Here is an 89808-nt window from a genome sequence, read left to right as displayed (position 1 = left end):
TGAACAGAGCAGCGTACTTATCTTCAATGACTGACCAGGGAATCGAATCTGCTTTTTTGACCCAACGGTTTTCTGGGTTCATCGTAAGGCCCAATGGCTGATCGAAGTCATAAATGGTTAATTGCCGATTCGTCTGCTTTTTGTACATTTTCATCGCCTCTTTGTATCATTTTTGAAAAAAGTGCACGGGTTTTTGGTATTTCCCTCTGGAATCCATGCATCTATTATACCAAAAAACAGCTAAAAACGCTGTTGCGATAAGGTTTGTTAATTATTCAGTAGACATTAAATACTTCCACAATTCTGAAATCCTGATATACAACAAACACCTATAAAATTGGATACATTCCCTTCGTATCCAATCTTGTAGGTGTGCTCAATATGAAGACTACTTTAATTTAATTTATTTTATTTGTTGGAATGCTTGATCTAAGTCTGCGATGATGTCATCCGCATTTTCAATTCCAATGGACAAGCGGATCATGTCTCCGGAAACGCCCGCAGCCATCAAGTCCTCTTCGCTCAGTTGGGAATGGGTTGTGCTTGCCGGATGGATGACCAAGGATTTCGCATCTGCAACGTTCGCCAACAGGGAGAACAGTTCCAGTTTGTCAATCCATTCGATTCCGGCTTGCTTCCCGCCTTTGATACCGAATGTAAAAATCGATCCGGCTCCTTTAGGGAAGTATTTATCTGCCAAGGCTTTGTATTTACTGCCTTCCAATTCCGGATAACTCACCCATGATACTTTTGGGTGGTTCGCGAGGTAGGTAACAACTTTACGGGTGTTTTCCACGTGGCGTTCCACGCGCAGCGACAGCGTTTCGATCCCTTGCAACAATAGGAAAGAGTCGATCGGCCCGATGCAAGCACCGGTGTCGCGCAACAATTGCACACGAATTTTGGTTGTGAATGCTCCCGGGCCTAGGTCGGTATAGACCAAGCCGTTGTAGTGTTCATCAGGTTCCGTGAAACCAGGATATTTACCGCTCCCTTTGTAATCGAATTTTCCGGATTCAACTATAACGCCGCCCATTGTCGTGCCGTGGCCGCCCAAAAATTTTGTAGCGGAATGGACAACGATATCCGCGCCGAATTCGAATGGACGAATCAGGTAAGGCGTCCCGAAGGTGTTGTCGACGATCAAGATGATGCCGTGTTTATGCGCAATGTCAGCCACTTTTTCGATGTCAATCAGATTGATGCTTGGGTTGCCAATCGATTCGATGAAGAGTGCTTTCGTTTTCTCGGTTATGGCTGCTTCAAAGTTACCCAGATCATCTGGATCGACGAAAGTCGTTTTGATCCCCAAATTCTTCAACGTTGCACCGAACAAGTTGTATGTTCCACCGTACAGAGTACTCGCAGCGACGATTTCATCGCCAGCGCCCGCAACGTTCAGGATTGCGTATGTGATTGCTGCCGAACCGGAGGCAACTGTAATACCTGATGTTCCGCCTTCCAATGCCGCAACGCGTGCATCCACGACTGCCGTGGTAGGGTTTGTCAAACGGGTGTAGACGTTTCCTGCATCCGTCAAAGCAAAACGTCCAGCTGCTTGTTCAGCACTGTCAAAAACAAAAGCGGTTGTTTGGTAGATTGGGACCGCACGGGCACCAGTCACGGGATCCGGCACTTGCCCCGCGTGTACTTGTAATGTTTCAAAGCTATAATTATTTTCTGACATCTATTATCTTTCCTTTCGAGGTTTGCTTCTGAGTATATTAACTCAGTATGTTTAGATATCTGCAGTAACTCTAGCAAATATTGATAAACAAATGCTATCATGCCAACTTAATTTTGAATATCATATATTACAGGCCAAGTATGATAGATAAAAACGAACACAAGCACAACTTCTAGGAAATCTCCCTATTTATTACCTGTGTACATTCTTGTGATAGATGCTCTTCTTCTCATCCAAGAAAAAATGTTAATTATTTACTGCATCACAAATGATTTTGATTACATCTATTATCCTTCATTCCCGTGTAAATTATAACGAGGAATGCAAAAAACATTGATATAAAAGGAATTTTCTGGCTATTCCTATTGAATTTCCGCACTTACCACGTTATAATTATAACGTGGAAAGGCGTGATTTTATGAGTTTAGTATATGTAACCAACAAAAAGAACGGCACTACCTATGTTTACGAATCAACCAACTATTGGGATAAAGAAAAAAAACAGTCGCGCAGCAAGCGTGTCTGCATAGGAAAACTGGACGAAGCTGGGAACCTGGTTCCCTCTAAGCGATTGGCTATGCCGCCGGCATTAGCACCTGCAAAGCAAGGGCCGGTACCATCCACCGTCATGAAACGAAGCTTCTACGGAGCGACCTATCTGTTTGACAAAATCGGAGAAATGCTTGGTGTTACAGCCGATCTAAAAGCTTGCTTTCCTGAAAGCTATAAGCAGATACTCTCGATTGCCTACTTCTTGATTTTGGAAGATCGCAATACGATGCTTCGTTTTCCAAAGTGGGATCGCACCCATTCCCATCCTTACGGCAGCTGTATTCCCTCGCAAAGAAGCAGCGATCTGCTTGCCTCGGTTACCGAAGAAGCTAAAAATCGTTTTTTCAGCCTGCAGGCTAAGCGACGGACGGAGAATGAATATTGGGCTTATGATACTACCAGTGTTTCCTCCTATTCAGAGTCTCTTAAGCAAGTCAAATACGGTATCAACAAGGACCACGATCCGCTTGCGCAGATCAATCTTGCTTTGTTGTTTGGTGAAGAATCTGGCTTACCGTTTTACTACCGCAAGTTAGCAGGCAATATAAGCGATGTCAAAACAGCGAAGCACTTGCTTGCCGATCTAGGCAATCTTGGTTTTAGCAAGGTCAAACTCGTAATGGACCGAGGGTTTTACAGCAAGGAAAATATCGATGCCTTGTACCAAAATCATTTGAAATTTTTGATGGCCACAAAAGTATCCCTGAAATACGTGCAGGAAGAACTGAACAAGGTTCGAGATAACATCCGCACACGCGCTAATTACAATGCCAGCTATCAACTTTACAGCCATACTGCAACGATAGACTGGGAGTATTCACAGAAACGCCCGTACAAAGGCGATGTGATTGAAGGGAAACGGCGGATGTACCTGCATCTTTATTTTAGCGGTGAAAAAGCACTGGAGCACGAGAACCGTTTCAATGCGCTTCTTGATCGGCTCGAAGCAGAACTAGTTTCCGGGAACCGCAAAGCAGAACACGAAAAGCAGTACGCTAAATACTTCGAAATCACTTCAACACCAAAACGCGGGACAAAGGTAACCCCCAAAAAAAAATCCATTACCCAAGCGGAAAAAGACTACGGATTCTTTGCCCTCATCAGCAATGAAATCAAGGATCCCATCGCCGCTTTAGATTTGTACCGTAACAAAGACATCGTTGAGAAAGCCTTTGGAAATCTTAAAGAGCGGTTGAATTTACGGCGCATAGCCGTTTCATCAGAAAGTTCGCTTGAAGGAAAATTATTCGTGCAGTTTATTGCATTGATCTATTTATCGTACATCAAAAAGCAGATGTACGAAAAAGGGCTGTATAAAAATTATACGATGCAGGAATTACTGGACGAATTGGATGTCATTGAGGCATTTGAAAATCCAGGCAGTGCAGTGCGAGTGGGTGAGATTACGAAGAAGCAGTCGCAATTATATAACACCTTAGGTGTTGTGCCCCCGACCACGTTATAATTTTTTGGGAATCTAGGTATTATCTAGGTTTGGTATTTTCTGATTATTGAGAACTCAAAAAAGAATCCGATGCGCCATTCGGAAGATAATTAAATCCAATAACTAAAAAGAGGGGCTGTCTCAAGGTCATTTGAAATCGACTTTGAGGCAGTCCCTCTTTATGTGGTTTTTAGCATAAGTTGACATAGCTGATTACAGCATTAAAAAATGAACCCGCTCGGCGGTTATTTTCACCAGTGATAATGTTAATAGAACTCAATTATAACTTCATCGTAACCATTGGAGCTATAATGAGAAATCAACAATAACTCTGCTCTTTTGTCTGCCTCTTCCAAAAAGCCATTACTAATTTTTTCTTCTTCAAGTTGTTTTTTATGAGCATTTATTTCGTCAATGATGGTCTGAGTGGGATAATCCGAAAATATATTTCCTTTGACATCCTCCACTTTCGTTTTTTCGGTCTCAACAACATTATCGAGTATATAGGATTTCGGGACTTTGACTAATAATCGTTTGGAAACTTCATCATACGATGGTTTAACCTTAGAAAAATCTGTTCCGGCCTTTAGATATCCAGAATATTCGATTAATTTGATTGCCTCTGCAAAATTAAAATCAGGAAATCCGGGTACTGGTATAGTCCTATCTGAACGGCTTATGATTACATTACTGTATTCATACTTTAATGTTGCCAATTCTGAAAGTTCCACTAATTTTTCCTGCGTTAAAGCTGTTTCTGATGTTTTATTAGTTTGGATGGAAATTATTTCAGTTTTGTTTAGTATAAATAATCCGGCTGTCAAAACAAACACTATAGTAAGTATTGACACTAGCCATTCCTTTAGTTTTGTCATAATTACATACTCCTCACATTTTAATCTTAAGACTATCCCTTCATTTTTATTATGCCCTAATCAGAGAATGGATCTGGAAATAGTAAATGCTTTCTCTATACCACAAGCTTACCTGAATGGCTTTCTCGCAATTTTAGAGATGGCATGTCGGAATTTTCCCCATTGCTCAGGGTATTCATTAATTCCATGCTTTGTAACTGTATGGCCGTCCATCACTATTTCAACATGCCATTGTGTCCCATCAAGGGTGCCCGGATCTACATATTCGGCTTCCCAATTCAACAAATTTAATAATTCCAACTGTTCAAGTAATTTTTTTGCAGTCGCCGATCTAATGCTTCTATAAACTGATTCTTCTAGTTTTCCTTCGCCGCCATGAGTCCAGGTGACCGAATTATTCTCCAAATCTACCTCTACTTGATGATAACCACCAAAATAACCACCGACGTATGTTTCAATCTTTTTAATTTTTTCGTATTGGCTCATAAGCATTTCCTTTATTGTGCACTAAAATAGAAGGACGCCGAAAAATTTTCGTCATAAGAAATCAAGAAGTTATCTCCTATTGGAGCGTATTTAACTACACGGCCAGATGCCTCTGCTCCAGGAAAAATATCAGTATAACCGAATTCGTTACCATCGAGGCTAGCGTATGCATCTTGGGATATTTCACTGCCGGAAGATGAAACAATTTCAAAATCCTGTGATGTCGTATAAGCTGTATCTTGATTCCCGTCCAACAATTTCATCGTTACATCAAAAATGACCCATTCCATGCCTTCAGGAGGTGCTTCATTGAATTGATTTTCAGCCATTAGGGTGTCCAAGGCAGCCTGACCTTTTGTGATGCCGTTGATCTGAAGGGAAATGGTTCCTTCATAGTTCTCCGTCCAATCCTCATTGGAATACTCAACCGGAATTTCAATGGCTTGACCTAAAGGCACTGGATTGCTTCTTTTTCCGGCTGCAGAGGACTCGATAGTAGAATCTTCTGTGCTGGTTTCATCGACTGGCTCGGTTTCCTCAAAAGCACCCTCCAGTTCGGTGCTGAGTGACATAAAGCCCGACATGACCACATCCATCATTTCATCAGTAATTTCCGTGATATACCACTCGTTGTCCTCTTTAACTAAATCGATTTTCAATGTTTCTTCTTTGAACGTTTCCGAAACGATCTCTGCCTGTTCCTTCATCGTATCAGCAAACATCTGATTCGTTTCCTCTTCGGTCATTTCCGTACCACTGAATGCCAAAGGTAACATTTTCATGAATGCGGAACTGATTGTTGCTTTAATCAATGGTGCACCATCAACATATTTCGCGTTCATAGTCACGACCGCTTTGTCACCGTCAATTTCACTTCCGGTTACTTCATAAGTCATTTTCTCAGCGTTGGTTTTGAAATATTCCAGTAGATATTCATTCGATTCATCGGTCAGCAGTTCTTCCGGATCCGTCACTTCTTCCTCATTCGTAGAAAGGACTGCAGCTGCCATAGCTTCGGTATCAAGTTGTTGCCCGGCCGTGAAAAACTCCTCTACCGTTGATTCAGGTTTTGCGCCACTACAGCCGGCTAATAAAGCTAGTGACAGCATCGATACTGCGATTGTTCTCCATTTTCTCATTCTCTTACTCCTCCAATTTTCGAATTGTGATCCTAAGCATCCTTCTATATAAACACCTACGGATTACCCAATTGATTAAGCAAATGTTTCTGTGCCTGTAGTATCGCCCATTGATTGAGTCCTGCATCTTATACTCTGAATATCAATTACCGAGCATTCTGGAGTACGCCAATCAAGGAATATTTATTTTAATATAATTGTACCACTATACGGATGTTATTCAACATTATTAAAGGAAACTTCTGCCCAGAAGACATTCATAACTTAAAGGAGCGTATCGATACCTCATTCCATGAATCTATGTTATAACTATATTTGAATGATTTTAGAGGAGGTACCTATGCTTAAACGTTTTTTCGGCTATTATAAACCCTACAAGCATCTGTTTTTGCTTGATTTTTGTTGCGCTATTTTGGCGGCTGTCCTGGAACTTTCTTTCCCGGTCGTTGTCAACAGCGTCATTGATTCCATTTTGCCTTCCGGGCAGTGGAATTTGATTCTCTTAGTTTCGCTGGGGTTGTTGGTTTTGTACATCGTCAACACTGCGATGCAATATATCGTCGTTTATTTCGGTCACGTGCTCGGGGTCAACATCGAGACCGATATGCGCCGTGAACTTTATGGCCATATGCAGAAGCAGCCTTTCAGCTACTATGATGACCAACAGACCGGCAAATTGATGGCGCGGCTGACGACGGATCTGTTCGAAATCTCCGAAGTGGCGCATCACGGCCCTGAGGATATTTTCATCACCATCATCACCTTGTTGGGATCCTTCCTGTTGATGCTGCAGATTCATGTGCCGCTGGCGATCGCCACTTTCGTCATGATTCCTTTCATCACGATCGCGCTCGTATTTTTCAACAAGAAAATGACGAAGATCAATACCCGCATTTTTGAAGATCTGGGTGAATTCAGCGCAGGTATCGAAGCGTCGGTCAGCGGCATCCGTGTCGTGCAGGCTTTCGCGAACGAAGCCTATGAAGCGAAACGGTTCGAGGGGCTGAATCAAGCCTATCGCCGTTCCAAGATGGCCTTCTACAAAATGATGGGCATCAGTTCTTCCTATAACTATCTGCTGATCCGGTTGATCAACCTGTTTGCGTTGTTCTTCGGCGTCTACTACACGATCCAAGGCCAACTTTCCTACGGCGAGTTCGTCGGGTTCATCCTCTTGTCCAACATTTTTGTGCGGCCGATCGAAAAAGTGAACACGATGATCGAAAGCTATCCGAAAGGCATCGCCGGTTTCAGACGCTTCACCGAAGAGTTGGACCGCACACCGGATATTCTGGATAAACCCGGTGCCATCGAAGTGAGCCATCTTAATGGCGATATCGTCTATAGCCAAGTGTCGTTCGGCTATGACGGTTCCAAAAAAGTGTTGGACGGGATCGATCTGAAGATCCGTGCTGGTGAGACAGTCGCTTTCGTCGGTCCCAGCGGCGCCGGGAAAACGACCTTGTGCAACCTCCTTCCCCGCTTTTACGAAGCTACGGAAGGGACCATCACTGTCGACGGCATCAACATCCAAGATCTGACGCTCCGTTCCTTGCGCAACCAAATCGGCGTCGTGCAGCAGGATGTCTTCCTCTTCCCGGGAACCGTCAGGGACAACATCGCCTACGGTAAATTGGATGCGAGCGATGCCGAAATCGAACAAGCCGCCCGGATGGCCAATCTCGACAAGGTCATCGCAGAGATGCCGCTTGGATTCGATACGATGATCGGAGAGCGCGGGGTCAAATTATCCGGTGGGCAAAAGCAGCGGCTTTCGATTGCGCGCATGTTCCTGAAAAATCCGCCGATCCTGATTTTGGATGAGGCGACTTCCGCGCTGGATACCGAGACCGAGCAAGTCATCCAGGAATCCTTGGATAACTTATCTAAAGGTCGGACGACATTGATCATCGCGCACCGTTTGACGACCATCAAGCATGCCGATCGGATCATCGTCGTCGATGAACAAGGGATTTCCGAACAGGGATCACACAAGGAATTGTTGGCTCAGGACGGAACCTACCGTCGTCTCTACGAGGCCCAGTTCTTGGGAATCGACCAGTGATTCTCAAAAGTAACTAAAGAAAAAACAAGAACGGCAACCCAGCGATTGGGTTGCCGTTCTTGTTTGTTATCAGTGATTCATTTATTCCATTGATTGGACGTAGCTGGCGGATTGTACCCCTGCTTGGCGTCCGAATACGATGATGTCCGCAACAGCATTGCCGCCGATACGGTTGCTGCCGTGTACGCCTCCGGTAACTTCACCAGCAGCGTAAAGGCCTTCGATAACAGTGCCTTCAGTGCTGATGACTTGTGCGTTGGAATTGATCTTTAATCCGCCCATTGTATGGTGGATTCCAGGTGCGATTTGAATTGCGTAGTATGGTGCAGCCGCTAATGGGTTAACCATACCTGTTGTACGGTTGAATGCGCCATCCACTTGGGAAGCGATCGTTTCATTCCATGAAGTCAACGTTTGAGCCAATGTTGCGCTGTCCATTTCCAATTGACCAGCCAAAGCTTCGATTGTTTCATCCGACTGGACAAAACCTTTTTCGATGTATGTGTTGACTGCTTTCACGCGGTCCTTCACGCCTGCATCAAAAATCAGGTAAGCATAGCCTTCTTCCAAAGCGTTGATCGCTGCCGAAACAGTGTCGCGGGTTTCCATTTCATTGACGAAACGTTCGCCTTGTTGATTCACAAGGATGGCGCCTTCGCCACGGATCGCTTCAGTGATCAGGTAAGAAGATTCTTGATGAACGGTTGGGTGGATCTGGATTTGATCCATGTCAACGACAGCGGCTCCGATGGCTTGCGCCATTTTGATGCCGTCGCCTGTCGATCCCGGTTGGTTAGTGGTTACATAGCCTTCGAGTTGCGGTGCAAGTTCCGTGACCATATCAAAATCGGCACCGAATCCGCCGGTTGCGATGATGACTGCATCGGATGAAACGGTGATTTCACCTTCGTTGTTGAAGTCGACTTTGACGCCGCTTGCTTTGTCATCCGTCATGACGATTTCAGTCACTGCGGAATTCACGAACACAGGAATCTCGCGTTCCATGATATTCGCATATAAGCCTTCGACCAAATATTGACCGACAGCAGAGCCGTCAGATGGACGGTGGGTACGGTTCACGCTCATGCCGCCCGTAACGGTGATGTTGTCCAAAGTGATTCCCATTGTGTCCAACCAGTCAATTGCAGGACCTGAATTGTCGACAAGGTAGTGCAATAATTCTGGATCGTTCGTATTTTTCCCGCCGGCTAACGTTTCGTTATAGAATAATTCATTTGAATCTGCGATGCCTTGTTCCTCTTGGAATTTCGTTGCGGATGCATTCATACCAGCGGATGATTTGATTGTGTTTCCGCCGTGGACCGGCATTTTTTCGAAGATGACCGGATTCAAGCCGGCATCTTTCGCTGAGATTGCAGCCGACATGCCGGAACCACCGGAACCGATGATAATGACGTCATAGCTTTCTTTCAGTTCTTCCGGATCAGAATAGGTAACCTCTGATGCGCCTGTCACAGCCTCCACTGATTCAGAACTTGCAGCAACCGATTCCTCACTTTCAACAGCAGCGCTTGAGTCTGCTGCGTTGTCCGTGTTCGCTCCACATCCGGATAACAACATAAACATACTTAAAGCAGAAAATAAGCCAATTCTCTTCTTCATTTTTTACTCCCCCATTTCTTCTACTTACTTTAATATTGTATTTTTTTTATCATGATTTGTACAGTAATAATTTTACAAATATCGCTTTCTGAAAATATTCTTATTTATAACCAAGATGGTACATCGGATACTTTTATATTTTATGCACAATCTTTTTACCTGTGAAGGCAATACATCAAAAAAACAGCAGCGAAACCAAGTATCTTCATATTGGGTTCGCCGCTGTTTTCTATTGATTCAGACGCTTCATTTCGGAAAGACTGCTAGCCTGTTCTTGGACATGCGGATCGTCTGAACCGGTTTTTCATAGAAATCATTCAATATTTCCTCTTTCAGCAAGTCCACAGTTTTGCCGGTCTTATGGATGGAACCGTCCTTCAGCAGCATCAGTTTCTTGAAGCAAGTCAGGATTTCCTCGGTGTGGTGGCTGACATAGATCATCGTTGGCCCTTCAGGCTCATCGGCGATTCGCTGGATATCCTCCAGAAGTTTTTCTTTTGCGAATAGGTCCAGGCCATTGCAGGGCTCGTCCAAAATCAGTATTTCCGGTTCGGCCATCAAAGCGCGCGCTATCAAAATGATCTGCTGTTGCCCTTGGGACAGGATGCCGTAGCGAAACCCGATCAATTCTTTGCCGCCGCATTTGATCAAGAGCTCCAGCGCCTGTTGTTTTTCAGCTTCAGTCGGGATGGTCCAGACGCCTATCGAAGCGAATTTCCCGCTCAAGACGATGTGTTCGGCGATGTCGTTGGGATTCAGCTGTTGCTGCAGGGCCGAGCTGACCCAGCCTATCCGTTTGCGCAACTCGGGGATGGCCGTCTGCCCGAAAGTCTCGCCCAACACGACCAGTTTGCCGCTGCTGGGCCACAGATAGCCGTTCAAGAGTTGCAGCAAGGTTGTCTTGCCGGAGCCGTTCAAGCCGAGTATGGCCCAATGCTCGCCTTTTTTGGCGTGCCAATTGATGTCGTTCAAAATTTTCCGTTTTTCGCGAATGACGTTCACGTGGTCGAATCTGATCATTCCATCACCCCATCTATAGTTTTGTGGTCATTAGGTATCTTTATTGCGAATATACCACATTTGCCCCATCCGGAAAAGGCTTTCGTCATCGTGTGCCCTGCGCAACAAAATAATGAGAAAAGCATCGCATCACACCGCAATGTCATCTATACTATAGAGTGAGGTGGAAAATGTATGGAACAGAATAAAGAAAAAGTATCCTTAATCATAGAAGGAGGCGCCATGCGGGGCGTCTTTTGCGCAGGAATCATCAGCACTTTGCTGCGTCAAGAAATCTACTTGGATTATGTCATCGGTGTCTCTTCCGGATCGGCCAATGGCATCAATTATGTCAGCCGGGACCTGACCCGCACGAAAGCTTCATTTGTTGATATCGCCGCCAATCCGGCCTTTTCGGGAATGAAATATTTGCTCAACGGACAAGGTTATTTCAATACCAAATATATTTATGAGGATGCAATCACGACCGATATCCCCTTTCAATTCGAGACATTCAAGCAAAATCCAACTTCCATGAAAATCGTTGTCACGGATATGGAAACCGCAAAACCTGTTTATTTCGATAAGGATGACATCGCAACCAGTGCAGAATTGGGTCTCAAAATCAGGGCATCATCCACTGTACCTTTGCTGATGCCCCCAACCCAAATCAATGGCAAATACTATCTGGACGGCGGTATCGTCGACTCGCTTCCGATTGAAAAAGCGATCGCTGACGGCAACCAAAAGCACGTGATTCTGCTTACGCGGCCGCGTGGCTATATCAAGGAAAAGCAGCGCTTCAGCGCCATCATCCGGCGCCATCTGCGGGCTTATCCCGAAGTTGTTGCAGCCATCGAACAGCGGCATATCGCCTACAACCGATCGATGGCGTTGATCGAGCAATTGGAACATGAGAACAAGGCATTTGTCATTGCGCCTGACCAGCTTTCCATAGGCAGGATGGAACGGAACGTGCAGCGTCTGGATGCTTATTATCAGTATGCCGAAAGGGCCGCGGAAAGGCAGCTGCCAGAGTTGCAGGACTTTTTGTCAAGCCGGTGAAGCGCACAAAAAAATCGTCCGGCACGTTCATTTTGGACAATTATTAGAAATAAGTGAAAATAATATGAAAATTACCGTTGACACTCTCATGTAAATCTTATATGATTATATCAATCACTTAAGCAATAACAAATCCATATAGAAATCAGGTATCCCATATGAAAACGATGAATCCACTAAACATTATTATCGTCTTAATGATCTAGGAGTTAAACACTGTAGAAATTTTTTACAGATTGTTTAAGTCCTATTTGTGGTAATCAAATGGGATGAAGCATCCCATCATTGACTGATGAGGATGCTTTTTTTTATTCATATTGCGGACAGTCATAGGAAAAACGAGAAATGGGGAGATAAAAATGGAATCCGAAATGAAAACTAAAACAAAAAAAGGCGTAACCCTTCTTGTTGAAGCGTTGAAAAATGAAGGTGTCGAAGTTCTGTTTGGTTACCCAGGCGGCGCTGTCCTGCACATCTATGATGAATTCTACAAATCCGAATCGAATCATGTTTTGACGAGACACGAGCAAGGCGCGGTCCATGCAGCTGATGGTTATGCCCGTGCTACCGGCAAACCTGGCGTCTGTATCGTTACAAGCGGACCCGGCGCAACGAATGCTTTGACCGGAATCGCGACCGCTCAAATGGATTCCATTCCATTGATTGTGATCACTGGCCAAGTGCATGAGGCAGGCATCGGTAAAGACGCTTTCCAGGAAACTGACATGATTGGCATGACCACACCTGTTACAAAATACAACTATCAAGTGCGTGATGCCAAAGATATCCCGCGCATCATCCACGAAGCTTTCTACCTGGCGAATACAGGCAGAAAAGGACCGGTTGTCATCGATATCCCGAAAAATATCGGTGTCCAGGAAGTGGAATGTGAAGACTGCACAGAAAATATCGGTCCAGTAAGAAACCTGCCGGGCTACAATCCGGAATGTTTGCCCGTACCGGAACAGGTCGCAAAAGTGAACGAAGCGATTGCAGCCAGCAAAAAACCAATCATTTTGGCCGGTCAAGGCGTTATTCACGCACAAGCTGAGAAAGAACTGTTGGCTTTTGCGGAATACTACCAAATTCCCGTTGTGAACACGTTGTTGGGTCTGGGAAGCTTCCCCGTCAAACATGAGCTTGCGTTAGGTATGGGCGGCATGCACGGCTCCTACGCCTCAAATATGGCTTTGATGGAGTGCGACTTGCTTCTCAACTTCGGCGCACGTTTCGATGACCGTGTCGCAAGCGATCCAACCAATTTTGCCCCGGAGGCTGTCATTGTCCATGTTGACATCGATAATGCCGAAATCGGCAAGATCATGCACACTGATATCCCAGTATTGTCTGATGCCAAATTGGCGTTGCTGATGCTGAATGATACGAAGCTGGCAGAAGTGCCTGATCACTCGGTTTGGTTCAATCACGTTATGGACAACAAAAAGCAACACCCTTTCCGTTACGAAAAATCCGATACGTTCATCAAACCGCAACATGTAGTCGAGTATATCGGCGAATTGACGAATGGTGAAGCCATTGTCGTAACGGACGTTGGCCAGCACCAAATGTGGGCGGCTCAATATTATCCTTTCACGCGTGGTAAACAATTGCTGACAAGCGGTGGCTTGGGAACGATGGGCTTCGGTATTCCGGCAGCTATCGGTGCTAAAATGGCTTACCCTGATAAAACGGTTGTCTGCTTCGTCGGAGACGGCGGCTTCCAGATGACCAACCAGGAATTGGCGATTCTGAACGCCAATAGGCTGGACGTGAAGTACTTTATTCTTAATAACGAAGTACTGGGCATGGTTCATCAATGGCAGAACAAATTTTACAAAGGCCGTTACTCTCATTCCGAGATTCCGGATTCACCTGATTTTGTTAAACTTGCTGATGCTTATGGCATAACGGCTGCGAGGGTATCCGATCCCGATAAAGTGGATGAAGCGATCCAGACAGCCTTGAATTATCCTGGTCCTTATGTCTTGGATATCCTGATTTCCAAAGATGAATTGGTATACCCTATGGTTGCTTCAGGCAGGCCAAATAACGAAATGGAAGGTGTGTAGGATGATGCTAAGATTAATCCAAGCCAAAGTCGTGAATAAACCCGGTGTATTAAACCGTATCACGCAAGTTATCCTGAAGCCGCAATACAATATCGATACCTTGACGCTGACCGGTACGGAAGATTATGACGTATCTTTGATCACAGTCGGCATCAACTTCGATACCTTGGATGCAGCTGAATTATTGACGAAACAGTTGGAAAAACAAGTCGACGTCATCAGCGCAACCGACATCACCGAAAAACGTTTAGGCATAAGAGCTTAAACGCAACCAACCGCACTACCCTACTGACCGAATCAAATTGCTTAAAAAGCATTGAGAATATAAAAAAATAAGGAGGTCATTTCAATATGACTAAAGTATACTACGATCAAGACGTAACAGTAAAAGCACTAGAGGGCAAAAAAATCGCCGTTATCGGATATGGTTCTCAAGGACATGCACATTCACAAAACCTACGCGACAACGGTAATGATGTCATCATCGGAATCCGTGCAGGTAAATCTGCAGACAAAGCAAAAGAAGACGGATTCGAAGTATTCTCTGTTGCTGAAGCAACAAAACAAGCTGACGTAGTAATGATCCTTATCCCTGATGAGCAACAAGCTGACGTTTATGCAGCTGAAATCGCTCCTAACTTAGAAGCTGGAAATGCCATCGCATTCGGTCACGGATTCAACATCCATTTCGGTACGATCACACCTGCTGCTGATATCGATGTATTCATGGTTGCTCCAAAAGGCCCAGGCCACATGGTTCGTCGTCAATTCGCTAAAGGATCGGCAGTACCTGCTTTGTTCGCAGTCTACCAAGATGCAACAGGCAACGCAAGAGACCTCGCTCTTGCTTGGACACAAGGAGTCGGCGCAACACGTGTAGGCGTTTTGGAAACAACATTCAAAGAGGAAACTGAAACTGACTTGTTCGGTGAGCAAGCTGTGTTGTGCGGCGGAACAACGCACTTGGTTCAAGCAGGTTTCGAAACATTGGTCGAAGCTGGCTACCAACCAGAAATCGCCTATTTCGAAGTGTTGCACGAATTGAAATTGATTGTTGACTTGATGTATGAAGGCGGCATGGAAAAAATGCGCTACTCCATCTCAAACACGGCTGAATTCGGTGATTACGTTTCAGGACCTCGCGTCATCACTTCTGATGTGAAAGACCGCATGAAAGACGTTTTGACTGACATTCAAACTGGCGCGTTCGCAAAACGCTTCACTGACGATTACAAAGCTGGCTTCCCTGACTTCCACGCAATGCGCGCTGAGCAACAAGGCCACCAGATCGAAGCAGTCGGTGCTGAATTGCGTAAAATGATGCCTTTCGTGAATGAACAACAATAATGAATCAGATGTAGGTTGAGAGCATCCTTATTTTTAAGCCTTCTCTCTTCATCATTGTATTCAATAGATTAGGAGCAGATAGAATGACGGATGAGTTAGTGAACAAAGAAGACGTGCTTAAAGCATATAAAGTACTGCGCAACGTGGTCAAGCAGACCCCTTTGCAGCATGATGCGTATCTATCGCAGAAGTATCATGCCAATATCTTTTTGAAACGGGAGGACCTACAGATCGTCCGATCCTTCAAATTGAGGGGTGCTTATTATGCGATTTCGCAGCTGAGCGAGGCCGAAACGGAGAACGGAGTAATCTGTGCCTCCGCCGGCAATCATGCCCAAGGAGTAGCCTATACCTGCAACCATCTGGGTATCAAAGCGACCATCTTCATGCCATCGACAACCCCTTCCCAAAAAATTGACCAAGTCCGTTATTTCGGAAAGGATTATGTTGAAATCAAACTGATCGGAGATACTTTCGACGAGTCGAATAAAGCTGCCCATAGCTATGCAGAAGAACACAAGCTGACGTTCATTGAACCTTTCAATGATCGCAATGTGATTGCCGGGCAAGGCAGTTTGGCAGTGGAAATTCACCAGGATCTCGTGGCAGAGGGAGAAACGGCTGATATGGTATTCGCTGCAATCGGCGGAGGCGGTTTGATTTCAGGCATCAGCAGCTACATGAAGGAAGCCATGCCAGAAACAAAAATCATCGGTGTGGAGTCCTTGGGCGCTCCAGGTATGAAAGCTTCGCTTGATGCGGATAAAGTCACGACTTTGACTGATATTGATAAATTCTGTGATGGGACAGCCGTAGCGACTGTCGGTGACTTGACTTTCAGACACTGCCAAAAAAATGTCGATGACATTCTGGTCGTTCCTGAAGGACAAGTTTGCGGAACCATCATCGATTTATACACTAAACAAGCGATTGTAGCGGAACCATCCGGCGCACTATCCGTTTCTGCCTTGGAACAATATAAAGAAGAAATCAGAGATAAAACGGTCGTCTGCATCGTCAGCGGCGGTAACAACGATATCAATCGGATGGCTGAAATTGATGAACGCTCCCTACTCTATCAAGGTCTGAAGCACTACTTCATCGTGAACTTCCCGCAGAGGGCCGGCGCGCTGAAAGAGTTCGTGAATGACATATTGGGCGGCAACGATGACATCACCAAGTTCGAATATACGAAAAAAGTCCATCGCAGCGAAGGACCTGTACTGATCGGAATCTTGTTGAAAAATAAGGACGATATCGAAGGCTTGCTCAGCAGGCTCGAAAAATTCGATCCGCATTACATTTCGGTTAACGAGAATTCCAAACTGTATTCTTTCTTGATCTGATTTCGACTAATTTCATACAGTAAGTTAGAGACTGACGCAAGCCAATTAAGAGGCTTGCGTCAGTTTTTTGGTTGGGTTGTTTGGGTTGTTACGGATTGCGGACTGGCCCATCCTTGTGCGGCCGAAAACCATGAATAACTGCGAAGTATTCATGGTTTCGGCATGGATATCACAGGAAAGCATGAATATCTGCTGAGTATTCATGTTTAGGGACCAAAATGTTACCGAAAAGATGAATAAAACCAAAGAATTCATCTTTTTGGCCCCGAGCCCCATATCTCCGCTAACTATCCATGGCCCTCACGCTCTTCAGAAACCCAAAGAAGGGCCGACTCGGTTGTTGAGAGTCGGCCCTTCTTTAGGTTCTAAACATTCTTATTCTTCGATATATGCTCGGCTCAGGTCAAATTCATTTCCAACAGAATTGAAGATGATGCCCTTCAAATTAGGATTTCTGAGCTGTGTCTCTGCTTCTTGGTAAAGCGGGATGATTGCTGCATCTTCCATGATAAGCTTGTGAGCAGCCATCAAGTCAGCCCAGCGCGCTTCAGGGTCGTTTGCATTTGTTGTTTTTGAAGAATCGATCAAAGCATCAAATGCCGCATTCGCATATTGGCCTTCGTTATAAGCGGATGTGCTGTACAACAAGTCCATGTAGTTGATTGCGTCGGCGAAATCCGCTCCCCAACCGGTTTGCAACAAGTCGAACTCGTCTTGGTTTGCTAATTCCAAACGGTTTTTCTTCGGTACATTGCGCAATTCTACAGTGATGCCTTCCAAGTTGTTTTGGATTTGGCCTTGGATATATTGGCTGATTTTTTTGTTCTTTTCATCATCATCCCCAACTAAAGAGAAAGTGATTTCTTCTACGCCTAATTCAGCTTTAGCTTCGGCCAAAAGCGTTTTTGCTTGTTCCAGATCATAGTCCAGGTAAGAGCCGGCTTCAGCAGCAAAATCTTCACCCGTCGTCGGGTTGCTTACAAAATCAGCTGGCAGGAAGCCACCGATGGCTGTCGAACCGTCACCGATGACACTATCAACCAATTCATCGCGATTGATGACAAGTCCGATGGCAGCTCGCAGCTTCGCATTTTGCAGGTAGACGTTATCGTGGTTGAATTCGATGTATGCTGTGCGGGCTTTTTTCTGAACGACTACGTTAGGGTCAGTCGCCAATTGTTTAACCAATTCGCCGGTCACTTGTGCATTGTCGACTGATCCTTGCTGGAACAAGTTCACGACAGTGCTTGTTTCTTTGATTACCTGAACGTTGACTTCTTCCAACTGCACTTCGTCAGCTGCGTAGTAATCTTCGTTCTTCACAAGATCCCAAGTCAGGCCAGTGCCGTCCCAGTTCTCGATCGTGAAAGGTCCATTAGCCAAAATATTTTCGCTGCTTGTTCCGTACTTATCGCCTTTTTCAGTCACAAATGCCTCGTTTTGCGGGAAGAATGCGCTGAATGCCAATAACGATTCAAAGTAAGGTGTCGGCTGCGTCAACTCGATTTTGATTTCAGTGTCGCTTACAGCGGTTACGCCCAACTCAGCAGGATCCATTTCTCCAGCCATGATCTCATTGGCATTTTTGATGGTCTCAGCCAAGTATGCGTAGGACGCCCCTGCTTCCGGATCCACCAATCTTTGCCAAGCGAATACGAAATCATTGGCTGTCACAGGCTCTCCGTTAGACCAGACAGCATCATCACGGAGTTTATAGGTATAGGTCAATCCGTCCTCAGCTATCGTGCCTGCTTCAGCAGCGATCGCGGGAACAGGCTTTCCGTCCGCATCGATTTTCAATAAGCCTTCGATGGCGTGGCTGATGTAGTTTGAACTGTTGATGTCCGTCATCAGCGTTGTATCCAACGTGGCCAATTCTGTAGGTGCCGTATAATTGACAACTTGTCCGCCAGTACTTTCACTTGTTGAATTTGTTGCGCTGTCGTCCGTTGCGCCGTCTCCTCCGCAAGCAGCCAAGATGATCGCTGTTGTTGCTAAAATGAAGGAACTTCTCAATATCCTCATGTAATTCTCCCCTTTTTCTCTTCGTATTTTAATATTATACTACAAAGAATCAGGATATTCCATAAAATATGGAGATTATTATCATAAAAAATTCATAAAACCTTCATTTCATTAATTTTTTATGGCAAAAAAGCCCGGAACAAGTTCCGGACTTTTTGTATCAATAATTTTCGTATTTTGCTTTCAACACGGGAACATCGGACTCGCGGCAATAAACAAAGTGCCCTGGAACGATTTCTCGCATCGCTTCCGGCTCACCATTCTCTTCACGGGGAACATAAGTGAAGCGCGTGCGGTTGCGCTCATAAACCGGATCCGGCAGCGGTATGGCCGATAACAGGCTTTCCGTATAAGGATGTAAAGGTTTGTTGTAAACGTCGTCTGCGGGCGCTAATTCGACCAATTTGCCGAAGTACATAACACCGATACGGTTGCTGATGTACTTGACCATCGATAGATCATGCGCGATGAACAAGAAAGTCAGCTTTTGTTTTTTCTGCAATTCCATCAGCAAGTTGACTACTTGGGCCTGAATGGATACGTCCAAAGCGGAAATGGGCTCATCGGCAATGATGAGTTTTGGATTTACAGCTAAGGCTCTGGCGATTCCGATACGCTGTCTTTGGCCACCTGAGAACTCATGCGGATAACGTGAGGAATGATCTTTGTTCAATCCAACCAAATCCAACAATTCCGCAACCCGATCATCAACTGCCTTCTCGGTAGTCGCAAGTCCATGAATTTTTAATCCTTCCGCAACGATATCGCGGACTTTCATACGGGGGTTCAAAGATGCGTAAGGATCTTGGAAAATCATTTGCATGTCTTTTCGGAAAGCCAATTGCTCTTTTCTATCATGTAGCGTATGGATTTCGGTACCGTCAAAAAATATTTCACCGGACGTAGGGTTGTACAAACGGATGATTGCACGACCAGTTGTCGTTTTTCCACAACCGGATTCACCTACCAAGCCCAGTGTTTCACCTTCATATATGTCAAAGGAAACATCATCAACAGCTCGGACTTCATTCTTTGTGCCGACATTGAAATACTGCTTCAAATTTTTTACTTCCAGAATCTTTTTCTGTCCTGTTGTGTCATACATTACAGCAGACCTCCTTTCTCGGTTATTTTAGAATCGATGTCCGGGTCTTTGCCATGAGGCAAAACAGCCGTTTCTTTATCGGCGGTGTCCATCACTTTCAATTCATCCGATGGCGCAAGGTTCATTTTTGAAAAAGTTGCACGTCGATTCATGATGCCCTCTGGCGGATTCACGGACGGTGCGTCGGGATGCAACAGCCAGGTTGCAGCCGCATGGGTATCGGATACCTTAAAGAACGGCGGATCGTACAAAGTATCGATTTTCATCGCATACTCGCTCCGGGGAGCAAAAGCATCACCATTTGGAGGATCCAACAAATCAGGCGGTGTTCCAGGGATCGCATATAGCGTTCCTTGCGTATCCAGTGTAGGCATTGAGCTCAATAGACCCCATGTATACGGATGTTGCGGATTATAGAAAATTTCATCCACAGTCCCTACTTCGACGATTTTGCCGGCATACATGACGGCAACGCGGTCTGCGACATTCGCCACCACTCCCAAGTCATGGGTGATGAAAATGATTGATGTCTTGATTTTTGTTTGCAAATCCTTCATCAATTCCAGGATTTGCGCTTGGATCGTAACGTCAAGTGCTGTAGTCGGTTCATCCGCAATCAAAATATCTGGGTTGCAGCCCAAGGCGATTGCGATAACGATCCGTTGACGTTGTCCACCCGAAAATTGGTGGGGATACTGTTTCATTCTTTTGGCAGGATTCGGGATGCCTACAAGCTGCAACAATTCTTCAGCTTTTTTATAAGCTTCATCTTTGCTGATGTTTTGGTGCTTGATGATCGGCTCAGCGATTTGCTTGCCGATTTTTTGAGTCGGGTTCAAAGAAGTCATCGGATCTTGGAAAATCATTGCGATTTCTGAACCGCGGATTTTTTGCATTTCTTTCTCGGTTTTGTGGACTAAATCTTCGCCTTTGAACAAGATCTCTCCGTGTTCGATGTTGGCGTTGTTTGCCAACAGACGCATGATACTACGGCTAGTCACTGATTTACCAGAGCCGGATTCACCAACGATGGCTAATGTTTCACCCGGCTTCAGGTCAAAACTGACGCCACGGATAGCTTTTACTTTACCTGCATAGGTATCAAAAGTAATTTGTAGGTCTTTTACTTCCAATATATTTTCCATCTGGTTACCTCCTAATCTCTCATTTTTGGATCGAACGCGTCACGAAGTCCATCAGCCAATAAGTTGAAGCAAATCATGATGACGCTCATGATGCCGGCTGGATACCACATCAGATGCGGCAAGAAACGGAATGTTTTGTAGCCATCGTTGATCAATGTACCAAGCGATGCATTCGGAGCGGGAATACCGATACCGATAAAGCTCAGGAATGCTTCGAAGAAGATTGCCGATGGAATCGAGAACATAACTTGAATGATGATGACGCCAGCCAAGTTAGGCAGGATGTGCCTGAAGGCGATTTTCATCGGTGACTGGCCTAACGTACGGGCTGCCAAAATGTATTCTTGATTTTTCAGTTTTAATGTTTGCGCTCGTACGACACGCGCCATCGAAAGCCATTCAGTCAATGCCAGAGCAATGATGATGGAGCTGATGCCGGGCTTCAAAACAAGCAGCATCAAAATAACGACTACCAAGTTAGGCACGCCGGAAAGAATTTCCAGAATACGTTGCATGATATTATCTACTTTTCCGCCCAACCAGCCGGATGTCAGTCCATAGACAACGCCGAGTGTCAGGTTGAATAAGGCTGCCATGAAAGCAATAAACAAGGATACGCGGGTACCATACAGGATCCGCGACAACAAATCGCGTCCCAGGCTGTCCGTACCGAGGTAATAGTAAACATCCTCAGGAACGTTGGACGCCTCATACTTATCGATAACTACGCCATTCTGCTTCACGGTTCCGTTCAGACCGTTGATGTCGATGCCGGGAATCTTTGGTGGCATATTTGCGTACTGGACAGTTTGCGCATTCGGGTCATGCGGTGCGATGACAGGAGCCAACAAACTGGACATACTGATGATGATCAAGATGATCAAGCTAACCATCGCAACCTTGTTTTTCTTCAGACGGCGCCAAGAATCCGCCATGAAACTCAGGGAAGGTGCTGAGATTTTTTCTTTATCCTGCATACTTGATTCGGATGCCGATTCGAAAAGATCTTTCGTGATTGTCGGCATAGCTGAAGTATTGCGTAATTCATTCTCACTCATGCTTATTCCCCTCCTTCTGTAGCGACTCGGATACGAGGGTCGATGATACCATAAAGGATGTCAACCAACAAAATGACGATTACCAACATGGTCGAATACATCATCGTGACGCCCATGATTGTCGGATAATCATTCGTCAAGATGGATTTTACGAATTGTTCACCGATGCCAGGGATGGCAAAAATATTTTCAACAACCATCGAACCGGTCATCAAACCGACTGTCATCGGGCCAATGATGGTGACCAACGGAATCAGCGCATTACGGATACCGTGTTTGAATGCGACTTCCCAACGGCTCAGGCCTTTTGCCCGCGCGAGTTCTACATAATCGCTTCCCAATACATCAACCATTTCGGTTCGCATGAATCGGGCAGAGTCGGCCAGCGGCGAAATGCTCAACGCTATCGTTGGCAGAATCGAAGAGCGGAAGCCTTCATTCCACAAAGCGATCGGCAACACTTTCAACCAAACTCCGAATACCAATTGCAGAATAACAGCAAAAACAAAGTTAGGAATCGAACGGCCGACGATGGCTGTCAAAGTGGCAACGGTATCCACCCAAGTCCCTTGTCTCATCGCTGCGATCACACCCAGCACAATACCGAGGATCGTCCCTATAATAACTGCTTGAAGCCCTAATTGCATGGAGGGTCCTATTCTGCTGCTCAGCAAATCCGTAACCGGAGTATTGTTGAACTGGAATGAAACACCCATGTCTCCACGTAATAGTCCAAAAATGTAGACTGCGTATTGGACCAAAATCGGTTTATTCAGTCCATACTTCTCATTCATGATAAAAATTTGTTCCTCAGATAACTTGTCTTGGTTACTGTATGGTGTACCCGGCAAAGCTTTCATCAGAAAAAAAGTTATCGATGCAATCAAAAACAACGTAATTGCCATATATAAAATACGCTTGCCGATGTACTTTGCATAACTTTTCATCGTTTGTCATCCTCCATTATTTAGTTTTTTTGTAAATAGCACCTGATAGTATATCATATTTAAATATACAAAAAAGAAAATGAACACCAAATCAAATCATATTTTAATTGAGTTTTCTTTCTTTTTTTTGTACATTTAAAATTGAGAAAACAAAAAGGAGCCAAAATAAGTGAACTTCACAAAAAAAAACGCACTTGTCTCATTATTCATTTTTATATGTGCACTGGTTTATCAACTGATTAAATACGGATCCTTAAGCTGGACCGGAACATCCAACATCCTGTTTATGATAGCGGGGCTTTTGTTGATCATCGGTTTATCCGGACTTGTGTTGGCTTCAGGAAGTTTCGATTTCTTTCACTACAGCGTCAGAAAAACGCTCAGAAGAGAACCAAAGGAGGATGGCTTCAGGGAACCATTGAATCCGCAAGCTCTATCATCTTCTGTCGGGAAAAGTTATCAAAATGTCCTGACTATCGGTCTTTTGCTGTTGGGGATCAGCATTATCTGTCTCTGGGATTATATTTTATAAATAAAACATCCATCTGGCATGAATGTATGCCAGATGGATTTTTTATTGCCTTAATTAATCCACGTTCTGAGTGCCAGAATTTGAAGCCCATTTGTATGAGTAGTCAGCACCGACTAAGTGCTCACCCAAATCTGTGACATACGGTTTTTGCAGAACTGCATAAGAACGTTGATACAGAGGAGCGATACCCGCATCTTCCATCAAGATCTTTTCAGCTGCAAGCAGGCTAGCCCATCTTGCATCAAGGTCCGTCACGTTTGTGCGTGCTTCATCGATCAAAGCATCGTATTCAGCGTTGGAGTAACCGGATTTGTTGTTGCCGTTTTCTGTCTGGAACAATTCCAGGAAGTTGATCGGGTCAGCATAGTCAGCTCCCCATCCAGCTAATTCGATATCGTATTCGCCGGATGTATCAGCTTCAAGACGGACTTTGAAAGGTACATTACGCAAGGTAACAGTCAACCCAGGAAGGTTTGTCTGTAGTTGGCTTTGCAGGAACTCAGAAGAACGTTTCGCATTTTCTGTGTCATCGCTCAACAATTCCAAAGTGATGGATTCAACACCCAACTCAGCCAAGCCTTTTTCGAAGTATGTTTTAGCTTCTTCAGCATTGAATGTCAGAAGATCGCCATTTTGTTTACGGTAGTCTTCGCCAGTTGAAGGGTCCAAAGCAAGTTTTTCAGGAACCAATCCGTTTGCAGGGATGGAACCGTTCTGCAATACCACATCAGCGTACGCTTGTTTGTCGAAAGCCATAGCTAAAGCTTTACGGATGTTGGCATTTTGTAATGGTGTGCCTTCTCTTTGTTGGTTGAACTTCAAGTAGAATACAGAAGAAGTCGGCATTGTGTGGACTTCAGCATCGCCGGCTCTTTGTGCTACGTACTCACCAGTCAAGATCATGCGGTCGATTGCGTCTGTATCATACAGATTCAAGGCAGTGGAAGTCTCTTTGATGACTTCTACGTTGATTGCTTGTAATTTTACAGCATCTTTATCCCAGTACTCTGCATTTGGTTCGTACGTCCATGATAAGCTCGCTGCATCCCAGTTAGCTAAAACAAATGGTCCGTTGTACAATAAAGCATCGCTGCTTAATGCGTATTGGTCGCCTTGTTCTTCAACAAATGCTTGATTTTGAGGGAAGAACATAGCCAATGTCAAAAGATCTTTGAAGTATGGCACTGGAGAAGTCAATGTGATTTCCAGCGTTTTTTCATCGATTGCTTTGACGCCTAATTCTTCAGGAGCAACTTCGCCAGCCATGATTTCAGTTGCGTTAGCGATAACGCCGTCCATCATGTAAGAATATGAAGCAGCCGATGCAGGATCAACCAATTTGCGCCATGAATAAACAAAATCTGCTGCCGTTACAGGCTCACCGTTTGACCAGTTTGCTTCATCACGGATAGTGAAAGTGTAGACCAAGCCGTCTTCGCTGACTGTAGGATCTTCTGCTGCGATTCCTAATTCAACCGTTCCGTCCAAAGCTTGACGATACAGACCTTCGTTTACGTTGCTTAAAGCAGTAAACGCTACTGTATCTGTAGCCTGCACAGAATCCATTGTAGGGATTTCAGCGCTTTCAACCAGATTTAACACCTGCTCACTGCCGTTCGCACCTGCAGACTCTGATGAATCGGCCGTGCTTCCTTCTCCGCCACAAGCAGCTAATACTAGTGCAGAGCTTAAAGATAATAACACTAAAGATGAAAGTTTCTTGTTGCTCATATTTCTTTTCCCCCATTCCCTCTGTTTCTATAATTTCTATAGTAAGATTAATTATAGTTCTGACTGTTATTAAAATCAAGTTTGTGATTTTAATAAATTGATTAAAATCAGATTAACATATTCATATTTATCTATATATATGCAAAATATTATTATATTAGTTATATATTGAGAACCTGACATCGAATGTCAGAACATCCAAAAAATAGCGAAAGCGAAAACAAACGCTGTTAAATCGGCAAATACCAGCAACAAACATATGTTTATTAACAAACAATGATTTATTATATTAATATTGATATATTCGCATGATAAAGGTGCATTTAATCGTTCTCACAGGAAATCCATCGAATCTTCTGACTGAAGATCGGCTTCATACTGATTATCTGCGCATAAAACGGAAGTTGTATGGGCTTTGACAAGAATTTTTTCCATGAGGACAGCTTCTGGCATCGACTCCAAAAAGACTTGATTGTCTTCAACAAGGATAGCATATTTTCCCTTGTGTATCCTGAAAATGGTATCGCTTCGATTTCCGTTGAAAATGACGATATATTTTTTTTCAGAGTTTGTTAAGGAAAAGGCTACGATGTTGAAATTTTCGCTGAGCATCGTGAAATGGGCGTCAATTTCTTCGTGGGTATGCAGGCGGAAAAGATATTCACTCTTGCGCAAGGCAATCAACCCTTTCACGTAGGCTACTGACTTCTGGAACGTCGTCACCCGCTCCCATTCAAATTGATTGATTTCGTCGGGAGATTGGTAGCTATTGGCTACTCCGGCTTTTGTCCTCAAAAATTCCTGTCCGCCGTGGATAAAAGGAACACCTTGCGACAGCAGGACGATGCTCGTTGCCAAAGTATGCCTTTTGATACGCACCTCTTCACTGTCATCCGGATTGGACCGCAATAATTTATCGTAAAGCGTCAAGTTATCATGAGCTTCCACATACTGGATAACTTGTTCCGGATCGACATAACTGCTGTGGCTGGATAAATGCATGGCTCCCTTTATATTCCGGAGCAACAAATCTTCCAAATAATTTTTGCCGCTGATGAAGCCCCTGTCCTTTTCATCTCCAAAATCACTGCCTTTTAACGCTATCCTGATTGAATCGTTGAAGTGGGCAATTCTGGGCATCGCTTGCGCATTCCTCTGGGAAGCTTTTAAGTCCTCCGGGAGCGGCGTGCTCATTTCCCATCCCTCACCGATGATGATGATGGATGGATCGATTTTATCCAACGCTTCCCGGATCGCATTCATCGTGACCGAGTCATGGATTCCCATCAAATCGAAGCGGAAGCCATCAAGATGGTATTCTTTAGCCCAATATTTGACACTGTCAATGATGTATTTCCGCATCATATGCCTTTCCGAAGCCGTGTCATTCCCGACTCCAGTCCCATTCGCCAACGACCCATCTGCATTGTAACGGTAAAAATATCCCGGTACTGTCCTTTCCAAAGCTTGATCCTTTGGGTCATAGACGTGATTGTAGACGACGTCCATGATAACTCGCAAGCCGTTGTCATGCAATGTCCGGATCATCTGCTTCAATTCGAAAATCCTATTGAACGGATCGAAGGGATCCGTTGAGTAGGAGCCTTCCGGCACATTATAATTCAGCGGATCGTATCCCCAATTATATTGCGGTTCCGTCAAATTTGCTTCGTCCACTGTAGCGTAGTCGAACATCGGCAGAATCTGGATATGAGTGATCCCCAAATCGACCAGGTAATCCAAACCAGTTTTTCTGCCACTAGCATTCTGGGTGTTTTTCTCGGTAAGCCCCAGGAATTTCCCTTTGTTCACTATACCACTCGTTTCGGATATGGAAAAATCCCGGATGTGCAGTTCATAAATGATCGCCTCTTCCGGTAAACCAAAAGCAGGCAGCCGTTCTCCCCAACCGTCAGGATTCGTCCTATTCAAGTCTGCGATGACCGATTTCGTCCCGTTTACCGTCGTTGCCCGAGCATAGGGATCTACACTGATGGACTCGCGGTTATTCAAGAACAGAATCTTATATACATAAATGGTTCCGTGCTGATCACCGGGCAGATATGCTTCAAATATCCCTTTCGGCTTCTGCACCATCTCTATTTTCGTTGAAGGGCCCTTGAACGAATCGTCAGCATAAATCCATACCTCCACGGATTTTGCTGTAGGGGTCCATACCCTCAACAAAGTGCCCTCTTTTTCGTATAGCGCACCCAATTCGCCGTCATAAGAAAAGTAGTTGTCAAAATCATTTGATCGGACGAAAAGAAACATTTCCTTGTCGATTGTTTCTTTATCCCTTTTATCACTGAAGAGTTTTTCTAAATCATTGCTATCCAACCAACTCTGGAAGTCCTCGACCATGTTGCATCACCACCCATACCTAGTATACCAGCCAAGATTGATTGCTTTCCTGTCAAAAATAGTCTTTCTTCTTCAACCAGTAGACGGTTAAAAAGCAGATGAAAATCGTAAGCAAGCTAGTGATACCAAACGCCCAAGGGTGATTTTCAAAAGGCAAATCAACATTCATGCCCCAGAAACCGGCTATGATAGTCGGAATCGTCAGGACAATGGTGATCGAAGTCAAAACTTTCATGATGTTATTCAGATTGTTCGCGATTACGCTCGAAAAAACTTCGCTCAGCTGATCGATCATCTTACTTGATTCTGTGACCATCACCTCTGCCTGGCTGGAGATATCGATGATATCACGCAATAATTCCTGACTTTGCAAATCGTCGCCTAAGGAAGCATTCTGAATGGATTTCGTAATCAAGGGATGATTTTTGTTGATTGACGTTTCAAAATAAACCAAGCTTTTGTGAAGGGCGATCAAATTATAGAAATGTTCATTGTGGGTCGCACTGGTGATTTTTATTTGCAGATCTTCGATTGTACCGTCAATTTCTCTCAAATGGTGGACAAAACTTTTGGTCAGTTCCCATAAAATATACAGAATGATATGCTGCTGAGTTGTCGCCGGTTCATTTTTGAAAGACTCATTCTTCATGATGCGTGTCAAAAATGAAGGCGTCTCTTTGCAGATTGTGATCAATGTGTCATTGACCGTGATGATTGACAAAGGATATGTATGATATTCTGTAAATTTTTCCTGAACCGACCGCATTTTAGGGAAAAGGACGATAAGCAGATTGATCGAATCCCCGGACCCATTGTTGACTCTCTCTTGCCGGGGTATTTCATATTCATCCAATGAATCCAGGATATAATCCATCGGGATGCCAAAAGTACTCATCAAATCCGCGACGTCATCACTGTCCGGATTCTCCACATGTATCCATTCAGCCAATTTCCAATTCTTTGTTTGTGAATATACCCCTTTATCCGATAAGTTGAACGCTCTCATTCAAAACCACCTCTTACCCACCATAATCTAAGTGTTGTATTCTATAGGAATAGCATAACGTATTTTTATCAAAATGAAAGCAATAACCCTCTCGGTACGGTCTAAGTCGGTCAGAAAAAAATGCCCATCGAGAAAGAGCTGAAAACTACAAGTCGACGACGATTTCCTCCATAGTATAAGCCATTTCGATATAAGGATCTTCCGTGTACCAGTGTCGCGCACTGCCGAGACAGGCGCAATAGAAGGTAGTATCGTTCTCATGGAACATTTTACGGAAGTGGACATGGCCCATGACACTGTAAGCAATCGGATAGCGATCATAGACCTGCATATAGCTTTTGCTGCCCAGGAAAGCGTTGTAGTAATCATAGACCTTATGCGGAAGCGGGATAACGAACTGCGGATGTGTTACAACATGTGTCTGCATGATTATTTTCCGGTTGCTGACTCTTTTCAGGTCATTTTCCAGTTCAGCCAGCATCTCTGCAGCAACAGTACGATCATCTTTTTCCCAATGCACATAACGGCGGTCATTCCATCCGCCGACTTTTAGTTTTTTTCTTGAAAATTCTTCTATCGTATAGCTATCACTGGCGAAGCCATAATCATACCAGCCTGGGTTCCCCACTACTGCCCATTCATCCCCGATAAGAAACGGATTTCCGACAGGATTCTCATCCCGCTGCTTGAACAACTGATAGATGCGGTCCGTATCCTCTTCGTGATTGCGGATGGACCAGAAATCATGGTTTCCGGGCACGAATTGGATTTTCGAAACGTTGTGATCACGCATACGATCGAGGAAAGCGAAGGTATCATGGTAATCGGAAGACACATCACCAGCCAACAAAAGCAGGTCGATTTCTTGATTATAGAGCAATTCCGCCAAGAGATGATCATAGGTTTGACCCGGCGCCAGCCTTTTTGCGTTCGAATCGATATGCAGATCCGACAATACGCCAATTTTCACGTCCTCAACCCCCTTTTTTAATTAAAAAAGCGAAGTTGCATATCAGATTATCTGAGTTGCAACTCCGCCCTTTTGCAGTGATTAGTTTGAGAATGCTTCCGTTAATGGTGGCACTACTTGTTTTTTGCGTGAAACAACGCCTGGAAGCAACGCAACGTTATCGATCAATGAGACACCGAATGCTGACGCGACTGTGTCCAAATGCGAGCCTACAGCCAATAAGGCCGAATCGCTGTCGATGATGTTTGTCACCACCAACAAGAAGACGTCGTAACCTTGAACAGCGTTTTCTGTTTCCATGGCAGTGACCAACTCATCTTTTCTGTTCAGCACATCTTCGACGTCGACCGTGTTAACCTGTGCGATGCGCACGTTTTTAGCGCCCATCGGGAATGATTTTGCGTCCAAAGTCAACAATTCTGCGATCGACTTGTCGTCCAAATTCGTTCCGGCTTTCAGCATCGCCAAGCCATATTCCTGCAAAGAGACACCGGCGATTTCAGTCAAGGCTGCTGCCGCTGCTTCATCTTCCGGCGTGCAAGTCGGAGATTTGAACAATAGCGTATCGGAAATGATGGCAGAAAGCATCAAGCCAGCGATATCGGCTGGGATCGCGATATTCTTTTCCTGGAACATTTTATACAGGATTGTATTTGTGCAACCGACAGGCTCTGCACGGTAATACAACGGGTTGGCTGTTTCGAAGTTCGCGATGCGGTGGTGATCCACTACGGCATAGACTTCAACATCCTTGATGTCACTGACGCTTTGCTGCGCTTCGTTATGATCGACCAAAGCGACCGTATCCGTTTCGTTTGCAGCAGCCTTGATGACACGTGGGGCGTCTATCTTGAATTGATTCAGCGCATAGATTGTTTCTTCGCTTGGCAGACCTAGAGCCACAGCTTCTGCCTCGATTCCATTGTGATTCAGATAGTAGGCGTATGCGATAGCGGATGTAATCGCATCCGTATCCGGATTCTGGTGTCCAAAAACTAATAGTTTGTTCATTTAATTCACTCTCTCTTCCATTATCTTAATTTATCATAATAAAAAAGGAAGAAAAGAGCAATGGCAATTCTCTTTTCTCCCTTGAAAAAATAGTATTATTTTACAGATCCAAATAACCTTTGTAATCTTCCGTATGCAACAGTTTTCTTGCATTCTCGACTCGTTCTGCGGTCGGCGGATCGATTCCCTCCAACTGATAAGGGATGCCCAATGTTTGCCACTTATAGACGCCCATTTTATGGTAAGGCAGAACCTCTACTTTGACGATGTTTTTCAATGTTTTCAGAAAAGCATCCAAACGGATCAAGAATTCATCGTAATCGGTACGTTCCGGAATCAGAACATGACGGACCCAAATCGGTTTGTTGATTTCCGACAAATATTTTGCCAGTTCGATGATGCTTTCATTCGGCCACATTGTCAGTTCTTTGTGTTTCTGACTATCGATGTGTTTGATGTCCAGCAGAATCAAATCCGTCACAGCCAATAATTTATTGAATTGGCTGAAGAATGGTTCATCATAAGTGAACGGCAAGCCACAAGTATCCAGTGTTGTATGTACACCTTGCGCTTTGGCTTTCGTGAATAATTCAATCAAGAAGTCGATCTGCAGCAACGGTTCGCCTCCGCTGACGGTAATGCCGCCTTTTTGCCCCCAGAATGGCTTGTATTGCAGAGCCATATCGAGCAACTCATCACTTGTCATTTCATTGCCGCCACCGATGTTCCATGTGTCCGGGTTGTGGCAGAATTGGCAACGCATGCGGCAGCCTTGCATAAATATAATAAAACGGATTCCGGGTCCATCAACGGAACCGAAACTCTCTGTTGAATGCACAAATCCTTTTAAAGGTTCAGTCATTTCGAAAACTCCTCTATCATTTATTTCTTAACCTCATTGTATCTTTCATAAGGAATATTTCCTATCAAAAAGAGCGATTTTTCGCTCCCTTTGATAGAAAACGGATGAATCAAATGATCCATCCGTTTAATTTTATACGATTAATATGCAGGGTGAAACAAATTACATCATTTCGTGCATTGTACGGTTGATTACGTCCATTTGTTGTTCACGAGTCAACTTGATGAAGTTAACAGCGTATCCGGAAACACGGATCGTCAATTGCGGATAGTTTTCAGGATGATCCATTGCATCAAGCAATGTTTCACGGTTGAATACGTTGACGTTCAAGTGATGGCCACCTTTAGCGATGTATCCATCCAACATTGTTGCAAGGTTGTCTTTTTGTACTTCCTCTTCGCGTCCCAATGCTTTAGGGATGATCGAGAATGTATTGGAGATACCGTCCAATGAATATTTGTAAGGGATCTTAGCAACTGAAGACAAGCTTGCCAAAGCGCCGTGTGTATCTCTTCCGTGCATTGGGTTAGCACCAGGTGCGAATGGTTCGCCGGCTTTACGTCCGTCTGGCGTGCTACCAGTTTTCTTACCATATACCACGTTTGAAGTGATCGTAAGAATAGAAGTTGTCGGGATTGAGTTGCGGTATGTTTGATGTTTCTTAACTTTGCCCATGTATTGTTTCAACAAGTCGATACCGATTTGGTCAGCGCGATCATCATTGTTACCGTATTTAGGGAAGTCGCCTTCGATTTCGAAGTCAATCGCAATGCCATTTTCGTCGCGGATAGGTTTAACTTTCGCGTATTTGATAGCTGAAAGTGAATCGATCGTCACTGAGAAACCAGCGACACCAGTCGCCAATGTGCGGACAACGTGTGTATCATGTAACGCCATTTCTAATGATTCGTAAGAATATTTATCGTGCATATAGTGGATAACGTTCAATGTATTCACATACAAAGCTACGATCCAGTCCATCATAACATCGAATTTTTCCATTACTTCATCATAATCAAGGTATTCTGAAGTGATTGGTTGCAATTTTGGTCCGACTTGTTTTTTCTTCGTTTCGTCAACCCCACCGTTGATAGCGTAAAGCAATGTTTTGGCCAAGTTAGCACGCGCTCCGAAGAATTGCATTTGTTTCCCGATTCTCATTGCGGAAACGCAGCATGCGATGCCGTAGTCGTCGCCCCATTCAAGGCTCATGATGTCATCATTTTCGTATTGGATTGCGCTTGTTTCGATAGACATTTTAGCACAGTATTTCTTGAATCCTTCAGGCAATTTAGTTGACCAAAGGACTGTCAAGTTAGGTTCTGGAGCAGCTCCCAAGTTAGTCAATGTGTTCAAGAAACGGAAGCTTGATTTTGTAACCATGGAGCGTCCGTCATGTGCCATACCTGCGATTGCTTCAGTAACCCATTGAGGATCCCCTGAGTACAATTCTTGATATTCTGGCGTACGTGCAAATTTGATCATACGTAATTTCATTACGAAGTGGTCAACGATTTCTTGTGCTTCTTCTTCTGTCAATGTTCCGTTTTCCAAATCGCGTTGGATATAGATATCCAAGAAAGTTGAAGTACGGCCTAATGACATTGCAGCACCGTTTTGTTGTTTAACAGCTGCCAAATAACCGAAGTATAACCATTGGAAAGCTTCTTTAGCGTTTGTAGCTGGTTTGGAAATATCGAAACCGTAGATGTTTCCCAATTCTTTCAATTCTTTCAAAGCGCGGTATTGTTCGCTGAACTCTTCTCTCAAACGGATGATTTCTTCAGTCATTGTGCCGTCGCCGATCTTAGCGAATTCTTTCAGTTTGTCTTGCATCAGGTAGTCCACACCATACAAAGCAACACGACGGTAATCGCCGATGATGCGTCCGCGGCCATAAGCATCCGGTAAGCCTGTGATGACGCCGGTTGTTCTTGCTGCGCGCATTTCTGGAGTGTAAGCGTCAAATACGCCTTGGTTATGTGTTTTTCTGTAATCACGGAAGATCATTGAAACTTCTGGATCAACTTTGTAGCCAGCTTCTTCACAAGCCTGTTCGCTCATACGGATACCGCCGAAAGGCATCAAGCTGCGTTTAAGTGGTTTTTCAGTCTGGAAACCAACAATTTGCTCTTTTTCTTTATTCAAGTAACCCGCTGCATGTGATGTGATGGAAGAGACAACTTTTGTATCCATATCCAATACGCCGCCAGCTTCTCTTTCTTGTTTTGTAAGATCCATTACTTGATCCCATAATTGAGTAGTGGTTTCAGTAGGACCAGCCAAGAAACTTTCGTCGCCTGTATATTCAGAGAAGTTGTTGATGATGAAGTCTCTTACGTCGACTTCTTCTTTCCAAGTTTTACCTTTAAAACCTTGCCATTGTTCCATTATATGTTCCTCCTATAAAGTACCCTCACATTGTGATGTGTGTAACAGGTTTCTACACGACCATTATAACACGTACAGATAAAAGTGCAACAACTATCAATCTTTTTTCCGAACTTTTTATGTTAATTGAAATAAAAATTTTTAAACCTTGTTATGTAGGGATTTTAAAAAGAAGATTTAAGATTAAAGCTTCTGATTAGTTAGTGAAATCTTTGTTTTGACCTAAAATCTGTTTCATAAAAAAACGGAAACTGTACTATTACACAGTTTCCGTTTTGATATTTTGTTTATAACAGAAAATTAGGAAATTCTAATTTGTGAAAAATCAAACTCTTTTTCGATATCCGATACTTCGCCATCGGTCTTCTCGTTGATTGCGAAGCTGCCGTTGGAATATCTCGGACTGAATGGCGTTTCTTTGCTTTCCACCATAATCGTCTTGCCGTTGCTCGTTCGGATTGCATAATGATTAGGGATAGATAGATTGCAATCCATAAAAATGATGCGGTGCGGCTTGGCCTTCAGCTCCTTCAGAAGCATCAACCCTCGTTTTGCTCGACCCAAAATCGGAACTTCTCCGGATTTGAATTTTTTGATGTTCCCTCTTTGCGTAAGCACAAGAATCGGGAATTCATCATCACCTTCTTTAAATGCGGCTCCCCCTACTACAGAATCTCCTTCTTTCAGGTTAATGGACTTAACGCCGCTGGCACGCGTTCCGATGATGCCCACCTCGCTGACGGCGTATCGCAAACTGAATCCGAAATGCGTCACCAACAGAACATCGTAATTTTGCTTATCCTCCAGACGTTGGATGGAAACGATCGTATCGGTCTCGCTCTTCATCTTCATGGCGACTGCCTTTTTATTCCTGTAACCACGGAAAGTCCGGAAATCGCTCATCAGTGTCTGTTTGATGTAGCCTTCTTTTGATACGAAAAGAATGGTACCGGTTGGCTCACCGTTGTTCGGAATCATTTCCACACTGATGATTTTCTCTTCCGAAGCGAAGGGAATGTTTTGCGAGATATGATGGCCCGTATCTTTCCATTTCAACTCCGGCAACTCATGTACCGGGAAATGGAAATAGTCCCCCTTGTTGGTGAACATCACGATGGCATCCAGGGTCGAAGCTTTCCCGACAAAAAGCGGCTTATCTCCTTCGCGTAATCCGATTTCTTCGATTGTCGACGCTCCAAAAGAACGCAGGCTGGTACGCTTGTAATAGCCTTCTTTAGTGATTACGACAATGACTTCTTCTATCGGCACCAACACTTCCGTATCGATTTTAATTTCCTCGATCTCATGCTGGATTGTAGTCCTGCGAGGGTTAGCGTATTGCTTTTTGACCGTGGCAAGCTCATTTTTCATCACAGCGTACAACGTTTTTTCTTGCTTCAGAATTTCATGGTACGTCGCAATCTGCTCATTCAGTTCCAACTTTTCGTTTTGCAGGGCGGTGATATCCGTGTTGGATAACCGGTACAATTGTAACGAAACGATAGCTTCCGCTTGTGCTTCCGAAAAAGCATATTGCCTCATCAGATTCTGTTTTGAGTCCTTTTTGTCTTTGCTGTCACGAATCAATTGAATGACTTCATCAAGGATCGAAATGACTCTGATTAATGCATCCACAATGTGCAGGCGCGTCTCTGCCTTCTTCAGGTTATAATTCGTCCTGCGGGTGATGACGACTTTCTGATGTCGGATATAGGCCTTTAGTATTTGGTGCAACCCGACCTGCATCGGACGACGTTCATCGATAGCGACCATATTGAAATTGTAGTTGACTTGCAGATCCGTATTTTTGAGCAGATAATTTAGAATCCCCTCTGCATTGGCCTCTTTTTTCAGCTCAACGACAATCTGCAGTCCCGAGCGATCCGATTCATCCCGCACTTCAGCGATTCCTTCGATTTTACGGTTAATACGAATTTCATCCATCCGCTTCACAAGCGTCGCTTTATTGACGTCATAAGGAATTTCCGAAATGACGATCTGGTGTTTGCCGCCACGAATGTTCTCTATGGAAGTTCGCGAGCGGACAACAACTTTGCCTTTTCCGGTTCTGTATGCATCCTGCAAGCCTTCCAACCCCTGAATGATTGCTCCGGTAGGGAAGTCAGGTCCTTTAACATATTTCATAAGCGCTTTGAGCTCCGCATCAGGATGATCAATCAGGTGCAAAGTTGCATCGATGACTTCGCCTAAATTATGCGGTGGGATATCGGTTGCATACCCTGCGGAAATGCCGGTAGCGCCGTTCACCAAGAGATTCGGATATCTGGCAGGCAACACGGTAGGTTCCTGATCGGTATCGTCGAAGTTCAGTACAAAGTCTACTGTTTCTTTATCGATATCGCGTAGCAATTCTGCAGAAATTTTCGAAAGGCGTGCTTCGGTATACCGCATCGCTGCAGCTGAATCGCCATCCATACTTCCGTTATTGCCGTGCATTTCGACCAATACTTCCCGCATCTTCCAATCCTGACTCAAACGGACCATCGCTTCATAGACACTGGAATCGCCATGTGGATGGTAATTACCGATGACATTTCCGACAGTTTTAGCTGATTTTCGGAAGCCTTTTTCTGAAGTGTTCCCGGCAACATCCATCGCATAAAGAATCCGTCTTTGGACAGGTTTCAGTCCATCGCGGATATCAGGCAAAGCACGATCTTGGATGATGTACTTCGAATAGCGTCCGAAACGATCTCCCATTACGTTTTCAAGCATCAGCTCTTTAATTTCCAGATTATCCACTATTGTTCACCACTTTCAAAATCTAACGATATCTGCTCCATGTCGTGAGCGGTCTGTTGACCAGAAGACGCTTTTTTAACTTTATCTTGAAGCTGCGTCTGTCCGCTATCGGAAGTCGGTGCAAGGTCTTGCTCCAAAATGCTCTTATCATCGGCCATCGAAAATTCGACATGCTTCTCGATCCATTTCCTTCGCGGTTCGACTTTGTTCCCCATCAGTGTCGTAACCCGGCGCTCAGCTTGGGCCTTGTCGTCGATGAGAACCCGGATCAACGTTCTGGTTTCAGGGTCCATTGTAGTATCCCATAGCTGATCCGCGTTCATTTCTCCAAGCCCTTTATAGCGTTGCAAGATGTAGCCCTTACCGATGATGTCGATTTTTTCCTGAAGCTCCTTTTCGGTCCATGCGTATTCGATTTTTTCGTTTTTGCCGAAGCCCTTGGATATTTTATATAGGGGCGGTTGCGCCAGATAAATTTTCCCGGCTTCCAGCAGCGGTTTCATGTATCGATAGAAGAAAGTCAGCAACAGGATCTGAATGTGCGCACCATCCGTGTCCGCATCGGTCATGATGATAATTTTGTCATAATTGCAATCCTCGATATCAAAATCCGCCCCGACGCCTGCGCCTACTGTGTAGATGATCGTGTTGATTTCCTCGTTCTTCAGTATATCCTGCATGCTCGCGCGTTCGGTATTGATGACTTTCCCACGCAGCGGGAGGATCGCCTGGAACTTGCGGTCGCGTCCTTGTTTGGCGGACCCGCCGGCGGAATCACCCTCGACTAGGTATAGTTCGTTCTTTTTCGGATTTTTGCTTTGGGCAGGTGTCAACTTGCCGGACAACAGTGATTCGTTTTTTTGGCGTTTTTTGCCATTTCGCGTCTCTTCACGGGCTTTTCGCGCTGCGTTTCTGGCCTCTCTGGCTTTGAGGGATTTCCTGGCAAGCATTTGGGCTGTTTCGCCATTCTCGGTCAGATAGATGCTTAATTTTTCGCTGATGAGGCCATCAACGGCGGCCCGCGCTTGTGGTGTGCCTAATTTCTCTTTCGTTTGGCCTTCGAATTGCAGCAGGTTTTCTGGAACGCGCAAGGACAACACTGCCGAAAGGCCTTCACGGACATCACTGCCTTCAAGATTCTTCTCCTTCTCTTTGATCAGGTTCATCTTCCGGGCGTATTCGTTGAAGGCTTTGGTGATGGCTGTCTTCGCACCGGTTTCGTGGGTGCCGCCATCCTTAGTGCGGACGTTGTTGACGAAAGACAAAATCGTCTCCGAATAACCATCGTTATACTGGAAGGAAAATTCAATTTCAATCCCATCTGCTTCTCCACTGAAATACACGACATCATGCAGTGTATCTTTTTCTTCATTTAAGTAAGCAACGAATTCCTTGATTCCTTCTTCGAAGTAAAAAGTATCGCTTTGTTCCGTCCGTTCATCTTTCAGCGTGATGGTCAAACCTTTCAATAAAAAGGCTGATTCCCTGAACCGCTCCGCCAAAACCTCATAGGATAGTTGCGCTGTTCCGAAAACTTCCTTGTCGGGTAAAAAGTGAATCGAAGAGCCTGAACCTTTTGCAGCACTTTTTGCCTTAGTCAATTTACTGGCAGGTTTCCCGCCATCCTTGAATTTCATCGTATAGACTGTGCTCTCTCGGATGACGGACACTTCCAGCCACTCGGACAGGGCATTGACGACACTTGCACCCACTCCATGGAGGCCTCCTGAAGTTTTGTAGCCTCCTTGACCGAATTTGCCACCAGCATGCAACACTGTGAAAATGACTTGGATGGTTGGTACACCTGAAGCATGAAACCCAGTCGGCATACCGCGGCCATTATCTTTGACACTAATGCTTTGGTCTTTGTGGATCGTGATATCGATTTTATCGGCAAACCCCGATAAAGCCTCGTCAACTGCATTGTCGACTATTTCATATACTAAATGATGCAGTCCACGTGCGTCGGTCGAACCGATATACATACCTGGCCGTTTCCTGACTGCTTCAAGTCCTTCCAACACTTGGATGGAGTCGTCATTGTATTTATTCTCATTATTTTGTGCCATAAAAAAACTCCTTCATCTCTGTTCTGAACCGAACATCTATTCTATCATACTGTATAATTTTCACTTTGAAAAGTATTAAAAATAAGACAGAATTCTGCCTCCTATAGGAAAAATGTCGATTAAATGGTAAAATGAACTGGAATTGTTTTATATTGGAGTTTTAAACTAGGAGTGAAGTGAGAATGACAGCAGTCGTCATCGTCCTAGCCTATCTTTTGGGTTCTATCCCTTCAGGCATTTGGATTGGAAAATATTTTTATCATACAGACATCCGCACATACGGCAGCGGGAACAGCGGAACCACGAACACCTTCCGCGTTTTAGGGAAAAAAGCCGGTACAATCGTCTTGATCATGGACATGCTGAAAGGCTCGGCGGCAACTTTACTGCCGATATGGTTAGGGGCCGAAATTCACCCTTTGCTGGCCGGTGTTGTGGCAGCATTAGGGCATACTTATCCCCTTTTTGCGGGATTCAAAGGCGGTAAGGCAGTCGCTACAAGCGGCGGTATCATTTTGGCTTACAACCCCCTTTTTTTTACAGAAGTGATCATCGCTTTCGTCATCTATCTTTATTTCTCCAGAATGGTCAGCTTGTCCAGCATATTGGTCTGTTTTACGGCAATCTTCCTTTCCTTCTTTTTTAAGGATTGGCCGTTGACGATTGTTACGATCCTTCTGACGATTTTCATCATCTATCGTCACCGTTCCAACATTTACCGGATCAAGAATGGGACGGAAAGCAAAGTACCTTTCGGCTACAAATCAAAGAGCGTCAAAGAATAAAAGAATAAGGCAGGACCGTAAATCGTTGCTGATTTACGGTCCTGCCTTTTTAGTGTAACTAGGCAACGATTTAGAAGAACGCGACCCTATGGACATAATAACGTTTATTTCCTGGTTCAAGTGATTGGATGGCTGTTTTCCGTTCCAACGCCCCATCCGAATCCGACCTGTCAGCCAATCCGCACCAAGGTTCCAAACAGACGTAAGTTGCGTCTTGCTGCGGCTTCGTCCAAATACCTAAGTAATCAAAATCTTCATAGGACAGTATAACTCCGTGCTCGCCTTTATTAGATGCCAACGTCACCGTCGTCGGTTCCGGCGTTTTCAAAATAATGGCATCATTCAGGAATAGTTCTCTTTGCAGCGGGAAATTGTTCTGATCCACTTCAAGTGCTTTGTTTGCGGATAGATACGGCCCTTCCAGCAAGAAGCGCTCTCGGGAAGTTTCAGGAGTCATCTTGATGTAATAATCTTCTAATGTCTCACCCTCTGTCAACGGCACGTTGAAGCCTGGATGCCCCCCAATCGAATAGTACATCGTATTTTCATCAAGATTCTTCACCTTGTAAATGACGGACAACTGGTTCTCGAACAATTGATAAGTCAACTGCAATTCAAACAAAAATGGATAAACATCTTTGAAGTGACCGTTCGGCGCAAGAATGAATGTAATACTGTCAGTCAGGCGCTCATGCACTGAAAATTTCGAGTCGCGGGCAAAACCGTGTTGCCCCATTGGGTAAGTATTACCTTTATATCGGAAGGAGTCCTCCTTCAGGCGTCCTACGAAAGGAAATAGAACAGGGGCATGTCTGTTCCAAACTTTCTCATCAGCTTGCCAAATATATTCGATACCAGTTTTCTTTGCGACTACACTGGATATTTCTGCACCTTTATCCTTTACGGTTACTATAAGGTGCTCATTTTCGATTACAAACTCCATGACATTTCCCCCTAGTTTGGCTTTACACCAATTTGGTTACTGATCATTTCTTTGATACAAAGCCTTTTTTAAAGCATCAAGCAATTCTGGAGAAACGACTCTGATGAATGTCCCCTTCATGCCGAGCGATCTCGTCTCGAGAATACCGGCTGATTCCAGCTTCCTTAAAGCATTCACAATCACGGAGCGCGTTATATTTTTTTCTTCCGCAATTTTCGATGCGGTGATGCGTTCCTCTAAGGATGGAAAACTCTCAAAAATAGCTTTGACTGCTTCGAGTTCGCTAAAAGACAAGGATTTTATTGCAATTTGGATCAGTGTCGTCACTCTTGTTGCCTCTTCCGTACGCAAATTGATGCTATGCAGCAACTCAATGCCGATTACGGTGGCCCCGTGTTCGGCAAGAATCAAATCGCTGCTGTCAAAAGCCGGAAACATACGTGCCAAAATCAAACTACCCAAACGCTTTCCGGAAGCAAAAATCGGAACGATTGTTGTGACACCTGTAATAAACAAATCTCTGCTCTCAATCGGAAAGGCAGTGAAATCAGATTCAATGCCGATGTTCGCGGTCGTTTGAAATAAAGCAGAGAGATTTTGGGCATACTGTTCCGGAAATTTCTTATCCTCCAGCATTTGTTTGATGCGGATATTGTTGATATCGGTCGCCTCGCTGTAGCCCAATAGATTTCCGGATAGATCGATCAGATACGTGTTGGCTCTTAAAATATCACCAAGAACGCTTGCCATTTCCGTAAAAGGTAATGCTGTCGCTTCGCCGCTCACAGTGACAAACCCACCCTCTTTTTGAAGCATGTGGTTGATCCTTCTCAACTTTTCTAATAATTCGTCCATGTTTCCCCCCCATACGATCATCCATCAGAAAATATCCACAAGGTTTATCCATCCTGAAGGGGATTATTTATGCTTAAAGGATATATCTTCTTAAATCTTTATTTTCTACGATTTTCTCAAGTTTTTCATCGACATAATGTTCTGTTATGGTAATTTCTGTACCTGGTATTTCGGAAGCTTCGAACAACAAATCCTCCAATAATTTTTCCATGATCGTATGCAGCCGTCTAGCTCCGATGTTATCGGTTTCCTGGTTAACCTCAGTCGCGATGGCAGCCATGTTCCGGATAGCTTCCTGGGTGAAAGTGATAGCGACGTCTTCAGTTGCCAACAACGCAGTGTACTGCTTTAGCATTGCATTATTGGGTTCAGTTAGGATCCTGACGAAGTCATCTTCCGTAAGGTCATTTAATTCCACGCGGATCGGGAAACGACCTTGCAGTTCCGGGATGAGATCGCTCGGCTTGGAAACATGGAACGCGCCGGATGCGATGAAGAGGATGTGATCTGTTTGGAGTGTCCCATACTTGGTGGAAACCTGGCTCCCTTCGACAATCGGAAGGATATCCCGTTGCACACCTTCCCGCGACACTTCACCTGAATTTTGTGATTTGGAAGTGATCTTATCGATTTCATCGATGAAAATGATGCCGTTGGTTTCGGCCAACTTCAAAGCTTCCTGCGAAATATCATCCTTGTTGACCAGTTTGTCGGTTTCCTCCTGCACAAGTACCTCGATAGCATCTTCGACCAAAAGCGTCCGCTGGATTTTCTTTTTCGGCGTCATGGATTCGAATGCAGACTGCAGCATCATCATTTGTTCGTTGTTTCCGCCGCCACCTAAGGGATTTGCTTGTTTTTCCTCCACTTTTATGGAGACTTCACGCTTATTCAGAAGTCCTTTACGCAATTGTTCAATGATTTCCGCTCTGCTCTTGGCTATTTCGGCGGTCACTTCTTCAACTTCTTCTTCCTGATTTTCCGGCAGAGGCATCCCTAGATTTTTGAACATGTTTTGCCAGTCATTCATGCCTTCCTGTTTGGGCTTCGCCTTTTTGATCCCCGGCTTCATGACTTTGGCAAGGCGTTCCAAAGCAGCCTCATAGGCTTTGGCATACACATCGCCGCGTTTTTGCTTTTCGACGATCTGGATGGCGTTCTCCATCAGATCGCGGACCATCGATTCGACGTCGCGGCCGACATAGCCGACCTCTGTGAATTTAGTGGCCTCGACCTTGACGAAGGGTGCTTCGACCAATAAGGCCAAGCGTCTCGCCAGCTCGGTCTTTCCTACCCCGGTCGGCCCGATCATCAGAATATTTTTCGGCGTCACTTCTTTTTGCATATCGGCATCCAATTTTTGTCTCCGGTAGCGATTCCGCAAAGCGACAGCGATTGCTTTTTTTGCGGCATCCTGGCCGATGATATAACGATCGAGCTCCTTAACGATTTCTCTGGGTGTTCTGTTGTGCTGTTCCTTCATTATATTAGCCACCTATCTAAAATTCTTCAACAATGATGTTGTCGTTAGTAAATACGCAGATTTCTGAGGCGATTTTGAGGCTTTCGTAGGCGATTTCCTTAGCGGAAAGATCGGAGCCTCTTCTTTTCAGCGCTCTTGCTGCAGCCAAGGCATAATTTCCGCCCGATCCGATCGTCAGGATGCCATCATCCGGTTCGATGACTTCCCCACTTCCGGAAACAAGCAGCATCTGTTCCTTGTTCATGACGATCAACAACGCCTCCAGTTTCTGAAGAGCGCGATCTCCCCGCCATTCTTTAGCCACCTCAATGGAGGCGCGCAGCAAGTTTCCTTTGTACTGATTCAGTTTCTCTTCAAATTTGTCCTCAAGGGTGAACGCATCCGCTACGCCGCCTGCGAAACCGACGATGACTTCATCATGATAGATGCGTCTGATTTTTTTTGCGGTCCCTTTCATGATGACGGATTCCCCCATCGTCACCTGGCCATCACCCGCCATGGCTGAACGTCCGTTGTGCTGCACTGCGCAGATTGTTGTCATTTGTTATTCCCCCTGTTTTTTGCTGTCCCGTTTCGCCCGTGGATGGAATTTATTGTAATTCCTTTGGAGGGCATCTTTCGTTACATGCGTGTATATTTGCGTGGAAGACAGACTGGCATGTCCTAAAAGTTCCTGGACTGTCCGCATATCTGCTCCGTTGTTCAACATATCGGTCGCAAACGTATGCCGCAGCATATGCGGATGCAATGTACCGGTCAATCCGGTTTTTTTCATGATCTGTTTTAATATGTATTCAATACCGCCTGCCGTGAGCGGATCACCCAAGCGGCTCACAAAGAGATAATCGTGATTGCGTTGGTGTTTAGCCATCAATTCTGTCCGGGTCATTTCCAGATATTCCTGAATGGCAGCGGCGGCATAATGGCCGAAGGGCACATAACGTTCTTTGTTTCCTTTTCCGAAAATTAAAATGACACCCAATTCGAAGGAAACATCCTGTAACTTGATGTTCTTGCACTCGCTCACACGGATTCCGGTCGCATAAAACAATTCCACCAGCGCTCGGTTCCGATAGTCAAGCATTTCCGTCCCTTCGGCTGCGCGCAATAGTTTTTCCAACTCTTCTTCGTATAAGTACTGCGGCAAACGCAATTGCTTTTTCTTGAATGAGATATAGGATAAAGGGTTTTCATCAAGAAGGTCATTGCGGATCAGGAAGTGATAGAATCCCCTCAGGCTGGACAAGGTGCGCGAAATCGTATTCCGACTCAGTTTTTGTTCGTCCAAAAAACTCAAATACAGTCGGACATCATACAATTTCACCGCCAGCAAATTGCTGGTTCCACTTTCCTCAAGAAAGGATTCAAATTTTTTCAGGTCAAACAGATAGGCCTTGACGGTTTCGTCGGAATAGCGCCTCTCGATAGCCAAATATTTTATGAAACGATCGATTAATTCTTGATTAGACAAAAAAATCCCCCCAACATCTTATGACTAAATTTATCACAATGTTGGAGAGATTTCAACGTAAGTTGGCGAACTTAAATCGTTTGCACGAATTCGTCCAGGGCAGCCAATGCTTTATCGGCTATCATCTGGTTTTTGAGCTGTTTATCGCGGATTTTCTTGCCGCCTAAAGGTTCAATGATGCCGAAGTTGGCGTTCATCGGTTGGAAATGTTTGCTGTCTGTATTTGTGATGTAGTGGGACATCGCACCGATCATCGTCTCTTTCGGGAAGACAACACATTCCTGTCCGCTCGCCATTCTGGCGGCATTGAGGCCAGCCAACAGCCCGCTTGCAGCACTCTCGACATATCCTTCAACTCCGGTCATCTGGCCGGCAAAGAACAGGTCGTCGCGTTTTTGGCTCTGATAGGTGGCGCGCAGGATTTTTGGAGAGTTCAGGAACGTATTCCGATGCATGACTCCGTAACGTACAATCTCAACATTTTCCAACCCCGGGATCATTCGCAGGATCCGTTTCTGCTCTCCCCATTTCAGGTGAGTCTGGAATCCGACAATGTTATATAGGGATCCGGCAGCATTGTCCTGACGGAGCTGCACAACTGCATAGGGAATCTTTCCAGTCTTCGGATCTTCCAGTCCGACCGGTTTCATCGGACCGAACAGCAACGTTTTTTCACCTCTTGAGGCCATCACTTCGAATGGCATGCACCCATCGAAATATTTTTCTTCCTCGAATTCTTTCAACGGGGCTACTTCAGCCGTAATCAGTTCATGATAGAAGTTTTCGAATTCCTCTTTGGTCATCGGACAGTTCAGGTAGGCGGCTTCACCTTTGTCATAACGCGACTTCAAGTAAACCTTCTCCATATTGATGCTGTCTTTTTCCAACACCGGTGCGGCGGCATCATAGAAGTACAATCCTTCCGTTTCAATGAAATGTTGGATCGATTGGCTTAATGGTTCCGAAGTCAAAGGGCCAGTCGCTACCACCGTGATCCCTTCAGGCAATTCCGTCAGCTCATCCAGATGGATTGTGATATTGGGATGTTCTTCCAATGCTTTCGTAACATAAGCTGAAAAATTTTCTCGATCGACCGCCAAAGCGCCGCCCGCAGGAAGCGCGGTCGCATCAGCCGCTTGGATGATGAGGGAATTCAGATGACGCATTTCTTCCTTTATCAATCCGGCGGCGTTCGTGACTTGATTCGCCCGCAGTGAATTGGTACAGACCAATTCCGCGAAGCCTGAAGTATGGTGGGCAGGCGTCATCTTTTTGGGCCTCATCTCATAGAGATCGACTTGGATACCCTGCTCCGCTATTTGAAAAGCCGCTTCGCTTCCGGCCAAGCCGGCTCCGATCACGGTAACTCTTTTACTTGTCATAGTATGCCTCCATAACGTTATTTCTGTATGTCTTCCTCGTATTCACAATGACTGCATTTCACTTGGATGCCGCCTTTGACCTTCTTCTCAACAAGATACTGTTGACATTTCGGGCAATCACGGCCAATCGGTTTGTCCCAGGAGATGAATTCGCACTCTGGGTAACGATCACACCCATAGAATATCCGATTTTTCTTGGATTTCCTCTCGATTACCTCGCCTTTTTTGCACACAGGACACGTCACGTTGATTTTCTTGACGATCGGCTTCGTGTTGCGGCATTCCGGGAAATTGCTGCATGCATAGAATTTTCCGAATCTGCCGATTTTGATGACCATCGGATGGCCGCATAATTCGCAATCGAATCCGGCAGGTTCGTCCTTAATCTCAATTTTTTCGATCTCAACTTCCGCTTTCGCTAGTTCTTCGGCGAATGGCTTATAAAAACGATCGACTACTTTAACCCATTCTATTTTTCCCTCTTCGACACTGTCTAGATCTTGTTCCATTCCGGCAGTGAAGGAAATATTCACGATATCCGGGAAATAAGTGGAAATCAAACCGTTTACGATCGTACCCAATTCTGTTGGTTCGAAACGTTTTGCCGTCACTTTTACGTAATAACGCTTCTGGATCGTTTCGATTGTCGGCGCATAGGTCGAAGGTCTACCGACACCGTTCTCCTCCAAAGCTTTGATGAGCGTTGCTTCCGAGTATCGGGCCGGCGGTTGTGAGAAATGCTGATTCGGGTCGATGTCTTTTGAAAAAACCGTATCGCCGACAGCCATTTCCGGAAGAAGGTTATCTTTTTCTTTGGAATTGCCTTCTACGTAGACTTTGCGGTAACCGGCAAAGTTCTCTTTGGAACCTGTCGCGCGGAACATAACATCCTCATGCTTGAGATCTACCTTCATCGTATCGAAGATCGCCGGAGTCATTTGGCTAGCCAAAAAGCGTGCCCAAATCAATTGATACAATTTGAACTGATCCTTCGTCAAGAAAGGTTCGATTTCGCTTGGAACCCTCAAAACACTTGAAGGACGGATGGCTTCATGGGCATCCTGCGCCGATTGAGATTTTTTGTTCTCACGTTGTTTATCGATGGCATATTCTGGACCATATGTACCTGTTATGTATTCATGGGCTTCTTCAATCGAACCGGCTGAAACACGTGTGGAATCCGTTCGCATGTAGGTGATAAGTCCAACTGAGCCTTCTTTGCCGAGCGCAATCCCTTCGTAAAGCTCCTGAGCGACCATCATCGTTTTCCGCGTACGGAAATTCAGTTTGTTGGCGGCTTCCTGCTGCATGCTGGAAGTCGTGAAAGGCTGAGCCGGGTTACGTTTTTGCTGTTTCTTCGTAACATCGGTGATTTCAAAGACATTGGATGTAATCTTCTCCAGCACCGCATCCGCTTCCTCTTTGGTCTTCAACTTCAGTTTCTTCCCGTCCAACCCGTAAAATGCCGCCTGAAAAACATGTTTGTCCTTCAGGAACGTGCCGTCTATTGTCCAAGACTCCACAGGCTCGAAACCGGCAATCTCTTCCTCGCGGTTGATGATCAGTTTCAGCGCAACAGACTGAACCCGTCCGGCACTCAAACCTTTTTTGACTTTCTTCCATAGTATGGGTGAAATGGAGTACCCTACCAGACGATCCAAGATTCTTCGGGCCTGCTGGGCTGAGACAAGATCCATATTGATCGGTCTTGGGTTTTTAAGTGCTTCTTTGACTGCATCTTTGGTTACTTCATTATAAACGACACGGATATTGTCTGCTGGGTCCAAGCCCAACAAATGTGCCAGATGCCACGAGATGGCCTCCCCTTCTCTATCCGGGTCGGAAGCCAAGTAGATTTTTTCTGCCTTATGTCCATATTTTTTCAATTCTTTTATAAGGTCGCCTTTACCACGGATGGAAATATAGTCCGGTTGGTAGTCATTTTCGATATCAACCGCCATTCGACTCTTTGGTAAATCGCGTAAGTGGCCTTTGCTCGCTACCACTTTGTAGTTTCTGCCAAGATATTTTTCTATCGTTTTGGCTTTAGTAGGTGATTCCACAATGACTAAATATTTATAAGCCAAAGAAACGACTCCTCTCAACGAAATATTTTGTATGTATATTTCTGTCATTTAAATCGTTTCCCATCTTATGCCATAAACTAGGTGTTTGTCAAATGGAAGTTATTCCGCAGATGCTTCAGTTCCACTGCGTTCTCATTTCCTCCAGCACGTCAGTCGCATTCAAAACGCAAGCAGCACCGGCCTTTATCAATTGATTGGTACCGACGCTGAGGTGGCTGGTAATATTTCCTGGGACCGCAAAAACATCTCGATTTTCCTGCAAGGCTAGATTCGCAGTTATAAGGCTTCCACTCTTTTCTGTCGCCTCGATCACCAGTGTTGCCGACGAGAGATTGGCGATCAGACGATTTCGCATCGGAAAATGATAGCGTTCCGGCTTTGAGCCCAAAGGATACTCACTGATGACGAGCTGCTCCGCCATCATTTGCCGCTGAAGGACGGCATTTTCCCTTGGGTAAGTAACATCCAGACCTGACCCGATGATGCCGATTGTGGCTCCGCCGTTTGCGATGGCACAGGAATGAACCATTTGATCGATGCCTTTGGCAAGCCCGCTTACGAGCGTGACGCCTTCCGTAACCAACGGCGGTATCATTTCATTCAGGACTGCCTTTCCATAGGCGGACGGACTGCGGCTACCTACGACACTTAAACACGGCTGCTCCAATAAACCGATATTACCCGCGCAAAACACCACAATTGGAGGCAGATAGCTATTCAACCAGCCCTCCGGATAACCATTATCCAGGATGGTCAAAATCTGAATATCTTTGCTCCGGTAAAGTTCCAGCAATTCCTCATAAGACATCCTGCGGTAGGCTGTTTGTATGGCTGACTTTAGTTTCTGCTGTTTTGATTCATTGGCCATCGGAACATAACCTTTAATGTTCTCTTCTATTGAATAATCCGGATCCCTCATCCAAGACAAATAGAGATGCTTCATGAAATGTGGCGTGCACACGCCAGTCATTGCATGATAAATCAACTTATCGCGGACCGTCACATCCTCGCGGTTCATTTCCATAAAAAAACTCCTTTGCGTACAATCTGATAAGATAATACGCAAGGAGTTGCATTAAGCTTTATTCAATTGTTTGCATTTGGAGTGCAGAATTTTTACTGATCCCTCAGCATGCTTTTGATCGGATCAAACGTCTTCCGGTGGATAGGGGTAATACCATGCGCTTCCAAACCGGATAAATGCAGTTGGGTGCCATAGCCGGCGTTCTTCTCAAAACCATAGTAAGGATATTGAACCGCATATTCGGACATCAGGCGATCACGGTATACTTTCGCGACAATACTCGCCGCAGCGATGGAGACCGATTTGGCATCACCTTTGATGATCGATTGCTGCTCAATCGGCAAAGGAAGCTTCATGGCATCGATCAACAGGCTGTCCGGTTCTTGTTTCAGATTGGCGATTGCTTGCATCATCGCCAGTTTCGTGGCTTCATAAATATTCACGGCATCAATCGTTTCCGGGGAAATCAATCCGATCCCGACATCGGCAATGGCCATGATCTGATCGTATAGTTGCTCCCTTTTTTTTGCTGAGAGTTGTTTCGAATCGTTGACCGGAAGGAAAGGCAGCTCTGCCGGCAGAATGACGGCGGCAGCGACCACTGGACCAGCTAATGGGCCTCTGCCGACTTCATCGATTCCTGCGATGGCAAGCCGGCCATTTGCCTTCAGTTCCTCTTCGAAGGCCAGCATCTGGATTTGCCGTTCTTTTAAGGCGAGGTCGAGTTGATAATTGCGCTCCCACGATTTGATCGCGGCTTGGACGCCTTTGCGGGAGTCGGATCGGATCGTTGTCCATCGTGGATCTTCCAGCGATCGGATTTCCTGCAACTGCTCCTTGATGGCAGCGATGCTCAATGGTTTGTTCATTCTGTTAATCCCTCGCCAGCCTCCCCCAGTCTAACGGGAACCTGATCCAAAGTATAAGGCCCCAGTTTGCCGCCGCGGATGTCAAAAATGATTCTCTCGCTGGCACGGCTGTAATCCTCGCCAAAGCGCAGTTTCGTGGTCAATTCCATCAACAGGTCCGGAACCGCTCCTTCGAATTCTTTTTCGTCCACCTTATAGAATGCCTGCAATCTGCCTGGATAATACTGCATAAAATGACGCAACGCAAATAAAGCGACATCATCCTTGTGGAAAACGGTATCCTTGATTGCTCCGGTTAGGGCAAGTTTTTGACCGATCAGCTGATCCTCGAATTTAGGCCACAGTATCCCTGGAGTGTCCAACAACTCGAAATCACCGCCGATTTTCAGCCATTGTTGCCCTTTTGTCACACCAGGTCGGTTTCCGGTCTGGGCTCGATTCTTTTGCATCAATTTATTGATCAAAGTTGACTTCCCGACGTTAGGGATGCCAAGGATCATCAAACGGATGGCGCGAGGTTTGACGCCTTTAGCGATCATCGCCTGCGTTTTGTGCGCCATCATCGCTTTCAGTTCTCTTTTGATGTTCTCTACATCTTTATTGTTAAGCGTCGAAATCGAAACGGCTCGCTGCGCTTTGTTATCCTGTTTGAAGTATTCCAACCATTCTTTTGTGGCTGTCTTATCCGCAAGATCAGCCTTATTGAGCACAATCAATCTTGGCTTGTTTCCGATGATTTCGTCGATCAATGGGTTCCGACTCGATTCCGGAAGGCGCGCATCCAGCAACTCAATCACCAAATCGACCATTTTTAATTTTTCTAACGCTTCACGTTTCGCTTTTGCCATGTGGCCTGGAAACCATTGTATTAACATATTGACACTTCCTTTTCTAAGTAAATCCTTCGCTTCCATTTCAAAACAAAACACAAGTGCAAATACACCTGTGTGCGGTTGTCTCTTTATTCTTCTGCCCCATTATCAGCAATGATGCCTATTTTGTTTAAAGGCCACAGTCTTAAATCAGCTGTCCCTTCGATTTGCGCTGCTGGGATAAATCCGAAGACACGACTATCTTTCGAAACAACGCGGTTGTCCCCAAGAACGAAATACATGTCTTCAGGGACGGCCATTTCCCCCGTCAGGCTAAAGAGGGTGAAATCACCGGTCAATGTCTGATTTGATCCTTCTTTTAAAGCCTCCAGATAATGTTCCGTTACTTTTTCGCCGTTGATATACAGTTCATCCTGGAAATAAGTGATTTCGTCACCAGGAAGCCCGATAACGCGTTTCACATATTCTTCATCCGTCCCGTCAGGAGCAGGAAACACAACGATATCAAAACGATCAACTTCGGCCAATTTGTTCAGGATCAGCCGGTCTCCCGTCTCCAAAGTGGGTACCATCGAATCACCGACAACCTGGAACGGATAAAACAGATAAGTCCGGATGACAACGAACAGCACAAAGGCGATCGCCACCGAAAAAAGCAGGCTCAGCGCTTCCCGAAAAAAGCCACCTCGTTTTTCCGGTTGAATATCTTTCTTTTGTTCGACTTTGAATCTTTCGTTCCTTGAAACAAAACCAGAGTCTTGGTAATCATGATTTTTATTTCCAAATGACATCGAATCACCCTTTCTTATAAACCCAGCCGGTTCTTAATTTTCAATAAAGCCAAAATCCCCAAACGGAAAATACACCATTGCAGCTTTTCCGGCTATATCAGCTTGCGGCACAAAACCGAATATCCGGCTGTCCCGGCTACGGACTCGATTGTCCCCCAACACAAAATAGCTGCCTTCCGGGACTGTCTCCATTCCTGTCAAAGTCAGCAAATCAAAATCCGAAGTGAAAACATCCATCCCTTGCTGCTTCTCCGTCCCCAGAAAAGACTCTTCAACAGGCTCGCCATTCAGGTACAGTTGATCCTCGCTGTAAGCGATGGAATCGCCCGGCAATCCGATGACTCGCTTAATGAGCGTTTGCCCATCTTCATTGCTGAAGATGATGATATCAAAGCGATCAATGTCCGAAAACGTCTCGTATAAGAGATAGTTGCCCTGTGCTAGCGTTGGACTCATTGAGTCGCCTTCAACTTTCAACGGAATGAAAACATAAAAACGGATGATGAGCACCAGCAACAAGGCTAAGATTATCGCCTTGACCCAATCCCAAATCCCATCCTGCATCTTTTTATCTACTTTCATCGGTATCAACCTTTTTGGTTATAGTTTACGAAAACAATACTCATAGTTTAGCATATTTTACGCACAAAAAGAATCGCAACAAATCCAAAGGCGACACTTCCAAGCAATTTCAGACATTACAAAAAGGTTTGGCACTTCGTAAAAGCAGCCAAACCTTTCGGATTATTCGTTCCCCATCAATATTTCCACAGCTTTATCGTACTGTGTATCGTTCTCCGTAAGAACTTCGCGCAATTTTTCGACAAGCGCCAACGCGGTGTCGCCCGTTACGATTCCGGTTGTTTCCAGCTCATTTGCAGCTTGGAATGAGGCTACCTGTTCGACAGTAGCTTCATCGTAATAACCGTCTGCTTCGACTGCGTATCCGATGGCGTTCAGCATCGCTTCCACATTCTTGACCTCTTCCGAGACAGTTCCTTCTTCATAGATTGCCGTAGAATCGATAATCGTCAAAGTGGCGTACTCCGGAAGAGCAACTTCGTAGTCCACAGCAATGCCTTTTTGGTGGATCCAGTTTCCGTTTGGCGTCAGCCACTTGGCGACCGTCAATTTCAATTCGCTGCTCTCCGTCAACGGATAAACAGTTTGCACTGTCCCTTTGCCGAAGGTCGTTGTCCCGACCAACGGAATTTCGGATGATTCCTGCAGAGCTCCCGCGACGATTTCCGATGCACTGGCACTTCCCTCATCAACAAGCAATACGGTTGGTTCGGTTATCTTGAAATCCCCGAATTCGCTGTCACTGGCCTCTATCTTATTGGGATCGGCATCTTTTTCTTGCGTCTGCATGATGACATCTCCGTCGTCAAGGAACATATTGCTGATCTTCAGAGCTTGATCCAATAAACCGCCGGGATTCTGCCGGAAATCAAATACAAAGGATGTGGCACCTTGTGTGCGCAGATCCGTTACTGCGCTGACGATATCGTCGTAAGTCGGCGTCGAGAAGCTGGAAACATGGACGATACCGATTTCCGGATAAGCTTCATCCAGTTCAAAAGTCACCGTTTCGATCGGAATCGTGTCCCTGATGATATTCACTTTGAAGGTCTGGTCACCGCGAACGATTTCCAGGACCACTTCACTACCCTTTTCGCCTCTGATCAGTGCGACTGCTTCGCTTGCCGTCAAGCCCTGCAAAGATTCGCCATCCGCACTGAGAATGATGTCATTCGGCAACAGTCCTGCTTTTTCAGCTGGCGAGCCCTTGATCGGCGAAACAATAACAATCTGCTGATTCAAAGACATGATTTCAGCTCCGATTCCTTCGAACGAGGCGGAAATCGTCTCATCCAAGTTCTCGCTCTCTTCTGTATTCAAGTATTGACTGTAGGGATCGCCGACAGCTTCCACCATGCCGCTCAAGGCACCCTCAATCAACGCCTCTTTATCGACACCTTCGACATAATTATTGAGCAGTGTCTGATAGACAGCTCCGATGCGTTCGGATGCAGCTACATCCAATGTCGAACTGTTTGTGCCTTGGATAATCTCTCCTGTCGAGGGGAGAGTAACGCTCCTGCCGATCCACGCATACGTCCCGCCGATAGCCGCAATTGCGACGATAAGTAAGGACAGGAAGTAGAAGGAGAGCTTGACTCCACGTTTTTTTAGTTTATGACCATTGTTGCCCATTCAAAGTACACCTCTTTAAGATTATAGGATAGATTCCAAAGCAACGAGCATCATGTCATCGAACGTAGTTTCACGCTCTTCGGCAGTCGTCTCTTCCCCTGTCAGGATATGGTCGCTGATGGTCAATAAAGCTAAAGCTTTCCGGTTGTATTTGGCGGCCAGCAAGTAGAGGCCGGCAGCTTCCATTTCCACGGCCAGAACGCCATAGTCAGCCAACTTTTGTTTATTCAACTCTTCATTGTAGAAGCGGTCCGAAGACAGGACATTGCCAACGTGGACGGATAGATTTCTTTCCTTCGCAACCAGGTAGGCATTATGCATCAATTCAAAGCTACAGATCGGCGCAAAATTGACTTGGCCATTGAACGTATTGCTGACGACGCTAGAATCGGTTGTCGCTCCTTGGGCAATGACGATATCACGCACATGGATATCTTTTTGGATTGCCCCTGCAGAACCGACCCGGATTAAATTCTGTACATTGTACTCAGTGATCAATTCGTTTGCGTAGATCATGATGGAAGGCAAGCCCATGCCTGTGCCTTGGACAGAGACACGTTTACCTTTGTATGTCCCCGTATATCCGAACATGTTCCGGACAGAATTATACTGTTCGACATTTTCCAAATATGTCTCGGCAATATACTTCGCTCTCAATGGGTCGCCCGGCAATAAAACAGTTTCCGCGATTTGACCAGGTTTTGCTGCAATGTGTGTACTCATTTCATTTCCTTCTTTCTTTATCTAATTTTGGTTTCTCTCGATGTAAACTTCGAACAACTCATCAAATACGGACATGAACTCTGTGTACTCTCCGCTCAACTCCAGGTAATCGGCAAGTTCGTGATAATCGGTCATTTGCTTCGGAAAACCGATATCCTCGGAAACCCGGTTCGCAAATGCTGTTTTTTTGTCCTTTTTGTATGGGTCTCGATACGTCAAGATGAAAAGGTAAAAAGATTGTCTCATAAATTAGGCCTCTTTCTATTTTAACAAATTTTCTGCTGATATGCTTACTTCAAACGAATATTCTTTCGTCTCTTTATCGATCGAAAGCAGGCGGATGGCACTCTCTTTTGGAAGTTTGATGTTGGCCAAATTCATCAGTACGGTTTCCGAATCCGCATCCAAGCTCACGAATACAGGCAATTCCAAAAATTGAGCCAAAAGAGTCAAAGCTTCCTTTTCGGGCAAAGACAGCCCGCCTAGGGAAATATCGTTCACCTTCAGCTGCAGATTACCGTCCGTTGTCGCATGCGGCTCTCCTGTTAGAGCGAACGGGATCGAAAGCCCCAAAAGTACAGTCTCTCCTTTTAAAGTCACTGCATCCGTCATCTCCAACGAGTAGCCATCCAAGCTCTGCTCGGATTTCAGATATTCATTGGCGATGACCGCCAATTCGTCATTGCTCAAGGACAACCCTATCGAGAGCCGATCCGCTGATTGCGTCGTGGTTGGAGCATCAGTCGCTGTTTGGCTAGGCTGAACCATCGCAATTTTCGAGAAAATCCAAATTGCTGCCAGCACCAGTATGAGCGACAAGGTTATGAACCCAATTTTCCATGGATTCGGACTATTTCTCACACTTCTTTGTTGATTGATTCCCATTGAATTCGCTCCTTTAAAAATATCTTTCTGAAAGTCCCAATCTTTTTTTAGGGAAGAGATACTATTATTTTCTAAAGCTTACCATTTAATGTGCTATAATGCATTCAGAAGGACGTTGTTGGAGACTGTTTTTTTCTTTGGCCAAAAAAATTTGCTGTCAGGCATCAAGGAGGAATGAATGTGACTACTTTTCCGCAAACAGAAGGCAGACGCAAAATCATCGTAAACGAAGTGTTGAATGCCGTAACACATGGAATCGGGACCTTGCTTAGCATCGTAGGATGCGTCTTACTCATTTTGAAGGGGTCCCAATCAGGAAACGTTACAGAAGTCGTAGCTTATGCCATTTACGGTGCTTCGATGATTTTACTTTTTCTGTCATCGACGCTCTATCACAGTTTCAGTATGACCCGCTTCCAAAAGATATTCCGCTACATCGATCACGCAGCCATATATTTGTTGATTGCAGGGACGTATACGCCGTTTTGTTTGATTGCGGTACGTAACGGTCAAAGCAGAGCTTTGTTCATTGCCGTTTGGGCAATCGCAATCATCGGCATTATCCTGAAGATCTTTTTCGTCGGAAAATTCAACGGTATTTCCACCCTCTTGTACTTGGGTATGGGATGGATGGCGCTGTTCATCATTCAACCGATGTACCAGACACTCGGTCTGAACGGCATTGTGCTGATCGCTTTAGGTGGTTTGAGTTACAGTTTGGGGACTATTTTTTACTCGAACAAAAAATACGGCTTTATGCATGTCATTTGGCATCTCTTTGTTATGGCAGGCGCCGCTTTTATGTTTTTCGGCATCTTCTTGTATGTTTAAAAACAGAAAATCAATAACATCATGCAAAGCAAAAATTGGGCTGACTCAATCATTGAGTCAGCCCTTTTCTGCCTAGTTCAGCCGTTTGAAGACCTTGAATTCATGTTCGAAGCAGTTTTTGTCATCTACAACGCCTAAGGTTGATGACTCAAGTCCCCACTCGTTCCAGTCGATTGTAGGGAAATAAGTATCCCCGTCAAAGTCGGCATGAATGACGGTCTGATACAGGATATCCGCAAACGGCAGGAATAGTTCAAAAATTTCGCTGCCGCCGATGATGAAAAGCGTGTCCTCTTCATTATCCAACGCCAATACTTCCTTGACATCATGCAGGAAAGTAACGCCTGCATGGCTGTACTCAGTTTGTCTCGTCAGGATGATGCTTTCCCTTTTCGGCAGCGGCCGTGATCCCATCCCCTCAAACGTTTTTCTGCCCATCACGATTTTGTGGTTCAGTGTTTTTTCCTTGAAATACTTCAGATCATTCGGCAGGTGCCAAGGCAATGTGCCGCCTTTCCCTATGATTCCATTGTCGTCTTCAGCCCATAATAATGCGATCATCTTATGTTTTGCCGCGCAACCGAGCCAACGCCCGGACCGATCAGGCACCTTTATGGAACCTGATGGCGGCAGCCTCCTTTTCCTCGATATGAAAAATTTATACAGCAATCGGTGCTTTGATGCCTGGGTGGCTCTTGTAGCCTTCCAGGACGATATCCTCTTTTTCCATTTCAAAAATAGATTTCTCCGGATGCTTCAGCACCAATTTCGGCAAAGCAAACGGTTCTCTGGAAAGTTGCAGCTCGATCTGGTCGATATGATTCAGATAAAGATGGGCGTCCCCGAACGTATGGATGAATTCTCCGACTTCAAGACCTGTTTCATTTGCGATCAGATGCGTCAATAAAGCGTAGCTGGCTATGTTGAATGGCACGCCCAAAAAGATATCCGCGCTCCTCTGGTACAGTTGGCAGCTGAGTTTCCCATCAGTGACATAGAATTGGAACAGAGTATGGCAGGGCGGCAAAGCCATCGAAGGGACGTCTTCCGGATTCCAGGCGGAAACCATCAGTCTTCTGGAATCTGGGTTCTTTTTGATCATTTCGATGACATCGCTGATCTGGTCGATGAATTCCCCTTGCGTCGTTCTCCAGCGGCGCCATTGGGACCCATAAATATTGCCCAATTCACCGTGTTTGGCTGCAAAGGCTGCATCCGTCAAAATCGCTTCGCGGAATTTGGCCATTTCGGCATCATAGATTGCTTTGAAGCCCTCTTCCTTCAATACCCTGTGGCCGAAGTCTTCCATATTCGGACCTGCGTAATCTGCTGATTTCACGTAGCGCTCAAATGCCCACTCATCCCAGATGTGGTTGTTGTTTTCCAACAAGTATTTGATGTTCGTGTCACCCTTCAGGAACCACAACAGTTCGCTCTTGATGAGGCCGAAAGCGACTTTCTTTGTCGTCAGGATCGGAAAGCCTTCAGCGAGGTCGAAACGCATTTGATAGCCGAAGATGCTTTTCGTACCGGTACCGGTACGGTCGTGTTTTGTTGCGCCTGCTTCCAGGACGGTTCTTGCTAAATCCAAATATTGTTTTGTCATCTTTGTTCTCCTATATACATTAATCTTTGGCGAACTGGCTGAGATATTCCCAACGTTCCCATTTTTCGGCAAGCGCTGCTTCTGCGTCGTCCAATTCCTGCTGCAATTGGGTCAGCTTTTCGAAGTCGGAAACATTTTCAGCCATCGCGCTCTGCAATGTCTGACCTTTTTCCTCAAGTTCGGCAATGTCGTCCTCGATCGTCTCCCATTCCTTCTGCTCCATGTAGGTCCATTTTGTCTTTTCTTTGACCGCATCCTGAGCCGGGACAGGCGCTGCCGCTTTTTTGATTTCCTGTTTAGCGGCCTCGCTCTCTTTTTGTCTCGAAACCAGCAAATATTCACTCATATCGCCAAAGAATACGCCCGGTTTGCCCTCATCGTTCAGAATCAACAGTTTATCGGCCACTTTATCCAGGAAATAGCGATCATGCGAAACGGTGATGACGGCTCCGCCGAAGCTGTTCAGGTAATCCTCCAACACCGTCAACGTATCGATGTCCAAGTCGTTCGTCGGCTCATCCATCAACAGCACATTCGGTTTCGTCATCAGCAGCTTCAACAAGTAGAGTCGACGCTTTTCCCCTCCTGATAACGAACTGATTAGGCTGCCGTGGGTTTCGCGTGGGAAGAGGAATGTCTCCAGCATTTCCGTGACGCTGACGACAATGCCGTCGCTTAATTTCACCTCTTCCGCGATTTCCTGCAGGTAATTGATGACGCGCTTATCGTCAGGAAGCACTTCGGAAAGCTGTTTGTAATAGGCTATTTTGACAGTCTCTCCGATGATCAGATTCCCGCCGGCAATCGTTATTTCACCTGCCAACATATTCAGAAAGGTTGTCTTGCCTGCCCCGTTCTTGCCAACGATACCGATGCGATCGTTCGACTGGAATATATAGGAAAAATCGTTGAGGATCTGTTTTTCTCCCGCAAACAGCGAGATATGCTCCAAATTGAAGACGCGTTTGCCCAACCGGGAACCATCCAATTGGATTTCGAGTTTGGCATCGGTCGTGCTTTGTTGCGTGACCTTTTCCAAATCCTCAAATCGGTGGATCCGTGCCTGCTGCTTTGTCGTTCTCGCTTTGGCACCCTTGCGCATCCACTGCAGTTCGCTTTTGTAGAGTTTCAGCTGCTTCTCATCCATTTTTTGTTGGATGGCTTCACGTTCACTCTTTTGGAATAAATAGTCTTCGTAGTTTCCTGTGTAGACTTCCAATCCGCCGTTTTTCAGTTCGATGATTTTCGTGACGGCATTCTCCAGGAAGTAGCGGTCATGGGTCACCAACAGGACGGAGCCTTTGTACTGGGCAAGATAGTTTTCCAGCCACGTGATCGAGTCCATGTCAAGATGGTTGGTCGGTTCATCCAGCAACAATAGATCCGGCGCTTGGATCAGCACCTGCGCCAAGCCGACGCGTTTGCGTTGCCCACCGGATAGCTCGCCTACTTTTTTCGTGATGTCGTCCAAACCCAACCTGTTCAGGATTGATTTGATCTGAACCTCTGTCTGCCAAGCGTCTTGCGCATTCATGTCAGCTTCAGCTTTACTGTATCGGTTCTGGTGATCCGGATTCAGACTGTCTTTCTCCAACAATTCCAAAGCTTCCTCGTAGGCGCGGACCGTCTTGATGATGGGCGCTTCCCCTTCATAGACCGCTTCAAAAACGGTCGATTCTTTGTTCAGTTGAGGCTCCTGCGCCAAGTAACCGACACGATAATCACTGGGCACGTCCAGGCTGCCAGCATCCGGGGTTTCGATTCCCGCGATGATCTCCAGCAAGGAACTTTTGCCGGTTCCGTTCTGGCCGATCAGACCGATATGTTCACCTTCGCGGATCGTGAAGGATATTTTATTGAAGAGTTTCTTCATCCCGTAGGATTTTTCTAACTCGATGGCGTTAAAGTCTTTCATATGTGGCATTCATCCTTTGTTTTCAATCCATGTCGTTTTATGTTCAGGGATCTTGATAGTCTCTTGACATTGTATCATATCAGGACACTCTACGCAGAAGAAAAGAGAGGGATAAACCCTCTCTTTTCTGAAGTTTCTATGAAATTAGAACAAGCCTGTAACGACACCATCTTCGGTGACGTCCATGCGCAAAGCAGCCGGTTCTTTCGGCAGACCCGGCATGGTCAGGATATCCCCCGTTAACGCAACGACGAACCCGGCTCCGATCTTCGGAACAAAGGAACGAATGGTGATGTCGAAGTTTTCCGGACGGCCGATTGCTTGCTGATCATCTGACAAGGAATACTGTGTTTTTGCCATACATACCGGCAAACGGTCCCAGCCATTCTTCTTGTACTGGCGCAGTTGGTTTTTGGCTTCTTTGGAATAGATGACACTTTTGCCGCCATAAATTTTGGTGACGATCGTTTCGATTTTTTCTTCGATGCCGCTGTCTTCCGCCACATAAAGGGGAACGAAAGCTTTTGTGTTTTCATCGATTGCTTTGACGACAGCGTTCGCCAACGCTTCTCCGCCTTCAGCGCCTTTTGCCCAAACTGCTGTCTGGATGCATTCGACTTCCTGAGCCGCACACAGACTGACGACTGCTTCAATTTCCGCCGCAGTGTCGTTCGTGAATTCATTGAGCGCCACGACGACAGGCACACCGTACTGCTGCATGTTTTCAATGTGCTTCTGCAGATTTGCGAAGCCGGCTTTGACCGCTTCGACATTTTCACCGCTATTGAGGTCCTTCACCAATACGCCGCCGTGCATCTTCAAAGAGCGCACGGTCGCTACGATAACGACTGCATCCGGGCTCTTGCCTAGTTGCGGTACTTTGATGTCCATGAACTTCTCAGCACCCAAGTCGGCTCCGAAACCGGCTTCCGTAATGACGTAGTCAGCCAATTTCAAGGCTGTTTTGGTTGCCAATACGCTGTTGCAGCCGTGCGCGATATTGGCGAACGGTCCGCCATGCACAAATGCTGGCGTATGATACAACGTTTGGACCAGATTCGGCTCCAAAGCATCCTTCATCAGCAACGTCAATGCGCCTTCCACTTTCAAGTCTCTGACAGTGACGGGTGCCCGATCAAACGTATAACCGATGACAATGTTCCCGATCCGGTTCTTCAAATCCGTCAGCGAAGTCGATAAGCATAGGATTGCCATGATTTCGCTCGCTACAGTGATATCGAAGCCGTCTTGGCGGGGAACGCCTTGGATCGGTCCGCCCAATCCGATGACGATGTTGCGCAATGCCCGGTCGTTGATGTCCAATACGCGTTTCCAGGTGATCCGGCGTTGATCGATGTTCAAGGCATTGCCTTGTTGGATATGGTTATCGATCAAAGCTGATAACGTATTGTTTGTCGCTGTGATGGCATGCATGTCGCCGGTGAAATGCAGGTTGATATCCTGCATCGGTTGCACTTGCGCATAACCGCCGCCTGCCGCTCCGCCCTTGACGCCCATTGTCGGCCCTAGTGAAGGTTCACGCATCGCGATCATCGCTTTCTTGCCGATGCGTGTCAGCGCATCGCCTAGGCCGACCGTTACGGTTGATTTACCTTCGCCAGCCGGGGTAGGGTTGATGGCAGTGACAAGGATCAACTTGCCGTCTGCCTCTTCACTCAAGGAATTGATTTTCTTGATGTCCACTTTTGCCTTGTATTTGCCGTACAGTTTCAGATCATCTTCTGTCAGGGAAAGGGTTGCCGCTACTTCTTTGATCGGAAGCATCTCATTTGCTTGAGCTATCTCGATATCCGTCTTCAAAACCATCACTCCAAATTCTTCATGTTTACATACATTTTAGCACATAGACCAAGAGAAAGAACGTGTTTTATGGCCGTTCGGTTGATAAAACTGCTTACATTTCCGGAAAATTAAGAAAAGCTGAACGGGTTCGCTCAGCCCTGAAAGAAATTTAGGAAATCTGGCCCTGAATGAGCATCGTAGAGCGCAATTGCTGAGAGACTTTCTGCGTCAGCAGATTAGTCGAACAGTATGTCTTGGCTCGCAGAGACAAGAGGTTCCTTATTCTTTTTTCCGAAGGGCTAACCCGTGAAGCTGGACATCATTTTAGATGCATGAAACATTTTACAAACTTCTGAAACACCTACGGTGATGCACTTTTCACTCTGGAAAATTTTATAAATTCCTGTATGTCAAAAAAATCCAGAAAGGAATTCAAGGTGAAATCCCTTTCTGGATTTGAGCTTATTGGCGAATCAGGTAATCGAATGCGCCCAAAGCGGCAGTCGCTCCGGCGCCCATCGAGATGATGATTTGTTTGTACGCACTATTTGTGCAATCTCCGGCAGCGAATACGCCTTCCAGATTGGTTGAACCATGGTTGTCGACGATGACTTCGCCGCGTTCATTCAACGCAACACCGGAATCCTTCAACCAGGCCGTGTTCGGAACCAAGCCAATCTGAACGAAGACACCTTCAAGTGCGATGGTGTGCTCCTCATTCGTAGCGCGGTCCGCGTAGGAGATTGCTTCCACTTGATCGGTCCCGGTGATCGCTTTCGTGGCCACATTCGTTAGGACTGTGACGTTCTTCAAAGCATGGACACGGTCCTGCAATACTTGATCAGCCTTCAATTCCGGCAAGAACTCGAGCACGTATACGTGTTTCGCCAATCCGGCCAAATCGATCGCCGCTTCTATGCCGGAATTGCCGCCGCCGATGACAGCAACGTCTTTTCCTTCAAACAACGGACCATCGCAATGCGGACAGTTGGTGACGCCTTTCGTGCGGAACTCTTCCTCACCGGGAACGTTGACATTGCGCCAATGCGCTCCGACTGTGAGAATAGCCGTCTTGGCTTTGAGCACTGCGCCGTTTTCCAGCTCAACTTCGATCAGGTCATTTTTGCGGATACTTTTCGCGCGTTGGCCTTTCATGATGTCGACCTTGTACTGATTCACATGTGCTTCCACTTGCGCCATCAGCTTCGGTCCTTCCGTGTAAGGCGTTCCGATCATATTTTCGATGCCGACTGTGTCCATGACTTGTCCGCCGTAGGTCTCGACGACCATGCCGGTGTTGATGCCTTTACGGGCAGCATAGATGGCCGCGCTGTTGCCTGCAGGGCCTCCACCTACCACAAGGACGTCGAAGATATCCTTGTCGGAAAACTCATCCGCACTTGTCGGACCGGCGGCTTGATCGATCAATTGCTCGATTGTCATGCGTCCGCTGGCAAACTCTTCCCCGTTAAGGAAAACAGTCGGTACAGCCATGATTTTTTTCGCTTCGATTTCATCCTTGAACATGCCGCCCTCGATCATAACGTGGGAGATTTTCGGGTTCAGCACGGACATGATGTTCAGTGCTTGGACAACATCCGGACAGTTATGGCAAGTCAAGCTGACATAAGTCTCAAAATGAAGCTCTTTGTCGATCGCTTTAATTCGCTTGATGATGCTGTCATCCACTTTCGGGGCTCTTCCGCCTACCTGCAGCAAAGCCAAAATGAACGAAGTGAATTCATGTCCAAGTGGAAGGCCGGCGAACGTGATGCCGCTTTCCGTTTCCGGACGTGTTATCGTAAAACTGGGCGTACGGGTCAAAGTTGCAGTTTCGAAAGTGATTTTCTCGGACATTCCAGCAATTTCCTGCAAAAACTCGCTGACTTTCCCGGAATTTTCATCCTCACCCAGACTGGCTTTGAAAACCACATCCGATTCCAACAGTTCTAGATATTGGCCGAGTTGCCCTTTGATTTCTGTATCTAATGCCATGGGAATCCTCCTTAAATTTTACCTACCAAGTCCAAGCTAGGTTTCAATGTTTCCGCGCCTTCTTTCCATTTCGCAGGGCAAACTTCGCCTGGATGGGTGCGGACATATTGGCCTGCACGGATTTTGTCGATCAATCCGCTTGCGTCACGGCCGATGCCGTCAGCGTTGATTTCCACTGCCTGCACGATGCCGTCCGGATCGATGATGAACGTTCCGCGTTGTGCTAAGCCTTCTTCATCCAACACATCAAATCCGATCGAAATCGCATGCGATGGATCTCCGATCATGGTGTATTCGATTTTTCCGATAGCTGGTGAATGATCGTGCCATGCTTTATGCGTGAAGTGTGTGTCGGTTGATACGGAATAAACCTCTACTCCCAAGCCTTGCAAGGTTGAATATTGGTCTTGCAGATCTTCCAATTCAGTCGGGCAAACGAAAGTGAAGTCCGCAGGGTAAAAACAGACGATGCTCCATTTTCCTTTTAGGTCTTCCGATGAAACTTCAATAAATTCACCTTTGTGATAAGCATGCGCTTTAAATTCCACTATTTCTTTTCCGATTAATGACATTCTGATTCCTCCAATTAGAATAATTATTTTAGAATAGTACCTATCAATAACTATATAGAATCCATCATTAAGGGTCAAGTATTAACACCTGAGAACTGTATTTATTTGATAATTTTTGAAAAAAAGGAATTCCGTAACTAAAAATCCTTTTATAACTAGGATTTCCTGACTTAATTATTATCTCACATTTCCAGATATAGTCATCGGAAACTTACCAAAAGTAGATTTTACACTTCTGCCCCTTAAAATAAATCCGAGAACACAGTGAAGCCATTCTCAATTAGCCGTATCTATTCTCAATTAAAAAAAGAACGCATCTGGATAATATCATGATCCAGATGCGTTCTAATATTGTATGTATTCTAAAGAATCTACAGACTGCCTTTTGGTTAGTCCTCTTCCATCTTCAGGACGGCCATGAAGGCTTCTTGAGGGACCTCGACGGATCCGACTTGCTTCATGCGCTTCTTGCCTTCTTTTTGTTTATCGAGCAATTTACGCTTACGTGAAATATCCCCACCGTAGCATTTAGCCAGTACGTTTTTGCGCAAAGCTTTGATGGTAGTTCGAGCCAAAATCTTGTTGCCGATTGTCGCTTGGATCGGAACTTCGAACTGTTGGCGTGGAATCAATCCGCGCAGTTTTTCGGTGATTATTTTCCCGCGTGCATAAGCGAAATCGCGATGCACAATCAGGCTTAAGGCATCGACTGCTTCACCGTTCAAGAGGATATCCATCTTGACCAATTTACTTGGACGGTAACCGATCAGTTCATAGTCAAGGGAAGCATAACCCTTCGTGCTGGATTTCAAGCGATCGAAGAAATCAAATATGATCTCCGCCAGGGGCATTTCATAGACGACGTTGACACGGAAATCATCCAAGTAATCCATCGTGACGAAAGTGCCGCGTTTTTTCTGAGCGATATCCATGACGGCGCCGACATAGTCGTTAGGCACCATCATGCTTGCTTTCACATATGGCTCTTCAACACTTTCGATTGTAGTCGCATCGGGCATTTCTGAAGGGTTGTCGATCTCCAAAAATTCGCCATCGGTTTTGTTGACGCGATAAATAACAGATGGAGCCGTCGTGATGATGTCCAAACCGAATTCGCGTTCGATCCGTTCTTGGATGACGTCCATGTGCAGCATGCCCAAAAATCCGGTACGGAAACCGAAGCCGAGTGCTTGCGAAGATTCCGCTTCGAACTGCAAGGATGCATCGTTCAGCTGCAGTTTTTCCAAAGCTTCACGCAAGTCATTGAAGTCCGATGCATCAACTGGGTAGATACCGCAGTATACCATCGGGTTCATTTTGCGGTAACCGGCCAAGGCTTCACTGGCAGGATTGTTCGCCAACGTGATCGTATCCCCGACCTGGGTGTCTTGGATCGTTTTGATGCCGGCAGTCAAATAGCCCACATCACCGACCATCAAATAGTCGCGTTTGATCGGTTTCGGTGAGAAAATCCCTACTTCGATGACTTCATACTCTTTGCCGTTAGCCATGAATCTGATCATGTCCCCTGGGCGGACCACGCCATTTTTGATCCGGATATTCAGTACAACACCCCGATATGGGTCATAGACCGAGTCAAAAACCAAAGCCTGCAAAGGTGCTTCCAAGTCGCCTTCCGGAGCCGGAACTTTTGTGACAATCTGTTCCAACAGCTCAGGAATGCCTAAGCCGATTTTAGCACTCGCTAAAACCGCATCGCTGGCATCGATGCCGATGACATCCTCTACCTCAGCCCTGACGCGTTCAGGGTCTGCGGCAGGCAAATCAATCTTGTTGATGACAGGCACGATTTCCAGGTTGTTGTCCAAAGCCAGATATACGTTGGCGAGGGTTTGTGCCTCGACTCCTTGCGCAGCATCCACTACCAGAATGGCCCCTTCGCAGGCTGCCAAACTGCGGGATACTTCATACGTAAAGTCGACGTGTCCCGGTGTGTCGATCAGATGGAAGATATAATCTTCTCCGTCTTTGGCCCTATAAGTCAATTCGACGGCGTTTAGTTTTATGGTAATGCCTCGTTCTCTTTCGAGGTCCATGGAATCCAATAATTGTGCTTGCATATCACGATCGGCGACTGTATCAGTCATTTGGAGAATTCTATCCGCCAATGTGGATTTCCCATGGTCTATATGGGCAATGATGGAAAAATTTCTTATCTTTTTTTGTCGTTGCTTCATCTCTTCTAAGTTCATTGTCGTTGCTCACTTTCTCTGACGTCCATTCGTTCACTTAAAAATTATACCAATCTAAAGCCTTTATGACAAGACGCCGACTCAGATTGGGAAGTCTTTCTCACATTTGTTCGGAATGTCAATCGAGTGGGCTGTCACCACTAAGTCATCACCCCTACCGGACGCGTGCGGAAAAAAAGAATCCGAAGGCTCTCCATCGGATTCTTTCCCATTGAAATTTAAAACGCATCAATGATATTTTGCAATGCTTGGATGGCTTCATCAGGCAGCGGCACTGTCGGATGGGCAGCATTGAATTCTTCCAAGAAATCTTCTCTTAGCTGCATGCGTTTTCTCACCAATTTCGTGTAATCTTTATCTTCGAAATCAGGATCGAAACCATTCACCGGAAGATAACTGAGATGCGGTGCATCGCCAAATGGGACGAATGAGGCTTTCCCTTCAACGACGCTTTCGATGACGCCCAAAGATACTTCCTTCGGTATTTTTTTGCCCATGAAGAACCCAGTATTGATAATATAGCAGGCGACTTCTTCATGAGCCAACAGTTCTTTGAAACCATCATAATCTTCAACCAATGGATAGACCCGGAACGGATTTGCGAACGGTTCGATGACCAATGTATCGGTCGACTCACCTTTCTTAAGCGTTTCCGCAGTCGTGCGTTTTGTGGCCAGCGTTGTTCCGAAGGTTGCTGCCAAGACCGCATCTTCCACCTTCACCAAAGGCGGCAAGGCATCATCCTTCATAATCCAGTAGACGGCATTGATCGGTTCTTCAAATTTATCCACGCGATTTGGAGTAGAGTAACGAGATTTGACTGTGCGTCCGTTACCGTTTCGGATATCTTCGGTGACCAACACAATTTTACCATCGTTATCCTTTGTCACTCCCACATTCTGAACAGTCACAAAATAATTCTGTTCCGGATGATCAGCCGGATAATCCTGAGTTTTATCGAAATAGGAAGGTTCCAATGCTATGGATGATCCATCCGTCAAATCAATCAGGAAGGCATCATCATGAAGTACTTTCACTTCATATTTGTTGTCATGCTTCGAATGGGTCAGAGTCGATTTTCCTGACCCCGAAAGCCCAAAGAAGGAAGCGACATACGACCCGCCATCCGGGAGGCGGAAGTGTTTTTGTCCGCCGTGGCAAGAAACAAATCCATTCCGATGACCGGTTCCCCATGCAAGCGTCAGCGTGCCTTTTTTGAATTCACCAAAATATTGCATTCCCAGGATACACGCTACATTTTTATCAGGCTCGAATACAGCCACACCTAGCGGATAATCTGGATGGCGCCAGTCGGGATCTGTGTAGATATAGATATCGCCTTCGTTGTACAGCTTCGACTGTGCATACATCTCCTGATATTCCGGGCTGTCCCACTGGAAGTTCAACAGCCAGGAGTAAAGATTGTTTTCGTTTCCTTCAGGAAAAGCGATATGCGCCTTGATGATGAAATCTTTATCCAAACCTACATACCCTGTCGTTTTATAATAATGGCGCAGTCTGTTTTGATAAATGACATCCATGATGATGGCTTGAAGTTTTTCGTCCTCTTCCTTGTTCTCGCCGATGATCCGTTTGGCGCGGGCAGTACGACCGATGATTCTCCCGCCATTTTCGACAAGTACTTTGGCATCATTCGGCAAGCCCAGCTCTTCAGTATGGAGCACAGGCAGGTCGGTCACGACTACCCCCGCAGCGTTCCGAGCAAGTTCGTAGGCTTCCGTCATGTTCGTGACTTCCTGCATGTTTTTGCCATAAAAAGCTGTTTCGACCGTTGTCCGGAATTTCGTAAGTAAAGGGTTGGACTTCTTTAATTCGGATCTGTTGAACGATTCTATAGTAGCCATTTACGTCACCTCTTTTATTTGATACTTCCATTATAATCTTATTCCGCAGAATTGTAACCCCTTACATACCATATTTTGTGAATATTTATGCTATTTCTATAAAAAAAGTGTTTAAATCCTCATGTTAATTACAAAAAATCTAACAGAATAGTATTGGAGCAAAAAAATGAACCGGTGGCTTGTTGTTTACAAAGCACCGGTTTATTCCGTTTATTTATTTTTTATTTTTGAAGGCATCCTTAACTTTTTCAAAAAAATTGGATTCATCTTCCACCAACGTATCTCCGCCTGCTGTTGCGAAAGCACGGATTGCCTCTCTTTGCTTCTCGTTAAGGTTTTTAGGCGTGACGACAGTCACTTTAACGTGCTGATCGCCATTTCCGGTTCCCCGCAAGCGTGGCGCTCCTTTGCCTTTCAGGCGGAAACTCGTGCCCGTTTGTGTCCCCGCAGGAATTTTCAGTTTGACTTTACCGTGTACAGTAGGCACTTCAATCTCATCGCCCAATGCAGCTTGGGCGAAGCTGATCGGCAGCGTGTAATGGATTTCTGTTCCTTCACGATCGAAAATATCACTTGGTTCCACTTGGAAAACGACATACAAGTCACCGTACGGACCGCCATTGCTGCCGACTTCGCCTTGTCCGTTTAAGCGCATCTGTTGTCCATCGTCAACGCCTGGAGGGATCGTAACCGCCACCGAGTGGTCAGTTTCGACATGCCCGTGTCCGTGACATGTTGTACATTTATCCGTGATTTCCTTACCTGTTCCGCCGCAGACATCACAGACTGCTTGCGTCATTACGCGGCCAAAAGGCGTATTCCGTTCAACACCAATCGCTCCTGAACCATGGCACTTCGAACACGTTTTTGGTTGTGTGCCGGGTTTTGCACCGGAACCACTGCAAGTTTTGCATTCCTCGTCACGTTTGTAACGAATCGTTTCTTTCTTCCCAAAAATCGCTTCTTCAAAGGTAAGGTGGATACGATATTGTAAATCGGAGCCTTGACGGGGGGCGTTGGGGTTTCTGCCACGCCCACCGCCGCCTCCGAAAAAGGAATCGAAGATATCTTCAAAGCCGCCCGAGAAGCCGCCGAAGCCGCCGCCATAACCGCCGCCTGCGCCGAAGTTGGGATCGGTACTGGCATGTCCGTACTGGTCGTAGGCTGCGCGTTTATTGCCGTCGCTCAAGACTTCATAAGCTTCAGCAAGTTCCTTGAATTTATCTTCTGCACCCGCTTCTTTGTTGATATCCGGGTGAAACTTCTTGGAAAGCTTCCGATAAGCTTTTTTTATCTCGTCATCCGTGGCATCCTTCGCCACACCCAAGATATCATAATAATCTCTTTTCGCCATTGTTTCGCCTCCATTGATTGGCTTCATCTGAACTTTATCTCTCTATACAGTGAGAGAAGCCAATGCAGTTAAGCGTTGGCTTCCTCCCGTTAGAGTTGACTATTTGTCGTCTACTTCTTCAAAATCGGCATCTACGACACCATCGTCAGTCGCTGTGTTGTGCGCACCTTCTTGTTGTTGCGCTTGAGCAGCTTGCTCATACAGTTTGACAGTCAGGTTTTGAACAAGTTCATTCAAAGCATCACGCTTCGTTTTCATTTGTTCCAAATCATTTGCTTCGACTGCTGCTTTCAGTTCGTCTCTCGCTTCTTCAGCTTTCTTCACTTCATCAGCGTCGACCTTACCGTCAAGCTCTTTCAAAGTTTTGTCGGTTTGGAAGATCAATTGATCCACTTCGTTGCGCAATTCAACTTCTTCCTTGCGCAATTTGTCTGCTTCAGCATTTGCTTCCGCGTCTTTCACCATTTTTTCGATTTCTTCGTCAGTCAGACCGGAAGAAGACTTGATAGTGATTGTTTGTTCTTTTTGCGTACCCAAGTCTTTGGCGCGAACATTTACGATACCATTTTTATCGATATCGAATGATACTTCGATTTGTGGAACGCCACGAGGTGCAGCTGGAATATCAGTCAATTGGAAACGACCCAAAGTTTTGTTGTCGGCTGCCATCGGACGCTCCCCTTGCAACACATGTACATCAACAGCAGGTTGATTGTCGGCTGCAGTCGAGAAGACTTGTGACTTGCTTGTTGGGATTGTCGTATTGCGGTCGATCAATTTAGTGAACACGCCACCCATTGTTTCGATACCCAATGATAAAGGTGTAACGTCCAATAATACGATGTCTTTTACGTCTCCGGAGATGACTCCGCCTTGGATGGCAGCACCCATTGCGACAACTTCATCCGGGTTAACGGATTTGTTCGGCTCTTTGCCGGCTTCTTTACGGACTGCTGCGATGACTGCAGGGATACGTGTGGAACCACCGACCAAGATGATTTCATCGATTTCGGAAGTGGATAAACCAGCATCCTTCAAAGCTTGGCGTACAGGACCTTTTGTACGTTCAACCAAGTCATACGTGATTTCATCGAATTTCGCGCGGGTAAGCGTCAATTCCAGGTGCAACGGACCTGCATCGCCGGCAGTGATGAACGGCAGGCTGATTTGCGTTGACGTTACGCCTGACAAATCTTTTTTGGCTTTTTCAGCAGCGTCTTTCAGACGTTGTTTCGCCATTTTGTCGTTTGAAAGGTCGATTCCGTTTTCTTTCTTGAATTCCGCAACCAAATAGTCGATGATTTTGTTGTCGAAGTCATCTCCACCTAATTTGTTGTCGCCGGCTGTACTCAATACATCGAATACGCCATCTCCCAATTCAAGGATGGAAACGTCGAATGTACCGCCGCCCAAGTCGAATACAAGAATTTTTTCGTCTTTATCGGTTTTATCCAATCCGTATGCCAAAGCAGCAGCCGTCGGTTCGTTGACGATACGCTCTACTTCCAGACCGGCAATTCTGCCCGCATCTTTAGTCGCTTGACGCTGTGCATCGTTGAAGTAAGCTGGAACAGTAATTACGGCTTTTTCAACTTTTTCACCCAGGTAGTCTTCCGCATAACCTTTCAGATATTGAAGGATCATCGCTGAAACTTCTTGTGGTGTGTAGCTCTTGCCTTCCACTTCCACTTTGTAGCCAGCATCGCCCATATGACGTTTGATGGAGCTGATTGTATTCGGGTTTGTCACTGCTTGACGCTTTGCAACCTCGCCCACTTGGATTTCGCCATTCTTGAATGATACGACAGATGGTGTCGTGCGATTTCCCTCTGGATTTGGAATGATTTTAGCTTCTCCGCCTTCTAATACTGCTACAGCTGAGTTTGTTGTTCCTAAGTCAATACCGATAATTTTGCTCATGATGTTATTCCCCTCTATATGAAATTTTTATGTTTATCAATAAAATTATTGTGATACGACAACCATTGCTGGCCTTAATACACGTTCTTTCAAGGTGTATCCTTTTTGCACTACCGCGACGACTGTATCAGGAGCTTGCCCTTCAGCAGCCGGTTGCACTTGGATGGATTGATGGAAATTCGGATCGAAAGGCTGATCAATCGGATTGATCGCAGAAATCCCCTCTTTGGCGAAAGCATCTGTAAACAAGTTCAAGACCATTTCCAAACCTTTCTTCAGGTTCACAGCTTTTTCATCTTCAACTTCAATCGCTAATGCGTGCTCCAGGCTATCCATCACCGGCAATAACTCCAGCGCTAATGACTGGGAACGGTATTTCGCCGCATCTTGCCTTTCTTTCGCGTTGCGTTTCTGGATATTTGCGAGTTCTGCTTGCAGGCGCAATAAGCGGTCTTCCGTTTCGGATAAGGTTGCCTGTAATGCTTCAACCTCACTTATTTCTGTGACTGTTTCTTGGCCCTCTTCCATTGATGTTTCAACGGTTGTTTCCTGTTGTTCCACTAATTCTTCGTTATTGTCCACTTCAAAATCTCCTTTGTCGTGCTTATTTGTTCAGATCATTCAAGCTATCAGAAAGTTCATAGCGCATAAATTTCATGATGCTGATCATTTTTTGATAAGGCATATTGGTTGGCCCCAATAGTGCGATCAGGCCTTTACCGTTGCCGGCCGTGTCATAAGTAGCCGTGATCAGACTAAAATTATGCAGCAGCTCATTATTCAATTCCGTACCGATCTTGACCCCGACGCCCTCGTTGGGGTTAGAAAAAAGCGCATGGATGTCCGGAGACCCATTCAACATGCTTAAAATGGCTTTGACTTTATTCTTGTCCATCGTCGAATCCAAATGGTTCAGAAGATTCATGCTACCACCTACATGGAAGCGATCATGCTCCAACTTTGCCACAATGTCATTGAAGATCGCTGTGAAATCGATTTTTGCATCGACGTACTTCCGGATAATCAACGGAATGTCCGTTTGCAGTTTGACGAATACTTCCTGCAGCGTGCGGCCGACCAGTTCCTGATTGAAAATGTTGACGATTTTTTCTATCTCAGTGGCTGAGAAGCCCGGCGAAACAGAAAAAATCTGATTTTCCACATGTCCTTTGTCAGTCACCAATATCGCCATCACATGTCCTTCATTGAGTGCGACCAGACGGAAGCCCGTCAAACGGCTGTCCTTTGTTTCAGGTCCGATCGCCAAAGCGGTATAATTCGTCAAAAAGGACAACATTTCAGCTGATTTTTCGACGACCTGTTGCACTTCACGATAAGGATTCTGAAAGCCGTGCTTGATCATTTGCTTGACCTCGTCAGCGACTTCTTCGCTTTCTTTGCCTAAAAGTTGATCGACATAGTAACGATAGCCTTGGATGGATGGTATCCTGCCGGACGAAGAATGCATCTTTTCCAGGAAGCCCAATTCTTCGATCCGCATCATTTCGTTGCGGATTGTTGCTGAGCTTAAAGGCAAAGAAGACTCCTTAAGAAGTGTCTTCGACCCGAGCGGCTCCTCGAATTCGATGTAATGCCTGACAATTAAATCAAAAATTTGCAACTGTCTTTCTGTTAACAAGATTTTCACCTCACTTTAGCACTTGACCACAATGAGTGCTAACCATAAATAAATTTATCACGGGTAACAGGCTTTGTCAACGGAATACAATCATTTTTCATAACATTATCAGCAGCCGATCGGATACGAGCGTATTCACATCAAGAAAGAACGAAATACTTCATTGCCGAGAAAAACGCCCCTTTGTGTCAGACGGATTCTGTCGCCATCAAGCATCAAGAGGCCTTCTGTAACCAAATCCGAAATGACGCTAGCATACTGATCCAGCAACGAAGTCTGGAATTTGTCGGCAAAATGCTGTTGGCTGACACCTGCCATCGTGCGCAGCCCCAGAATCATCTCTTCTTCCATTTGTTCGTTTTTCGATAACTGTTGCTGCCGGATAATCGGCAGATTATTTTCCCGTAATGGCGCCAGATATTGTTGGATCGGTCCATGATTGTGGTAACGGATGCCATCGATATAGCCGTGCGCGCCTGCTCCGAAACCGAAATAGGTCTCATTCTTCCAATAGGTAAGATTATGCTGGGATTCATAGCCCGACAGTGCAAAGTTTGAGATTTCGTATTGGTTCCTGCCGTTTTTTGTCATCGTCTCGATAGCCAAGGCATACATATCGGCCTCTGTGTCTTCTGAAGGCAACGGCAGTTTACCTTGACGCATCAAGTTATAGAACACTGTTTTATTCTCAAGTATCAAGGCGTAAATCGAGTAATGCGGCAAATCCAATTCCAGTGCTTTTTTCAGGCTGTCTTCAAAATCAGCCATCGTTTGGTTCGGCAACCGGAAAATCAGATCGATGGTCATGTTATCAAATCCGGCTTTGCGTGCATCGGCCACGGAAGTGTACACCTGCTCGGCTGTATGGATGCGGCCGATTTTTTTTAAGATGTCGTTATTGAAGGATTGGACCCCCATACTCAGTCGGTTGACACCGTAGTCCCGCATGATCTTCAATTTTTCGAATGAAACGCTCTCCGGATTGGCTTCCATCGTGAATTCGGCGCCTTTAGGCAGGGAATAGGTGCTGCGGATACCGTTCAACAGCTTTTCCAACTGTCGTTCATTAAGCGTGGTCGGCGTACCCCCGCCGATATAGAAGGTGCTTAGCGTTTCTTCAGGATGCAGCAGCTTAGATAACTGCATTTCCTTTATCAAAGCATCCACATATTCATCGACTGGTTGGCCTTCCAGAAACACTTTGTTGAAATCACAATAAAAGCAGATGTGCTCGCAGAATGGGATGTGTAAATAAGCGGCTGCCATTTAGAGTGTCACCTCATCCAAAGGGTAGTCCTGAAAATAGGCGATTGTATCCGCTTCGTCGCTTTTTAGCTGCGCAATCAGTTGCTCGATGCCCGAAAATTTGATCTCACTGCGGATAAAATGGTGCCATCTGACAGCTACGTTCTCACCGTATATCATTTTATCGAAGTCCAATATGTACACTTCAACAGTCTTATCGCGGCCAGCTTCAAAAGTGATATTGTACCCGATTGAAGCCGTGCCGCGATGCCACGTTCCATTCACCCTGATGCTCACGATATATACGCCATTCCTAGGCAAGCGCGTGTGCTTTTCCGTCTGAATATTCGCAGTCGGGAAACCCAGTAGTCTGCCTCTAGCATCACCATGAATGACCGTGCCTTCGATCTGGTAGACATAGCCTAAATATGCATTCGCTTTTTCCATATCCCCTTCGGTTAATGCTTCCCGGATATGCGTGGAACTGATTTTTTCGACTTCGTTCTTCAATTCGGCGACCTCGATGACTTCAAAGCGGTCTTTAGCATAATGCACCAATTGTTTCATATCCGCGATTTCTCTAGGACCATAAGTATAATCGAAACCGGCGACGACAGCGCTAGCATGCAAGCCGCATATGTACTGGTCGACGAATTCTTGTGGTCTTAATGAGGCAAATGCAGATGTGAAAGAGACGACAAAAAAATAATCAACACCCAGGTTCTCAAATATTTCAGCCTTCCGGTTGACGGTCGACAGATACTGCATCGTTTCTGGATTCATCTTCTGGAACACGATGCTCGGGTGATGGTTGAAGCTCATGACGGCTAATTTCAAATTCTTCTTTTCGGCAATTTCCTTTGCTCTCTTGATCACTTCTTGATGCCCTCTATGGACGCCGTCAAAATACCCCAAAGCCAGCACGATTTGTTCGTCTGGTATTTGTTTTTGGTCATAGGGATGGTGTATATGTATTATTTCCATTGCGTTAGCAACTCCTTGCTGATTATGATAGGAACATTTTTCTGGGTTTTATGTTACCGGCTTTAGTCGGATGCGGTTCGTACATCGCCACGATTTTGCTCTGATAGGTGAACAGAACCGGGCCATCCATCACTTCGAAAAGTCCCACTTTCGGCAGAACCGCGCCATTTCTCACTTTATCCCACAGCTCATCATCAAGTGCTACCTGCCGATATGATGCGAATACCGAATCAATCGGTTTCAGGTTCTCGTCAATCACGTCATTCGCCATTGCTTCAGCTACTTGCTGCAACGTCAGGCAATCCGTCTGCGTGAAGCCTCCGCTCATCGTGCGGGTCAAACTTGACATGTAAGCCGGATAACCCAAGGCTGCCCCCAAATCGACTGCCAAAGTCCTCACATAGGTCCCTTTTCCGCAAGTGACCCGGAAACACCAGGACATCGTTTCGTCTTCCGCATGATAGACAGGTTCCGAAATCCGTTCAAAATGCATCACTTGGATAGTCCTTTGCGGCTTTTCGACGGTCAATCCTTTACGGGCATATTCATACAACCTCTTGCCGTTCACCTTGACTGCGGAGTACATCGGTGGAACTTGAATGCTTTCACCTACCATTGCCTCCATGGCTGCGTCGATTTCAGCCAATGACAGCGTTCGATCGACAGGTGTCTTTGCGATCGGTTCACCTTGGCTATCTTCCGTCGTCGTAGCGACTCCGATAGTGATTTCACCTTCGTACGCTTTATCCGTATCTGTCAAAAACTCGACGACTTTCGTGGCTTTCCCGATGCAGATCGGCAAAACGCCAGCAACTTCCGGATCCAAAGTTCCGGTGTGCCCAACTTTTTTTGTTTTCAGTATTTTTCTCAATTTGAATACGCAGTCGTGACTTGTCATACCGCGTTCTTTCCATAAAGGTAATATTCCATCCATATATTTGTAACCCACTTTCTTCTGCAACTAACCTATTATAGCATAATCTATTCTACAGGAAAAAACATCAAGATTAGAGAAATATGCCTGCAAATCATAAGGATAACTGCGTTACTTTTCCTCTAAAATCTGCTATGCTTAAGGAAATATGACTGTACTTAAGGAGAATCAATATGCCAAACTTCAAAATTGTGACCGATTCCACAACGGAATTGTCCGCAGAAGAAATTGACAGATATGGAATCACGGTAATCCCGCTTTCATCCATGATTGAGAATGTGATTTATTACGACGGAATAACCATAACCAAACCTGAGTTCCTCGAAAAAATGATGAACACTAAAGAATTGCCAAAATCATCCCAACCATCCATGGGAACTTTCTTGGATAAATACAATGAACTGACAATGGATGGTAGTGAAGTCCTGTCCATCCACGTGACTGAAACATTGAGCGGTACCGTAAACTCCGCTCATCAGGCGGCTAAACTCGCCCACGGTAAGGTGACGGCCATCGATTCTCAGTTTTGCGCAAGAGCTGCCGCCTTCCAAGTGTTGGAAACTGCAAAATGTTCCGCTGAAGGATTGACGGTCGCGGAAGCATTGCCTCGGATCCAGGCTGTCAAAGAGCGCACGTTGCTGTACATTTGCATCGTCAACCTGGAAAATATGGTCAAGGGCGGACGCATCGGAAAAACGATGGGCCGAATCACGACGCTGCTGAACATTAAAGCAAACCTTAAAATGATCGACGGTGCGTTGACTACCGACGTAAAAGGCCGCGGCACCAAAGCAATCGTAAAACGGTACGAAGAGATCATCGCAGAACTAAAACAAAAATACTCGGATGTTGAAGCGATCGGCATCACGCATGACGGTTTGTCGGATTATTCGAACCAAATCATCGGCATGCTGAAAAACGCCTTCCCTAATACCCAAATGCACACATCATACGCCAGCGCAAGCGTTATGACCCATGCCGGCCCCGAAGCCGTATCCTTCCAATTCCTGATAAAAAACAATTAGAAAATGCCGCTACTCCCGAATGGGGAATAGCGGCATTTTTTCATATGAATACGAAATAAGTTGTTATTCCTATCAAGAGCGTACCCAAACCGAAGATTACCTTGAAAATCAGGTGTTTTGTTTTATGGCGAAAGTGATGCATCCCCAGTAATCCGCCTAACCCGCCCCCTAGAAATCCGAGCAAAAGTAGATTGCGTTCTGGTATGCGCCAAGCTTTTTGCCGCGCTTTCTTTTTGTCTACGCCCATCAATATAAAGAGCAAAACATTCGTCACAACGAGATACGTCAGAACGGTGTTTCTCATTGCTTTCCATAGCCCTGACTTTGTCTGATGATTTCCACGATGACAGCTACTGCTTTTTCCATTGATTGGACAGACACAAATTCATAGCGCCCATGGAAGTTTTCTCCCCCGGCAAAAATATTCGGGGTCGGCAAACCCATGAAGGATAGTTTTGAGCCGTCAGTCCCGCCGCGGATCGGTTCGATGATTGGATTGATCCCCAATGCCTTCATCGCTGTTTCCGCCAAATCGACCGGACGCATATCGTTCTTCAGCACTTCACCCATGTTGTAGTATTGATCGTGCATTTCGATAGAAATGCGGTCCTCGGTCAATTCCTTGTTCATGCGCTCTGCCAGCGCAAGCATGGTTGTTTTCTTGTTCTCGAAAAGCTCCTTGTCATGGTCCCTGATGATGTAGGTCATCTTGCTTTCTTCCACATTGCCTTCAATGCCCAACAGATGATAGAAGCCTTCACGCTTTTCAGTCTTTTCAGGGACTTCATTTTGCGGCAAAGCGCCGTCGTATGCGATAGCTAATTTGATCGCATTCACCATTGTGTCCTTGGCAGTGCCTGGATGCACGTTTTTGCCACGGATCGTCACGATGGCTTGCGCCGCATTGAAACTTTCGTATTCAAGTTCACCCAACGGACCGCCATCCATCGTGTAGGCAAAGTCGCAACCAAAAGCAGTCACATCAAAAAGATCGGCTCCGCGGCCAATTTCTTCATCGGGCCCGAAGGCGACTTTGATGTCCCCATGCTCTATGTCATCCGCTGCTTTTATCGCTTCCAAGGCTGTGATGATTTCAGCGATGCCAGCTTTGTCGTCAGCACCCAACAACGTTTTTCCATCGGTAGTGATCAATGTCTGACCGATGTAGTTCTTCAACGCAGGGAAGTCCTTGGGCGAAAGCATCACCTGCGCTTCCGCATCCAAAATCAGATCGTTGCCCGCATAGTGTTCCCAAATAAGCGGATTTACATTCGCTGCCTCGAAATCAGCTGTGTCCATATGAGCGATGAACCCGATTGTAGGGAACTCTTTCTCTGAGTTGCGCGGCAAAAGTGCTGTCACGAATCCATTCGTTGCATTGTATTGGATATCCGAAAGCCCGATTTCTTCCAGTTCCGGCATCAAAACCATTTTTGCGAAATCCACCTGATTTTGGGTTGAGGGCACTGTCAGACTTTTTTCATCCGATCTTGTCTCGAATTTTATGTATTTAAAGAAACGGTCCACTAATTTTTCTTGCATGCTTTGACACCCTTTCACAATTGACTATCGAAAATAAAAGGATCCGTGTTGATTTCGGAAGCGATGACTTCCAGATCCCACTCATTTTCTTTTTTCCATTCATTGAATAATTCCAATAATTTCGGTTTACAAATCTGCTCGATATGATGGCCTGGGTCTATGACGGTCAGTCCATCAGCCTGCATATCGTGGGCCGTGTGGTAGTAGACATCGCCAGTGATGTACACATCCGCACCCTTTTCGATTGCTTTCCGGTAATATTTGCCGGCATCCCCGCCGCAGATGGCAACACGACTGATTGTCTGATCCAAATCAGCTGCTATGAAACGCATGCCCTCGATCTGGAAAACATCCTTGACGTACTGGATGAAGGAGCGCAAAGACATCGGCAAAGCCAAATTACCGACCCTTCCTAAGCCGTATTCGCGTTGGAAATTATTGATTGTGTATACTTCGTAGACGGGCTCTTCGTAAGGATGCACTTCATACAGCGCCTCCAAGACATCAGCTAAGTATTTATCTTCGACGATCATTTCAATCTTTTTCTCTTGGACTTCCTCTGGTTCGTTTATATGGCCTATGGCAGGCTTAGCACCTTCCATGGGAGTGAATCGGCCAACGCCTTGCGCCTCAAATGAGCAATGACTATATTCATCGGAAATGTTGCCCGCTCCCGCATCGGCCATAGCCAAGCGGACACGATTGCATTCGGCATTCGGTACACATACGGATATTTTCTTCACAGGCACACGCTTTGTGACATCCATGATTTCAACGTCCAACAACCCCAATGCCTCAGAAAGCCAATCGTTCATCCCGTTATTCGCATTGTCGAGATTCGTGTGGGCCGCATAGACACTGATGTCATGCTTGAGCAAATCAACGTACATTTTTGTTTGCTTGTCGGATACATCCAGATTTTTCAACGGTCGGTAGATCGGCGGGTGATGGGAAAAGATAAAATCGGCTTTCTTATCGATGGCCTCTTGGACGACTTCGGGACGGACATCAAGTGTCACCAAAATACGGCGGACCGGACGGCTTAGGTCTCCCAAATGGAGTCCCACTGGATCCCCGTCCTCTGCCAACCAAGTCGGAACATGCGATTCAAATAACTCGATGAATTCATAACCCGTAATGCTTGTCATTTCAGCACCTCTTTAATTTCATTGATTTTATTGATCACTTGCTGTTCTTTTTCATTCAGATCGTTGCTTGCTTTTTGCATACTGTCCAATATGTATTGGCATTTATCGATTTCGGCTGACCATTTTTTGCGGAAAATATCATTTTTTCCCTGAAGCAGGAAACGTCCGAAGCTATATTCTAAATCGGTGTAGTTTTCTGGCGACTCTGCCTTCTCGGCAACGAGGATTTCATAAATCTTACCATTTTCTTCCAATATCGTTTCGTCGATGATTTTGTATTGATGGCCAATCAGCCATTCACGCAGTTTCTTTTCTCCGTTATTGGGCTGAAGAATCAATCGTTCCACACCGACCAGTTTATCTTTCAGTCTGCCTTTTTCCAGAATTTTGGAAATCAAGTCCCCACCCATCCCGCAGATGGTGACGACGTTGATATCGTCTGTCGTCTCAATTACATCCATGCCATCGCCAAGCCTAGCGCTGACGCGATCGCCCACTCCTGATGTTTTGATCTGTTCCGCTGCCGATTCGAATGGGCCTTTCACAACTTCCCCTGCCAATGCGTAACTGACGACATCGCGCGCCGCCAAAACACAAGGCAAATAGGCGTGATCCGAGCCTATATCGGCCAGTCTCGCATTTTTCGGCACAAAGCCTGCGACTGTCTCGAGTCTTACGGATAATTGTTGAATATTCAACCTCATCCCTCCCTTTCCATTTTTGCTGATAGTACTATTTTAGCACAATTCCCTTCCAGATATCCCATAAAACCTGATATCACTCGGAAAACGGCATAAGAAAAACCCGAGTGCAATAACTCGGGTCAGATGCTTATTACTCAAGAAAATCTTTTAATTGTTTCGAACGGCTTGGATGACGCAGTTTGCGTAAAGCTTTCGCTTCGATTTGACGGATCCGCTCGCGGGTTACGCCGAATACCTTCCCTACTTGCTCCAATGTCCTGACATTCCCGTCATCAAGACCGAAGCGCAGACGAAGAACGTTTTCCTCGCGGTCGGTCAAAGTGTCCAACACTTCCTCAAGTTGTTCCTTCAGAAGTGTCTGAGCAGTATGCTCAGCTGGACTCAAGACATCCTGATCTTCAATGAAGTCGCCCAAATGAGAATCATCTTCTTCCCCGATAGGCGTTTCCAAGGAAACAGGCTCCTGAGCAATTTTCAGGATCTCTCTGACTTTTTCGGTCGGAAGATCCATCTCGGCGCCGATTTCTTCAGGTGTCGGTTCGCGCCCAAGATCCTGCAGTAATTGCCGTTGGATCCGAACCAATTTATTGATCGTTTCAACCATATGCACAGGGATACGGATCGTTCTGGCTTGGTCGGCGATGGCACGGGTGATGGCTTGACGAATCCACCAAGTGGCATAGGTGGAGAATTTGAACCCTTTCGTATGGTCAAATTTTTCGACAGCCTTCATCAGTCCCATATTACCTTCCTGGATCAGATCCAGGAACTGCATGCCCCGACCGACATAACGTTTCGCGATGGAAACAACCAGACGCAAGTTGGCCTCAGCCAATTGCTGTTTTGCTTCTTGATCGCCGTCTTTGATGCGCAAGGCCAAATTGACTTCTTCCTCTGCGTTCAACAAAGGCACGCGGCCGATTTCCTTCAAGTACATACGGACAGGGTCATTGATTTTCACTCCGGGAGGCACAGCCATCGGGTCTTCTTCTTCGTCCTTTTTGGATGTGGCTGCTTTTTCTGGCTTCACTGTTTCTTTGGCAAGTTGACGCGCTGTCGGGCCGCCGTCTGCGTCTACGACACTGACACCGCCGTCTTCCATTTTTTGTATGAGTTTATCCATGTCATCCGCGTCCAATTGGAAAGGTGTAGCTATCTTATCAGCCAATTCGTCGTAGAAGACGGACCCCAGTAATTTATGTTCTGCGATCAGCTTTTTGGTTACCTGTTCTATCGTTAAACCTTGATCATTTTTTTCGATTGCCATAAAATGATTCCTCCATTCGATGCGGGCTATTTCTTTGTTGCTTTTAATTCTTTTGAGAGCGAAACGATTTCTAACATGATTGTCTTCAGACGTTCATTGTCATTTTTCTTTCGCGCTTCCTTCATCTCTGCCTGTTTCTTGGTCAGTTGATCCTGTAAAGACGACTTGTCCCGGATGATATGGACGAGATCCTGAATTTCCTGATAGGTGGCTTCCGAATCCAATTGGAACCATTCAATCTCCGTGATCACGTTTTGAAGAGCCGGATTATTGATGCGGTCCAAGAATTGATCGATATTGCCGACCAGCCCAATTTGTCTGAAAAACTCTTCATACAAAATGTAGATCGTCTGATAGTCATCATGGATGAAATGGAAATCTGCGTCAATTTCATTCAGATACGACCAGACTTCTTCGAAATGAAACAGACGGTAAAGCAGCTGCTTTTCGCTTTGCTCAGCCTGGGTCACTTTGCGTTTATTCGTGCTTGGATACAGCGCGTGTTGAGTGGCATCTTGCGGCGCGGTTCTTCTGACCGGCTCGCGTTCAGGTCTTTGCTGAAGCACCTCTTGCTGATAACCCTTCAATTGCTTCTGCAGAATATCGATCGGAATACTGAATTCATCCGCGATGTCCTTCATGTAAAGCTCTCTTTCGACCAGAGAATCCAAGGGAGCCAATGCCTTAAGCATAGTTTCGATATAGGTGATGCGATTTTTTTCAGAATCCAGGTTCAGATTCATCTTGAGGTAGCGTGAATAGAACTGAATGACTGTCTCCCTGTTGTTGCTCAGTGCTTTCGCAAATGCCTCCGGACCTTTCTGCTGGATGTATTCATCCGGGTCCATGCCTGCTTCCAGCGGGAAAATGGAGATATCGAAGTGCTTGTTGCGTTCCAGTATCTCTATGGCGCGCTTCGTTGCTTCGACCCCGGGACGATCACCGTCATAGGCAATGACTATTTTATCAGCGGTTTTCGTCAATATACGGTTCTGTTCTTCCGTCAGACTGGTCCCCATCGAGGCAACACCATTTTTCACTCCCGCTTGCCAAGCGGATATGACATCCATGTATCCTTCGAAAAGGATCACTTCTGAATGCCTTCGGATCTCACTGCGGGCTTTATCGAAGTTGAAAAGGAAATCCCGTTTGTTGAACAAAAGTGTTTCGGGGCTGTTCAAGTATTTTGCTTCATGATAACCTGTGTCATCCACTGGGGAAGCATGCAGAATTCTGCCGGAAAAAGCGACCGTCTTTCCTTTAGCATTACGCAATGGAAAAATGATCCTGGAAGAGAACCGATCGTAGAGTTCGTTTTGGCCTTGTCTATCCGTGAATATACCACTTTCCTGAAGGAGCCCTTCATCGAACGCCTTCGCTTTCAGCATTTGAAAGAGTGCCGTCCGATTGGATGGAGAAAAACCTATCTGATATTCTTTCAGTGTCTCCGGCGTGAAGCCGCGTTGGATCATGTAATCAAGCGCAGCTTGCCCCGTTACGGTATTCATGAGGACCTGATGGTAAAAAGCCGCCGCTTCCTCATGGATTTGGGTCAGTTTTTCTTTCTTTGACTGCAGTGGATTATCCTGCGCATGGTTTTCGTACGAGAAATCCAACTCAATGTTGCTTAATTCGGCTGTCTTAATGACTGCTTCAACAAAGGAAATACCCTCCACATCCATCAAAAAAGTAAAAACATTCCCACCTCTTCCGCAACTGAAGCAGTGAAAAATCTGTTTTTCTTCTGCCACAGAAAAAGAGGGGGTCTTTTCGTCATGGAACGGGCAAAATCCGAAATGGTTCTTGCCTCTTTTTTTAAGTTGTACATATTGGCTGACGACATCGACAATATTCGTTTCGGTTCTGATTTGCGCTAATTTTTCTTCTGAAATACGTTCTGCCAAATGTCTCCCACCTTGAAGAAATCTCTCCATTTTATAAAAACGAGCATAAAGATGCAAATTAGATTTTACCACATTTTTGGCACACAAGCAAACTTTAATCCAATTGGTCAGCTCTGCTGTTGCGATTGTTTCGATCATAAGAGCGTGCGCCGAATCAGCTGTTTTCGGTCCCCGCATTTACCATTCGTCGATGACAAGAACGTTAGCTATCCATCGTAACGAATGGACGAACAATGGGCAACATCCAATAGTAGGATGTTGCCCATTTTTTTGCTAATCCTGTGCGGCCTCATCATACTCAGCCAGTATTCCTTCAATCAATGTCCAGGCCTTTTCAAAACCCTCACCCGTTTCTTTTGAGAACATGATCAAGGACTCATCGCTCGGAAGATTCAACGCTTTCTTGATGCGATAAAAATGTTGATTCCATTTTCCGCGCGGTATTTTATCGCATTTGGTCGCGATGACGGAATAAGGAAGATTGTAGTACTCGATAAAATCCTTCATCTGAATATCGTCTTCGGTTGGTTCGTGACGAAAATCGACAACCAAAAAGACATGACGCAATGTGTCCCGTTGTGTAAAGTACGTCTCCAGCATCTGGCCCCATTTCGCCCGTTCCGTCTTCGAAACTTTCGCGTAACCATAACCTGGAACATCCACAAAATAAAATGAATTATTAATCAAATAGAAGTTCAAAGTCTGGGTCTTTCCCGGTTTGCTGGATGTCCGCGCTAACGCTTTGCGATTGATCAACTTGTTGATGAACGAAGACTTGCCCACGTTGGACCGTCCCGCCAAAGCAATTTCAGCAAAACCGGTGTCTGGGTATTGTTTCGGATCGACCGCACTCATTACGATTTCTGCTTCTTTTACATGCATTTGTTTTCACTCCTTCTCAAAGCCGTCTGCAATAAAACCGACGCTTAAAACTGTTCTTGCAATCGACTGCCATGACTAGGCGAAAAAATCCGGAAATCAGATTGAAAATTGTCTGATTCGCCGGACTTCAAACGCAAGCTCATGTTTAGTTGATCTGTTTGCCGTCTTCATCGAACAGCAACGGCGCACCGATGCCATTGACGGTGTTGTCCGTTATGACGCATTTCACGATTTCATCTCTGCTTGGGATATCAAACATGATGTCCAGCATGATGTTTTCGATGATGGAGCGCAATCCTCGGGCACCTGTATTTCTTTCGAGTGCTTTTTTGGCGATTGACCGTAACGCGTTATCTTCGAACACCAATTCGACACCATCCAACTCAAGCAATTTCTTGTATTGTTTAACCAGAGCGTTCTTTGGTTGTGTCAGAATATGAACTAAATCATCTTCCGTCAACTTTTCCAATGCAGCCATAATCGGTAAACGGCCGATGAATTCCGGAATCAATCCGAATTTCAACAGATCTTCCGGTATGATCTGCTGCATAATGCTCTTGTCTTCCAAATGTTTGGCTTGAGGAGAGCCGAAACCGATGACTTTTTCGCCAAGACGCTCTTTCACGATTGTTTCGATGCCATCGAAGGCACCCCCGACAATGAAAAGGATGTTCGTCGTGTCGATTTGGATGAACTCTTGTTGTGGATGTTTTCTGCCGCCTTGCGGTGGAACGTTCGCAACAGTGCCTTCCAAAATTTTAAGCAACGCCTGTTGAACCCCTTCACCACTCACATCTCTCGTGATCGACACATTTTCACCTTTGCGGGCGATTTTATCAATCTCGTCGATGTAGATGATTCCCCGTTCAGCACGCTCGACATCAAAATCAGCAGCCTGAAGCAGCTTCAACAGGATATTCTCGACATCCTCACCAACATAGCCGGCCTCCGTCAAACTTGTCGCATCTGCAATCGCAAATGGGACATCCAGGATGCGCGCCAATGTTTGGCCAAGGAATGTTTTGCCCGAACCTGTCGGACCTATCAAACAAATATTACTTTTTTGCAACTCTACATTATCATCTTCAGACATCATGCTCATTTGGCCGATGCGTTTGTAGTGATTATAGACCGCTACAGATAGCGTCCGTTTGGCTTTTTCTTGGCCAATCACATATTCGCCCAAAATCTTTTGGATTTCCTGCGGTTTTGGTACCTCGGTGAATACCGCTTCGCTTGGTGCATAGATTTCTTCTTCGATGATCTCTTTGCACAGATCTACACACTCATTACAAATATATACATCCGGCCCCGCAATGATCTTTTTCACTTGGTCCTGAGATTTCCCGCAGAATGAACAATGTATTGTCCCGACACTTTCATCATGGAACACAATCATTCTCCTCCCTAAATACTTACTTTCCGATCCAGCAGAACATACCGGAATCCGCCATTTTCAGTAGCGCTGCAATCCGGTTGACCGCTTTCGAACGGTTTACATCTTAACACAGAAAGGGAAAATTGAAAAAGAATATGATTCGTTTACCTGGTGGGGGTTACAGCCCGAATATATCCCTGAATATAAACAGATGGGACACTGACTATGGAAGACAATGTCCCGATCTCTTTATTCTGTTTCAACTTTTCTTATTCTTCGATTGCTGAATCAGTGATGATGCTCATCGCTTTCTTCATTTGGATATCGTTAGTCAACATATCAGGGCTGACCAATCCGCGGACACGGTCTGCATCCATGTTGTATTGTTTCGCCAACTCTTCGATTTCTGCAGCGATTTCTTCTTCAGAAACGACGATGTTTTCGTCTTTGATGATTTGTTCCAACACTAGAGATGTTTTCGTGCGTACATCTGCATCAGCTTCCATTTGGACGTGCAAGTCGTGTTCTGTAGTACCTGTGATTTGGTAGTACAATTCAGGAGAGATCCCTTGACGTTGCATGTCATTCAGGAAAAGATCCATTTGACGATGTACTTCATCGTGAACCATTACGTGCGGCAATTCAACGATTTCAGCATTGTCCACTGCTTGTCTCAAAGCTAAATCCTGAACAGCTTCGTCAGCTGCAGCATTTTTGCTTTCTTCCAATCCCTTGCGGATTTTTGCTTTCAATTCGTCCAATGACTCTACTTCTTCGTCGACATCTTTTGCGAATTCGTCATCCAAAGCCGGTAATTGTTTTGTTTTGATTTCGTGTACAACTACTTTGAAAGTAGCCTCTTTTCCTTTAAGATCTTCAGCTTGATAGTCTTCAGGGAAAGTCACGACAACCTCTTTTTCTTCTCCAGCTTTTACGCCGACCAATTGCTCTTCAAAGCCTGGGATGAATTGCTTAGAACCCAACTCTAAAGAATGGTTTTGATCTTTTCCGCCTTCAAAAGCCACACCGTCAACGAATCCTTCGTAGTCGATCACAGCTGTGTCGCCAAGTACTGCGCCTTCTTCTTTAAGCACCAATTCTGCTTGACGTTCTTGTTTTTCTTTCAAGTTGTTTTCAACATCTTCGTCGGTAACGACGCGGTCTTGTTTTTCAACTTTAAGATTTTTGTATTCTCCAAGCTTCACTTCAGGTTTCACTGTAACTTCAGCAGCGATGACCCAAGGTTGGCCTTTTTCCATGCTCTTGATGTCAATTTTTGGTTGAGAAACAGGATCCAATCCAGCTTCTTCGATAGCTTGCGAATAAGCAGCCGGCAAAGCGCCGTTCAATGCGTCTTCGAATAAAGACTCTTCACCGTAAATATTGTTAAAAACGTGCCGAGGAACTTTACCTTTACGGAATCCAGGGACAGAAACGTTCTTTTTCACTTTGTTGAAGACTTTATCCATTTCTTGTTTGATGATTTCTTCTGAAATTTCAAATGTTAAGACACCATCGTTAGTGCCTGTTTTTTCCCAGTTTGCAGTCATTTACTTTCCTCCAAAAATATTGATTTTATTGCAATTAATTTGATATTGCACACTCTCCAATACTACACTAGAAAAGTGATGTTGTAAACATAAAGTGCTTAATTATTCCGTTTTCGTCCAAAAAAGACACCTGTTAGCAACGCTTCATCCCATGATTTTTAACGCTTTCTTAGATTTCTTTCATCGTGTGTTTTTGGTATAATCATTCAATGGGGGTGATTGCCAGTGGCCGTAAATTATCCGAACGGCAAAAAATTCCATGCCGAGTCGCGGTTACCGAAAACTGCAAAGAAAAAAGAATTCATATACAGCAACCGGGGTATGACGCTTGAAGAAGAAATCAACAGCAGCAATGAGTATTACCTTTCATCAGGAAAAGCTGTCATCCATAAAAAACCAACGCCTATCCAAGTCGTAAAAGTGGATTACCCCAAAAGAAGTGCCGCCGTCATCAAAGAAGCCTACTATCGTCAGTCTTCCACTACTGACTATAACGGTGTTTACAAAGGGCTGTATCTGGACTTTGAGGCTAAAGAAACAAAAAGCAAGACAGCCATGCCCTTGAGCAACTTCCACGAGCATCAAATCGTTCACATGAAAAGGTGTATCCAACAGCAAGGAATCACGTTCGTACTGATCCGATTTTCTGTCTTCAACCGTGTCTTCTTACTGAACAGTTCCTATTTGATTGACTTTTGGGAGAATACATTGAATAATGGCCGTAAATCGATCCCATTGGTTTTTATTGAGGAAAACGGGATAGAAGTGGCATACGGGTTCAATCCCCGATTGGATTATCTGGATGCAGTGGACAAAATGCTTGAACGCACTATCAAATAACTTAAGAGGTGAACCACATGCCGAATGAAGGCAATCATACACGATCACGCGCAAACAATAAACAGAAAAACGGAAAAACAAAAAGCCCACGCAAAAGTACTGTGAAAGCAACAAAGAAAGCGAAGAAAAACGGGATGCCGCTCTGGAAGAAAATTTTCTTCGGTATTTTTGCCATTGGTATCATCGGACTCGCTTCGGGAGTTGGCCTGTTCTTCTACTATGTCTCTTCCGCCCCCGAACTGACCGAGGAGGAATTGGCCGGACCAGCAGCATCAGTTATCCTGGGTCCCGACGGCGAGGAAATCAAGACAATCGGCGGCAGCGAACAGACCCGCACGGTCGTGACAGCAGAGGAGATTCCGCAAGTTTTGAAGGATGCCATCGTATCGATAGAAGATCAACGCTTCTACGATCATAAGGGAGTCGATCCGATCCGAATCCTCGGTGCGCTGTTCGCGAATCTTCAGGAGGGTGGTATTTCGCAAGGCGGAAGCACCATCACCCAACAATTGATTAAATTATCCTTCTTTTCAACCAGTTCCGAAGACCAGACGCTGGAGCGAAAGGCTCAGGAAGCATGGATGTCCATGCAGCTGGAACGGGAATATACGAAAGACGAAATTTTGGCATTCTACATAAACAAAGTCTATATGTCAAACAACGTATATGGCATGGGCACGGCCGCTGAATACTTTTTCGGCAAATCCATCACAGATGTGACGCTTGCTGAAGCAGCCACTTTGGCGGGCATGCCGCAAGCTCCTTCACTGTATGACCCAATCAACAATTCAGTGGACACGCAAGCCAGACGCGACCTTGTTCTGGACATGATGGTCGAGAACGAAAAAATCACCGCCGAAGAAAGCGCCGAAGCGAAGACAGTCCAAATTGAGGCCAGCATACTCGATCACTCCGGTGACGTCAATACATCACTGGTGATCGATCCATATATCCAGCTCGTCATCGATGAAGTCAAGGAGAAAACCGGACTGGATGTTTACGAAGGCGGACTGACAATCACAACCAACATCGATATGGATGCACAGCAACGTTTGTACGATATCGTGAACACCTACGATTACATCGAATTCCCGGATGATCTGCTGCAGACCGGCGTTTCAATGGTAGATGTCAACACCGGAGCCATCCAGGCAGTCATCGGCGGCCGTAATCAAAATGTACAGCTTGGGCTCAATCGCGCCTCCACCCTCGAACGCAGCATCGGTTCGACGATGAAACCATTGGCTGTCTACGGACCGGCCATCGAATACCTGGATTACTCGACCGGCACATTGGTCGTTGATGAAGCATACAGTTACTCGGACGGCAGTGAAATCAACAACTACGACAACAAGTACAAAGGTGATCAGACTGTCCGCGAAGCATTGGTTGATTCGCGCAACATCCCAGCACTGAAGACTTTCCAGGAAGTTGGTGCGGATAACGCCTTTTCTTTTCTGCAGAAATTAGGCATTACGATCACGAACGATGGCCAAGAGTATTTGGTCGAATCCAATGCCATCGGTGGTGAAGCGACACCGATTGAGCTTTCCGCGGCTTATGCAGCCTTCGCCAACGGAGGCACATACTACGAGCCTTATACGGTCCAATCCGTAACGACTGCGGAAGGAGAAGAATTCACCTTCGAACCGAACGGAACGGAGGCGA

At 45.6% G+C, this 89808-nt stretch carries 73 protein-coding genes and 1 pseudogene (1 of these 74 cut by a window edge); 13 read left to right on the top strand and 61 right to left on the bottom strand.

Features of this window, described 5'->3' with window-relative positions:
- Both TES5_RS15335 and TES5_RS05645 read right to left on the bottom strand, forming a co-directional pair.
- Positions 1 to 148 (bottom strand): annotated as a pseudogene (locus TES5_RS15335) (IS5/IS1182 family transposase); the annotation flags it as partial.
- A gap of 255 nt (positions 149 to 403) precedes the next feature.
- The gene (locus TES5_RS05645) at positions 404 to 1687 is read right to left on the bottom strand and encodes an O-acetylhomoserine aminocarboxypropyltransferase/cysteine synthase family protein (protein ID WP_068560791.1); all 1284 of its coding nucleotides are present in this window, start codon (positions 1685 to 1687) and stop codon (positions 404 to 406) included.
- A gap of 418 nt (positions 1688 to 2105) precedes the next feature.
- On the opposite strand from TES5_RS05645, the gene TES5_RS05640 reads away from it, so the two are divergent.
- Positions 2106 to 3704: an IS1634 family transposase gene (locus TES5_RS05640; protein WP_068560789.1), complete on the top strand. Its 1599-nt coding sequence runs from the start codon at positions 2106 to 2108 to the stop codon at positions 3702 to 3704.
- A 245-nt stretch (positions 3705 to 3949) separates the two neighbouring features.
- Here TES5_RS05640 and TES5_RS05635 read toward each other — a convergent pair whose 3' ends face one another.
- From TES5_RS05635 to TES5_RS05625, 3 genes are all read right to left on the bottom strand, one after another.
- Positions 3950 to 4558 (bottom strand): DUF4230 domain-containing protein, encoded by a 609-nt coding sequence (locus TES5_RS05635; protein ID WP_068560787.1) that lies wholly within the window; start codon positions 4556 to 4558, stop codon positions 3950 to 3952.
- Between the two features lie 108 nt (positions 4559 to 4666).
- Positions 4667 to 5044 carry a hypothetical protein gene (locus tag TES5_RS05630; RefSeq protein WP_068560785.1) on the bottom strand — a complete coding sequence of 126 codons (378 nt, stop codon included), beginning with the start codon at positions 5042 to 5044 and terminating at the stop codon, positions 4667 to 4669.
- Positions 5045 to 5055: 11 nt separating this feature from the next.
- The gene (locus tag TES5_RS05625; protein ID WP_068560783.1) at positions 5056 to 6183 is read right to left on the bottom strand and encodes a DUF4352 domain-containing protein; all 1128 of its coding nucleotides are present in this window, start codon (positions 6181 to 6183) and stop codon (positions 5056 to 5058) included.
- Between the two features lie 340 nt (positions 6184 to 6523).
- Here TES5_RS05625 and TES5_RS05620 point away from each other — a divergent pair, with 340 nt between their 5' ends.
- Positions 6524 to 8248 carry an ABC transporter ATP-binding protein gene (locus TES5_RS05620; RefSeq protein ID WP_068560781.1) on the top strand — a complete coding sequence of 575 codons (1725 nt, stop codon included), beginning with the start codon at positions 6524 to 6526 and terminating at the stop codon, positions 8246 to 8248.
- An 81-nt stretch (positions 8249 to 8329) separates the two neighbouring features.
- Here the strand turns inward: TES5_RS05620 and TES5_RS05615 are convergent, their stop codons facing one another.
- The gene (locus TES5_RS05615; RefSeq protein ID WP_068560779.1) at positions 8330 to 9871 is read right to left on the bottom strand and encodes a flavocytochrome c; all 1542 of its coding nucleotides are present in this window, start codon (positions 9869 to 9871) and stop codon (positions 8330 to 8332) included.
- Between the two features lie 246 nt (positions 9872 to 10117).
- Positions 10118 to 10891 (bottom strand): ABC transporter ATP-binding protein, encoded by a 774-nt coding sequence (locus tag TES5_RS05610; protein ID WP_068560778.1) that lies wholly within the window; start codon positions 10889 to 10891, stop codon positions 10118 to 10120.
- Positions 10892 to 11065: 174 nt separating this feature from the next.
- On the opposite strand from TES5_RS05610, the gene TES5_RS05605 reads away from it, so the two are divergent.
- The 5 genes from TES5_RS05605 (at position 11066) to ilvA (ending at position 16697) form a co-directional block, all read left to right on the top strand.
- Positions 11066 to 11935, top strand: a complete 870-nt coding sequence (locus TES5_RS05605) for a patatin-like phospholipase family protein (protein ID WP_068560776.1) — start codon at positions 11066 to 11068, stop codon at positions 11933 to 11935.
- Positions 11936 to 12306: 371 nt separating this feature from the next.
- Complete coding sequence (gene ilvB, locus TES5_RS05600; protein ID WP_232309295.1) at positions 12307 to 14004, top strand: biosynthetic-type acetolactate synthase large subunit; 1698 nt, start codon at positions 12307 to 12309, stop codon at positions 14002 to 14004.
- A gap of 1 nt (position 14005) precedes the next feature.
- Positions 14006 to 14269, top strand: a complete 264-nt coding sequence (gene ilvN, locus TES5_RS05595) for an acetolactate synthase small subunit (RefSeq protein WP_068560772.1) — start codon at positions 14006 to 14008, stop codon at positions 14267 to 14269.
- Between the two features lie 86 nt (positions 14270 to 14355).
- Positions 14356 to 15351, top strand: a complete 996-nt coding sequence (gene ilvC, locus TES5_RS05590) for a ketol-acid reductoisomerase (protein WP_068560770.1) — start codon at positions 14356 to 14358, stop codon at positions 15349 to 15351.
- A gap of 83 nt (positions 15352 to 15434) precedes the next feature.
- Complete coding sequence (gene ilvA / locus TES5_RS05585) at positions 15435 to 16697, top strand: threonine ammonia-lyase IlvA (protein ID WP_068560768.1); 1263 nt, start codon at positions 15435 to 15437, stop codon at positions 16695 to 16697.
- A 375-nt stretch (positions 16698 to 17072) separates the two neighbouring features.
- On the opposite strand, the gene TES5_RS05575 is transcribed toward ilvA, so the two are convergent.
- From TES5_RS05575 to opp3b, 5 genes are all read right to left on the bottom strand, one after another.
- Complete coding sequence (locus tag TES5_RS05575; RefSeq protein ID WP_068560764.1) at positions 17073 to 18722, bottom strand: peptide ABC transporter substrate-binding protein; 1650 nt, start codon at positions 18720 to 18722, stop codon at positions 17073 to 17075.
- Between the two features lie 160 nt (positions 18723 to 18882).
- The gene (locus TES5_RS05570; RefSeq protein WP_068560762.1) at positions 18883 to 19827 is read right to left on the bottom strand and encodes an ABC transporter ATP-binding protein; all 945 of its coding nucleotides are present in this window, start codon (positions 19825 to 19827) and stop codon (positions 18883 to 18885) included.
- Entirely contained in the window at positions 19827 to 20972 is a 1146-nt protein-coding gene (locus tag TES5_RS05565; RefSeq protein ID WP_083546402.1) for an ABC transporter ATP-binding protein, read from the bottom strand. Before TES5_RS05565 ends, TES5_RS05570 begins: the two co-directional genes overlap by 1 nt.
- Positions 20973 to 20983: 11 nt before the next feature.
- Positions 20984 to 22030 (bottom strand): oligopeptide ABC transporter permease, encoded by a 1047-nt coding sequence (gene opp3C / locus TES5_RS05560; RefSeq protein ID WP_068560760.1) that lies wholly within the window; start codon positions 22028 to 22030, stop codon positions 20984 to 20986.
- Positions 22031 to 22032: 2 nt separating this feature from the next.
- Positions 22033 to 22977: an oligopeptide ABC transporter permease gene (opp3b, locus tag TES5_RS05555; RefSeq protein ID WP_068560758.1), complete on the bottom strand. Its 945-nt coding sequence runs from the start codon at positions 22975 to 22977 to the stop codon at positions 22033 to 22035.
- Between the two features lie 169 nt (positions 22978 to 23146).
- Between opp3b and TES5_RS05550 the strand changes: the two genes are divergently transcribed.
- Positions 23147 to 23509: a DUF3899 domain-containing protein gene (locus TES5_RS05550; protein WP_068560756.1), complete on the top strand. Its 363-nt coding sequence runs from the start codon at positions 23147 to 23149 to the stop codon at positions 23507 to 23509.
- A 54-nt stretch (positions 23510 to 23563) separates the two neighbouring features.
- Here the strand turns inward: TES5_RS05550 and TES5_RS05545 are convergent, their stop codons facing one another.
- The 9 genes from TES5_RS05545 to parE all read right to left on the bottom strand — a co-directional run bounded on the left by TES5_RS05545 (position 23564) and on the right by parE (position 38676).
- Positions 23564 to 25240 (bottom strand): peptide ABC transporter substrate-binding protein, encoded by a 1677-nt coding sequence (locus TES5_RS05545; protein WP_068560754.1) that lies wholly within the window; start codon positions 25238 to 25240, stop codon positions 23564 to 23566.
- A gap of 333 nt (positions 25241 to 25573) precedes the next feature.
- The gene (pulA, locus tag TES5_RS05540) at positions 25574 to 27604 is read right to left on the bottom strand and encodes a type I pullulanase (RefSeq protein WP_068560752.1); all 2031 of its coding nucleotides are present in this window, start codon (positions 27602 to 27604) and stop codon (positions 25574 to 25576) included.
- A gap of 52 nt (positions 27605 to 27656) precedes the next feature.
- Positions 27657 to 28610 (bottom strand): magnesium transporter CorA family protein, encoded by a 954-nt coding sequence (locus TES5_RS05535; RefSeq protein ID WP_068560750.1) that lies wholly within the window; start codon positions 28608 to 28610, stop codon positions 27657 to 27659.
- Positions 28611 to 28755: 145 nt separating this feature from the next.
- Complete coding sequence (locus TES5_RS05530; RefSeq protein WP_068560748.1) at positions 28756 to 29580, bottom strand: metallophosphoesterase; 825 nt, start codon at positions 29578 to 29580, stop codon at positions 28756 to 28758.
- Positions 29581 to 29661: 81 nt separating this feature from the next.
- Positions 29662 to 30591, bottom strand: coding sequence for a manganese-dependent inorganic pyrophosphatase (locus TES5_RS05525; protein WP_068560746.1), 930 nt, complete (start codon positions 30589 to 30591; stop codon positions 29662 to 29664).
- Positions 30592 to 30691: 100 nt separating this feature from the next.
- Positions 30692 to 31453, bottom strand: a complete 762-nt coding sequence (gene pflA / locus TES5_RS05520; RefSeq protein WP_068560744.1) for a pyruvate formate-lyase-activating protein — start codon at positions 31451 to 31453, stop codon at positions 30692 to 30694.
- Positions 31454 to 31615: 162 nt separating this feature from the next.
- On the bottom strand, positions 31616 to 33844 hold the full coding sequence (pflB, locus tag TES5_RS05515; RefSeq protein WP_068560742.1) for a formate C-acetyltransferase: 2229 nt from the start codon (positions 33842 to 33844) through the stop codon (positions 31616 to 31618).
- Between the two features lie 300 nt (positions 33845 to 34144).
- Positions 34145 to 36580, bottom strand: a complete 2436-nt coding sequence (gene parC / locus TES5_RS05510; RefSeq protein WP_068560854.1) for a DNA topoisomerase IV subunit A — start codon at positions 36578 to 36580, stop codon at positions 34145 to 34147.
- Positions 36581 to 36606: 26 nt separating this feature from the next.
- Positions 36607 to 38676, bottom strand: coding sequence for a DNA topoisomerase IV subunit B (gene parE, locus TES5_RS05505; protein ID WP_068560740.1), 2070 nt, complete (start codon positions 38674 to 38676; stop codon positions 36607 to 36609).
- Positions 38677 to 38858: 182 nt separating this feature from the next.
- Here parE and plsY point away from each other — a divergent pair, with 182 nt between their 5' ends.
- A complete protein-coding gene (plsY, locus tag TES5_RS05500; protein WP_068560738.1) occupies positions 38859 to 39461 on the top strand; it encodes a glycerol-3-phosphate 1-O-acyltransferase PlsY in 603 nt (200 codons plus the stop codon).
- 70 nt (positions 39462 to 39531) lie between these two features.
- On the opposite strand, the gene TES5_RS05495 is transcribed toward plsY, so the two are convergent.
- From TES5_RS05495 to TES5_RS05420, 16 genes are all read right to left on the bottom strand, one after another.
- Positions 39532 to 40404 carry an aldose 1-epimerase family protein gene (locus TES5_RS05495; protein ID WP_068560737.1) on the bottom strand — a complete coding sequence of 291 codons (873 nt, stop codon included), beginning with the start codon at positions 40402 to 40404 and terminating at the stop codon, positions 39532 to 39534.
- 36 nt (positions 40405 to 40440) lie between these two features.
- Positions 40441 to 41259: a GTP-sensing pleiotropic transcriptional regulator CodY gene (gene codY, locus TES5_RS05490; protein WP_068560735.1), complete on the bottom strand. Its 819-nt coding sequence runs from the start codon at positions 41257 to 41259 to the stop codon at positions 40441 to 40443.
- A gap of 73 nt (positions 41260 to 41332) precedes the next feature.
- A complete protein-coding gene (gene hslU, locus TES5_RS05485) occupies positions 41333 to 42742 on the bottom strand; it encodes an ATP-dependent protease ATPase subunit HslU (protein ID WP_068560733.1) in 1410 nt (469 codons plus the stop codon).
- Positions 42743 to 42758: 16 nt separating this feature from the next.
- Positions 42759 to 43283, bottom strand: coding sequence for an HslVU peptidase proteolytic subunit (gene hslV, locus TES5_RS05480; protein WP_068560731.1), 525 nt, complete (start codon positions 43281 to 43283; stop codon positions 42759 to 42761).
- A 3-nt stretch (positions 43284 to 43286) separates the two neighbouring features.
- Entirely contained in the window at positions 43287 to 44213 is a 927-nt protein-coding gene (xerC, locus tag TES5_RS05475; protein WP_068560729.1) for a tyrosine recombinase XerC, read from the bottom strand.
- 71 nt (positions 44214 to 44284) lie between these two features.
- Positions 44285 to 45595 carry a methylenetetrahydrofolate--tRNA-(uracil(54)-C(5))-methyltransferase (FADH(2)-oxidizing) TrmFO gene (trmFO, locus tag TES5_RS05470; RefSeq protein WP_068560727.1) on the bottom strand — a complete coding sequence of 437 codons (1311 nt, stop codon included), beginning with the start codon at positions 45593 to 45595 and terminating at the stop codon, positions 44285 to 44287.
- A gap of 17 nt (positions 45596 to 45612) precedes the next feature.
- The gene (gene topA / locus TES5_RS05465; protein ID WP_068560725.1) at positions 45613 to 47682 is read right to left on the bottom strand and encodes a type I DNA topoisomerase; all 2070 of its coding nucleotides are present in this window, start codon (positions 47680 to 47682) and stop codon (positions 45613 to 45615) included.
- 115 nt (positions 47683 to 47797) lie between these two features.
- Positions 47798 to 48706, bottom strand: a complete 909-nt coding sequence (gene dprA / locus TES5_RS05460) for a DNA-processing protein DprA (protein ID WP_068560723.1) — start codon at positions 48704 to 48706, stop codon at positions 47798 to 47800.
- Positions 48707 to 48798: 92 nt separating this feature from the next.
- Entirely contained in the window at positions 48799 to 49575 is a 777-nt protein-coding gene (locus TES5_RS05455) for a ribonuclease HII (protein WP_068560721.1), read from the bottom strand.
- Entirely contained in the window at positions 49572 to 50450 is an 879-nt protein-coding gene (gene ylqF, locus TES5_RS05450) for a ribosome biogenesis GTPase YlqF (protein ID WP_068560719.1), read from the bottom strand. Before ylqF ends, TES5_RS05455 begins: the two co-directional genes overlap by 4 nt.
- Before the next feature lie 86 nt (positions 50451 to 50536).
- Positions 50537 to 51199, bottom strand: a complete 663-nt coding sequence (gene lepB / locus TES5_RS05445) for a signal peptidase I (RefSeq protein ID WP_083546403.1) — start codon at positions 51197 to 51199, stop codon at positions 50537 to 50539.
- A gap of 33 nt (positions 51200 to 51232) precedes the next feature.
- Positions 51233 to 51781 carry a signal peptidase I gene (gene lepB / locus TES5_RS05440; protein WP_068560717.1) on the bottom strand — a complete coding sequence of 183 codons (549 nt, stop codon included), beginning with the start codon at positions 51779 to 51781 and terminating at the stop codon, positions 51233 to 51235.
- Between the two features lie 162 nt (positions 51782 to 51943).
- Positions 51944 to 53416 (bottom strand): S41 family peptidase, encoded by a 1473-nt coding sequence (locus TES5_RS05435; protein ID WP_068560715.1) that lies wholly within the window; start codon positions 53414 to 53416, stop codon positions 51944 to 51946.
- Between the two features lie 21 nt (positions 53417 to 53437).
- Positions 53438 to 54139: a purine-nucleoside phosphorylase gene (gene deoD / locus TES5_RS05430; protein ID WP_068560713.1), complete on the bottom strand. Its 702-nt coding sequence runs from the start codon at positions 54137 to 54139 to the stop codon at positions 53438 to 53440.
- Between the two features lie 21 nt (positions 54140 to 54160).
- The gene (locus TES5_RS05425; protein WP_068560712.1) at positions 54161 to 54385 is read right to left on the bottom strand and encodes a YozE family protein; all 225 of its coding nucleotides are present in this window, start codon (positions 54383 to 54385) and stop codon (positions 54161 to 54163) included.
- A gap of 15 nt (positions 54386 to 54400) precedes the next feature.
- Positions 54401 to 55024, bottom strand: coding sequence for a YpmS family protein (locus TES5_RS05420; protein ID WP_068560710.1), 624 nt, complete (start codon positions 55022 to 55024; stop codon positions 54401 to 54403).
- Between the two features lie 180 nt (positions 55025 to 55204).
- On the opposite strand from TES5_RS05420, the gene TES5_RS05415 reads away from it, so the two are divergent.
- Complete coding sequence (locus tag TES5_RS05415; RefSeq protein ID WP_232309294.1) at positions 55205 to 55855, top strand: PAQR family membrane homeostasis protein TrhA; 651 nt, start codon at positions 55205 to 55207, stop codon at positions 55853 to 55855.
- A gap of 72 nt (positions 55856 to 55927) precedes the next feature.
- Here TES5_RS05415 and TES5_RS05410 read toward each other — a convergent pair whose 3' ends face one another.
- From TES5_RS05410 to truB, 15 genes are all read right to left on the bottom strand, one after another.
- Positions 55928 to 56416 carry a dihydrofolate reductase gene (locus TES5_RS05410; RefSeq protein WP_068560850.1) on the bottom strand — a complete coding sequence of 163 codons (489 nt, stop codon included), beginning with the start codon at positions 56414 to 56416 and terminating at the stop codon, positions 55928 to 55930.
- Between the two features lie 97 nt (positions 56417 to 56513).
- On the bottom strand, positions 56514 to 57461 hold the full coding sequence (locus TES5_RS05405; RefSeq protein WP_068560707.1) for a thymidylate synthase: 948 nt from the start codon (positions 57459 to 57461) through the stop codon (positions 56514 to 56516).
- 19 nt (positions 57462 to 57480) lie between these two features.
- The gene (locus tag TES5_RS05400; RefSeq protein WP_068560705.1) at positions 57481 to 59376 is read right to left on the bottom strand and encodes an ABC-F family ATP-binding cassette domain-containing protein; all 1896 of its coding nucleotides are present in this window, start codon (positions 59374 to 59376) and stop codon (positions 57481 to 57483) included.
- A 144-nt stretch (positions 59377 to 59520) separates the two neighbouring features.
- On the bottom strand, positions 59521 to 61197 hold the full coding sequence (locus TES5_RS05395) for a formate--tetrahydrofolate ligase (RefSeq protein WP_068560848.1): 1677 nt from the start codon (positions 61195 to 61197) through the stop codon (positions 59521 to 59523).
- A 444-nt stretch (positions 61198 to 61641) separates the two neighbouring features.
- A complete protein-coding gene (ahpF, locus tag TES5_RS05390; RefSeq protein WP_068560703.1) occupies positions 61642 to 63174 on the bottom strand; it encodes an alkyl hydroperoxide reductase subunit F in 1533 nt (510 codons plus the stop codon).
- A gap of 11 nt (positions 63175 to 63185) precedes the next feature.
- Positions 63186 to 63746: an alkyl hydroperoxide reductase subunit C gene (ahpC, locus tag TES5_RS05385; RefSeq protein WP_068560700.1), complete on the bottom strand. Its 561-nt coding sequence runs from the start codon at positions 63744 to 63746 to the stop codon at positions 63186 to 63188.
- Between the two features lie 389 nt (positions 63747 to 64135).
- Positions 64136 to 65959, bottom strand: coding sequence for a translation elongation factor 4 (gene lepA, locus TES5_RS05380; RefSeq protein WP_068560699.1), 1824 nt, complete (start codon positions 65957 to 65959; stop codon positions 64136 to 64138).
- A 218-nt stretch (positions 65960 to 66177) separates the two neighbouring features.
- Complete coding sequence (locus TES5_RS05375) at positions 66178 to 67824, bottom strand: phosphoenolpyruvate carboxykinase (ATP) (protein ID WP_068560696.1); 1647 nt, start codon at positions 67822 to 67824, stop codon at positions 66178 to 66180.
- Between the two features lie 214 nt (positions 67825 to 68038).
- Positions 68039 to 69178, bottom strand: a complete 1140-nt coding sequence (dnaJ, locus tag TES5_RS05370) for a molecular chaperone DnaJ (RefSeq protein ID WP_068560694.1) — start codon at positions 69176 to 69178, stop codon at positions 68039 to 68041.
- Positions 69179 to 69277: 99 nt separating this feature from the next.
- Positions 69278 to 71098 (bottom strand): molecular chaperone DnaK, encoded by a 1821-nt coding sequence (gene dnaK, locus TES5_RS05365; RefSeq protein WP_068560692.1) that lies wholly within the window; start codon positions 71096 to 71098, stop codon positions 69278 to 69280.
- Positions 71099 to 71143: 45 nt separating this feature from the next.
- Positions 71144 to 71680: a nucleotide exchange factor GrpE gene (grpE, locus tag TES5_RS05360; RefSeq protein ID WP_068560690.1), complete on the bottom strand. Its 537-nt coding sequence runs from the start codon at positions 71678 to 71680 to the stop codon at positions 71144 to 71146.
- A 22-nt stretch (positions 71681 to 71702) separates the two neighbouring features.
- A complete protein-coding gene (gene hrcA, locus TES5_RS05355) occupies positions 71703 to 72737 on the bottom strand; it encodes a heat-inducible transcriptional repressor HrcA (protein WP_068560688.1) in 1035 nt (344 codons plus the stop codon).
- A gap of 135 nt (positions 72738 to 72872) precedes the next feature.
- Entirely contained in the window at positions 72873 to 74003 is a 1131-nt protein-coding gene (gene hemW / locus TES5_RS05350; protein ID WP_068560686.1) for a radical SAM family heme chaperone HemW, read from the bottom strand.
- Positions 74004 to 74966 carry a riboflavin biosynthesis protein RibF gene (gene ribF / locus TES5_RS05345; RefSeq protein ID WP_068560685.1) on the bottom strand — a complete coding sequence of 321 codons (963 nt, stop codon included), beginning with the start codon at positions 74964 to 74966 and terminating at the stop codon, positions 74004 to 74006.
- Between the two features lie 22 nt (positions 74967 to 74988).
- Positions 74989 to 75900, bottom strand: a complete 912-nt coding sequence (gene truB, locus TES5_RS05340) for a tRNA pseudouridine(55) synthase TruB (RefSeq protein ID WP_068560683.1) — start codon at positions 75898 to 75900, stop codon at positions 74989 to 74991.
- Positions 75901 to 76073: 173 nt separating this feature from the next.
- On the opposite strand from truB, the gene TES5_RS05335 reads away from it, so the two are divergent.
- Positions 76074 to 76925, top strand: a complete 852-nt coding sequence (locus tag TES5_RS05335; RefSeq protein ID WP_068560681.1) for a DegV family protein — start codon at positions 76074 to 76076, stop codon at positions 76923 to 76925.
- Between the two features lie 40 nt (positions 76926 to 76965).
- On the opposite strand, the gene TES5_RS05330 is transcribed toward TES5_RS05335, so the two are convergent.
- From TES5_RS05330 to tig, 9 genes are all read right to left on the bottom strand, one after another.
- Complete coding sequence (locus TES5_RS05330; protein ID WP_068560679.1) at positions 76966 to 77229, bottom strand: DUF1294 domain-containing protein; 264 nt, start codon at positions 77227 to 77229, stop codon at positions 76966 to 76968.
- Positions 77226 to 78467, bottom strand: coding sequence for a peptidase T (gene pepT / locus TES5_RS05325; RefSeq protein ID WP_068560677.1), 1242 nt, complete (start codon positions 78465 to 78467; stop codon positions 77226 to 77228). Before pepT ends, TES5_RS05330 begins: the two co-directional genes overlap by 4 nt.
- Before the next feature lie 14 nt (positions 78468 to 78481).
- Positions 78482 to 79615 (bottom strand): Nif3-like dinuclear metal center hexameric protein, encoded by a 1134-nt coding sequence (locus TES5_RS05320; RefSeq protein ID WP_068560675.1) that lies wholly within the window; start codon positions 79613 to 79615, stop codon positions 78482 to 78484.
- On the bottom strand, positions 79612 to 80313 hold the full coding sequence (locus tag TES5_RS05315; RefSeq protein ID WP_068560673.1) for a tRNA (adenine(22)-N(1))-methyltransferase: 702 nt from the start codon (positions 80311 to 80313) through the stop codon (positions 79612 to 79614). The genes TES5_RS05320 and TES5_RS05315 overlap by 4 nt, the downstream gene beginning before the upstream one ends.
- 136 nt (positions 80314 to 80449) lie before the next feature.
- A complete protein-coding gene (rpoD, locus tag TES5_RS05310; RefSeq protein ID WP_068560671.1) occupies positions 80450 to 81586 on the bottom strand; it encodes an RNA polymerase sigma factor RpoD in 1137 nt (378 codons plus the stop codon).
- A 26-nt stretch (positions 81587 to 81612) separates the two neighbouring features.
- Entirely contained in the window at positions 81613 to 83490 is a 1878-nt protein-coding gene (dnaG, locus tag TES5_RS05305; protein ID WP_068560669.1) for a DNA primase, read from the bottom strand.
- Positions 83491 to 83763: 273 nt separating this feature from the next.
- Entirely contained in the window at positions 83764 to 84372 is a 609-nt protein-coding gene (gene yihA, locus TES5_RS05300) for a ribosome biogenesis GTP-binding protein YihA/YsxC (protein WP_068560667.1), read from the bottom strand.
- Between the two features lie 145 nt (positions 84373 to 84517).
- Positions 84518 to 85771 (bottom strand): ATP-dependent Clp protease ATP-binding subunit ClpX, encoded by a 1254-nt coding sequence (gene clpX / locus TES5_RS05295; protein WP_068560665.1) that lies wholly within the window; start codon positions 85769 to 85771, stop codon positions 84518 to 84520.
- A gap of 248 nt (positions 85772 to 86019) precedes the next feature.
- Complete coding sequence (tig, locus tag TES5_RS05290; protein ID WP_068560663.1) at positions 86020 to 87300, bottom strand: trigger factor; 1281 nt, start codon at positions 87298 to 87300, stop codon at positions 86020 to 86022.
- A gap of 225 nt (positions 87301 to 87525) precedes the next feature.
- Between tig and recU the strand changes: the two genes are divergently transcribed.
- Together recU and TES5_RS05280 are read left to right on the top strand one after the other, a co-directional pair.
- Positions 87526 to 88140 (top strand): Holliday junction resolvase RecU, encoded by a 615-nt coding sequence (recU, locus tag TES5_RS05285; protein ID WP_068560661.1) that lies wholly within the window; start codon positions 87526 to 87528, stop codon positions 88138 to 88140.
- Positions 88141 to 88157: 17 nt separating this feature from the next.
- Positions 88158 to 89808: the 5' portion of a PBP1A family penicillin-binding protein gene (locus tag TES5_RS05280; protein WP_068560659.1), read on the top strand. Its footprint extends 926 nt past the window's final position; only the first 1651 of its 2577 coding nucleotides appear in the window; the start codon lies at positions 88158 to 88160; the stop codon falls past the right edge of the window.

It is taken from the genome of Trichococcus sp. ES5, from assembly GCF_900067165.1.
GTDB classification, from domain to species: Bacteria; Bacillota; Bacilli; order Lactobacillales; family Aerococcaceae; genus Trichococcus; species Trichococcus flocculiformis.
The sequence above is the reverse complement of the archived record's forward strand: the minus strand, read 5'-3'. Positions and strand labels throughout refer to the sequence as shown.

What these genes read in the sequence shown, in the direction of transcription:
- TES5_RS05535 (WP_068560750.1), bottom strand. Translation starts at nt 28,610, where the DNA reads ATGAGAGCGTTCAACTTATCGGATAAAGGGGTATATTCACAAACAAAG.
- lepA (WP_068560699.1), bottom strand. Translation starts at nt 65,959, where the DNA reads ATGAACTTAGAAGAGATGAAGCAACGACAAAAAAAGATAAGAAATTTT.
- pepT (WP_068560677.1), bottom strand. Translation starts at nt 78,467, where the DNA reads ATGCAAGAAAAATTAGTGGACCGTTTCTTTAAATACATAAAATTCGAG.
- TES5_RS05630 (WP_068560785.1), bottom strand. Translation starts at nt 5,044, where the DNA reads ATGAGCCAATACGAAAAAATTAAAAAGATTGAAACATACGTCGGTGGT.
- TES5_RS05405 (WP_068560707.1), bottom strand. Translation starts at nt 57,461, where the DNA reads ATGACAAAACAATATTTGGATTTAGCAAGAACCGTCCTGGAAGCAGGC.
- opp3b (WP_068560758.1), bottom strand. Translation starts at nt 22,977, where the DNA reads ATGAAAAGTTATGCAAAGTACATCGGCAAGCGTATTTTATATATGGCA.
- ahpC (WP_068560700.1), bottom strand. Translation starts at nt 63,746, where the DNA reads ATGTCATTAATCGGAAAAGAAATAGTGGAATTTAAAGCGCATGCTTAT.
- TES5_RS05625 (WP_068560783.1), bottom strand. Translation starts at nt 6,183, where the DNA reads ATGAGAAAATGGAGAACAATCGCAGTATCGATGCTGTCACTAGCTTTA.
- clpX (WP_068560665.1), bottom strand. Translation starts at nt 85,771, where the DNA reads ATGATTGTGTTCCATGATGAAAGTGTCGGGACAATACATTGTTCATTC.
- plsY (WP_068560738.1), top strand. Translation starts at nt 38,859, where the DNA reads ATGACAGCAGTCGTCATCGTCCTAGCCTATCTTTTGGGTTCTATCCCT.
- opp3C (WP_068560760.1), bottom strand. Translation starts at nt 22,030, where the DNA reads ATGAGTGAGAATGAATTACGCAATACTTCAGCTATGCCGACAATCACG.
- TES5_RS05455 (WP_068560721.1), bottom strand. Translation starts at nt 49,575, where the DNA reads ATGAACAAACCATTGAGCATCGCTGCCATCAAGGAGCAGTTGCAGGAA.
- parE (WP_068560740.1), bottom strand. Translation starts at nt 38,676, where the DNA reads ATGGCACAAAATAATGAGAATAAATACAATGACGACTCCATCCAAGTG.
- TES5_RS05635 (WP_068560787.1), bottom strand. Translation starts at nt 4,558, where the DNA reads ATGACAAAACTAAAGGAATGGCTAGTGTCAATACTTACTATAGTGTTT.
- lepB (WP_068560717.1), bottom strand. Translation starts at nt 51,781, where the DNA reads ATGAAAGTAGATAAAAAGATGCAGGATGGGATTTGGGATTGGGTCAAG.
- trmFO (WP_068560727.1), bottom strand. Translation starts at nt 45,595, where the DNA reads ATGACAAGTAAAAGAGTTACCGTGATCGGAGCCGGCTTGGCCGGAAGC.
- lepB (WP_083546403.1), bottom strand. Translation starts at nt 51,199, where the DNA reads ATGTCATTTGGAAATAAAAATCATGATTACCAAGACTCTGGTTTTGTT.
- dnaJ (WP_068560694.1), bottom strand. Translation starts at nt 69,178, where the DNA reads ATGGCGAAAAGAGATTATTATGATATCTTGGGTGTGGCGAAGGATGCC.
- TES5_RS05645 (WP_068560791.1), bottom strand. Translation starts at nt 1,687, where the DNA reads ATGTCAGAAAATAATTATAGCTTTGAAACATTACAAGTACACGCGGGG.
- ribF (WP_068560685.1), bottom strand. Translation starts at nt 74,966, where the DNA reads ATGGAAATAATACATATACACCATCCCTATGACCAAAAACAAATACCA.
- TES5_RS05545 (WP_068560754.1), bottom strand. Translation starts at nt 25,240, where the DNA reads ATGAGCAACAAGAAACTTTCATCTTTAGTGTTATTATCTTTAAGCTCT.
- TES5_RS05435 (WP_068560715.1), bottom strand. Translation starts at nt 53,416, where the DNA reads ATGGGCAACAATGGTCATAAACTAAAAAAACGTGGAGTCAAGCTCTCC.
- deoD (WP_068560713.1), bottom strand. Translation starts at nt 54,139, where the DNA reads ATGAGTACACACATTGCAGCAAAACCTGGTCAAATCGCGGAAACTGTT.
- pflA (WP_068560744.1), bottom strand. Translation starts at nt 31,453, where the DNA reads ATGACTGAACCTTTAAAAGGATTTGTGCATTCAACAGAGAGTTTCGGT.
- hslV (WP_068560731.1), bottom strand. Translation starts at nt 43,283, where the DNA reads ATGACAACAATCTGCGCAGTGCAGCACAACGGACGTTCAGCCATGGCG.
- parC (WP_068560854.1), bottom strand. Translation starts at nt 36,580, where the DNA reads ATGCTTGAAAACGTAATGGGAGATCGTTTCGGACGCTATTCGAAGTAC.
- hemW (WP_068560686.1), bottom strand. Translation starts at nt 74,003, where the DNA reads ATGGCAGCCGCTTATTTACACATCCCATTCTGCGAGCACATCTGCTTT.
- codY (WP_068560735.1), bottom strand. Translation starts at nt 41,259, where the DNA reads ATGGACGAATTATTAGAAAAGTTGAGAAGGATCAACCACATGCTTCAA.
- TES5_RS05615 (WP_068560779.1), bottom strand. Translation starts at nt 9,871, where the DNA reads ATGAAGAAGAGAATTGGCTTATTTTCTGCTTTAAGTATGTTTATGTTG.
- pflB (WP_068560742.1), bottom strand. Translation starts at nt 33,844, where the DNA reads ATGGAACAATGGCAAGGTTTTAAAGGTAAAACTTGGAAAGAAGAAGTC.
- TES5_RS05335 (WP_068560681.1), top strand. Translation starts at nt 76,074, where the DNA reads ATGCCAAACTTCAAAATTGTGACCGATTCCACAACGGAATTGTCCGCA.
- TES5_RS05575 (WP_068560764.1), bottom strand. Translation starts at nt 18,722, where the DNA reads ATGAGGATATTGAGAAGTTCCTTCATTTTAGCAACAACAGCGATCATC.
- yihA (WP_068560667.1), bottom strand. Translation starts at nt 84,372, where the DNA reads ATGCATGTAAAAGAAGCAGAAATCGTAATGAGTGCGGTCGATCCGAAA.
- TES5_RS05610 (WP_068560778.1), bottom strand. Translation starts at nt 10,891, where the DNA reads ATGATCAGATTCGACCACGTGAACGTCATTCGCGAAAAACGGAAAATT.
- hslU (WP_068560733.1), bottom strand. Translation starts at nt 42,742, where the DNA reads ATGAAGGAACAGCACAACAGAACACCCAGAGAAATCGTTAAGGAGCTC.
- TES5_RS05420 (WP_068560710.1), bottom strand. Translation starts at nt 55,024, where the DNA reads ATGGGAATCAATCAACAAAGAAGTGTGAGAAATAGTCCGAATCCATGG.
- TES5_RS05400 (WP_068560705.1), bottom strand. Translation starts at nt 59,376, where the DNA reads ATGAAAGACTTTAACGCCATCGAGTTAGAAAAATCCTACGGGATGAAG.
- dnaK (WP_068560692.1), bottom strand. Translation starts at nt 71,098, where the DNA reads ATGAGCAAAATTATCGGTATTGACTTAGGAACAACAAACTCAGCTGTA.
- ahpF (WP_068560703.1), bottom strand. Translation starts at nt 63,174, where the DNA reads ATGGCATTAGATACAGAAATCAAAGGGCAACTCGGCCAATATCTAGAA.
- ylqF (WP_068560719.1), bottom strand. Translation starts at nt 50,450, where the DNA reads ATGTTAATACAATGGTTTCCAGGCCACATGGCAAAAGCGAAACGTGAA.
- TES5_RS05605 (WP_068560776.1), top strand. Translation starts at nt 11,066, where the DNA reads ATGGAACAGAATAAAGAAAAAGTATCCTTAATCATAGAAGGAGGCGCC.
- TES5_RS05330 (WP_068560679.1), bottom strand. Translation starts at nt 77,229, where the DNA reads ATGAGAAACACCGTTCTGACGTATCTCGTTGTGACGAATGTTTTGCTC.
- ilvN (WP_068560772.1), top strand. Translation starts at nt 14,006, where the DNA reads ATGATGCTAAGATTAATCCAAGCCAAAGTCGTGAATAAACCCGGTGTA.
- TES5_RS05640 (WP_068560789.1), top strand. Translation starts at nt 2,106, where the DNA reads ATGAGTTTAGTATATGTAACCAACAAAAAGAACGGCACTACCTATGTT.
- TES5_RS05410 (WP_068560850.1), bottom strand. Translation starts at nt 56,416, where the DNA reads ATGATCGCATTATTATGGGCTGAAGACGACAATGGAATCATAGGGAAA.
- TES5_RS05495 (WP_068560737.1), bottom strand. Translation starts at nt 40,404, where the DNA reads ATGGAGTTTGTAATCGAAAATGAGCACCTTATAGTAACCGTAAAGGAT.
- TES5_RS05375 (WP_068560696.1), bottom strand. Translation starts at nt 67,824, where the DNA reads ATGGCTACTATAGAATCGTTCAACAGATCCGAATTAAAGAAGTCCAAC.
- TES5_RS05570 (WP_068560762.1), bottom strand. Translation starts at nt 19,827, where the DNA reads ATGTATGACACAACAGGACAGAAAAAGATTCTGGAAGTAAAAAATTTG.
- TES5_RS05565 (WP_083546402.1), bottom strand. Translation starts at nt 20,972, where the DNA reads ATGGAAAATATATTGGAAGTAAAAGACCTACAAATTACTTTTGATACC.
- truB (WP_068560683.1), bottom strand. Translation starts at nt 75,900, where the DNA reads ATGGATGGAATATTACCTTTATGGAAAGAACGCGGTATGACAAGTCAC.
- ilvB (WP_232309295.1), top strand. Translation starts at nt 12,307, where the DNA reads ATGAAAACTAAAACAAAAAAAGGCGTAACCCTTCTTGTTGAAGCGTTG.
- TES5_RS05525 (WP_068560746.1), bottom strand. Translation starts at nt 30,591, where the DNA reads ATGAACAAACTATTAGTTTTTGGACACCAGAATCCGGATACGGATGCG.
- ilvA (WP_068560768.1), top strand. Translation starts at nt 15,435, where the DNA reads ATGACGGATGAGTTAGTGAACAAAGAAGACGTGCTTAAAGCATATAAA.
- dprA (WP_068560723.1), bottom strand. Translation starts at nt 48,706, where the DNA reads ATGGAAATGAACCGCGAGGATGTGACGGTCCGCGATAAGTTGATTTAT.
- pulA (WP_068560752.1), bottom strand. Translation starts at nt 27,604, where the DNA reads ATGGTCGAGGACTTCCAGAGTTGGTTGGATAGCAATGATTTAGAAAAA.
- tig (WP_068560663.1), bottom strand. Translation starts at nt 87,300, where the DNA reads ATGACTGCAAACTGGGAAAAAACAGGCACTAACGATGGTGTCTTAACA.
- TES5_RS05320 (WP_068560675.1), bottom strand. Translation starts at nt 79,615, where the DNA reads ATGACAAGCATTACGGGTTATGAATTCATCGAGTTATTTGAATCGCAT.
- TES5_RS05620 (WP_068560781.1), top strand. Translation starts at nt 6,524, where the DNA reads ATGCTTAAACGTTTTTTCGGCTATTATAAACCCTACAAGCATCTGTTT.
- TES5_RS05425 (WP_068560712.1), bottom strand. Translation starts at nt 54,385, where the DNA reads ATGAGACAATCTTTTTACCTTTTCATCTTGACGTATCGAGACCCATAC.
- rpoD (WP_068560671.1), bottom strand. Translation starts at nt 81,586, where the DNA reads ATGGCAATCGAAAAAAATGATCAAGGTTTAACGATAGAACAGGTAACC.
- ilvC (WP_068560770.1), top strand. Translation starts at nt 14,356, where the DNA reads ATGACTAAAGTATACTACGATCAAGACGTAACAGTAAAAGCACTAGAG.